This window comes from Emticicia sp. 21SJ11W-3, from assembly GCF_024138715.1.
In the GTDB taxonomy this organism is placed as follows: domain Bacteria; phylum Bacteroidota; class Bacteroidia; order Cytophagales; family Spirosomataceae; genus Emticicia; species Emticicia fluvialis.
The window spans coordinates 3,286,490-3,401,832 of the sequence record NZ_CP092074.1; the positions used below are offsets into that span (position 1 = coordinate 3,286,490).

A 115,343-nucleotide genomic window follows, 5' to 3' on the forward strand; every position below is an offset into this window, starting at 1 on the left:
TTTGGTCTTACTTATGGTTGGCGTGGTAAATTGGCCATCCGTTTACACCTGCAAAGATACCCCGGCTTATGTGCCCGGCAACGGTGCAAAAACGCCAAAATGAGGGGTAAACGAGACAATTATGCTCAAAACCGGCAAACAGTATAAAGTGTGGGGGCTGGCAGTATTATTTACGCACAAATTCATAAACCAGCAGGTCATCTTCCATGGGCGATACGTACTCATCATACTGATACACAAATCGCTTCATTACTCCGTTTGGCTTTTCAAAAACAGCCAGCATGGTCTCTTTTCTTTGTGGTTGAAATGCCTCCAGCCGCGCTTTGGCTGTAGCCATAGATTCTACCGGCAAACCCATCTCAATCCAGGCTTTTTCAAAACCGGCCGTTTTGAATTGCTTGAAAGCAGCAGGCGAAAGCGCAGTATTAAGGCTAACCTCATAGCCCGCTGCTGAGGTGCGCACCGCTCTGTTTATTGTTTTGGGTATCTCCATCCTACCAGCCAGCTCGTTTTCCATTACTGTAACGGTATCGCGGGTCAGGTGAGAGTCTGCTTTTAATAACATTAAAGACTTAAAAAACTGTTTAACCTCAGGTACATAACCAGACAAAAAATCTGACGAATCGCCCTGCGACTTACGTATAAAATCCTGCATATAAAAGCAGTCGTCGCTCCGTTTCTGATGGTTACTCAACCCTTGGGTGGCCAACAGTGCATTCCTGAGGCCGGGCAGGTCTGTCCATCCTTCAAACCCACCATCTTTACTGAAACTAAGCCGCAGGGGCGTATGCAATAAAAATTTCCTTACAAGGTTCAGGCAACTGTCATATTTGTTTTCGTCAGGCAGGGTATTAATAGACAAATACCGCCATTCAGCTTCGTAGCTCCCGGCCTTGCCGGGCTTGCGGCCTGTTATTTTCAGCTCAAAAACAATCAGGCTCTTTTCATCTCGTTCCTGCCATCTGGTAGCCTCACGCTTTTTTAATTCGTAAGTCCATACATCCCCAGCCTGCCAGTCAGTCGGTACGTCATTCGGCTGCCCAAAAACAACTGCCGAACCTAATAAAAAAATAAAGCACACCAAAATTGTTTTCATTTTAGCCACAAAGTTTTGTTTCAGGGCGCAAAATAAAAAAAAACCAAAACATTGACACGCCTAAACGCGCAAATAAAAAAGAGCCTGGCTAATCTGACCAACCGTACATTTACCCTGCCCTATCTCGGCGAATACGTTACGATATCAATGCCAATGCCGTTGGGGTCAACAATGGCAAAGTGGCGGTCGCCCCAGGGTTCATCTCTCAGGTCGACACTGATAGCCACCCCCTTTTTCTTCATCTCTTGGTACACGCGGTCAACGTCGGCCACCTCAAGGGTCAGGTACATGCCCTGCCCGTTAAAAGGCGTCTGAAAAAGCGGCTGCTGACTGGGGTGGTTAGGCAGCAGAAAACTGATTTCGGCCTCCTGCCCCGGTGTGTGCATCAGCAGATAAAATTCGTTTTCAAACGTAACCCCAAAGCCCAGATTCCGCGTATAAAAAGCCTTGGTTTCGGCCAGCTTCCGGGTAATAATGCCTGCATTCAGTTTCATGTGTTTGTTAGTTTGGTTTTGCGCAACGGCAGGGTTCAGCAATGCCTGCAGCCACACAAAAATAAAGATACGTTTCATGTTTAAGCTGATTGATTACCCCACAAAGTTCGGCAGACGGCAAAAGCCATCCTTGTAAAAAACGGACATCATCAGCGGCCGAAAGCCCGGCTGGGTGTAACCCCGTAGAAATTCCTGAATTCTTTTATGAAATGCGCCTGGTCGTAGTACCCCGTATCAAAAAACAACGGGTTTTTATGTAGGCTTTGAGAAGAAGGCCTGGCCCGCAGAATATGCTGAAAACGCACCACCCGGGCGAAGGTCTTGGGGGTGTCGCCCACATAAAATTCAAAAAGCCGCCGCAATTGCCTGACGCTTATACCCGTATCCAGGTCTTTTTCAACATTCAGCACACCGCAATTTTGCAGAATAAGCCCAATGGCGCCATACAGCCGGTTATCAAAATCAGGCACAATTTGCGCCAGATGCCGCAGCAGGTAAGCATCAAGCTGGTGGCGCAGGGTATCCATGCCAGCTATGCCAGGCGGTAAAGCAGCCATCAAACCAGCCATCTGCGGCAGCACATCAGCCAGCGGCAGGTAGCGGTTGCTTAGCCCGGCGGCATCCACCCCAAACAACTGCGGAAATTGCGCAGGCAAAAACCTGATACCCACATAATGAAACACATTACCCAGCGGAAACTCAGTAAACTGCCTGCAAAAACCCATTACGTAGGCATCGGCAGGGTTGTTTATTTCAAAGTAAATATCAATACAGCCATCGGCCACCACCCTATACACAAACGCATCTTGCAGCGGTTGCACCGTTTTCAGCTCCCAGTAGCAATACACAAAGGGCAGCAGCCGCTCATGCGGCGCCCACTCCTGATAAACCACATGATCCGCCGACTGCCGCACAGTAGGCTGCACAGGCATATAGAGGTTACGTATGTCGGGGAGCGAGGGCATGGAACTTATGAATGAATGCCAAACAGGCTTATTTTGTAAATACCAGGCTAAAAATCAGCATTTGTTGCTAAAAATTGCAAACTTATAACCTATTTTTTTTATCTTCATGGGCTATCTGAAGGCTGGTGCAAGCTGCTTTGGCCTTATGTGCCTTAAAATGAACATTAAATTTCATTAGCTCATCAGAAAAACTTAAATTTCCGGATTGAAAATATAAATCTGTAAAATGCCGGAAGAAAAAACTGAAAGAAAGATAGAAAAACAGGTAAAATCAAAAAAGAGAGTAACTGACCACGGCGAGGTATTTACTAACGAAAGGGAAGTAAACGCCATGCTGGATATGGTAAGCAACGAAACCGACAGAATAGAGTCGCGCTTTTTAGAACCTGCCTGCGGTAACGGAAATTTTCTGGCTGAGGTACTACGGCGCAAACTGAATGTGGTTGATGCACGCTATGGCAAAAGCCAGACAGAGTGGGAACGCTACGCCATTATTGCGGTGTCGAGCATCTATGGGGTGGATATTCTGGAAGACAACGCGCAGGAATGCCGCGAACGCCTGTATGGCATTTTCGACCAGCGCTATACAGCCCTATTCGGCGCCAAAGGCAAAGAAGAGTCCCGCCGCAGCATACGGTTCTTGTTACATAGAAACATACTCTGGGGCGACGCCCTCGATTTCACAAATCCGCTTACCAAAGAGCCCATTGTGTTTTCGGAATGGAGCCCTGTAAACGGCTCGTTGTTGAAACGCCGCGACTACGTTTTTCGTTTTCTGGTGCAAAAAACACATCAGTTTTCATTGTTTAATGATGAGGGGCAACCGGCTGCTATTGACGAACCGGTGAAAGACTACCCGCTCATACATTTTTTAAAGCTTGGTGAAGATGACAACCCCGATTAACTACAACCCGGACGTGCTCAGTTGCCTGGCCAACCTGAGTAACGACGAGGTATTTACCCCGCCTGCGCTGGTAAACAACATGCTGGACCTGCTACCTAACGACCTTTGGAAAAACCCCGAAGCGAAGTTTCTGGACCCTGTAAGCAAAAGTGGCGTTTTTTTGCGCGAAATTGCCAAACGCCTGATAGCCGGGCTGGCAGATACCATACCAGACAGGCAGGCGCGTATTAACCATGTTTTTAGTAAACAGCTGTATGGCATAGCCATTACCGAGCTGACGGCATTGCTGAGCCGCCGCAGCGTGTATTGCGCCAAGTTAGCCAATGGCAGATATGCCGTTTGCGACACCTTTACCAACGAGCAGGGCAATATTCTATACAACCGCATGCCACACACCTGGCAAAACGGCAAATGCACTTACTGTGGTGCAAGCCAGGAGGTATATGACCGCGAAGACGCCCTTGAAACCTACGCTTACCCTTTTATACATACCGAACAACCAGAAGAAATATTTAATATGAAATTTGATGTAATTGTAGGAAACCCGCCGTATCAAATGACAGATGGGGGTGCTCAAAAAAGCGCAGGGCCAATCTATCAATTATTTGTTGAACAAGCAAAAAAACTAAAGCCTCGATATTTAACTATGATTATACCAGCCAGATGGTATTCTGGTGGCAAAGGATTAGATGAGTTTAGAAAGGAAATGTTAGAAGATAAAAGAATGAAAGTTTTACATGACTTTCCAGAAACCTCTGATTGTTTTCCAGGTATTAATATAAGAGGTGGAGTTTGTTATTTCATGTGGGATAAAGAACATAATGGTGAGTGCACAATTATTACCCACAAAGGAGGAGAAGTAAGTGAACCTGTAACTAGACCTTTACTGGAAAAAAACGCAGATGTCTTCATTAGGTATAATAAAGCAATTGAAATATTAAAAAAAATCAGATTACACAATGAAAAGTCATTTTCTGAATTCGTTAGTAGCCACAAAGCATTTGGACTAAGAACCTATGTGAAAGGTTCAAAAGAAAAATTTGAAAACTCCATAAAGCTTTATCAGAACGGAGGTATTGGATACATTAATAAGAAAGATGTAGTGAAAAACACACATTGGATTAATGAATGGAAAGTAATAGTTCCCTATTCAAGTCCAGGTGATGACTCTTACCCTCATTTGATTTTAAGTAAACCTTTAATTTCCGAACCTGGTTCTTGTTCAACTGAGACATATTTAGTAGTCGGCCCATTTGCTAATGAGAAAATATGTAAAAATGTTGCAACTTACATGTGTACAAGTTTTGTAAGGTTTCTAATTTTATTGCTAAAACCATCACAACATGTTACTCAAAAAACTTACGCCTTAGTACCTCAGCAAGACTTCAATAAAAAATGGACTGATACAGAACTTTATAAAAGATATAACATTACAACTGAAGAGATAAATTTTATTAACACATTAATTAGACCAATTAATGTTCAATATGACTAAAAAAGACTTTTTCCCTCCCCGGCCTGTGGCCAACCCCACCATTTATGCCTACGAGCTAGAGGGGGTTGAAACCCACAAAAACTGGCTGAAAATTGGCTTTACCGACCGCAACGCCCAGACCCGCATCAGAGAGCAGCTCGGCACGGCCGCCATCAGGTATAAAATTGTTTTGGAGGAATCGGCTATGCGGCGCGACGGCAGCTCTTTTACCGACCGCGACGTGCACCGCCTGTTAAGAAAAAACAACATTGAAAACCCGGAGGGAGAATGGTTTAAATGCAGCATAAACGATTTACGCCGGGTAATACATGAAATAAAAACGGGCGAAAAAACAGAAGAAAACCGCGTGCTTGATTTCGGCATGCGCCCCGAGCAACAGGCCGCCGTTGATAAAGCCATCAACTATTTCAGCCAGTTTAAAGCAGAAAACCCGGATACGACCCCCCATTTTTTGTGGAACGCCAAAATGCGTTTTGGCAAAACCTTTGCCGCTTACCAGCTGGCCAGAAAAATGGGCTGGCAAAAACTACTGGTACTTACCTTTAAACCAGCCGTTGAAGACGCCTGGAAAGAAGACCTTGAAAACCACCTAGACTTTAAAGGCTGGCAGTTTATATCTAAAAACAGCCTCGATACAAACAACGCAGCCATCAACCCCCAGCAGCCAGTTGTTTGCTTCGGCTCGTTTCAGGACTACCTCGGCACCACCACCGACGGCCGCATAAAACCCAGAAACGAATGGGTGCACGCCACCAACTGGGACTGCGTGGTGTTTGACGAATACCACTTTGGCGCCTGGCGCGAAAACGCCCGCGACCTGTTCGGGAAAGACACCGAAGCCACCCGTGAGCTGGAGGATTTCAAAAAACTGGAAAAAGACGGTTTTCAGGAAGAAGATAAAATTGAGCATTTCGAAAAAATATTGCCTATCACCACCCATCATTATCTGTACCTGTCTGGCACGCCTTTCAGGGCCATTAATTCAGGCGAATTTATTGAAGAGCAGATTTTTAACTGGACGTATGCCGACGAACAACGCGCCAAAGAAAACTGGAATGACCCCGGGATGAATCCGTACGCAGCCCTGCCCCGCATGGTGATGCTTACCTACCAGCTGCCCGACTCGCTTCGGCAGATAGCCATGCAGGGAGAGTTTGACGGGTTCGACCTCAACGTTTTCTTTTCTGCCGAAGGCACAGGGCATAAAGCACACTTCAAATATGAAGACGAAGTGCAGAAATGGCTCGATCTGATCAGAGGTTCGTTTGCTGAAACCACTGTAGATAACCTGAAAATGGGCGCACAAAAGCCCCCTTTGCCATTCTCTCATGCACCATTGCTGAAAGTACTTAACCATACGTTTTGGTTCTTGCCGTCGGTAGCTGCCTGCCATGCTATGGACAACCTGCTGAAGCAACGGCAAAATAAATTTTATCAGGACTACAAAATTGTAGTAGCCGCTGGCACACAGGCAGGTATTGGGGTAAAAGCCCTTGAGCCGGTGCAACACGCCATGACAGATAACCCACTGGAATCAAAAACCATTACGCTTTCCTGCGGTAAACTCACCACAGGGGTTTCGGTAAAACCCTGGACAGGCATTTTCATGCTCCGTAACTCATCCAGCCCCGAAACCTATTTTCAGGCGGCGTTCAGGGTACAAACACCCTGGGTGATACACAACCCCGATGCCCTTACGCCCAATAAGCAGCAGATACTGAAAGAAGAATGCTACGTTTTTGACTTTGCCCCCGACAGGGCTTTAAGGCAGATTGCCGAATACAGTTGCAGGCTGAATATCAATGAGACTAATCCGGAAGCAAAAGTGGCCGAATTTATCAATTTTCTGCCTGTGTTGGCTTATGACGGTAGCTCAATGAAACAGATAGATGCAGCAGGCATACTGGATATGGCCATGAGCGGCACCACCGCCACCCTGCTGGCCCGCAGATGGGAAAGCGCCCTGCTGGTAAATGTAGACAACAGCACCCTTAGCCGCCTGATGGCCAATGAAGAGGCCATGAGAGCGCTGATGAACATAGAGGGTTTCAGGAATCTGAATCAGGATATTGAAACCATCATCAATAAGTCGGAAGCCGTAAAAAAAGCAAAGAAAGAATCGGCAGACAGAGAACTGTCACCACAGGAAAAAAAGGAGCTGACCGACGAAGAAAAAGAGTTTAAGAGCAAGCGGAAAAAGATTCAGGAGAAACTCATAAAATTTGCCACGCGGGTGCCGGTTTTTATGTACCTGACCGACTACCGCGAACGAAGCCTGAAAGACGTAATAACCCAACTGGAACCGGCGCTGTTTAAAAAAGTAACCGGCCTTACCGTACGCGACTTTGAGTTACTGGTGAGCCTGGGCGTTTTTAATTCTGCCCTCATGAACGACGCCGTCTATAAATTCAAACGTTATGAAGATGCCTCTCTTGAATACACCGGCATCAACAAACACGCCGGCGAAAATGTTGGCTTGTATGACACCGTTTTAAACGCCGACGATTACGCCAGAGCATTTGTAAACGAGCCGGATTGAAAACCCCCACCCCCACCTACAAAAAAGCCCCTAAACAAAGGGGGTTTTTGCTTTAATTACAATTTATTTTAACTTTTTATACAAATAAAAGCACATAAGGGTGAAGTACAATACATTTTTATAAAAAAAACAGGTTTTTAACCCATAATTAATAAAATAATTTAATAATATCTCAAAATAGCAAAAAACAGGGTTTATTCTCAACTTTCAGCATAGCTAAACCGCTAAACCTCCAATCAGGAATAAACCCTTTTCAAACACCCCACAAAAAACCCAAAGCCAACCAAAAATTGAACAAAACCCCAGCCAGCTAATCCAACGGAACGCCACTCACTAATTCACTCATTCACTAATTCACTCATTCACTAATTCACTCATTCAGCGGAACGCCGCCAGCTCATTCGTTCACTCGCTTTTCAAGCTCTTCACCGGATTCACCAAAGCTGCTTTCACAGCCTGAAAACCAACTGAAACAAGTACTAATATAATAGATGACACCAGCGTAACTATAAACACGCCTACACCTATGCCAATGCGATAACTAAAGCCCTGTAACCATTTTTCCATCGCAAACCAGCCTATGGGCGCGCCAATGGCAAAAGCAACCAGCAGCAAACGAATAAAATCTCTGGTTAGCAGTTGCACAATGCTGCTTACAGGTGCGCCAAGCGCCTTTCGTATGCCTACTTCTTTTGTACGTTGCTGTGCCGTATAAGCGGCCAGACCAAATAAGCCCAGGCAAGCAATTAATATAGTAAGCCCTGTAAACAAGCCCGTAAGTGCGCCGGTGCGTTGTTCATCGGCAAATTTTGCCTGATACGACTGGTCAGCAAAGCTGTATTCAAATGGATACGCCGGGTTATATCTGGCAAATATGCGTTCCAGTATTTCCAGATTCTCTTGCATAGAAAGCCGGTTGTTGAGCCTTATGCTCAGCCAATTTTTAGCCATTGCGCCGCCGGGGCCCTCTATCAATACCGGATTGATGGGGTCATAGGGCGAGGCAAAAATGAAGTCTTTCACCACCCCTACCACATGCCAGTCGGTCCGTTGCATACGGATAGTTGTACCCACCGGATTCCTGAGATTCATTTTTTTAACGGCAGCTTCATTCAACATAATGGCCGTAGAATCGGTGCTGTATTTATTAACATCAATCTCTCGCCCGGCCAGCAGCTGCGTACCGGTGGTTTTCAGAAAATTAGCGTCTGTTCCAAACTTGTCAAATTCAATATCCTTATCGGCCTGAGTGCTACCCGGCCATGCCACCCCCCATTGGCGCGTGTTTATTTCTGTAAGAGGCCCTAATGATTTGCTTATAGAAACAGCCACCCCGCTTTGCATCAGTTCTTGCCTCAAGGCCGTGTAATGCCCGGGCATATCGCCAGACAGATAGGTAAAAAGCAGGTTGTTCTGGTCATAACCCTGATTCCTCGATTGCGCGTGGTCAATCTGCCTGTTTATTATCAGCGTGGCTACAATAAGGACAATGGCAAATGTAAACTGCACTACAACCAGAATTTTTCTTGGTGTAAAAGCTGCTCTCTGAGATTTCAGCGCACCTTTTAACACCTTTGAGGGCTGGTAGCCTGCCAGCACAAATGCCGGATACGCCCCCGCCAGTATACCGGTAAACATTAAAACACCCAATGCACCCAGCCAGAAACTACCCGAGGCAAAGTTTAAGGCAAGTCTTTTGCCTGTCAGGTCATTAAAAAATGGCAACGCCAGCTGTACTACAAGCAATGCGATGATGCCCGCCAAAAAAGTTAGCAGCAACGATTCGCCGATAAACTGTAAAATCAATGCGCCCTTTTGTGCACCGGCAACTTTTCTTACCCCCACTTCTTTGGCTCTTTTCTCGCTACGGGCGGTACTCAGGTTAATGAAGTTAACAGCGGCTATCAGCAGAATAAAAAAAGCTATCAGCCCTAACAAACGCACGGTTACTATTCCTCCATCTACAAGCTGCCCGTTTTCCTGCTTCGAATACAGGTGCCACCTGTCAGCCGGATGCAAAAAAACTTCCCGATTATTCAGGTCTTTAATAATGCCCGTCAGATACCTCGCGGTCAACTTTTTAATCTTTCGGTTTATCGATGCCTCATCGGTGTTTTCTTTCAGCAATACATAAGTATAATCATTGTTCGACTCCCAGGCGTCAGAACCCCAGCCCAGTGCTACAAAGTAATTGTAAGGCAATAGGTAAGATACTTGGCTGAACTTACTGTTATGGGGTATGTCTTCCAACACACCTGTTACCGTAAAAAGGTCTTTATTCTGAATCTGCACCACCTTACCAATGGCCATGCTGGTACCAAACAATTTCTCTGCCAGTGTTTCGGTAATCACCATGCCATTGTTGCCATTAAGCATCGTTTGGGCATTGCCTGATTTCAGCTGGAAATCGAATAGTTTTATAAAAGCAGGGTCAACAAAAGCGCCGGAAGCGTTAAGTCGGGTGTTATATGCGCTTAACAGCAAATCCGTCGGTCTTACCCTTATGGCCTCCTCAACCTCTCCATAATTCTGTTTCAGGGCAGGGGCCAATGGTCTTGGTGTGGCATCCCAAACATTGGGTTCACCATTAAAAACATCTTTATTATAGACCTGATACAAACGGCTGGTTTTTCGATAAATACGATCATACTGCCACTCGCTTTGTATCCATAGAATAATAAGTGTACTGGCAGCTATACCCACAGCCAGACCAGTAATGTTAATAAACACATAACCTTTGGCACGCAACAGGTTACGAAAAGCGATTTTCAGGTAATTTTGTAGCATACCAGAATTGATTAAAAAGTAAAAGTCTTTCATAGATTCAGCCTTAGCAGATAATTTACGTTTCAGAAAATACGGCCTGCAAAACCGCAGCACCTCCCACACATACAGCCATCTGGCTTTAAAAAGACCCTTTTCTTCTACCATCAGCTCAAACTGCTCGTGCATATCGCCCTGAAGTTCTTCGGCCAGTTCATCCGGCAGCAGAACCCTCAGCAGCTTATCTGCCAGCTTGGGTGGTGATATGTTTACGGGTTCTTTCATTTAGATATTGAGTGAATGAGCGGCCGCCGTTGCGGTGAATTAGTGATTGAGCGAATGAGTGATTTAGTGAATGGTGAATGAGCGATTTAGTGAATGGTGAATGAGCGATTTAGTGAATTAGCGGCCGCCGTTGCGGTGAATGGTGTATTGAACTTTGCCGCGATGGCGTATCGATTTTAACTGATTTACCTGATTGTTATGTTTTTTAGTTTTATTCAATGCTCACGACTATTTGATTATTATGTACAATTAATCACTAAATCACTAATTCGCTCAATCACTCATTCGCCATTCCGCGGAACGCCGCCCGCTAATTCACTAAATCACTCATTCACTCATTCACCATTCGCTCATTCGCTCTTCAGGCTCCTCACCGGATTCATCAGGGCAGCTTTAATGGCCTGGTAGCTCACTGTCAGCAAAGCAACCCCAATGGTAAATGCCCCAGCCACTGCAAAAACCCACCACTCAATGTCTATGTGATAGGCAAAATCCTGCAGCCACCGGTGCATCAGATAATAGCCCGCCGGAAACGCCACCAGCATGGCCACCGCCACCAGTACCATAAACTCGCGGGTAAGCAGGGTGTACACACTTCTGATGCTTGCGCCCAGCACCTTTCTGATGCCTATCTCTTTGGTGCGCAATTCTACCGCATACAGCACCAGCCCCAGCAGACCCAGCGACGCAATCAGAATAGCCAGCAAAGCAAAGCTCGTTGCTATTTTACCTGTTTTTCTGTCTACGTCATATTGGCGGTTAAAGTCTTCGTCCATAAAGCTGTAGTTCATGGCCTGCTCTGGTACGCGCGCTTTCCACTTTGATTCTACCTGACTGATTACACCGGGTAGGTCTTGCGACGAAATCTTAAGTGAAAGGCTATTAGCCTGTTTGGAATAAATAAATGACAGTGGGGTTATTTCTTCGCGCAGATTGCTGAAATTAAAATTCTTTACGATTCCTATTACCGTATAAGACCCTACCTTTCCGGAATTAATATTACTAAGATAGAAAATCTGTTTATTAAGTATAGACTCCCCGCCAAACTTTTTGGCCGCTATTTCATTCAGAATGATGGCTGATGAGTCGGTACCAAACTCTTTCGAGAAATTTCGTCCTTTCAATAGCTTAATACCCAAAGTACTGAGGTAGTCTTCATCAACCCACCAGTTCTGCATAGTAACTGATCCACTAACATCAGCCGTCGCTGTTTTAAAGAATGTGTTGTTGGATCGATAATTATTAACCGGAAGGAAGTCGCTGAGAGCCACTTTCTCAACCCCGGCTATGGTCAGTAATTCTTTTTTAAAGCTCTCTGTTTTGTCGCCAAATGACCCCATATTATGTAATATCAACACCTGATTGCGGTTGAAACCGAGGTCTTTATGCTTGATGAAATCGAGCTGACGGTAAATCACAATCGTACCTATCAGCAAAATAATAGTGATACTGAACTGAAACACCACCAGCGAATTACGGAACCAGCCCGACCTGAACCCATTGGCAACTTTGCCTTTCAGTACCTGGCTCGGCACAAAAGAAGAAATATAAAAGGCCGGATAGGCACCCGAAAATAGAGACAAAGCAAACATCAAAGCCAACGACGATAGTAACAAACCGGGTTGAAGTATCTCTGCATAGGCCAAAGATTTACCCGCCAACTCGTTGAAAGACGGCAATAGCACAAACAACAAAGCATAAGAAATAAACAGGGCAATGAACGATAAAGCGAACGATTCTGTAAGGAACTGCATCACAATGCTCAGTTTGCCGCTTCCCATTACCTTGCGCATGCCCACCTCTTTGGCCCGGCTGGCAGCCACGGCTGTAGACAGGTTGGTATAATTGAAACTGGCCAGCAGCAAAATCAGAAAACCAATTACCGAGAAAATGTACACGTTTTCGGGGTTACCGTTGCCGTCCAGCTCAGCTACTTTATGCGATCTCAGATGTATATCTCTTACAGGCATCAGGCTGATATCGGCCAGCCCACCACCTTTCAAGAAATCAGCCAGGGTCTGGTTTATTACTGCCTTTAGCTCCAGCGACAGTCTTTCGTGGTTCATTTTATACAACTTACGTTCTAAGGCCATCACGTTGGCATCTTTCCTAAGCAATAGATACGTGTTGTAATTCTGACTCAGCCAGGTGTTTTTCCTGCTCCACTCATCGTTTTGCATAGGCACAAAGGCATCAAAATTATAATGCGTTTGTTTAGGAATATCATCAATAACAGCAGTTACCTTATAGATTTTATTGTCTGAAACAAAATTCTGCCCTACTATATTGGTGCTGTTATAGAGCTTCAGCGCAATTTTTTTTGTAAGTACAATGGCATTGGGTTCATTCAGAGCCGTGCTCAGATTACCGGCCAGCTGCTTGAAAGTAAAAATTTCAAAGAGTGTTGAATCGGCAAAAGCCACCCGGTTTACGTTCTGAATCTGACCATCTTTTTTAAATATCAGGTCACCCAACCAGCGCAGGCGTACGTAGTTTTCAATTTCGGGGAATGCCCCTTTAAAGACTTGCCCCATAGCCGGAGAACTCACCGCCATATCATAATGGTTGCCATTAAATTTCAATTCGTTATCAATTCTGTAAATTCTGTCGGCCTTTGTATGATACTGGTCAAAGCTCAGTTCGTCGCTCACATATAAAAATATGAGCAGGCAGGTGGTAAGGCCCGTAACCAGACCAAACAGATTGATAGACCCGAAGGTCATGTTCTTGCGTAGATTCCTCCACGCTATTTTAAAGTAATTGCTTATCATAATTGTTGAAAATATAGAAACTTGTTGATACTCATTTGTTTTCCGGATCAGCCGGCGTTTCAGAAAATACGGCCTGCAAAACCGCAGCACCTCCCACACATACAGCCATCTGGCTTTAAAAAGACCCTTTTCTTCTACCATCAGCTCAAATTGTTCGTGCATATCGCCCTGCAGTTCTTCTGCCAGTTCATCAGGCAGCAGAACCCTCAGCAGCTTATCTGCCAGCTTGGGTGGTGATATGTTTTCAGGTTCTTTCATTTAGATATTGAGTGAATGGTGAATGAGTGAATTAGTGAATGAGCGATTTAGTGAATGGTGAATTAGTGATTTAGTGAATGGTGAATGGTGAATTAGTGAATGGTGAATTAGTGATTAATTGCAATTAATAATCAAATAGTCATGAGCATTAAAAAAACTAAAAATCATAACAATCAGGTCAATCAGTTAAAACTATACGCCTTCGAGGCAAAGTTCAAGACACCATTCACCGCAACGCGGCCGCTAATTCACTAAATCAGTAAATCACTAATTCGCTAATTCACTAAATCGCTCATTCACCATTCACTAAATCAGCGGAACGCCGCCCGCTCAATCACTCATTCAATTAAACGACAGCTTCGGTATGGCGCTCCAGAGTTCGTTTCTCATGTCTCGCATTTCGTCGAGCGTACGTTTACCTAAGCCCGTAATGCTGAAATATCTTTTCCGGCGGCCACCTCTTTCGTTGGTAGCACCACCCAACTCCGACTGCACAAAACCCTTTTCTTCCAGCCTATACAAAGCCACATGAACCCCGCTCAGACTGATAACCCGGTCGGTGCGTTTTTTGAGTTCTGCTGCTATGGTTACACCGTAAGCGCTGCCTTCAAGCACCGCCACGGTAAGCAAAACCAGCTCTTCAAATTCTCCTAAATAGGGTCTTCCCATAATCTTACTATTTCATTAGTATTTGCTAAACAAATCAGGCCTACAAACCCACATTCCCTTCAACGCCACCCGACTTTTTATTTCATTATATTTTGTTAAACAAATGCAGTGCCAAACCAAAAGCAACTGCAAGTACTAAAGCGGGGATTCAGAATAATATTTGGTTTCAAAACACCCCTCACCCAAAACCCTCATCACACACAGCTCGCTACAACAATAGAAAGGCGCTTTCTAATTTCCTCCACACAGTTGAGGAAGGTTAAGTGGAGTTAAAACCAAATAATATTTCATATACATTTGTTGGATATTTTAAAATACCCATCCCCCACCTGTCCGAAATCGGACATCCGTCGTCCGTTTTTGGGCATATCAAACGGCGGCTTTACTGCCCTGCAAGTTTCACCCCAAACTAACAAGAATCAAATGCCCCGACATAGACCACCGTACGCACCAGCGCAAAGCCAGGCAAGGGGATGCTGTGGCCAGGGAGGCATCCAAACCCCAAAACAAAAAAAAGCCAGCACCAGGCTGGCTTTCAATATATAAAATGTCTCGACAAAGGCTGTCGTTCGCACCAGCCACTCATTCACAAGTAAGCCAGTCGCTAATTTACCAACCGCTCATTCAGCGGAACGCCGCCCGCTAATTCACTAATTCAGCGGAACGCCGCCCGCTAATTCACTAAATCACTAATTCGCTCATTAGCTCACTCCACCACCTTCACGCTTAAAGCGGTTTTTTGGTTGGGTTTGGCTACTTCGTGGGCTATCAGTAGCTTGCCGTTGGCTAATAATGTGGTGGCGTTCTGGCCGTAGTCAGAGCCTTGCAGTACTTGTTCGTCCTGTGCTTTGCCGCCTGCCACTTTGCTGTATAAAATCCGGCTGGCACCGCCTTCGGTGGTTTGTTCCCACACAAAAAAGGCCTGCTTGTCGTCGGCAGTTACGGTGCCGTTTTTGGCGTTGGCGTTCAGTACCTTCAGTAAATGGCCATCGGTGGTGGCCAGCCGCACGCCAGCCTGCACGGCGGCTCCTGAAAACCACGTTACCAATGCGCCATTTCCCGTTGCCACAGAAGTAGCCCCTGAATGCGGGCAACCTTTAATTTCCCATTTGTCGTCATGCAGAATCTCCGGTTTTGTCCATGTCAACCCATTGTTGGCCGAGGTCATGCGCGCAATATCGCGGATATCATCATTGTTATCTCTATAAAAAACATTCAGCACACCTTTGGTATCAACCAAAAGGCTGATGTTGCAACAGTCGCACACCACAGGGTCAATCACTTTTTCAGGCTGAAACACTCCGTTTTTGGTAATTACCATGCGCAGGTCGCGTTCTTCATGTTTGGTGCTGCCTTTTACATCTTTCAGGTAAGCCACGGCTATTTCATCATTAGCCAGCACAACGGCATCAAAAAAGCCACGCGTCAGACGCGACGTGTCCGAATCAACCGATGCCGGGGCTGTCCAGCTTTGGCCATTGTCTTTAGAAACCGTGAATCTGATCTGCAAATCGCGTTTGGGTTTGGGCGCCGGGGCAGCAGGTTTGTCATGATTGGCATGGCCGCCTTCTGCAACTGCCGGAGCCGCCACCTCGTTTCTGAACGAGAAAACCGCCGCCATGCTGCCATCTTTTTTAAACAGCAATTTTGGGCGCATCAGGCGGCTGCTGCCCATGAGTGGGCTGGCAAAAATCAGTTTTTTGTCGCCAAAGGTTTTGCCGCCGTCATTAGATACCGCAAAGAACAGGCTCAGTACATTGGCTGCATCTTTTTCGGTCCAGTACAAAACGGGTTCACCCTTATTATTTTTAGTAAAAGTAGGCAAAGTGTAGGCGCTGGCCGTGTTGCCGAACGGATTGCTCTGCGCAACGGCTACCCCAAATAGCCCGGCCACGAGCAGGGCCGTCATCAAAAAAACATTCTTTTTCATTGTTTCTATAATGGTTGAGTTTCCTGTAAAGGAATAATTTAGAAGAACCTTAAATACCAAAGCTAATAGAGTAACCATAGCAAAACAAGAAAAATCGGTTTAAAATCATTTTCATAGCGCAGGGGCATCAACTGCTGATATTCAAAAATGTAGTCGATGCAGACCTTGGCCTCTTATGCGCGGCTATATATCTGATCATCAGCCTGATGCCATATAATAAAAACCAAAGTAATCATTTGCACCTGGTCTGTTTTCAATCGTACATTAGTAAAAACCTTTGCTACCATGCCCGACAAAAAAGAACCCGAATTTGATGTGCAACGCCAGGCCATTATCGTAATACATGGCATTGGCGAACAAAGACCGATGGATACCCTCCGCGACTTTGTGCAGTCGATAGCCCCTCCGGTACCCCTTGCCGGCAATGCCGATGCCCATGAGCCACCCAAAAGGAAGTTTTTTAACAAGCCCGATGCCCTCTCTGAAACCTTTGAGCTGAGACGCCTCACGGCCAGCGAACACGCCAGAACTTTCAAGACCGACTACTTTGAGTATTACTGGGCCTATAAAATGAGCGGCACGAAGTTATCTGATATTGGCTGGTGGATGAAAGAGATTCTGTGGCGACCCAGGCGAAACATCCCGCCGCGCATCAGGTGGATATACTCTTTTTTCTGGTCGGGTATAGTGTTGGCATTACTGGCTACACTAACCTACTTTGCCGACAAAACCTTTGAGCTGAACTGGAAAAACAGCCTCTATGCCTGGCTGACTTCGGTTTCGCCACTGTTACCCAAGCTGCTCACCATCAGTAAAGTGCTGCTTCCGCTTTTGTGGGCGGTTATCAGCTTTTTTCTGATTTACTTTTTAGGCGATGCCGTCAGGTATATGACGCCCCGCACGGGCAATATTGAGCAAAGGCAGGACATCAGGCAAACAGGCATTGAACTACTTACCCGGCTGCATGAGGCAAAAATTGAAGTACCTGCACCCAAGAAAACAGGCGACAGCCCCGCCCACGAGAAACCCGCCAAACGCTATGTAAACAAATATGACCGCATCATTCTGGTTGGCCACAGCCTGGGTTCAGTTATTGCCTACGACCTAATCAAGTTTCTCTGGACCAGGCAAAACGAGTTACTTAAACTGACAAAAACCCAACTGGAAGCCATTGAAGACGCCGCAGATAAACTGAATACCGACCCGACAGAAACCAACCGGAACGCCTACCGCGAAAAGCAGTTTGAGCTTTGGGCCAGCCAGTATCAATCGCTTGGCTCATGGCGTATATCAGACTTCATTACGCTGGGCAGCCCGCTGGCACATGCCGAACTGCTGCTGGCCTCCAGCCCCGCCGACCTGCAACAAAAGCAGGAAGAACGCGAGTACCCCACTTGCCCGCCAACACCTGAAACAGGTAAAAAATTTACTTTCTTTAGCTACCAGACGCGTAAAACAGCCTTGCACCATGCCGCGCCTTTTGCACTTACCCGCTGGACAAACATAACCTTTGCCAAAGATTTTGTGGGTGGCAATATTGATACCTTCGGGCATGGGGTAGAAAACCATTATATAGCTGCTGAGGCAAAAGCTCTGAACAAAATACCGTTTTTGTCGCACGTGGCATACTGGAACAGCACCGAACCGAAAACCATAGATTTGATACGCAGCAAATTACAGCTGAGAATAAATAAAAAACCTGCAACAAACGTTGTCACAAACACGCAGATTGATAAAGATTGAATATTTTTAAGGATTAATACTATTCAGCTATGACCATTGACGAGATATTGACCGACCTGAAAGCCCGCGCGAACGAGAAGGTGTGGAAGATGAACAAGAAAAACGGTGCGCACGACAACCAGTTTGGGGTAATGATGGGCGACATCAGAAAGATAGCTAACAAGATAAAAACCAACCACACCCTGGCTTTGGAGCTATGGGCAACGGGGAATATTGAAGCCAGACTGTTGGCAACTTTGATAATGGTGCCAAAGAATTTATCGGCTGACGAGCTGGATAAAATCGCCCGTTCGGAGAAGTTTCCGCAACTGGCCGACTGGCTGTATTCATACATAATTAAACTACACCCCCACAAAGAAGAACTACGTATAATGTGGATGCAGGAAACCGAACCCACTGTGGCACGCCATGGCTGGAGCCTGACGAGTGGCAGAATAACCCGCGAGCCGGAAGGAATAGATATACCCGGGCTGCTCAATAGAATAGAAACCGAAATGCCCACCGCCGACCCATTTGTACAATGGACCATGAACTCGGCATTGGCACAGATAGGCATCAATCACCCTCAATACAGGCAACAGGCATTAGCTTTAGGTGAAAAACTGGGCATATACCGCGATTACCCCGTTTCCAAAGGCTGCACCAGCCCCTTCGCCCCCATCTGGATAAACGAAATGGTGAAACGGCAGGGGTGATAATATGATTGTATAACAAACTAATTACATTTTAATATAACATTCAGTAACGTAATTTTTAATAAAATTAATTTTTCACTACATATACTCAATTATAGTAGCTATAAAACTTATTCCACAAAATAAATTTGCTTTATATTAATTTCTTGATTTCCTTTAGAATTAAATATTTGGTGGAAATAAAATTCATCAAATTCTCTTAAAAAAATTCAAATTTCAAATACATGCAAATACAAAGCTTTAAAGTATTTCAATTACATGGGACAGCTAATTATAATATAGACTTTGTCGATAATTACTTAATTCTTGTAGCGGAAAATGGTTCTGGTAAAACCACTCTTGTGAATATATTTTATTATTTCTTATCAAGACAATGGAAAAAGCTAAATGAATTTAAGTTCGAGAAAATTGAGTTAAAAATTGATGATACTATTTACACCTATGAAATGAAATGGAAAAATATTGCTTTAAGAGAAGCAAAAATTTTCAAGAGATTTCCTGGACAATATCAAATTATTGCAGAAAAAATTCTTCGCGAATATAGTATTAGTGAAATTGCTGAACCACATGAGTTTATTGATTATATAATGTCAGAATATGATATTCCTCGTAGTATTGCTTATGAGATTGCTCGAATGCTGCGAAATGAAGAAATATCTATTGATAGTTCTAGTGACTTAAAAAAAATAGATGAGGCATTAAATGAAATTTTCAAAAACATACAAATTGTTTATTTGCCCACATACAGAAGAATTGAAAAAGATTTAAAAAATATATTTCCAGAGCTTGAAGGAAATATGAAAGAATACGAACTCCGTAGAAGACTTAGATCAAGAGGTGATAAAACACCTTCTTTTATTGAGCTTGTAGAATTTGGGATGGAAGATGTTAAGGAGAGGATTCAAAATAGGTGTCAGGAATTAAGACATCATTTTTACAATAATTTGAGTAGAAAAATAACTGGGTCTTATTTAGAAGATATACTAAATAAAAGGTATAAAAGTTTTGATTCAGAGAAAATTCAAATTTTTAATAGAGAAGCGCTTGATTATTTACTAAATCGACTTGATGATAGTATTATAAGCAAATCCGGAAAAGAAGCTCTTAATGGTTTCGTAGAAATGGTTCAAAAAAAGGGAGCAATTAGCGATGAAGATAAAATTAACGCTTATTTTGTATGGAAACTATTTCAAATTTACGAAGAGCAACAAAAAGCGGAACTAGACATAAATAAATTTGTAGATATATGCAACGATTATATTGGCTCATCAAAACGTTTTTTTTACGATAATGACAATTTTAAAGTTGATATTCAGTTATCGGATTCCTTTTCATCAATTGAATATAAAGATTTGTCATCAGGTGAAAAACAAATAGTATCACTTTTTAGCCATTTAATTTTATCAAAACAAAAATACTTTGTAATTATTGATGAACCAGAGCTTTCTCTTTCTGTACCATGGCAAGAAAGATTCCTTCAAGATATTGTTAATACAGAAGACTGCGCAGGTATTCTAGCTGTAACCCATTCTCCATTCATTTTTAGAAACTTTTTAAAATCATATTCTCATTCTTTAGAAGAGTTTAAGTTCAATTAATATGTCCTTTCTCAAAACCTTACTATTAGCTGCAGAAATACCAGAGGCTTCTTATATTAAATTTCTACAACAGTATAAACTCAAAAAAAACACGTTCCACGTATTTTTTGAAGGAGAAGAAGATAGGTCATTTTATGTAAATTATATTGAGACATTGATTCCAGAAAATTATGCAAAATTTTATTATGTATGTAATGGAAAAGATAACGTTTATCAAAACCACGATTCAATTAATTGGAAAATATATAATAAGAACCGAGCACTATTTTTTACAGATAAAGATTTTGATGACATTTTAAATGTTAAAAGGAAATCGGATGAGAATATATTCGTTACTGCATTCTACTCATTCGAAAACTACTTAGTTAATGGATCAATATTAGAAAGGTTTTTGCGAGAATTATGCCGCTTAGAAGTAGACAATCATGTTAAGGCCCTAAAAGACATTTTTGAAATTGAATTGAAGAAATTTTCAGACAATGTTTTAGTAATGTCAGCTTGGCTTATTTATGTTATAAAAAATGATTATCCAACAAATTTTAACGAAATTGATTTGGATAAAATATTTGTTATTGATAATGATTTAAAAATCAAAAGAAGACAACGAAAGGATTATAAATCTTTATATACTTATTTATGTAAATCAACTGGGACAAATCATAATTTATCATTTAGGGATGTATTACTAATAGCTAGACAACTGAAGCAATTAAGCGTTCCAAAGGTCTATATTAGAGGCAAATATGAGCTTTGGTTTCTTTTTATCTTTTGCAGAAAAGTAGGTAATAGTACTATTGAAGAGATTAAAGAAAACATTAAAGCTTTTAATAAAAATAACAATGTTAAAATTTCTAAACCTAATTTGAGTATAGAACTAAAACTACAAAATATTGTTCATATCATGGCACCTAGGATACCTATCCCTAGTGATGTAAAAAAGTTTTTAGATTTAAATATAGCAAAACTCCAAAATTGATAATTATTAAAATCCTACGTTGTAGTCGCTCCTATCGCTAATTAAATAGGCTAAACTTAACCGTGGCACGCCTATACTCTATTGGTGCTGGAAGGCGGGTGTGCCGCGTACCCAATTCGACAATCTGCAATTGAAAATCGACAATCCCCTAGTTCGCTATTCTATACTCACTAGGCGACTGCCCTACCCATTGCTTAAAGAAGCGCGTAAAATGTGGAGGATATTTAAAGCCCATTTCGTAAGATACCTCGCTGATAGACTTGCTGAAATCAACCACTTTTTCTTTAGCCAAATCAATCACTTTCCATTGAATATACTCCTGCGCCGATTTCCCTGTTTCTTTTTTTTTCCCAGCAGAGTCTCCCGCCTGCATAAGCCCAAAGCCCGGCAAGGGGACTCTGCCGCAGCAGCTTGAGTTACTCATTACATTAGAGTTCTAAGCGCAATCCCCCTGGCTCAAAACCTTGCCATTTGTATAGGTCTCTGCTTTTGTTATCCCGGCAGAGTCTCCCGCCTGCATAAGCTCAAAGCCCGGCAAGGGGACTCTGCCGCAGCAGCTTGAGTTACTCATTACATTAGAGTTCTAAGCGTAATCCCCCTGGCTCAAAACCTTGCCGCTTGTAGAGGTCACTGCTTTTGTTGTCCCGGCAGAGTCTCCCGCCTGCATAAGCCCATTGCCCGGCAAGGGGACTCTGCCGCATCGGCTTGAGTTACTCATTACATTAGGGTTCTAAGCGCAATCCTCCTGGCTCAAAATCTTGCCGTTTGTAGAGGTCTCTACTTTTGTTGTCCCGGCAGAGTCTCCCGTGTGCATAAGCCCATTGCCCAGCAAGGGGACTCTGCCGCAGCGGCTTGAGTCACTCATTACATTAGAGTTCTAAGCGCAATCCCCCTGGCTCAAAACCTTGCCGCTTGTAGAGGTCTCTGCTTTTGTTGTCCCGGCAGAGCCTCCCATGTGCATAAGCCCAAAGCCCGGCAAGGGGACTCTGCCGCATCGGCTTGAGTTACTCATTACATTAGGGTTCTAAGCGCAATCCTCCTGGCTCAAAATCTTGCCGTTTGTAGAGGTCTCTACTTTTGTTGTCCCGGCAGAGTCTCCCGTGTGCATAAGCCCATTGCCCAGCAAGGGGACTCTGCCGCAGCGGCTTGAGTTACTCATTACATTAGGGTTCTAAGCGCAATCCTCCTGGCTTAAAACCTTGCCGTTTGTAGAGGTCTCTGCTTTTGTTGTCCCGGCAGAGTCTCCCGCCTGCATAAGCTCAAAGCCCGGCAAGGGGACTCTGCCGCAGCGGCTTGAGTCACTCATTATATTAGAGCTTTAAGCAGAGTCTCCTGTGTGCATAAGCCCATTGCACGGCAAGGGGACTCTGCCGCAGCGTAAAATCACTTCTTTCTTGCTCTAATGGTAACAGCCTTGCCGTCATTATCAACAAAATAAAACTCCAGTATTTGCCCGGTTACCAGCCCGACTTCAAACTAGGTACACGGGTGCCACGGTCAAATTAGGGTAATAATTGGCGACATCAGAAAGTTAGCTAATAAAATAAAGACGAATCATGCCCTGGGTCTGGAGCTATGGAAAACTGGTAATATTGTAGCAATAAGTATAACTCGTAGTGCATTTATAAAGAATACACTAATAGACCTCAAATTAGCACTAATCAAAGATGGTTGAATTTAATCAGTTAACCTTCCATTCAAACGGAATCTCATAGGGATGGTATATCAGTAGACGTAGATTTGGCTTTTTGCTGCGTATCCCGTCAGGGATAATATATTTATTGTTGAGTATTTAATATATCGTCCCGATGGGACTTTATATGTGTATGAGCAATATTTACTACCGATATACCATCCCTACGGGATACCCAATCTTTCAAAAAGCGCAGAATCAATCTAAAAGCAATCCAAAGCAAGTGCAGATTCATTTCTGCATCAAATGACTTGAAGATGTTGAACTGAATGTTTCAATCAAACCCTTTAGAATAGTTATTGGCAGCTTATATTCTCCGATTCCAGATGCACTACGGGTTAACTACAAGAATTTGCCAGAATAAACTAAAAAAACACGGTAAAAAGAGATTAAGAAACAGAAACACAACAATAGTATTCTATTTTATCAGCTTAAGCTTAGTGCAAATATATGGATCGATTGTAATTGTATTCGACCATACCATACCACTCTGAGCATAAGCCCTATATCTATAGTCTCCTGCTTGCTTTATTACGGTTACAAAACCTGTTGTTCCACACGAAATAGATGAAACCTGGCTACTACGTGTTATTACACCCTCTTTAATATCATCCATATACACCGTGATGGTGCCCGAGTCGGTAATATTAGTCCAGAACATTAAGGTACCTTTAGGTTGGACAGTAACTATTTTTACAGTAGTGGTCTTTGAGTTTTGCCCGGCTTTTCCTCGGGCATGCAATGTCACAGAGAACTCTTTATTCTCATCAAATTGATAAGTGGGATTCCTTAAATTTGAAATATCACCGGTTCCAAAATCCCATTCAAAAGATTCTGCATTTAGTGATTTGTTCTGAAACGTAACTTTACCCAAGTCATTTTGTTTATAACTAAAATCTGATATTACTGGCGGGATTTCATCCTTTTTGCACCCAAAGAAGAACAATTGAAATAATAACAAAATAGCAAAAGAATACTTTTTAGTCATCGGAAAAGTTTATTTATCGATGCCAAAGTTAATAAATTCAGTCAAAAAAAACCAAATCTAAAGTTTGATTTAACACAAATAAGCTTGCGAAGGTAATGGAATAACAAGGCGGTTTCATTTATTGTCCCGGCAGAGTCTCCCGTGTGAATAAGCCCATTGCCCGGCAAGGGGACTCTGCCGCAGCGGCTTGAGTTACTCATTACATTAGGGTTCTAAGCGCAATCCTCCTGGCTCAAAACCTTGCCGTTTGTAGAGGTCTCTGCTTTTGTTGTCCCGGCAGAGTCTCCCGTGTGCATAAGCCCAAAGCCCGGCAAGGGGACTCAACCGCAGCAGCTTGAGTTACTCATTACATTAGAGTTCTAAGCGCAATCCCCCTGGCTCAAAACCTTGCCGCTTGTAGAGGTCTCTGCTTTTGTTGTCCCGGCAGAGTCTCCCGTGTGCATAAGCCCAAAGCCCGGCAAGGGGACTCTGCCGCAGCGGCTTGAGTTACTCATTACATTAGAGTTCTAAGCAGAGTCTCCCGTGCGCCAAGCCTTGCGGTTTGAAGGGGACTCTGCTTTGTATCATAGGTAAAACTACTTCTTTCTTGCTCTAATGGTAACAGCCTTGCCGTCATTATCAACAAAATAAAACTCCAGTATTTGCCCGGTTACCAGCCCGACTTTTTGTTTGTCTTTTTGCAGTTCGGTTGACTCCTCCTTCTTTACAAGACTGACTTCCATCTTGCCTGCTTCAGAAGCATTGGGTATCACTGACGAGGTTCTCAAAGTACATTTACTTTCAGACTGTGGAATTAACTCCAGCAAGAACTCTCCGCCGGCAAATGGGGCCGGATACTCCTTTGCATCAATAATAACATCAAAAGCCTGATAAGTTCCTTTTATTTCAGTCGACAAATCCGGCTCAGAAGATTGCTTGCCGCAAGCAAAAAACATAATCGCGAGCATAAGTAGTAAAAGTTGCTTCATTAGGTAGAATTTAAGATTAGTAAATAATACGTTTGCTTAAAACAAAACACTCATTACTTCCTACAATCATTGATAATTATATTCTTTTTGCTCTAACCATTCTGCTGCTGCCTGTAACTCCGCCGTCATATAGTTGTAATACCTGATTGTAGAAAAGTCCATAATCCCCACCGCTATCTAATAAATTAAATTCAATTGCAGTACCTTTCTTTCTTAAAAGAAATCTACTATAAAACGGTTCTGTATACATTTTGCCTTCTAAATTAGTTAATTTGAAAACAATTTTATTTTCTCCAATACTAATAATTTCAATTATTACTTCGGGTTGCCTAGGGTCAACTGCCTCGGTTTTCGTATCCACTACAGTTTCATAGACCCGATATTTACCCACCACCTGTACCGCCAAATCGGTTTGGGGCTCAGGTTCAGCAGTTGGTTTGCCACAGCCAAAAAATGCAAGCACCGGCAATAGCAGTAAAAAGTTTTTCATGCCACAGGTCTTAAGATTAGTGATATGTAAAAATAGATATATTGGCTACAATTTGCAAGGGTTGAAATTGCTGTGCATCCTTTTTTAGAAATACTTTTAATTAAAATAAGAATTAAATGAGAAAAAGTCATCAAAATTTCTGTACGCGAATCAGTAGGGGTTCAATATTTTGAACCCCTACTGAAATAGGCTATCAATTCAAAATCCAACAGCGTACTGAAAGTTCGCCCCACAATCCCCAACCATAATTTGCCATTCCCCTCAAAAGCCTTATCTTTGCCACGGCTTTAGGGGTATTCTGTATAGAATTGAGAGAGTCCCTTTGAACCTGATACGGTTGATACCGACGTAGGGAAAAGCGAATAATATATAGCTGCACAGCGCATATCTTATCCTCTTTTTTTTCAAAGCATTCTCGCCCGGGCCATTGTATCCTAAAATCCCGAACAATGGAAAAAACCCTCTGGAAACACATCCAGACTGTCCGCACACAGTCGCCACTGGTACACAACATTACCAATTTCGTTGTCATGAACAACACCGCCAACGCGTTGCTGGCTGTGGGGGCGTCGCCCATTATGGCACATGCCCACGCCGAAGTGCAGGATATAACCCGTATCTGCCAGGCATTGGTTATCAACATCGGCACGCTAGACCAATACTGGGTGCAATCAATGCTTCTGGGCGCTCAGCAGGCACAAAAACTCAACAAACCCTGGGCACTTGACCCCGTTGGCGCCGGAGCTACTCCCTACCGCGACAGCTCACTGAGCGAGTTATTGTCATATAAACCAACCGTTATCCGCGGCAATGCCTCTGAAATACTGGCACTGGCACGCGCCAACACCACCCCAACTAAAGGGGTAGACAGCACCGCCGAAAGCAACGAGGCCATTGATGCCGCCCAACAAATAGCCACCGAATATGATACCCTGGTGTGTATATCCGGCAAGACCGATATCATCGTCAGCAAAGACAAGCGCATTTACCTCAACAACGGCCATGCCCTCATGACCCGAGTTACGGGCCTGGGTTGCTCGGCCACTGCCGTTATCGGTGCGTTTATAGCTGTTATTGAAGACAAAACCGAGGCATTGACAGCCGCTATGGCTTTGTTCAGCATTTGTGGTGAACTGGCCGCCAAAAAAGCAAAAGGCCCCGGCACTTTGCAGGTATTGCTGCTTGACAAGCTCTTCAACATAACCGAAAAAGAGTTTTTGCAAACCATCAAACTTTCCTGACATGGCCGGGCATCCGCAGTTTCCGTACGCTTTATATCTGGTTATTTCAGAAGCCGCCTGCGCGGGTCGCAGCTTTCTGACAGTGGCAGAACAGGCCATTGCCGGAGGCGTGGAGATTATTCAGCTGAGAGAAAAAACGCTGCCCACGCCCGCTTTTATAGAAAAAGCCCTGCAACTGAAAGAAATAACCGAGCGCTACGGCATACCGCTCATCATTAACGACAACCTGGCTGTGGCCAACGCGGTTGGGGCTTTTGGGATACACGTAGGGCGGAGTGATACTCCGCCAACAGAAATCAGAAAAAAATGGGGTACGCAATTACAAATCGGCTATTCGATAGAATACCTGAGCCAGCTGGATACCGCAGAAGCCGAAACGGCCGACCATTACGGCATCAGCCCCATTTTTGCCACGCCTACCAAAACTGATACCGTTACAGAATGGGGGCTGGAAGGCCTGCGGCACATCAGAAGCCTGACCAACAAACCCCTCATAGCCATAGGCAGTATTAACCAAACCAATGCTGCCGCCATTTGGCAGGCCGGAGCCGACAGCCTGGCGGTGGTGTCGGCCATTTGCGCTGCGCCGCACCCCCAAAAAGCGGCTTACGAATTACGAAACCTGATTTTGAAATGAAGCAAAAATACACCTATTCATCTGCCCTCACCATTGCCGGGTTCGACGGCAGCGGTGGCGCAGGCATTCAGGCCGATATCAAAACCTTCTCGGCGCTGGGTTGTTACGCCACATCGGTACTTACCGCCCTGCCGGTGCAAAATACACAGGGCGTGCGCAGCATTTACCCTATACCCTATCAGGCAGTGGCCGGGCAGATAGAAGCCATCATGGACGACATCCCCCCGCGTGCCATCAAAATCGGCATGGTGCATACCGCAGAGCTGGTGCATACCATTGTTGCCACCTTGCAGCAATACCCTGCCGTTCCGTTGGTGTTTGACCCCGTAATGGTGGCCACCAGCGGCCACAAACTGATAGAAGACGCCACCATTCAGGCCATTATTGAAAAGCTGTTTCCGCTGGCTTCGGTTATTACACCCAACATGGACGAGGCCGCCATTCTGGCTAATATGCCCATTAAAACGCTGGACGATATGTACCTGGCCGGAGAAAAAATACTGGCTCTGGGCTGCAAATCGGTATTGCTGAAAGGCGGGCATCTTGATTTACCCGTCATTACTTCGCTGTTTTTCGACGGACAGGGCAACATCCTCCCGTTTGAGTTCGAGAAATTCGCTACCAATAATACGCATGGTTCGGGTTGTACGTTGTCGTCTGCCATTGCGGCTTATCTGGCGCAGGGCAATGGCCTGAATGAAGCCGTAAAACTCGGGCAGACTTACGTGCATAAGGCCATCAGGCATGGTGCAAATGTGGCCATCGGTAAAGGCAATGGCCCGCTGAATCACTTCTTCAATCCTCAAAAACTGATTAAAAATGAAATGGTCTGACAACGCCTGGCAAAACATAGCTCCGGTGTATGAATCTATTCTGCAAATGCCCTTTATTCAGGAACTGACCAACGGCACCCTGCCGCTTGAAAAATTTCAGTTTTATCTGATGCAGGATTCACTGTACCTCGAACATTTCGGCAGGGCGCTGGCCATTGTGGGTGCCAGAGCCAATGCCATACCCGATATGCTGGCCTTTTTCCGCTTTGCCGAAACCACCATTATTGTAGAAAACGCCCTGCACGAATCTTACTTTAAAGATTTTGGCGTTGATACCAAAGATGACATACAACCAGCCTGCCATCACTATGCGCATTTTCTGAAAAGCACCTGCGCGCTTGACGCCGTTGAAGTTGGCATGGCAGCCGTGCTACCCTGCTTCTGGATTTACAAAGCCGTTGGCGACTACATTTACGGGCATCCGCAAAAAGTAAATAACCCGTATCAGAAATGGATTGATACTTATGCCGGAGAAGAATTTGGCGTGGCCGTACAGGCAGCCATAGATATATGCGACAGAAATGCGGCGCAAACAACAGACGCCATCAGGGCTAAAATGACAGAAGCCTTCGCAGCATCATCCCGGCTGGAATATGATTTCTGGGAAGCAGCCTACCTTAACCGCCGGTGGAAATAGCCGCGGCACGCCTCAACCGTGCCAAACCAAATATGCTTATGCAAAAGAGTCTGGCACGGTTACAAACAGCTTAAAACCCTAGTAATTAGGTATAACGGTTACCACCTGCCGGGTAGGTTCTACTTTTGAAGCCTCATATCTGGTTTTCCATACCGGGTTTTTACCAATACCCTGCACGGTGGTGTTGTCTCTGATAAAATCGCCGGTGTCAACCACGTAGTAAGCCAGCATATTCAGCATACCCGCAATTTCATGTGCTTCGTACTTACGAAACGAACACTGAAAATCAGCAATGCCATAAGCATGAAGGCCAAGGGTATCCATCAGTATTTCTCCGTTGCTCAGCTCAAACAACCTGAAATTCATCGCGCCCTCCAGAAACTCCGGCTCCTGCGCATCGCAGGCCTCCATAAATTTCGTCGCATCCAGCAGTTTATTACTGTTTCTGTAATATACCACCTGTGCACCGGTAGCCTGCACCACGGCACAAACCAGGGTATTAAAAAACTCTAGCCTTGCCTGATGCGGCAAACCTTTAGACAGCAGCTCGGTAACACTTACCTGATACCTGCACTTTTTCATGGCGTCTTCAGCACCAGACCACTGTATCGAATCAGCAATGGCTTCTTTATACTTATCCAGGTCAATTTCAACGTCTGTATTTAAAATAAGGCCTTGTGCAGGTACGTTTACGCCGTTAAAATCTGTCATAAAATCAGGGAATGCAAATGCCGTTGTGCCGTCAATCTGCAAGGGCTCAACGTTGGCAAAACGTTGTTTCAGTTCAGCCAGAATAGCATCCGTATTTATTTCAGGTTTGTTTTCATAAAAGAGGCTTACAAACTGAATAGCCGGTTGGTTAGGTGCAATACTTTGCGGAGTAGTCTCAGCAGATTTCTTCTTAAAAATGTCGAATAGTCCCATTATTGTTGGTTGTTATGGTTAAGTTTCCGGTAAAACTAATCAGAAACGTTTATCCACACAATTCAGTAACAATAAATAAGAAATTCTTAACGAACCATCACAAATTGCAAGCCTGGCAGGGCGCATTCAATACAACTGCAACCGTAATCATCATCAGGCAGGTATCAGCTTAATTACCAGTCTGTCAGGCCCGTTTGATGCTTGTTCCATCCGGGTTTTCCAGCTTTCGTTTCTGCCCTGCGCTTTTAAGAGGTCGTTATCACTGATAACCCGGCCACTTTCCAGCATTTCATAAGCCAGGTCGGTCAGAGTGCCTGCCATGCCAGCCGGTTCAAGTACGCCGGGCAGGCATTCAAAGTCTGGCAGGCCCAGAGCATACAGCCCGAGGGTATCTGCCAACACCTTTCCATCTGCCGTCTGCATCAGGCGCACGCTCATGGCGCCGTATAAAAAAGCAGGTGGTTCATGGCTCAGGGCGTTCAGAAAATCACCGGCATCCACCAGTTTATGGCTATGCCTGAAATAAACCACCGCAGGCTTACAGGCACTGATAACCACCCCGGCAAACTTCTGAAAAAACTCCAGCCTTATGGCCGCAGGCAGGTTTTCCGGCATCAGTTCTTGCAGGCTTATTTCGTAACGGCAATTTTGTATTTCAGCGGCGGCGTCTGGCCAATGCCAGGCATGGTTTGCGGCGTTTATATATTTTTCTGTGGCTGCTTCGGTTACCTGGGGCATAATGGCTGCTGCGGCCTTCATTGGCCCGCGGTTGGTGCCTGTGGTGTATTCGGGCATAAAATCCACACTGAAGCTACCGTCGGGCGCCAATTCAACGTTTCCGAAAACCGTCTTCAGCTCTGCCAGTAGGTGCGGGGTATTAACATGGGGTTTATGCCTGAATAAAAGTTTAATGATTTGAAAGGATGGCGCATAAGCAGGTAGGTAGCCTGACCACTGGTGCGATAGACTGTCGGCCGATTTCGTATTAAAAAAATCAGAAAAACTCATACAAATAATAGGTGAAAAGCTAAAGGGTAAAGGTTTTTTCTTAAATAGTAGAAACAGCTTTGGGCAGGCTTTGTTTAAACTTAAAGCCGAAATTCAGAAAAAAACCAGCTAATTACCTGCAACCGCCAAAGCTCACAGGCAGCGCCCTGCCTGAACCGGGGCGTTAAATGGTGTTGTCAGGCGCTCTCGTTCATAAACTTCAGGTGTTCGCGGGCCAGTTCACGCATGGAATCAAACCGCCTGTACACCCACGACGATTTCGATTTCAGCCCCTTTTGCCTGGCACGGGCGTAGGTTTTAAGGCTCAGGTCGCTCAGGTCGGTTATTTTCCTGATAATCCCCCATAATTTGGTATCTACAATGGCACCTACCACGCAATCAACGGCTTCTATATTTTTATCAAGCTGGGTGTCGAGAATCTCAAACAGGTCGGCATCTTTATGAGGCTTGTGGTAAAGGTACACCAGAGCTGTAATGATTTCTTCTGCCGAATCAGACTCCAGATACTCATGTACCTGCCTGGGTTTAAGCTGAACCCCCAGATGAACAACCGTCTGGCCGTCTTCTCGCTGACCCGATGGCCTGATGAGGCTGTCCAGCCCGGTCTGGCTGGCCTGCCTTACTGCCTCTTTAGTGCTACCCAGGCCTTTAATTAACACTGGCAGCACCAGCGGCAGGCTTACTACCGGCGCATGGGCAAGCAATTTGCCCAGGCATACAAAGGCAATGGTTTCAAGCTCGGGGTCTTTTATCAGTTTCAGAAACAGGTTCATATTACCCAGGCTGTTTTCGTTGCTGAGCGCCCTGTTAAGCAATGCAAATTCTTTTTCCCTGACCGACCCCGACTTAAGGATAAGTTTTAATCCGGAATCGAAAAGCGGTTCGCCGGAGTCTGCTGTTGATAAATTATTATTCATTCTAAAATTGGTGTGTGTTGGCCTGACGGATATTAATATTTAAAACAGCATCTGTAAATCAGGCGCATATACCAAAAATTACAAGCAGATAATGCCCTGGTATAGTTGCATGAATTCAGATTGTTATAAATTATTGGTTTTCAGACCTTACAAAAGAAGTATCAATCAAATAGCTATTATAGGGTTTCAGCAATTGTAGTAAAAACGTAATTTGAACTGCCGTATTACACTACCTGACAAATCTGGTAACACGACATCAAAACTGAAAAACAAAGACAAGCATACGCAACTACTCACCGGGCCTTGTCTTCAAAAAATCACCCGGATTGGTGCAGAGAACAATTCAATCTCAAATAGTAATTATCAACGGTATTTGTATTCAAAGCCGAGCAGGTATTCACTCCTCTCTTTGGTTTACTTTGTTATTTGTAAAACAGGCCATCAGCCGGTTTAAAATCAAAATCACCAGCCACATTGCCGGTTCCGGGCGCTCATTGGCTATCGGCAGGATTCCCTGACACAACGCCGGATAGCATTATACTTTATATTCTTTCTAAATTAAAGAATTTTAACAATAATAAGCATATTTTTTTACTTCATGTTTGTTTTTTGAAAAAAATTCTTGCAACATTTGCAAACTTTTTTAGTCACAGCAAAAAAATCTTAAAAAATCAGGATTTTGTCCTGATTTTTTTTCTTTTCATCGTTATAAATCACAAAAGCATCGCAATTACCAGTTATTAACCAACAAACCTGCCGTGCATGAATTACGCTCCCGGCTTTCTTTTTTATTTCCTAACCCTGCTTGCTGAAATAATCGGAACCGTAGGCGGCTTTGGTTCTTCGGTATTTTTTGTACCTATCGCCAATCATTTTCTTAGTTTTCATCAGGTGCTGGGCATTTTATCTCTGCTGCATATTTTCAGTAATCTTTCAAAAATTGTGCTTTTCAGAAAAGGCTTCAATAAATCTATTTTTCTCAAAATCGGCATCCCCAGTATCATCTTTGTAATTATTGGCGCCTATTTTTCAAAGTATGTCAATACCAGCATAGCTAATCTGTTGCTGGGCTTGTTTTTGTCGCTTTTTGCAGGGTTGCTGATTTTAAAGCCCGACTTCGCTTTTAAACCCACATTGGTAAATGCCGTTATAGGCGGTGGGTTGTCTGGTGGGATGGCCGGCTGGCTTGGCACGGGCGGAGCCGTAAGAGGCCTGGCGCTGGCCTCATTTAATGTACAGAAAGATACTTTTCTGGCCACTTCGGCCCTTATTGATTTTATGGTAGACCTAAGCCGTTTCGGCGTATATAGTTTTCAGGGATATTTAACCCGAGATATGCTGTGGCAGGCGCCTGCATTGCTGGTTATCAGCTTTACAGGCTCATGGCTGGGTAAAAGGCTGCTGAACCACATTCCGCAGGAGCCATTCCGCAAGTTATCGTTATGGCTTATCCTGCTCATAGGCGTCTACAGCCTTATACAGTATTTTATAGATAGGCAATAAGTGCGTGTGCGCAAAACAGGTATTAAAGAGGTGTTGAGTAGCCTGCCTGCTTAGCTGGTGGCTGGCTCAATAAAAGGTAACGGCAGTTTTTCTGACTGCCAGCGACGACAAAAACCCTCTGAAATTACCCTTGAAAACCTCATATTTTTCAATCAGGTTGTTGATTTCTTCTTTCAGGCGGCAATAGTGGCTTTCGGGCAGGGTTTCTTCATTGGTTATCAGCTCAAGCCCTTCCTGCAGGTGTTTCGACTGATGAAAGAAATACTGAAAATGGTTGAAGAAAATACTGGTGCGGTCGTCATACTTATGGGTCAGAATCTGCTCTGCCTGTAACGATGCCAGCAGGCTAAGCATAAAGTCGTTGTCTTCGGCCATCAGCTCCAGTTCTTTCTGCCAGAGCTTCTGTTGCGGGTGTTGGCTTGCAGTGCTTTTCATAGCGGTATTGTTGTTTGGTGTTTGTGCGTATAGATGCCCACAAAGGTAATGGCCAGGCCTGTTTTAAAACATGAGCAAAGCTGAATGCCACCTATGATAAAACTCATAAAAAAGGCAGAGCAAACCCTGCCCTGCCTTTCAACGCTAACATTAAACCTCTATAACTATACAATTGCTACAGTCTTTTTCTTATCTGTTTTTTCTTCTGCCTGCCGGGGCAGGGTTACTTTCAGCACGCCGTCGGCGTAGCTGGCCGCAATTTTATCGGTGTCTAATCCTTCAGGCAAAATAAACTGCCTGCTGAACGACTCAAAACTATATTCTTTTCTGTAATACTTGCCGGTGTCGTTTTCTGTGCTGCTTTCTGCCAGCCCTGTCACCGTCAGTAAACCATTATCTACCTCTAGTTTAAAACCTTCTTTTTTTATACCCGGCGCAACAATATCCATTTCGTAGGCATTTTCTGTCTGTTTGATATTTATAGCCGGAACGTTGTCTTTGTGTAGCAAACCTGAAAAGAACGAATCATCCTTAAACAAATCTGCAAGCGGATTTTTCACTAACGATTTCATACATTTAAAGATTGAAAAATTAAAAAAATTACAGCTGCTGTTAATACTTATGCCACAAAAGCCACCTTATAACCCAGGGCTGCCAGTGTGGCGGTTATGCTCTCGGTATCGGTAAAGTCTTCATGCTCTACTTCTACCCAGTGTTCGGCGGGGTTTACCTGCACCTGCAATACGCCCACCAAAGCCATCAGCTTGTGCTTCAGGGCGGTTGCGGTTTCGGCATTGTTCAGGTTATTGCTTACCCATATTTTATCTGTTACTGCATTCATGGCTATCGGTTTGTTATCATGGCGGTTTGTTTTCAGGCTATGGCTATCAAGGGCAGCCCGGTTCTGAAAACCAGCTCTTCGGTATTAGATACCGTCAGCCAGCGTTTCAGCCAGTTGTGCTGTTTCGGAAACACCACCAGCAGGTCGGCTTTATTGGCATGTGCATGGCTCAGAAAAGTATCTGTAAAGTTATCACCCTGGCTAATGTCTATTACGTGCGGGTACTCATGCAGCATTTCGCGCAGCCTGGTAGTAACCTCTTTCACCGCCGGAGCCTCAGGGTCTTTAACCACCGTAAAAATGGTTATTACAGCCTTAAAGGCCTTCAGCCGGTCTATCATCTGTTGCAGTGCTACGGCATCTATCTTTTCGTTCACATCTATGCCCACATACACGTTTTCATAAGGCTTAAAACCTGCCTTGGGCGGCACAAACATGGTGGGTACCGTTACTTTGCCTATCATTTCGCTGGCTACATTCCCAATCACCTCAGAGCTCCTCGGCAATTGCCCTACGGTGCTCATCAGCAGCAGGTCTGGTTTAAACCTGGCGGTTGTTTCGGCAATTACATCTGCTGCCAGGCCTACCCTATTAACAGGCTCTATATAAACTGCGCCTTCGGTTAGTCTGGTTAATCTGGCTGCCAGGCGTTTCAGCCTTGCCTGATAATAAAGCTCAACAGATACGTCTTCTACAGGCATTACCTGAAGGTCGGGGTTGAATGTATAGGATGGATGCGAGGCGTGCAGCAAGTAAAGCTCTGCCCCTGTTTGTGCTGCCAGTTGTGCGGCATAGCGGCAAACCTTAGAGGCTGCTCTTGAAAAGTCGGTTGTGCAAATTATCTTTTTCATGTCGGGCTTTAAATTTACACCACAAAATTGCCACACAAATACCATTCATAACCTGACACCAGACAGCCGCATATATGATTCCGGTCAGGTCTGTGCCTGATATCCCGCACTTGTCGGGCATCATCCGGCTTCATGATTTTACTCATAATTTTTATACGCCGGCTTTCGTTGCTTTGCCCCGCGTTTATCATTCAATCTTATCAGCTTTATGAACAACATCATTCAGGATTTATTCGGACTACAAAATAAAACGGCCATTGTAACCGGTGGCGCTATGGGTATAGGTAAAGGTATTGCCACCAGGCTGGCATTAGCCGGGGCGTCGGTATTGATTGCCGACATCGTAAGTGAGCAGGACGCCGCCCCTACCGTAGATGGTATCAGGCAGCAGGGTGGTAAAGTGGCCTATATACAGGCCGACTTAAGCAATACTGCCCTTTTACCGGGTATAGTAAAGGCCGCGGTTGATACTTTTGGCGACATTGATATTCTGGTGAATAACGCTGGGATTTTTAAATACATGCCCATTACTGAACTGAACGAAGACCTATGGGACAAAACCCTGAACATAAACCTGAAAGCAGTGGCGTTTTTGTCGAAGGCGTTTATTAATACGCTCATTGAAAAAAAACATGGCGGCAAAATAATTAATATTTCGTCTATTGACAGCCTGAAACCAACCGGAAACCTGGCTCAATATGATGCCTCTAAAGGTGGTATAAGAATGCTGACCCGCTCTTTTGCCAAAGAAGCCGGCAAATATGGTATTACCGTAAATGACATTGCACCGGGCGGGGTAAATACCCCGGGTGTACAAAAAATAGCAGGCGACAACCTGCCCAAAGAGCAACTGGAGGCCATGCAGGCCCAGACAGCGCAGTTTATACAAACCCTGCCGCTGCAACGCATAGGCGAGCCTGACGATATTGGCAATGCGGCGCTGTTTCTGGCCGGAAAAGCATCTGACTACATAACCGGAAGCACCATTGTGGTAGACGGCGGCCTGCTTTTAATGTAAGCAATTAAAAAAAGCAAAGCCTCCTTCTCTGTTTTGGAAAAGGAGGCTTTTGCTTATGGCATAGTTATGCAAAAAGGCAGGTATTTTACCTGAACCGACTGAATTAGATTATACAGCACCGCCTGATAATTAATCAATAATAACTAGTAAAAAATAACTAGTTGTGTAATTAAGCAATAAAATAAAATACCTAATTTTAAGAAATAATTAGTAACAACGCCGGACAAACCTACCGGCTTCATAACAAGCGTATAAACTGTAAGTCAAAAACCTTATTCTTTTCGTAAGATAAACACCGTATATACCTGTGCAGGTATAGATCTTAGCAACCAATTATAGCCAATATAAATTTCCATATTTTTCATGTTATTTTAACTTTTAAACAATTAAAAAAATGAGCTTAGAACAGACCAAAACCGGTCATGAGTCACCAGCCATGAACCCCAAAAAGAAATGGGTAAAACCGCAAATGGAGGTACTCAAAGTTAACAGTGGAATTGTAATCCTTCCGATTGAAATAATGGGTATTCAGGGACCAAGTTAATTTAGCAGCAAGAAATAAATAAACTTAAACACTCGGCATACTTTATGGCATAAGTGTTTTTTTTTGCTGCCACCGTGCTAAAAAAAACTTTAGCAGGTAACTTAAACAACATTCGTTCAGGTTTAAACAATTATCTACCCCCACTTAATTTGCTTTTGCAGGCATATATTTGTTAACAAAGTAGTCTATGTAGTAATAATTAAGCCTCATTAACATATCCATCAGGTCGGCATCTGGCGCCAGCCGTTTATCGGGCAACATCATTTGCAGAGGGTCTGTAACCTGGTAAGTCTTCAGGTCTTCAATGTTTTTTTTCTTCCAGTATTCGGCAAATGCCAGTGTCATGGCTCCGCTAAACTTCGGTTGCAGCCTTACGGTATCGGGCAGCATATCTTTGCACATATTTCTGAAAAGCGCACGGTTATAAGTAGCAGGGGCAAACATTTCTACAGGCAGACTATACGCCAACCTGACTAAACGTATATCGGCCATCGGATACACCGTTTCCATGCCATGTGTAAGGGCATACGCACCTTCAGACTCTGTCCGGTGGCAGGTATGCGGGCGGGTTATCTGTTCTTTAAACCATTTTTTAAATGTAGGATAAAACAAAAAACTTTCGTCTTTCAGCTGCTGATGCCAGGGGCTGTCGGCCCGTAGCAGGTTTCTGCCCTGCTGTATTTTATCATAGCCCTTTACAAGAGAACCCCGCCATCTGGCCCGCAGGTAATCAAGCATTCTTTTGGGGCCACGTAGCGGATATTTCATAAAGAACCTGCATATAGCCGGAATATCAAAATTCCCGAAATACTCATAATAATAGTTACTTCCGGAGCATGATATCCCTTCGTCGCCCGGGAAACCGCTCATCATCACACCCACGTTATCGGCCGAGGCCGTCTTGAACAGCGAGTCCTGCCACAGGCAGTCAGAGTTGGCAAACCCACCCATTACCAAATCGGTGCGCTCCAGTTGCTCATATACATCTTTAAAATGAAAATCATCTATTTTATGATGATTCTGCGGCAGCAAGCCGGCATAATCAATAATGGCTTGTTGTGTTCCCTGTTCGTCAATACCCCTCTCTGAATACGGCCGTGTTTTGTCAGACAACACAAATGAGTACGTATGCAGGCGTTGTTTAGGGATGTTTCTGGAAAGCAAAACCGCAATGGCCGACGAATCTAACCCACCGCTTAGCTGGCAACCTACGTTTTTGTACGTGCGGGCGCGGCATACCACTGCTTCGGTAAAACGCCTGTTGAGCTCTGTATACAATTCGGCCTCGTTCCTGAACCCCGATATATCCTCGGCCTCCAGCTCCCAGTATCTGGCGGTTTCAAACATTCCCCTTGCCGTATCTGCCAGCGCATAGTGCGCAGGCAAAAACCGGTGTATATTCTCAAACAAGGTGGGCGCGTAATCCTGCACATAATTTTTAAGCTCAATGGCTATGTAGCGCTGGTTCAGCACAGGTGTAATAACTGCCTTGATGGCCTGCATGGTGGTTGAAAAAACCAGCTTTTGGGTATCCTGATAATAAAACAGCGGCCTGATACCCAGTTGGTCTTTAGCCATAAAAAGCGTGCGGGTGTGGGTATCCCATACCACAAAAGAGAAGTCGCCCACGAGATGCTTCACACAGTCTTTACCAAACTTAATATAGGCTTCCAGCAGATACGTATAATCGGTAAGGGTTTCGCTAAGGCCTAGCTTTTGTGCCAGTTCAGGGCGGTTATCCAGCCTGCAAGTAGCCACCAGCACATAACGTTCATTGCGGCAAAGCTGGGTTTGCCCAACCGATTCGGGCGTAATAAATACTATATCATTGGCTAAAACCGCCTCTGCCGATTGATAATCAACGTGGGCGTCGGCCTTGAAGAATTCCATGCTTTTCTGCATCTGATGGTAGATGCCGGTAGCGTCAAAATCAGATGAAAGGCTTATGCAGCCCCAGTAGTGACTCATTGTGTACGGGTTGTGTATGACAATTTGAAAAGTTGGCAAAATAACTAAAACAAAACCATTGTTAAAACTGCCAGCCAGCAAAATGACTAAGAGGTACCAAAATATACACAATTGCCTTTATCAATTGTTTGCCTGGCCTTATGGCAATATATTTCCCACCTCCACTGCACTTTGGTAATGGCGCCGTTCAATAATTTTTTAACCTTTTAGTAACTTATCACCCGGGAATATTTTTGAATTTTTAAAACCATTTCGCATTTTTACGCCCCGGTACGCTCAAGAAAACCGCTGTGAATGTTTAATCCACTCAATCACTCTTTCTTTCTACCGCCCATAATTAATTATTCGTCAATGGCTGATTGACGGATACATAAGTAAGCACAATTAATAATTAACAGAGAATCTACCCAAAAAAATGAAGACCGTTTTCTGTATTCATCCATCTCCATTTTTCAATTACCAGCTAATTCGTTACGTAAACCAACAACATTAACTTATAATCTACCAAAAAAAAATGAAGAAAGAACCAACCAAAAAACACAACAACATAGCTAATGCTAGAGGAAAGAAAACATGGATAGTACCCAAAATGAGGATTTTGGCTGTCAATAATGGAAGTATAAGAGATATTAATGAAAGTGGAATTTATAACAATGATCTTTCATAAACTTTAAAAATTTATTCTGGCATAATAAACCGGGGCTAACTCAAAAGTTTTTGGTCGGCCCCATGCTTGACTATGAATGTACTGGTCTGGTAAAGGTGTGGCTTACTGAACACTGTTTCTGTATTCATCCATCTGTATTTTTCAATTACCAGCTAATTCGTTACGTAAACCAACAACATTAACTTATACTCTACACAAAAAAATGAAAAAAGAACCAACCAAAAAACACAACAACATAGCTAAAGCTAAAGGAAAGAAAACATGGATAGTACCCAAAATGAGGATTTTGGCTGTCAATAATGGAAGTATAAGAGATATTAATGAAAGTGGAATTTATAACAATGATCTTTCATAAACTTTAAAAATTTATTCTGGCATAATAAACCGGGGCTAACTCAAAAGTTTTTGGTCGGCCCCATGCCTGACTATGAAAGTACTGGTCTGGTAAAGGTGTGGCTTGCTGAATCCAATTTCTGTATTCATCCATCTGTATTTTTCAATTACCAGCTAATTCGTTACGTAAACCAACAACATTAACTTATACTCTACCCAAAAAGAAATGAAAACCGTACACACCACTAAAACTCCTGCTAAGAAAAAATGGCAAACACCAGTAATACAGAAAATTACTTTGAGAAGTGGCCCTGGCTATAATTACAGGGAAGAGTCTGAATACCACGTTCAAATATCCTAGGAGAGTTGACAGGTTTGCAACAGACATCTTATATTCTAAAACTTAAGCGAAATTTAAAAAAAGAGACTGCGTCTCAAAACAATCTGCCAATTACATTTCAAAAATCCGGCAGGGCTTCTGCCGGATTTTTCATTTTGTCTTTACAACCATTGCGAAAAGTCTAATTTCTATCTGAAGCATCAAAACAGCATTTTCACTTTTGTTATACAAGCTGTACCGATTTATCCCACGGCCACTCTCTAAAATAAACACGCCCAATGGCCTTGAAAACCCCATGCTTTTCAGCATCTTTGCATAGGCGCTTCCGGCATTAAACAGAAGGTTGCAGGCTTGACTCATTCCTCATCCGGGGCTTTAACCAAAGGCTTTCAGAGAGAGCTAAACTGATAAAAATTAAAGCCATACTTACCTGCCTGTTTGCCTGATGGCTCAACGCCACCAAACCGTTTCTGAACACAAAACATAAACCTATTTATTTCTATGAAAGCAGTAGTAATTGGCGAGCCGTCTGGCGCAACAATGGAGACTATCATGGCGGCATATCCGCGCCATCTGGAAGTAGTACAAAAATACATTGAAACAGGCCAGGTAATTGGCATCGGGCCGTTTAGCGACTTTGGCAATATGGCTATTTTCAAGACCCGTGCCGCCGCCGAGCAATTTGTAACCGAAGACCCGTTTATACTGGAAGGGCTGGTGAAATCATTTACCATCCGCGACTGGAACGACAGCCTACTGCCTGAGTAAAACTTAAACACCAATCAAATGACTGAAAAAGTAAAACCTGCAAAAATGTGCTACCAACACATAGGTGGTAAACTGGGCATGCTGCTGGCTGAAACCTTTATAAACAAAGGCTGGATTGCCAGACAAACGCCAACCGACAAACATTTTTATATTACCGCCGAAGGAGAAAAAGCATTTACAAAACTGGGGGTTGACGTAACGCAGATAAAAGAAGAAACCATTTAGCCTTCTGTTTGGCGCATTGAATTAAAAACCGATAGCAGGTGTTTTCAAAAATCGTGTTCAGCCACTGCTTTTAAAATTAAAATCTGTGGCTGAACAAAATAGGCATGACTAAAAAATGGAATTGGAAGATTACGTAATCAGGCATTTACCTTCAGCGCTTGCTGCCGTTCAAAAACTTGATTTATCTGATGCCCGACTCACTAGCTTTGAAATTGCGCTGATATATCATTATTCGGAGGAAGGCTATGAAGCAACAAACGAATTATTGATTAAAAGTAATGGCAACCTAATGAGTGATTATGCCAGGTTTTTAAGTTTAACCTTACAAAAATTACCTGTTTATAACCAGTTGGTATTCAGGGGTTGCCAGCTAAATAAATTACAAAAACAAAGATACATTGAAGCATTTAATTCTCGAACCACTATCCAGGAGCCACTATTTTTGTCTACCAGCAAATCTTCTTTAATTGGTAATCTGTTTTCTAAAGGTGATACCTTGTTTACAATTTATGGCAAATCTGGCAGGGATATTGAAAATTTCTCTAAATTCGGAGTAAAATCAGGTCAAAACGAAAAAGAGGTTCTATTTTTACCTAATACAAGTTTTGAAGTGCTGGAGGTAACTAAATCAGGAACAAAAACGTTAATTACCTTAGAAGAAATTTTAATATTATGACAACTACTGATACAGATATTAAACAAAGAGAAATCTTTCATATCAAACGCGAAGACTTCAATCTGGTATCTGATGCCATCTACGATTCCATCAGTTCGTCTCCTGCATTGGCTGATGGCTTTGCCGAATGGCTCAAAGATGTTTTAGATAAAAATGTATTTACCCAAAGAGAACAAAGAGCTGCAATCATTGGTTTTTTGACCAAATTGCAGACATTAAAAGAAATTTCAGAAACTTTACAGGACAACTCTTTACTTGAAGAAAAAAAGCGTGCTGCTCGTTCTTTCTCAGTAAAGACCCGTATTAACCCATAATTTAGCCATTTTAATGGCCTTAAAGCTGCAATTCAGATTATTTTCAGTGCTTATTGCCTTTACTCTTCTGCGTTACCCCTTCCCGGCTCCCTGAAAATGCCTGAAAAACCAGACTTTCAGTATATCGGCCGTAATAATATAGGCCAGCACAATTAACAGCATGGTTCCCAGATAAACAGGTGGCAAAGGCACCAGCCCAATGCTTGCCGCAAACGGCAGATAGGGCAATGCGATGGTGAGCACCAACCCTGCTATACTCAACAGAAACAACGAGCCGCCCGGCTTGCTTTTGAAAAAATTCTTATGCGTGCGAATGATAAACAAGATGCACAACTCAGACAAAACAGACTCAATAAACCAGCCTGTCTGAAACGTGGCCTCCTTAGCCTTCAGCACAAACATCAGGGTTAGAAACGTAATGATATCAAACAAAGAGCTGTGGATCCCAAAAACTACCATGTAGTTTCTGATTACCTTAAGCCGCCACTTGCCCGGCTTGTCCAGTTGCTCTTCATCCACGTTGTCAGACGCCACCATCAGGTAAGGCAAATCGGTAAGAAAATTAGTAAGCAGCAATTGTTTGGGCAACATGGGCAAAAACGGCAGTATCAACGAGGCAAAAGCCACACTGCACATATTACCAAAGGTAGACCCCGTGCTTATATAAATGTACTTGAGCGTGTTGGCAAATGTTTTGCGGCCTTCGCGCATGCCATCTGCCAGCACCGATAAATCTTTTTCCATCAGCACAAAATCGGCTGTTTCTTTGGCGGCATCTACGGCATTATCTACCGATATCCCCACATCGGCAGCATTCAGGGCAGCCACATCATTAATGCCGTCGCCCATGTAAGCCACCGTGTACGACTTCCGCAATGCCTGAATAATGCTCTCTTTTTGTTGCGGCTCAACCTCGGCAAAAATATGCACACTTTTTACCTTTTGTGTCAACGCCTCGGTGCTGGTGCTCATCAGTTCTTTGCCTGTCATCACCAGCGGTTGCGCAATGCCTATGTTTTGTGCAATGGTGCGGGCTATGTTCTGGTTGTCGCCGGTAATGATTTTCAAATCTATGTGCAATTGTTTCAGCAGGGCAAGGGTGTCTGTTATGCCTGCCTTAATGGGGTCTTGCAGCAATACAAAGCCTGCAAAAATCATGTCGGTCTCTTCAGCTTTTCCGGGGTTGCCTATGGTTATGTTTTTATAGGCCACAGCAATTACCCTTAGCCCCTGGCTACCATACTGGGCATAACGGTCTTCTGTTTGGGCGCGGTAGGTATCAAAGGCCTCCAAAGTACCGTCAGATAACCGTATCCGGCTGCATATAGCCGTAATCTGCCCAAATGCACCTTTGCTTATCAGTAGCTTTTCGCCTCCGGTTTCAACCGCAATGCTCAGGCGTTTCCTGATAAAATCATAAGGTATTTCTCCGGTTTTGGTGGCTGGCTGTATATCGCCAACCGTCATTTGCCTGAGCGCATCATCAATCGGATTACTGTAGCCAGATTCAAACGTAGCATTCCAGAACGCCAGTTGTTTCACAAACGGGCTATCTTTACCCGTGCCGTCAAGCACCGCATTTACTACTATTACGCCTTCGGTTATGGTGCCGGTTTTGTCGGTGCAAAGCAGGTTTACCTCACCCAGATTCTGTATAGAAGCCAGCTTTTTTACAATTACTTTCTTTTTCAGCATGCGCCTGGCTCCGGCACTCATGGCAATGGTGGTAATGGCCGGCAGCAGTTCTGGAGCCATACCCACGGCCAGCGCCAGCGCAAAGAGTGTCGACTCTATCACACTTTCGTGTTCAAGCAAATTAACAACCAGTATAAAAATAGACAGGATGAGCGTAATGCGCATCAGAAAAAAACCAAAATCCCTGATGCCTTTTTCGAACGACGTTTCTGTGGTAACACCGCTGCTTTTAATAATGCTGCCAAATATGGTGTCGGCTCCGGTATGAACCACCAGCGCTTTGGCTGTGCCACTTACAATATTGGTGCCTTCCCACAGGCAATTGGTTCTTTTGGCAAGCGCAGTTTCTTTCTCTATCAGGCCGGGTTCTTTCCTGACCGGGAACGACTCGCCCGTCAGGCTTGCTTCGTTTACATATAATTCATTGGCCTCCATCAGCAGGCAGTCGCCGGGTAAAATGTCACCGGCTTTCAGCACGAGCAGGTCTCCGGCCACCACCCCTGCCGACGCCACCTTTTGCGGCTGGCCGTCTCTGATAACCATGGCTTTCAGGCTGATAAGCCCCTGCAACTGCTCTACAATGCGCCCTGCGTTGCGTTCTTGCAGAAAACTAAGCACGCTTGTACTTAAGATAATGAACAGAATAATGAAAACGTCTGAGCTGTCGCCCAGAAAAGCCGAGAGAATAACCGCGCCTATCAGCAAAAGCATAAGCGGATTTTTAAACTGCCCCAAAAACAAATCAAGGTCTTTTCTGAAACCAGACCTGTTTTTGCGGCCGGAAAGCGATGCCTTGTAACGCTGCTGTGCAGATGCCCCGGTTAAGCCAGTGTCTGAACTGCCAAGCCATTGAACCCAGTCTGAAACATTATATTGCCAGAAAAACTTAGAGTCGGGTGTTTGCATTATCAAGATTGTTTGAAGCCTGTCAGACCCTGAACATCAAGACATTAGCTTTAGTTTTAAGAAAGTATTAAATACCTGTTAAAAGAATTTTCAACCGGTATTTTACAGGCTGTACGTGTACCCTGAAAAAAGAATAGCTGACGGCTGAATGCCATAATCAGAAAAAAGACAGGCATGGCCTGTCTTCTTCTAACCTAACTGTTCTAATCCTAAGCTTTTATAAAAATCATTATACCAATGTCTATTGTGCGAACCGTTCACGCTTATTTACTACATACTAAAATGAAAAACCTGCAGCCACCGGGCAATTGTAGAAAAAAGGCAGGCAACGCCTGCCTTTTTAACCTCATCTAGAACCTAATTCTACAAACCCTTGACAAATACTTTTAAGCTCTTGTTGTGTAAATTTTTCGCGTTTCTAACTACATGAGCTAATCGAAAAAAAAAAGAATGTTTGCTAAACTACTACAGCACAACATTACCGTATTGTCTTTATTGCGGTTCAAAATTAGAATCAGGCCCCTACATAAATTATGATACCAACTAGGTAGAATTATGATTTTTATCATGAAATATGCCGCCGTGCCTACGGTGCCTGGCAAAGCCCACGCCCAATACCCAGGCCAAAAAAAAACCTGAAAATTATTGTTTTAAATATTTTCTTATTATTTTGCCACCGGTACCAAGGGTACTAAATACTTTTAACCTATTATTTATGACATTCTTTTCTTTTGCAAAGGCATTATTGCCTCTGCCTCTATTGCTTAAAATACCCTTACATAATGCATTTGAAAAATCTGTAAATTAATATTTACGGGCTATAATCGGCATGGCATTTGATTTGCCTGTTTATAAAAAAACGCTTCCCATACCACAACCAAAGGCATAACCGGGCAAGGCAAAGCCCGGCTTGCAGAAAAAAATTAAAAACATTTTAGGGTAAATAATTGATGTGTTTTAAAGATTGAAATCGAGAGGTTAAACTTTAAGTCGGAAAGGCAGGGTATTTTATACCTTGTCTTTTTTTTGGGTGAAAATACCCGCGCAATCTTTCAGATAGGTTATCAGGCCATGGTTTTGCCATCCATCTCAATCAGGCTCAGGTTCTGTTTTATTATAGTACAGCTTCGGTGTTATGATTCAATTTTTTTTACTTTTTTTGTTGATTTTTAAAGGTTTAACCGTGAGTCTTCAAAAATAAAAAACGAAAATCTTTTGTATTTAATCTTATTATCGTAATATTGCAATGTAATCGTAATATTACGATGTAAATAAATGTAGAAATGGGAGTTACAAAAACAGAAATATATAAAGACGAGCAAAATAAACTGGCATCGCTTCTTAAAGTTTTAGGGCATCCAGCCAGAATAGCAATCCTGCAGTATATTATCAACCAAAAAGCATGTATTTGTAATAATCTGGTTGAGGAATTAGGATTAGCGCAGGCAACTATCTCACAACATTTAAAAGAATTAAAAACCATAGGGATTATTCAAGGTTCAATTGAAGGAAAATCAGTTTGTTACTGTATTGACGAAAAGGTATGGAAACAATTTCAAGAAGAATTTAATGGCTTTTTCAATCAGAATGTTAACGTAAAGCAGTGCTGTTAAGGCATTTTTTTACATTTTAACATCGCCATATTGCTATATAACGTTTATCTATTTTATCATTTTAAATTTAGTATTATGAAGTTATCTGAAATCAAAGAAATTTTACCAGCATTAGAAAATGTTGAATTTCAATTAGAAAACGGAACATTTGTTCCTGAACACTTCCACGTTACCGAAATCGGACAAATCAACAAAAATTTTATTGATTGTGGCGGCGTAATCCGCAATGAAAAAGCAGTCAATTTTCAATTGTGGGATGCCAATGATTATGAGCACCGATTGAAACCAGGAAAGCTATTAAGTATAATCAGACTTTCGGAAGAAAAATTAGGAATTGAAGATGCTGAGATAGAAGTGGAATACCAAAGTAATACTATTGGTAAGTACGGTTTGGATTTCAATGGAAATACATTTGTATTGAAAAATAAAACGACGGCTTGCCTGGCTCAGGATGCTTGCGGAATTCCTTCAGGAAAACAAAAGAAAAGCCTTTCCGAATTAACTGCAAATCAATCAAATTCCTGCACTCCAAATTCAGGATGCTGTTAAACCCTTAATTTAGACTATTTATGTATCCAATGTTGTCAGAGACCATTCAACAGTTAGAATGGGAAAAATTTAATAACAATGAGCGCAAAAGAACCTTACAGCCATTGATTGATTTTATTCAGCTGAAAGTCAATAGCAGGCAGCAAATAAATATAAATTTCATTTGTACCCATAATTCGCGCAGGAGCCATTTATCACAGGTTTGGGCACAAGTAGCCGCCTCTCATTTCGATATTGAGAATGTGAATTGCTATTCAGGAGGCACAGAAGAAACAGCATTGTTTCCAAAAGTAGCAGAAACTTTATCCAATCAGGGATTTAATATTTTCAAAATACATGATGGCACTAATCCTGTTTATGCCATAAAATATAGTGATAATTCTCAACCGATAATTGGATTTTCTAAAAAGTATGACAGTCCTTTTAATCCTGTATCTACTTTTGCTGCTATCATGACCTGCTCACAGGCCGACGGCGGATGTCCTTTTATCGCTGGTGCTGAAAAAAGGATTCCCATCACTTTTGAAGATCCTAAAATTTCAGATAATTCCCCTGAACAGACAACAGTATATTCAGAAAGGAGCTTACAGATAGCATTGGAAATGTTTTATGTTTTTTCAAAAATCACAAAGTAGCCAATGCAACCAAAACTAAAATTTCTCGACCGTTACCTTACCTTGTGGATATTCCTTGCAATGGCACTTGGTTTAGGCATAGGATATTTCTTTCCGGGTTTTTCAAAAATTACAAATACGCTATCCTTTGGCACTACTAATATTCTGCTGGCCATAGGTTTGATATTGATGATGTACCCGCCACTGGCAAAGGTGGATTACTCATTGTTGCCTTTAGTATTGAAGGATAAAAAAGCTATCGGCATCTCGCTATTGTTAAACTGGATTATCGGACCAATTTTAATGTTCGGTTTAGCCATTCTTTTTTTAAGAAGTGAGCCGGATTATATGATAGGATTGATACTGATAGGTTTAGCAAGATGTATTGCAATGGTTATAGTATGGAATGACCTGGCAAAAGGTAACCGAGAATATGCAGCCTTATTAGTTGCATTAAACAGCATCTTTCAGGTATTTAGTTACAGTTTCTTAGTTTGGCTGTTTATTAATGTACTGCCAAACAAATTAGGCTTGGCAAGTTTCAATGTAAGCGTATCTATAAAAGACGTGACCGAAAGTGTTTTGATATATTTAGGCATCCCTTTCTTGACTGGTTTTCTAAGCCGTTATTTCCTTGTAAAATCAAAAGGCATAGAATGGTATAACCGTAAATTTGTGCCAAAAATTTCGCCGATTACATTGTATGCGTTACTGTTTACCATAATATTGATGTTCAGCCTGAAAGGTGATAAAATAATAGAGTTGCCTATGGATGTCGTGAAGGTTGCGATACCATTAGTCGTCTATTTTGTACTCATGTTTTTCTTAAGCTTCTTTATCAATAAATCTTTGGGTGTGCCGTACGACAAAAACGCAGCCATTGCATTTACCGCCACAGGAAACAATTTTGAACTAGCTATTGCGGTGGCAATAGCGGTATTCGGAATCCATTCACCTCAGGCATTTGTAGGCGTAATCGGGCCGTTGGTAGAAGTTCCCGTTCTGATTTTATTGGTAAAAATAAGCCAGTGGCTTAAAAAAAAGTACTATAATTAAATGCAAATGGAGTTCAGGTTTTGTAGCCAAACGCTAAATCTCTTACACAGATTACAAGGGAAGCGACTTAAGGCTTCCCTTGTATAATAAACAGAATAAGTTGAATATTTTTAAAATAGGCTGCCACACTTCCAAATGCTTTCCAAACCAAACTTCGCAATGGTTTGTGATGCGCTCCTGTCAGTAATGATCTTTATGTCAAGGGGTTTTCTATAATTACTGGTATTGCTTGAAAAAAGGATACTGACCTGTTTTAGACAACTGTAAATTTATTAGGCTAAGGATTCATGGTAATTATTGTACAAACTAAAAAGCTGCAAAAATCATGTAAATAATGTTTGCGCAATGAAATACTTTTTAACCGACTGCCCCATCAAAAAAAACAAGCCAACAGGCAAATCCGTTTTGCCGGTGGCTGCATCAAGAACAGAAAACGCCCCCTTACTCAGCCCCCGTACCGCCTGTTGGGCGCTTTGGGGTCAAAAGTTATAACATTAAACATATCATAAATGCGGCTGGCGGCGGCTTCGCCATACAGAGCGGCCAGTTTTTCGGGGGTTTCGGCATTAGATATCAAATGCACCCGCACGCCGGGGCGGTCGTAGAGTTCAAGCAAAACCTTTTCCATTACGTTCACGGGTGTGGTTTTGTAAGACTCGCCCCTAACATTTACCGATAGCTGCTCTCGCCCAACTTCCTCAATCAGCAGGTCATATCTGGTAAATCCATAGCAGTTTTCATCACCGCCAAGCGGTTTTTCGGCCAGAATTTCGTCGATGGTCTGCTCAGGGTTATTCACATAGCTTTCTACAATTTCCTGTGCTTTTATACCCCTGAAAGACGCCAGCGGGTTATCCTGAAAAGCCGCCATCAGGGTAGACTTGCCCGTGCCAACCTTGCCCAGCAAACATATCCCCTTGTTTCTGTTCATGGCCGAGGCACCCGCTGCATGAAAATAACCGAGGCATAATTCAAAGGCTTTAACACAATAATTATCAAGCCTGAATTTACGCCCCGGGTTGCGTGCTGCCACCAGTGCATCCAGATTTGCCAGTATCCTGCCCTTAAAGTCGGCGGCAGATATATTCCGCATGGCGGCTATACGGGCTTCTTTTTGTTCCTGCAGTTTTCTGGCGGTTTCGGCGGCTTCCTGTTTCTGTTGTTTTTTCAGGTAGTCAAAGGCTTTAGAGAAATACTCGCTCGTCAGCCTGTCGGCCAGCTCCTGCACAAAAGCCTGCTGCATGGCCGGGCTCAACCTGGCCGAATTGGCATGCCTGCCCAGCACCGGAAAAATAGCCTTGAACAGTTCATCCTGCAAAGGTCTGTACTCCCGTTCCCGAAATTCGGCGTAAGACCCCGTCAGCTCCCTGCTCAACAACTGAGTGGTCGTCGGCAGGTTGTTCAACAATCTGTCGGCCGGTGGTCTTGTGGGTATTACTTTTTCCATATTTATTGAGGTTGTTCTGTTTATAGTAGGGCAGCCAGTACAAAAAATTCTCACGTGCGCTGCTTATATCTTTCCATTGCTTTTGCTTGCCCAGGCCAAATTTCATTTCCACAAAACTGTTTACTGCGGTGGCATATTCTTCAGGCTTAATATCATTTTTACCTGCCGCCATTTTACATATTTCGCTATCCTGTAAATCGGCGCGCAGGTCGTCTTTCGTGAAAGGCTCACTTCTGTGTCCGGCGGCCTGCTTGCGGTGTTGCTCCACAAAGGGCAGCGCGTCTGGGTTTTCGTTTAGGGTTTTGTCTTGCTCCGTCGGTTCCGCCTGCAAATGGGCAGGCATGGCAGACGGCCCAGTGTCGTTCTGTTTCATAAACAAGGGCATTTCGGGTATATATTTACTGCGCGAGACCCCCTTGCTGCCCTCTGCCCCTGCTTCTGCTCTGGCTTTATGCCAGACCTCCGGCGGCAGAATCTGATACCTGGTTTTGTTGCCATGCCCCTTGCCCCCGGCTATAAAGTTTATCAACCCGGCCTGTTTCAGACGGTTACGCGAAGTCTTCAGCGTATTAATGCTCATTCCGACATTGGCAGACACCCGCCCGTCTGAATGCCAGAATTCATTTACCCAACCTAAACCATTAGCAGTTTTTAATAGATAAAAATACAGCTTGGTTTCCCAACCCGTAAATTGAGCACCGTCATCCAATCGCCAGAAATGATTTACCAAATCAATATAATTCATCACACGGTGTTATTTGTGGAGTCAATTCACTAATTCACTCACCCCTCATTGCTCCAACATCTCTACCTGGGCTACGTTGCTAAGATAAACCGTGCCAACGGCCAGCCGGCTTTCGCGCACTATCTTGCCTACCCTGCCCGAGCATATAAAATCTTGTTGAATAGCTATTTTGTGTAAGCCGCCGTTGGTTTCGTCCGGAATCACGTCGAGTATCTTTCCCCTGATAGAAACTTTGTTTCGTTGGGTTATTTTTACTCTCTGGTAAAGCATCTGTTCAAAATCGGCTGGTTGAAAAGTTCTGAATAAAGTCATTGTGGTATTGATTGAAGGTTTAAAAATGGGATTGTTACGTTTTCTCTGGCAGGAATAAAACCATAGCAGATATAATCACAGGCAAAAATTTTAACTAATTATGGGCCAAAAACCCGGTTTATTGGCCGTTTCATGCACAGATAGCATATCGGCAGCGCAGGCATTACCTGCTTTTATGGCCGGTGGTTGTCAGTAACCCGGCCTTGTATATATATTGTTGTTGGTTCAAATAATTAATTGCCGATGTCAGAAAAAACACCTCCTCTAAAGCAGAGGAGGGTTTTCGTTAATCGTTCCTAAAACTAATATAAAACCTAAACTCTTCTCTTGTTTAAAGCAACCAGCACCCTACCCTCGCTTCGCTCCTGACTGATTGTTGAAAAATGCCTCCCCCGAAACGGAGGAGGATTTGTTAGTTATATCTATTCTTACCCTAAAAAAAATGACTAAAAATTCTGGCGGCCGGAAAAAATGCCCCTCCGAGCCGGAGGGGATTTTCAGACCTCTATAAACCTAACTTAACTAAACCTCTAAAGAAATGCCTCCTCCAGCCGGAGGAGGATTTAAAACAAAGCATACGCGTCAAATCACACACTTTTTCTAGTCACAGCATTATCTTTAAGCCCAAAGGCTTTTTTCCGCTTCAATGGCACTCCATCTGTCGGCAGCCAACTCAACCGCCCGCTGAATATACCCGTAAACCTCAGCAGCAGTGGTACTGGCAGAAAAGGGCATTTCAATCGTGTTAAAAACGGTCGCTTCGCCGGGTGGTGTCAGGGCATCACCGCTGTCTCTGTCAAACCCGTCTACATAGCCGCACACCAGCCGGGCATCTTTTACAATAAACCCAAAACCCACAGGCATCGGCGCAAATTCATTGTTAATCAGTAGCGCCATTTCTGCCCAGTGGCTAATCTTCCGGCATAATACGCATCCCCTTGCCTCATGTGGTTTTATATCAGGCCGCAGGTTGTTATCGCTCGCACGCTCCATACCATTCACATCTGCGTCAGGCACTGCCCCCCGCAAGCGGCCAGCCGGGGCAGGCCGCTTTGAGGTGTTACAGCAACCGGTTATACCCGGTTATTGTTCATAAATTTGTTTTGTGTGGATCCAGAGCTAAAAAGGCTGAATCTTTTAAAATTTTTATTGCACATTTACGTATTTTCTGTATTTTTGTCGAATAATACTTACTTGTTCGTTAAATGATGTACAAAAATAGCGAACAAGTTCGCATTATGCAAGTAAATAACAAAAAAAAATTTAATTCTTTAACGGAACACACATCATGAATATGAGCGCAACTGCCATAAGCGGAACGGAAATCAGAAGTTTCCGGAAGAAAAATAAGCTCTCTCAAACCGAGTTCGCCGAACTTGTTGGTGTTTCTATGAGAGCAGTACAACTATGGGAAAGCGGCGACAGGAATGTATCAAGCCTGGCCGAACGTACTATAAAAGAAGTATTTCTGACCTATAAACCTAAAGAAGCTACTGGCAGCAAAAGCCGTAATATACATACCTTTGTAAACAATGAAAACGGCGACCTGATAGTGCAGGCACCTTTACTGGGCGCCGAAGCCTTTGCCCGCTACCTGGACGAACTGGGCGAAGCAGGCGCGCTGCAGTCGGACGAGATGGTGTCTTTTATTGTAGACAAAATAGACAGGGGTAATTTTGTAGCTTTCAGGGTTTCCGGCGATAGCATGAATGGCGGCCTGATAGACGACACCCCCGACAGAGCCATTGTGCTGGGCAAAGAACAACCAATGGATTTATGGATGAATGGCTTCGGGGAATCAAAATTCGGGTGGGTTATCCTCACCAAACGCAATGTACTGTTTAAAGACATTGTGGGCTTTGATAAAGAAACGGCCACCATTACCTGCCACAGCCGTAACGACAGCCCCGAATACGCCGATTTTAAATTATCTTTGAACGACGTACATAAAATATTTAAAGTAATTAAAAGGTCTTTTTGAAAAATTATAGCTAATTGTAAGATGGAAATCTTAATACTAATCTCAATTATTGTTGTAATTGCATTGATTGCATTTGGCATTGTAGCCTCTCTGCAAGACAAAACCAGAAAGAAAAATATTGCCTCACACCCGGCACTTGGTTCATTTACGTTTCATTATGGAACAAGTTTAAACACATCTCTAGGCCTTGATTTAATTAACAAGAAGATTTGCTTTGTTACAACTGATTATGAGCCAAAAATTTACAATTTCTCTCAAATTAAGAGTATTAAGTCGGTTGAAAGATCCATCATAAAGGATTACAGGAAACCCCGCAACATTGACTTTGACAATACAATTGCTAATAGCTATGATAGAAATTATTTTGGCGTAGATTTGGATATTGAAATAAGTGCCCCCGAAAAAATAATTTATTCTATCGCCTTTCTTAAAACCCGCACATCTTATGGTGAACTTTTGTACAAGGCAGCCGATAGAGAACGCCAAAAATGGAGAAGCATGATTGAAGAGCATATCGGTAAACGAGGAGATATTGAAATAACAGGCACTATTACCGGTGATATTCCGGTAACATCGGTAGCTGATGAAATTCAAAAACTTAAAAATCTTTTAGATGCAGGAGTATTAACCACAGATGAGTTTGACAGGCAAAAGGCAAAATTGTTAAATTCCTGAATCCGGCTCTTCACAAGGCTTTAACAAACCACATTTTTTTATTTTTTCATAACTGCCATTCATTAACTTTGCTGTTAGTAAACCAAATTTAACTAACATGCAATCTGATAAAAGTCAGGAGGTAACCCGGCGTTTCTTCGAAATTCTGGACGAACTCGTGCAAATGGGCCACATCCATTTCATGAACGATTTCTACACCGAAAACAACATCAACAGCCGCAATATCTATCAGCTTCGCAAAGACCACAGCCGCGATATTCTGCAACTGGAATGGCTGACCATTCTGATTGAAAAATACAAAGTATCAGGCGACTACCTGCTTACCGGTAAAGGCAAAAAATACAAAAAACCACTGGTGTATATTGAACGCCCCAAACGCCGCAAATATACCAAACATAAGTTACCAATGGCCGCAGGCTTATAGGCGCCTTCACGCCAAAAATTAAAACAACTTTAACCAATTAAACGGAGACGAAATGAGTAATCAACCCACAAAAATTACGGTAGCGGCCACTGTGAACGCACCAGTAGAAAAAGTCTGGAAATATTTTACCACGCCCGAAATGGTAATGCAGTGGAACAACGCATCGCCCGACTGGCACACGCCAAAGGCTGAAAACGATTTACGTATTGGCGGGCAGTTTGTATACACCATGGCTGCCAAAGACGGCAGCTTTAGCTTTGATTTCGGCGGCATTTATGACGACGTACAAGAAAACCAGCTGATTGCCTACACAATGGGCGACGGCCGACAGGTAAGTATTGTTTTTACAGACATAAACGGTACTGAAACACAGGTAGAAGAAACTTTCGACGCCGAAACCCAAAACCCCGTAGAAATGCAGCAAATGGGCTGGCAGGCCATATTAGATAATTTTAAGGCTTATACCGAAGCAAATTAAGTAATTGCTCGTGCCACGCCTATACTCATGAGTAAAAGGGCGTGGCACGGGTAAAGAATAATAGCTATGGTTTCATTGCCACAATGTTATCAATGAACGCAATGTCTCACAACTTGAAATAGTATTTACTACACCAATCAATGATTCACCAAATCATTTCTTCTCCGCCTTACGCGCAATAACCCTATAAGTTTGGTTGATATGAATGGTATCGCCCTCCAAATTTAGCTTATCCCCTACCTCCCAGCGTTTAAATTGATCAGGCCCCATATTCGGAATCGAAAACAGCGCTTCAAAACGCTTGCCGTTTTCGTCTTTCAGAGTAGCCACGTAGCCATCCTTCCCGGTCTCAATGCTTTCTATCACCCCCGAATAGCCATCAGAATCGGCACAGGTAGCAGCCGTAAAAAGCATCATAATCAGCAAAAAAGTAGTTATGGTTCTCATGGTAAAATGTTTTTTTATATCTGGTAAAACTATCTAAACGCCTGAAACATTTATTTTCTTATAACCCCCAAAATAACTATGCCAGAGCCAATAATTTAGCTACACAGTTACTCAACGCCTTCAGATACACACATCATAAATTAAGAAATCTTTAATTTCAACTTAAATTATGCCCAAATACTCCTATTTTTGTAAAGATTGGTTTTTGCAAAAATAGACACCAGGTTAATTATCATGTACGAAAGCGATAAAATAAGTTCTTTGTTGCAAGAATTAGCTGCCCTGCCGCCGATTTCTGAAGAAAATGCCAGAAAACTGGATGATAAATACAGGTTAGAATTTAATTATAACAGCAATCATATTGAAGGCAATACCCTTACCTATGGCGAAACAAAGTTATTGTTGATTTTCGATAAAACCGATGGCCAGCATGAAATGCGCGAATTTGAAGAAATGAAAGCACATGATGTTGCGTATCGCTGGATAAAAGAAATAGCTGAAGACCAATCGTATGTACTCATTGAAAGAGACATAAAGCAACTCAATGAAATTATTCTGGTAAGACCATTCTGGAAAGACGCTATTACAGCAGACGGACAATCGACCAGAAGAAAAATTCAGGTCGGAGAATACAAGCAGCATCCAAACTCTGTTCTTTTACAAAACGGAGAGATGTTTCATTATACCTCCCCAATGGATACCCCAATGGCTATGAACGATTTAATGGCTTGGTTTCATTCAGAAACAGAAAAACAAGAATTAAGCCCGGTTGAGTTAGCCGCTATATTCCATTACAAATTTGTCCGGATTCATCCTTTTGATGATGGTAACGGCAGAATCTCTCGACTGTTGATGAATTATGTTTTGCTGAAAAATGGCTTGCCTCCCATTATTATTAAATCGGCTGACAAAAAGAATTATCTGAACGCACTTAATCAGGTTGATTCTGATATTAAAAAACTTCCGGTCTTTGTAAATTACATTAGCGAACAGTTAATCTGGTCCTTACAAATCAAATTAAAAGCCACCAAAGGTGAAAGCATAGAAGAAGAGGATGATATTGATAAGCAAGTGGCATTGTTTAAGAGGGAGCAGTTAGGTAAAGATATATCGAACCCAACAAAAAGTTCTGAAAAAACATACTTTTTGTTTAAGGAGGTGATAAAACCTATTCTTATCGAATTAGATAAAAAATCAACCGATTTTGAGGAACTATTCAAAGTAAGAAATAAATTTTATGACATTTATTTCGTCGGAAAAGATGGCAAAAGATTTACATTTTTAGATGAATTAACCAGTGAAATTAATACATCTACAGACATAGATACGATTACCTGGGATAAGGAATTGCAGCACTCGATAAATGAACAAATTAACGACTCTCGTCTGCTATTAAGTTTCGTTTTTAGAAGTCGAAGTTTCCATATTAAGTTAGATAGAACACAAATTGACCTTCAGTTTAGCTACGCTCACGTTTTTAAGGAAACAGAAATTAAAAATCTGGTCAGAACTCTATTCAAAGGCATTTTTGAAATAATCCAATCAAACACAAAAAAATAATCTGAGCAAATCTCAAACGCTGCCATGCCAAGTCTATATTCAAAAGAACTGAGGCATGACACAGGTATTCACTCATTCCCCAGAACGCCACCCGCTCATCCACTAATTCACAATTAGCTCCCTACCCTAACACCCTGAAAACCAGATCTTCCAGATACGCCGCCACGTAGGCCGAGGCATCTTCGTCGGTTTTTACGTCTGTCAGCCTTTTCAGATGCGAACTGAAAAACTGTTGGTTATGCGAAGTCTCAATCAGTGTACTACTCAATGAATGCGGATACGGATAGCCGGGGTCCAGCTCCAGAATAATACCAGCAATCGTATTGCACAAATCTTTAAACTGCTTAAAAACCTTTGCCTCGTTTATTTCATTTATCTCTTTTACCAGATAAACTTTACTACTTTCTGTAATTACAATCTGGTTCAGATACGTTATATTGTACTCAATTTTACCGGTATTCTCCGGTAGTTCACGCGTTAGTAGCTGAATCACCGTCTTTAGCTTCAGGTGAGGGTCGCTTATGTTTTTTAACTGAAACATGAGCAGAAACTCAAGGTAGCTCCAGTACCAGTTCAATATATACACCAAAAGCAGGTGTTTATTCTTAAAATACCTGTATATACTGGCCTCGGTTGTACCAATATCAATGGCCAGTTTTTTGAAAGTAAAATGTTCATATCCCACTTCGTATATCAGATCAATGGCCTTACGAACAATCTGCCGGCCCAATTCGCTGCTCTCTGGGTCTCTGATATAGATGTTATGGTTTACGTTAAAATTTAATTGATACTCCATTTTGCGCTAGTTTTGAACAAAACTAAACAAATAATAGTTATTATACAATAAATGATATTACAACAATATTATATAATAGTAACACTATCATAACTTAAGTTTTTTATCTTTGCAAAAAATATTACCCAATGGCCGACAATCACACTATTCATCCTTTTATAAGAATCTTCAACTTACTAAGGCTTGACCAGAAAGACATAACCTCCCTCTACTTTTTTGCTATCCTTTCGGGTATTATACAGCTGGTTATGCCACTGGGCATTCAGTCAATCATCAACTTTGTCATGTACAACACCGCCTCTACTTCGCTGGTTGTACTGATAGGGCTGGTAATAGTAAGCGTTTTTCTGGCTGGCTTGCTGCAGATAAACCAGATGAAGTTAAGCGAGAAAATACAGCAGAAAATATTTGTAAGATATGCCTTTGAATATGCCGACACCCTGCCGAAAATAAGGCCGGAAGCCACCGAAGGCTATTATATGCCAGAGCAGACCAACCGGTTTTTTGATACCATCAATCTGCAAAAAGGCCTTTCTAAATTATTGCTGGGGGTACCCACCGCCATCGTGCAGATATTGTTCGGCATTCTGCTTTTGTCTTTTTATCATGCTATTTTTATTGCTTTTGGCGGTTTGCTTATACTCATTGTCTACCTGATATTCAGACTGAGCTCAGACCGCGGCCTTGAAACCAGCCTGAAAGAAAGCGACTACAAGTATAAAGTAGCTGCCTGGCTGCAGGAAATAAGCCGCAACCAGAATACATTTAAAAACTACGAATATACCCACCTGAATATACAACGGACCGACGAGTTCACGCAGGGGTATCTCCAAAACCGCACCCGTCACTTCGGAATCCTGAAAACCCAATACTGGAGCCTCGTGGCCTTTAAGGTTATTCTCACCGCGGCCATGCTGATAATCGGCTGTGCGCTTTTGCTCAATCAGCTCATTAATATCGGCCAGTTTATAGCCGCCGAAATCGTAATCATAGCCATTACGGCTTCGGTCGAAAAACTCATCACCAGTATTGATATCGTTTACGACGTGCTCACGGCCGTTGAAAAACTCAACAAAGTGCTGCAAAAACCCACCGAATCGAGCGGTAAACTAAAATTAAACAATGCCAACCCGCTAAAGGTTGAATTTAAAAATGTAAGTTTTGCTTACACCAGACACTCAACCATACTTAATGGCTTGTCGTTCGTGATTCAGCCCGGCGAAAAAGCCCTGCTCATGAAAACCCTCTCTGGCAGAGGCACCAGCACGGTTATGAAACTAATCAGCAATAATCTGACGCAGTATCAGGGTCATATTTATATCAATGATGTACCGATAGATAACTACGACATTCTGAGCATCAGAAAGCACCTGACCTACCTGAGCGGCCAGAACGAAATTTTTAACGGTTCGCTCTGGGACAACATCAGTATAGGTAATACCGACATCAAGCCCGAAACCGTAACGGCTTTAATAAAAATACTAGGTTTTGACGGTTTCATTGACGAGTTTGACAATGGCTATGACACTGAGCTTTTCACCAAAGGCGCCAAGTTGTCGTCGCATCTTATTCAGGAAATCCTGTTGCTGCGCACTTTTGTACAGCCCAGCTCGCTGATGGTGCTGGATGAGCCGTTCAAAAACCTGAGCGCCACCAAAGCACAAAAAGTGGCAGAGTACATCTGCAATTTGCCCATTACGGTAGTGGTTGCCTCTGAGCAGCAGGAAATCAAACCCCATTTCAATAAAATACTAGAGTTAAAATAAATTCAGATGAAATACTTAGAAACCATTTTTGAAGACCAGGATCTGAACAAAAAACCGAAGTCGTTTCGCGATATTTATTTTATCAACAAACAAAGCAAAGTAAAATACTGGACCTACGGCCTGCTGGGCCTGATAGTAATGGCGGCTTTTCTGCCCTGGACCCAGAACATCAAAAGCCGGGGCAAGGTAACTACCCTCCGGCAGGAACAACGCCAGCAGGGTGTTTATAGCGCCATAACAGGCAAAGTAGTGCAATGGTATATAAAAGAAGGCGACATGATAAAAAAAGGCGACACTATTGCCCGCCTGCAAGAGGTGAAAGTTGAATACCTGGACCCCAGCCTGATTGAACGTACCCGCCAGCAGATAATAGCCAAAGAACAAGCCAACCAGAGCTATCAGGAAAAAGCCAACACGGCCACAGTACAGACCTCGGCCATTACAGAATCTCTGCGGCTTAAAATTGCACAGCTGCAAAACAAAATTGCTCAGACCAAAGCCAAAATACAAGCCGACAGCATGGATATGCTGGCCGCACGCAACGATTTCGCCATTGCCAGCGAACAGCTGAAACGCCAGAAACAAATGTATGACCAGGGGCTGGTATCGCTAACCCAATATGAGCAGCGTAACCAGGCGTATCAGAACGCCCTTGCCAAGCGCACCAGCAACGAAATCAAGTTTCTGAACTCAAAGCAAGACTTAATCAACCTCTCTATCGACCTCAACGCCGCCAATCAGGACTACCTCGAAAAAGTATCAAAAGTACGTGGCGAACGTTTCCAGTCGCTATCGCAGGTAGCCTCCGGACAGGCAGACATTGAAAAACTCAAAAACCAGTATGACAGCTATAAACTGCGTAACGAGTTGTATTATGTAATTGCCCCGCAAAGCGGACAGGTAACACGGGCCATTAAAGCCGGCTTAGGCGAGATTGTGAAAGAAGGCGAAGAACTGGCGCAGATAGTGCCAGACCACACCGAACTGGCCATTGAAATTTTTGTAAAACCGCTCGACATCACCCTGTTACAAACAGGCAGTAAAGTAAACGTAATTTTTGACGGTATACCTGCCATTGTTTTCAGCGGCTGGCCGCGGCAGTCGTACGGTACCTTCCGGGGTGTGGTAACGGCCATTTCAAACACCGTTGACGCCACCGGCAACTTCAGGGTTTTGGTAAAGCCAGACCCCACCGAACGCCCCTGGCCTAACACCCTGCGCCTGGGTACAGCCACCGACACCTTTATATTGCTGAAAGATGTGCCGCTGGGCTACGAAATCTGGCGTAATATTAACGGTTTCCCACCTGAATATTATGTTGACGACTCGGCCGGTAAAACAGCCAAGAAATAACACAAGCAGACAGAGCTAAACGGGAACCAAGCTCTTTACCACTCCATTACTTACAAGTAAAATGTATAAATTAAGGTTATATATAATGTTTTTTCTGGGTTTTGCGGTTCAATTGCAAGCCCAGGAAAAACTCACGTATGATGAGTTCATTAACATTGTCAGAAAATACCACCCCGTAGCGCAGCAAGCCACCCTGCAGACCGACATGGCTAAAGCTGAGCTGCAAAGCGCCCGCGGAGCCTTTGAGCCGTCTTTTTATATCAATAAAAATCAGAAAGAATTTGGCGGCAAAGATTATTACAACTACCTCACCACTGAACTGAAAGTACCCACCTGGTATGGGCTTGATTTGAAAGCCGGTACAGAAAACAATCAGGGGCAGTTTACAGCCACCGAGCTTACCAAGGGCCGCAGTAGTTTTGTAGGCGCATCTTTGCCCTTAGCCAAAGGCCTGTTGATAGACAAACGAAGGGCCGCAGTAAAACAGGCACGAGAAATGGTGGCTTTTTCTGACGAAGAACGACGGCTGATGCTCAACGACCTACTCTACGAAGCCACCAGTGTATATTATGAATGGCAAAGCGCCTACTACACCAAACGCCTGGCCGACAGCCTGCTGAGAGTGAATCAGGAACGCTACCAGTTTATCAGGAATGGTGTGACTTTGGGCGACAGACCAGCCATTGACACCGTTGAGACCCTCACCCAGTTGCAGAGCTTTGAGTTTATGCTGGCCGAGGCAGAACAGACCCTGAACAACGCCACATTTGAAATGAGCAATTTTTTGTGGAAAGAAAACCAGCAGGCCTACCAGCTACCCTCATTTGTTGAGCCGGCACTGATACTAGCCGAACGCTCATTGCAAGACATAAACCAGTACCAGAGCCTGGTAGCCACCCACCCCAAGCTGCAACAGGCGCAGATAAAAACCAATGTGTTGGGCATTGAAAAACAACTGAAGTTTCAGAGCCTGCTACCTTCTTTTAATGTGCAGTATAACCTGCTCAACAAAGATTATACCTTCTTTGCCGACCCCAACCTGTTTCAGAACAACTATAAGTGGGGGTTTACGGTGGGTATCCCGCTGTTTCTGCGTGAGGCCCGCGCCGAATACCGCAAAGCCAACCTGAAAATAACCCAGCAAACCTGGGAAAACCGCCTGCTTTTTACCGAGCAGCAAAACAAGGTAAACCAATATTATAACGATGCCGTGCAGCTACAACGCCAGACGGCCATCTACCAGCAGACGGTTATCAATTACCGACGTATGTACGATGCCGAACTGACCCGCTTCAACAACGGCGAAAGCAGCCTGTTTCTGGTAAACAGCCGCGAAAACAAGTTGTTTGAAGCCCAGCAAAAACTGATATCGCTACAAGCCAAAGCCGCCAAAGCCATCATCGCCGTTGATTACGCCACCGGTAGATTAGGCTTTTAAACACCGTGCGACGTTTATACTCGGTTAGATAAGGGCGTGGCACGGTTAATACATCTGCAAACTTGGTAGAGCCGCACTGCGTGCGGCTTCGGGGGCATATAAGCTCCATAAATTATGTTTGAGTTTTGATTTTAAATATTTGAATCAAACCTTTCATCCCAGCTCGGCTGAATCTTCATTCAGTCGCCGTGTCAGCCGTTCTTTGAACGGCATTCCGAAAATATGAGCACACCCTATCTTTATTTTCAGGCACATTCGCTATCTTCACAAAAAAACAAACACAAACCATGAAACCCCAACACATCATATACCAACCACCGGAAGACCTTATAACCAAATATCTGATTGCAGTCTTCAGGTTAGTAAAGAAACACATCCTGCAACTCTTCAAAAAGCCATAACGAAAGCCCAATTATGAAACTTTGGGCTTTGTTTTTCAGGCTGCTAAAGACCGCCGGCATGGCATGTCTAAAAAAGCGTTGATACCATTGCTACCGCCAGATAAATTCAACGCAAATAAAGGCAACGCCAGGTTGATTTCCTATCCGCTGCCAACGGGCTTTTGCCTTGGCTTTTTGTTAATCCTCTTCCAACTCCTTTCTGCTCAGCCATTTAAAGCAACGCCCGCATCTGGCTGCGTATATACACTCCGTTATGGTACCGAAAGATAATTTTAATAAAAAAAATACTTATTTACCGTAGCCAAAGCAATAGTGGCAGATTTATTTCTTGTATCAAATGAGTATATTTACTCAACATTGTACTTTAATCTGCCAGACCCAATGAAAAAAATGCTGTTTTTCATAACTGCTGTTATGATTCTGACTTCATGTGACGACGACGCCAAAGTAACCATTGACCTCGACGAATATGACACCAATCTGAAGAAAGCTTTCGAAAGTAAGTTTACGCTTCAAAACGAGAAAATTATTTTTCACTACACCAATAAACCCTACACCGGGAATATTGAGTTTATTTCCAAAATCAACACCAATAGTGTGGTTCGCGTAGAGGATGGCAATATTATCAGCCTGACCGACAAAACGCCAAAAGGTGATGTTTCGGGTCTTATTACGGTTCTGAACGGCCAGGCCAATATGAAAATCGACCTCGACACCCTGCTGCAATTGCATTGTACTTTTTATGCCGTAAAAAACAGCCTCATTATTGAGCAGAAATTCGGTAATTACAGCGAACACGACTGCGATTGCCTGGTGGAGTATCCGAACCAGAAAAAGATGGCCAGAATTAAAACCTCTACCGACAGCCGCAGTGGCATTATGTTCAGTGAGTCTAAAACTACCTCTACCACCACCGGGCAGATTGTGGAAAAAGTAAAGAATTACATTAAAAAACAACCTGACGGCACTACCCTGCGCGTTACCCTAACCGACAATTACGATGGTTCAGGCTCTAATATGCTGGTGTATGCCGAAGACCTGTCGGTACAAAAAGATGATAAAAAAGTTGGTTTTTCGTTCAGATACACGTATGACAAAAACGTGTTTCTGCACGGCGAAATAGAGAACTTTAATGAAAAACACTGCCAGGAAATAGACAGGCTGCGAATGGCCGAATCTTCTTTATTGGGGCAACCGGCACAAGACCGCTCCGGCTGCGTTTCTGAGGTATTGAATTTGGTGAGCCAGGCTTTCAAGCGGCCGTTTACCCGCGAAGAGCTGATGGCGCGCCTGCAGTCGAAAATCAACAACAACCAGTTTCTGGTTAGTGGGTCGTCAGACGTACAAACCTACTTCGAATAAATTCTGCACCCAGTGCACCTGTAACCGGTTACGTTCAGGTGCGCCGGGTTATAAAAAATAATGTTTGCCTACTGTTTCAGTATTTTGTACTCAAAACCTTTGTCGCCATCGCCCAGCACGCGCACCTGAATGGTTCTGCCGTCAACGGGCCGATACTGAATCTTCTTCGGGAAATCATGCGCCGGGTTTTCAAATGAAAAAACACCAGCCGTAGCCTTGTTGAGCTCAAATGCTATGGTCTGGTTATTGTTCTGGTCAGGTACGGTGGCCTCATAAGTGGCTATGCCGTTAATAATCCGTATCCTGAGGCGCTCGGTTACCACTTTGGCGCCATCTTTAATTTTATACCCCTGCCCTTCCAGCGTGCCATCGGGCATTTGCTTCCATGTCTCATAAACTTCCTTGTTTTCAGTTTTCCAGGTTCCTTCCAGAAAATACAGTTCACTCAGGCCGTCGGCTTTTATAAAAGACACAAGCATCAATATTAAACAGGTTTTTGCAAGGGTTTTCATTGGTTTTTGCATTTATGGTTTACAATTAATGTTTCATTACGCCCTCAAAACTATACCACTTTTAATGGCAATAATTGTATAAATGCGACAAACCCTACCCAACGCCGGAAAACAAGGCCGACAGCCTCAGATGCCCTCCGTAAAACTGCTTGGGGCTCATGCCCGTAAACGACCTGAAATCTCTAATAAAATGGGCCTGGTCATAATAATTACCCGCATGTGCCACGGCCGTAAGCGTACCCGGCTGCTGCCCGGCCAGCATCTTCAGCGTTGCCTGAAGCCGCACCATTCTCGACAGTTGTTTTACACTTAAACCAGTATTTTTCATAAACTTGCGCTCCAGTTGCCGCCGGTTCACGTGCAGGCTATCGGTCAGTTCACCAACAGAAACCTGCCCGTTCAGTTGCATAATCAGTTCAATACTTGAGCGTATCAGTGTACTTACTGACTCCTCAGTTATCAGTTTTTCAATCAGAAAATCTTCCACCAGCCTGATACGCGCTTCCGTTTGCCCGGCGTTTAAAACAGCAGTGGCCAGCAGGCTGCCGTCTGCGCCAAACAGCTCGTCAAGCGGCACGGCGCGGTTTTCCATATTACTTACAGGCATGGTGGCAAAAGCAGCAAACCCTTCCGGCTGAAACCTTACTGAAAAAATACCCGTTGCACCGGTAGGCTCAATGGCCAGCGGCCGGGTTACCTGCCCAAACACAAAGCACAAAGGCTGCACCAGACTGCTGCCATCTGGCATATACTGCCTGAAAGCATCGCCATAATGAAAAATCATTTCCATGCAGCCGTCTGGCACAATGTGCTGTTTTTCAGCACTCACCTGCGCAGGCGCCTCCAGTGTCCAGTAGCAATTAACCACCCCGGTTAGTTTCGGGGCAGGCGTGTAAGTCCGGTAATCCATAGGCATCTGTTTATAGATACTCAAATTATTAAATTACTGCATCATTTGGCAATTTGGGTATATTTTGTAAAGTTAAACCACAATTTAGCTTTATTTTAATAAGACTTTAAACAGATTTTAACCAAAGTATGCCATTTTTGCAAAGCAAAGGCAAAAACCTGTATCATGAAAACACTCGTATTAGTAAGCTTGCTGCTGCCACTGGCATTGTGCGCACAGCCGCCCAAAGGGCCAAATGCAAAGCTGAAAGCAAAACTACAGCCTTACTACACCCCAGATTACCTGTGGTTTAAGAACCAGATAATGGGCGAATTTCATAACGCCACACCGGGGCGCTTTGGCGTGGTTATTAAAGATGTTTTTGAAGATGTGGCCGACGCCAACAAGGTAATTGCCTTTACTTTTGATGCCTGTATAGGTAAAAGCAATGATTACAACGCGCCCCTGATAGCTTACCTAAAAAAAGAGCATATACCTGCTACCCTGTTTGTGAGCGGCCTCTGGATTGACGACAACCTGGCTACCTTCAGGCAGTTGGCGGCTGATTCTCTTTTTGAAATCGGTAATCATGGGCTGCTGCACCGGCTTTGCTCGGTTGACGGCGAAACAAAATATGGCATTGCTGCCACCCAAAATGTTGGGGAGGTGATAGACGAAATGGAGCTCAATTCGCGCAAAATAGAAAAACTCACTGGCAAAAGGCCCCGGTTTTTCAGGTCGGCTACGGCCTATACCGACGAAACCTGCGCCCGGATTGCCAATCAGCTGGGTATGCAGGTAGTTGCCTTTGATGTACTCAGCGGCGACGCCGTTCCGTTTGCGGCTCCGGAGCTTATCAGCCAGACCATCATCAGCCAGGCACGGCCGGGGGCCATTGTAATTATGCACTTCAACCACCCGCAATGGCACGAGTTACAGGCATTGCAGATGGCCATACCCGTACTACGCGCCAAAGGATATAAATTTGTAAAACTTACCAACGAAAAGCTGGTATCGCAACGCGGCCAATAGCAACGTTATTCAGTAACGCGGTCTTTCAGCACCAATTTCAGAAAGAAATAACCAATAGCCCCTGCCACCAGCGACGACAGCAGTATCACAAACTTGGCTTCGTTAATAATGGTGATATCATTAAAGGCAAGCAGGGTTATGAAGATAGACATCGTAAAACCTATGCCCCCCAGAAAACCCACGCCACCAATCGACTTCCAGCTGAGGTCGTCGGGCAGGCGGCAGATTTTCAGCTTGACAGATAAAAACACCAGCAGAAAAATCCCCAGCGGTTTACCAATAACAAGCCCTGCGGCTATGCCCAGGCTGTAAGCCTGGGTAAGCATTTCGCCCAGGTTGCCGCCCAGACTAATGGCTGTATTGGCCAGCGCAAACACCGGAAGAATAACAAATGCTACCGGTTTGTGTAGAAAATGTTGCAGCAAATAAGAGGTTGACTTCTCGTCGCCGTTGCCGAAAGGCAGCGCAAATGCTACCAGTACGCCAGTAATAGTGGCATGCACGCCCGAGTGCAGCATAAAATACCACATGGCTACGGCGCCAATCAGGTACGGTATCAGGTTTCTTACTTTCAGGCGGTTCATAATAAATAAAACAGCCAGTATGCCCAGGGCAATAAGCAGGTTACCCCACATCAGGGTTTTGGTATAGAAAATAGCAATAACCAGTATCGCGCCGAGGTCGTCAATAACAGCCAGGGCCGTCAGGAAAATCTTGAGTGATGCCGGTACACGATCATTCAATAAAGATAAAATACCCAGTGCAAAGGCAATGTCGGTAGCCATCGGGATACCCGCCCCGGCCTGCGCACTGCCACCGAAATTAAAAGCCAGGTACAAACCCGCCGGCACCAGCATACCGCCAATGGCGCCAAAAATAGGTAGCATGGCATTTTTTATGTCCGACAATTCGCCCAGATAAATTTCACGCTCAAGTTCAAGGCCTATCAGCAAAAAAAAGATGGTCATCAGCCCGTCGTTAATCCAGTATTCCAGCGGCTGCCCACCTATCTGGCTATGCCAAAGGTGCTGATAGCCCTCTGCCATACCCGAATTAGCCAGTATGAGCGAAACCACCGTACAGGCTATCAGCACAAGGCCGCCTGCTTTTTCGCTTTCAAAAAAATCCTTAAATAAAGCCGTTAATTTCATGCTTTCCCGTTTGTTGTGTGTACAAAGATACGCATTTATTGGGGAATGAGTGAATTAGTGATTGAGCGGCCGGCGTTCCGGTGATTTAGTGAATTTGTGATTGAGAGGATTTATTTACGAAAACCCCTTTTTTTTTATAAATGCGCTTGTAATCCAATAACCCACAAGGAAAATTCGCTAATTCACGATTATTCATTCACCGCAACGCCGCCCGCTCATTCGCTCAATCACCATTCACCGCAACGGCGGCCGCTAATTCACTAAATCACCGCAACGGCGCACGCTCATTCAGCGGAACGCCGCCCGCTCATTCACTAAATCACTAATTCACTAAATCACTAATTCACTAAATCACTCAATCGCTCATTCACTCAATCGCTCTTCCTTCTCCACATCAATACCCCTGCCAGCACCAGCCAGCTTATCAGTCCGAAAACAAATATGCTGAAACCCCAAACACTGGTAAAGTTGAATTTCAGCAATAAACCGGCAAGTCCTGCGGCCAGAATCAATAATCCATAATACCCAATCCATTTAGGCAAGGGGCTGGCTGTCAGAATAACCACCGACCATACCCCTACCGCAAAAGTGGTACCCCCAATAAACAGATAAGCCATAGCGGCATTGATATAAAAGCCATAATGCACTATCATGTCCAGGGTTTCCCGGCTGGCTTTGGTTCCGTAGTAGTGTTCTACAAAATTGGGCATAACAAAACCGTTAAATGCGGCTGCAATGATGCCCCCCATAAGCCCAATGCTGAAAACACAAAACCCCAGCATAGACAATCGGCCCGGCGTTTGCAGGTGCACCGATAGCCCCCATGCGCCAAAACCTATAAAAGGCATACAGGCAATAGCAAGGGCATGTGTAAACACAATAACTTTTTTTACATGTATGATATACTCCATGCTGCCACCGGTGGGGTGGTGAATCATGGTAGCGGCGGCCAGAAAGGCCCCCATAAATAACATGAAAGCAGATGTTTGTCTGAATTGGTTGTTCATAATGATTTTTTTGAAGATGCGCACAAAATTGCAGCGATGTCAGCAAAACATCACTTGATTCAAATCAAGAAAAACAATGGGCTAATAAATACTTCTCACCCTGCTGAGTGTTTCGGGTGTCATTTTCAGGTAAGAGGCTATCATTTTGAGCGGAAACTGCTGCAACAATTGAGGCCTTGTGCTGAGCAGATGATTATATTTTTGCAGCGGTGTAAGGGTGTTATCAAAATAATGATTGCGGGCCAGGGCCTGCTCAAGCACCTTACCGAGTTGGAAGAAAACCGGCGACATACCGATTAATTCATGCGCTGCGTGAATAGACATCTCAAGCACCTCGCAGTCGGTGTGAGCTTTTATACAAGTGGCTGATGGTTTCTGCCCTACAAAGCTGGTGTAGTTCATCACCCAGTCGTTTGCCATATACAGGTCAATGATGTTTTCGTCAATATCATTCAAAGTAAACTGATAAGCCGCCCCCGACACCACCAATGAAATACTTCGGCAAATGATACCCTCCGCCAAAAGCCACTGGTTTTTCTTATACTGACGGGCAACCATTTTTGAGGCAATAAATGCGGCCTCACTTTCAGTAAATCTGCCAATTTTGTTTAAAACCTCAAAAAGCATCAGTTTTGTTATTGGTTTTGAAAGGTTCACCCCTGATATGGTCAAATCAGAAAACTTCTTTTATGGCGTAGCCTATATTTCAGTACGAAACGAATAATTGCGCCTGCAAATAAACCTGAATTTTTATAAAGCCGTAATCTACCAAGCCAAAAACATTAAATCTAATTTACCAAAACAACGGCACACTCATTGACCGCAACGCCAGCCGCTAATTCACCCATTCACTAAATCACCATTCACTAAATCGTTCATTCACCGGAACGCCAGCCACTCAATCACTAATTCGCTCAATCACTCATTCACCATTCACTCATTCACTAATTCACCATTCACTAATTCAGCGGAACGCCGCCCGCTCATTCACTAATTCAGCGGAACGCCGCCCGCTCATTCACTCATTCACTAATCGTTCTCATTCATGCGGTTCTACGTGTATCAGAATCTGGTCAAGCTCCGGCATTTCGGCTTGCAGATAATCTTTCAGTCGGTGTGCCACGGCGTGTCCTTCTCGCACGGTCATGTGGGCATCTACAATAACGTGCAGGTCTACATGATACTTCATACCCGCCTTGCGAACATAACATTTTTCGGTTTCAATAACCCCGTCTACCTCCATCGATTTCAATCTGATAGCCGCAATTACATCATCATACAGGTTTTCGTCCATTATTTCACCCAGCGCAGGTCTTACAATCAGGTAGCAGTTATACAAAATGAATCCAGATGCAAAAAGTGCCGCCCAATCATCTGCCGACTCATAGCCCTTACCCATAATCAGTGCAACAGTAATACCAATAAAAGCCGCAATAGAAGTAATGGCGTCGCTTCGGTGGTGCCAGGCATCAGCCCTTAACGACGAGCTGTTGGTCTCGCGGCTTTTTTTCATCACAATCTGGTAAGATAACTCTTTCCATAAAATAATTACCCCAAGCACTATCAGTGTCCAGGCTTTAGGCAAATGATGAGGCGTTCTGATATTGTTGATACTCTCATGGGCTATCAACGTGGCCGACATAATCAGAAAACCCACCACCAGAAACGTAACCAGCGGTTCTATGCGCCCATGCCCGTACGGGTGATTATCGTCGGCAGGTCTGCTGGCATATTTTATACCCATCAGCACCAGAATAGACGCAAAAATATCGGTTGTCGACTCAATAGCATCTGCAATTAGGGCATAAGAATTGCCGAAAAATCCGGCCAGCCATTTAATAATTGCCAGGGCTATATTGCCAAAAATACTGAAATACGTGGCCCTGATGGCTTTTTCTTTCATGATATACTGCCTTCAAAAAAAATTAATAATAAAGCCCGAAACACACGCTGCAAGCAACTTTTTGCAAATGTAGAGCAAAACCCCGAATGTGGCGGTTATTTTTTACCCATTTGCTGATATTAATACATAAAAGGCAACAAAAACCGTTATAAATACAAATGCAGTGTCGCGGGGCAGGTGCAAGGTGCATCGCCAACACTATTTTACTCATAAACCGAAATTATTTAACAGATTTTTGTGCTTTCATTAAAACATTGTTAAAAAAAGCACATAAATGCTTGCTTTAATAAAATTTGATTCTAATTTGTAGCAGAATACTAAATCAGCAACACAAAGTCAATCTTAGTATAGTCAAACCGGCTGCCTGTTTTGCCTATTGTTATAATACCACAACAGACCTTCAAAAAAGAGATAGTGGCTAAATCACTAAAATTCAGTTTTATCTGAAATTACCCTTGGTTATTGGTTTAGAGTACCTCAGGCCGAGTTTTAAAAATTTCCCGTAAGTACCATTTTCATTACTTAATTAAAAAAAGGATGCACGTTTCATTAAATGTTATTCTGGCCGAAGACGATAAGGATTATCAGGATATTTTCAATAACGCACTGGAAGAAGTGAATATACCCACCACACTCACCGTGGTAAGTGACGGCTACGAATTAATGAAAACGTTGAGGTCGCCCGATGCCCCCAACTATAATATTGTGATTCTGGACATTAACATGCCCAAAAAGAACGGCATTGAGTGCCTGAAAGAAATCAGGAAAGACCAGACCCTCAGCAACACTTATTCGGTGATACTCACCAGCAGCCAGGACCCCATCATTAAAGAAAGCGCCTACCAGGCAGGGGCCAATCTGTTTCTTACCAAGCCCATTAACTTTCATGAATACGTAGAAACCGTAAGAACAATTCTGACCTCCGACTGGCGGATGAACCTGCCGATATTTTTTTGAAACCCATTACACCTCGTAAATCTGAGGCTGTATAGCTATGCCCAAAAACCACCTGATGGTATTACATTTCGCCCAATTCTAATTGCCACAATGTTCACAAAAAAGACACTATGTAACACAATTCTAACCCCTCGTCTTCTATTTGCTCAATAGTTTTCCATTTGACCATCCGAAATTGAAAATCGACAATTCTCTAAATCATCCCCATTCCTGACATTTCTCATATTCCTGCTAAACAATCATCCCTATTTTTGGTGTTATATAGGCAATAGTGCGTTGTTTTCTTCTCTTCAAGACAAGCAGATGCGTTGCGCTTGCCTTCTTAAACAGATTTACTCCCTTGACACATACTTACTTTATACAGGGCATGTCATGCGACGGCTGCCGCACAAAGGTAGAGAAAACCCTCAATAGCCTTGAAGGCGTACAGGCAACGGTGAGTCTTGACCCACCCCAGGCCGTAATCAGTATGCAAAAGCATATTGCTTTGCCAGTGCTTCAGGCGGCATTATCAAAAGCAGGTAAATACACCATCAGCACCGAAAACACCCCTCAAAACACGAAGGTGCATGGGGGGCATTCAGCCAATCATCAGCATGCTGCACATCATAGTCCGGCTAGCTCTACTCCTCTGACGCCTAGCAGCAAAGGCACTTATTACTGCCCTATGCACTGCGAGGGCGACAAAGCCTATAACGCACCCGGCAACTGCCCGGTTTGCGGCATGAATCTGGAAAAACTGCCCGAACTGGCCGTCCCCAGCCAATATACCTGCCCTATGCACCCGGAGGTGTTCAGCAACACCCCCGGTGCCTGCCCGAAGTGCGGCATGGACCTGGTGCCGCTAATGCCCTCAGAAACCAACGATAACGCGGTGTATCATGACCTGCGCAAAAAAATGATAGTGGCTACCGCCTTTACGCTGCCCATTTTTCTGATAGCCATGATTGAGATGATACCCCATAACCCACTGCTGCAACTGATGGACGCCCGGTACTGGAACTGGCTGCAAATGGGGCTGTCGCTTCCGGTTATTTTTTATGCCGGATGGCTGTTTTTTGAAAGAGGCTGGCGGTCTGTTACATCAGGCAACCTGAATATGTTTACGCTCATTGCGCTGGGCACGGCGGTTGCCTTTGTGTTTAGTGTTACCGGGGTAATATCGCCTGGCATCTTCCCACCTGAATTCAGAACTGAACACGGGTCGGTGCCGCTTTATTTTGAGGCTGCCACCGTTATTCTGACGCTTGCGCTGCTGGGGCAGCTGATGGAAGCCAAAGCCCATACTCAAACCAGCTCGGCCGTTAAAGAATTACTGAAACTAAGCCCAACCGATGCCACGCTGGTGCGCAACGGCAAAGACGAAAAAGTATCGATACACGCCATTCAGCCCGGCGACTTGCTAAGAATTAAACCCGGCGACAAAATACCGGTCGACGGAAAAATAACAGAAGGCGAAAGCAGCATTGATGAGTCTATGATTACCGGAGAGCCGATTCCGGCAGATAAAAAAGAGGGCGATGCCGTTACATCCGGCACCATTAACGGCAATAAATCTTTCATTATGGTAGCCGAAAAAGTGGGGTCTGAAACCCTGCTGGCACAAATAATTGCGATGGTAAACACGGCCAGCCGCTCTAAAGCCCCCATTCAGAAACTGGCCGATACCATATCCAGATACTTTGTACCAACGGTTATTCTGGCGGCGGTAATAACCTATTTTATGTGGCTCAAATGGGGCCCAGCGCCCGGGGCGGTTTATGGTTTTATTAATGCTGTGGCCGTGCTTATTATTGCCTGCCCCTGTGCATTAGGCCTGGCCACGCCCATGTCGGTTATGGTTGGTGTGGGCAAAGGCGCGCAGTCTGGTATATTAATTAAAAACGCCGAAGCCCTTGAGGCAATGGCGCGGGTAAATGTGCTGATTATAGATAAAACCGGCACCATAACCGAGGGCAAACCATCAGTAGAACGCGTCTTTACTAAACAATTTGACGAAACCCAGGCATTAGCCTACATTGCCGCTCTAAACCAGAACAGCGAGCATCCCTTGGCACAGGCTGTAGTTAACTTTGCCAGAAATAAAAACGTTTCATGGCCGCAGGCTAAAGACTTTGAGGCCATAACGGGCAAAGGCGTAACCGGAACCGTTGAGGGCAAAAAAATAGCATTAGGCAACAAAGCCTTGATGACGACCATAAGGGCGCAAATTCACCCTGACATAGAGCAGTCTATTATTGAAGAGCAAAAACAAGGCAAAACCGTTTCTTATATTGCTGTAGACGCTGTGGTAATAGGTTTTGTAAGCATTGCAGATGCCATAAAACCTGGTAGCAAAGCGGCTGTTGCCGAATTGATTGACGGTGGCATGGAAGTAATGATGCTTACCGGCGACAACGAAAACACCGCTGCTGCCGTAGCCCGAGAGTTGAACCTGACAAATTTCAGGGCATCGTGCCTGCCGCAAGATAAACTGAATGAAATAAAACGGCTGCAACAATCAGGCAAAATAGTAGCTATGGCCGGCGACGGCATTAACGATGCCCCCGCACTGGTACAAGCCAACATTGGTATTGCTATGGGCACAGGCACCGACGTAGCCATTGAAAGCGCCCGCATCACATTGGTAAAAGGGGATTTACAAGGGATAGTGAAAGCCAAAAAACTGAGCCATGCCGTGATGAAAAACATCCGCCAGAACCTGTTTTTTGCCTTCTTTTACAATGCACTGGGTATCCCCGTGGCCGCCGGTTTGCTGTATCCGTTCTTCGGGGTGCTGTTATCGCCCATGATAGCCGCCGCCGCCATGAGCTTCAGCTCAGTATCAGTGATTACCAATTCGCTACGGTTGAGGAGTAAGAAGATTTAGGGAAATGCAGAATGGCGAATAATTAACAGTTTTTTGGTAGAGCCGAAATGCTTGCGGCTTCCGGGGAATATGCGCACCAAGTAAAACTTCTCTGAATGATTTAATTTATATAACCAGTCTTCTTAGCCATTAGAATTGACAATAATTCAAACCGTAGTGCATTTGGAATCGGAGAATATAAGCTGCCAATAAATATTCTAAAGGTTTTGATTGAAACATTCAGTTCAACATCTTCAAGTCTTTTGATTCAGAAATGAATCTGCACTTGTTTGGGATTGCTTTTAGATTGGTTCTGCGTTTTTTGGAAGATTGGGTATCCCGTAGGGATGGTATATCGGTAGAAAATATTGCTCATACACGTATAAAGTCCCATCGGGACGATATATTATCTACTCAACAATAAATATATTATCCCTGACGGGATACGCAGCTATAAGCCAAATCTACCTCTACTGATATACCATCCCTACGGGATTCCGTTTGAATGGAAGGTTAACTGATTAAATTCAACAATCTTTGATTAGTGCTAATTTGAGGTCTATTTGTGTATGCTTATTAAATGCACTACGAGTAATAATTCAATGAATCAGATTTACCTCTGAAGAGGCACCGCAGTGCACCTCTACGAAATGACTGAGCTAAATTATTTCAGCAAAACTTCACTAATCCGCCATTCACTAATCCGCCATTCACTAATTCGCCATTCACTAATCCGCTATTCACTAATCCGCTATTCACTAATTCGCCATTTACTAATCCGCTATTCACTAATTCGCCATTCACTAATTCGCCATTCACTAATTCGCCATTCACTAATCCGCCATTCACTAATTCGCCATTCACTAATCCGCGATTTTTTCAAGACTTTTAAACCGATACAAATAAGGAGCCTTATTGGCTGCTCCGGTAAATTTCTTTTCCAGACGTTCCAGAATATCCAGGTCGAGAATCATTTTCTGGAAATTATTTCTCCGGAAAGGCCTGTCCAATATCGTTTCGTATAAATCCTGCACCTCTTTCATGGTAAACGTTTCAGGCAGCAGATTAAACCCTATCAGCTTGTAATTCAGCATCAGGCGCAGGCTTTCAAGGGCTTTCATTATAATATCGGCGTGGTCAAATGCCAGCCGGGGCAGGTCTTTCATATCATACCACTGGCAGGTTTCGTCAAGCCCAGAGCAAAGAGGCACTACCCGATGAATATCTACCAGCGCATAGTATCCAATAGATATAAACCGGCGTTGCAGCCATTCCAAGTCTTCAGACAGCACTTCACCTTCTCCCAGACCCCCTTTTATGAGTTCTATTACCTGCCGCATCAGTTCCGGAGACGACCGCTCCAGGCTGCCAAACACACCAAACTGCTCCAGATAAATATCTTTTATTCCGGTTCGCTCTGCCAGAATCCGTAACGCTGCGCTGTCCAGACTTTCATTTTGCCTAACAAAACCACCCGGCACCATCCATATATCCATATTTTTCAGCCGGGGCAACAATACCCTTAGCTGCCTGTCATAAAACCCAAAAATGACACAATCAACAGAAACCTGCTCTATAAATTCTCTCTTGTTAAATAATTCCATGATTGCTGTGGGGGTTTATCTGCCCGTTAAAACTTTGTGCTTAGTTTTAACCACTTTTCTAAAACGCGTACTATTTATTCTGTTTTGGGTACAATATTAGTCAAAATTTCATTATTGTCTAAAAATTAGACAATATTCTTGTTTTCTATTATTTAAGTACACACATTTGTATCCGGAAGAGTGCATTTACGCCGCAACAGGCGCCTTGCGCTTCTGCCTCAAAGCCATTACTTTACACCCGTAAACAATTTATTTTACTTTGATGAAATCTAACAAAACAATCAGCTTATTGTTAACCCTGCTGCTGTCGTATGGTCTGGTACAGGCACAGGTAAAAAAGCCGCAACTGCTGGTATTCAGCAAAACAGCCTCTTTCAGGCACGCGTCTATTGATGCAGGCAAAAAAGCACTGGCCAAAATGGCAGCCGAAAAAGGCTTTGCCGTAACTTTTACTGAAGACGCCGAGGCTTTTAATGAAACCGATATTAAAAAGTATAACGCCGTTTTGTTTCTGAACACCACCGGCGACGTACTGAACGACAAGCAACAAGCCACTTTTGAACGGTACATTCAGGCCGGTGGCGGTTATGTAGGTGTACACGCAGCTACCGACACCGAGTACGAATGGCCCTGGTATGGTAAACTGGCAGGCGCTTACTTTCTGGACCACCCCATGGTGCCCAGCAACGTACAAAAAGGTAAATATACCGTTGTACAAAAAAACCACTGGGCTACCCAGGGCATGCCCGACGAGTTTGAAAGAAGCGACGAGTTTTACAGCTTCAAAAATATTTCGCCCAAAATCAACGTATTGCTGACCATTGACGAAAAAACGTATCAGGGAGGCAAAAACCCCGACTACCACCCGATGAGCTGGTATCAGGAGTTTGACGGTGGCCGGTCGTTCTACACTGCCATGGGGCATACAGACGAAACCTACGCCGAGCCTCTGTTTCTTAATCACCTGTATGCAGGTATCAATTACGCTATGGGAGGGCCAAACCCCAAGCCTTTAAATTACGCCAATGCACGCCCTGAAGAAAACCGCTTTACCAAAGTAGTGCTTGAAGAAAAATTGAACGAACCAATGGAGCTGAGCGTATTGAACGACGGCCGTGTGCTGTTCATTGAGCGCAAGGGAGACGTGAAACTGTATAACACTAAAACCAAACAACTGAAAACCATTGCTTCTATACCTGTAAGCATCAAGTACAAAAGCAAAGAAGGCAAGGAATCAATGGGTGAAGACGGGCTGATGGGCCTTAACAAAGACCCCAACTTTGCGCAAAACCACTGGATTTACCTGTACTACTCAATACCGGAGGAATCGAAGAACATTCTGACCCGCTATGAGCTGAAAGGTGATGAGCTGGTGCTTTCGTCTAAAAAAGTATTGCTTGAAATACCCACCCAACGCGAAGAATGCTGCCACACCGGGGGTTCTATTGCCTGGGACAAAGCCGGAAACCTGTATCTTTCAACCGGCGACAACACCAACCCGCATGGCTCGAACGGCTACAGCCCGAGCGACGAAAGACCGGGCAGGGAATCATGGGATGCGCAGAAATCATCGGCCAACACCAACGACCTGAGAGGTAAAATCATCAGAATAAAACCTACGCCTGAGGGTGGCTACACCATTCCGGAAGGCAACCTTTTCCCGAAAGGCACAGCCGGTACGCGCCCTGAAATATATACCATGGGCCACCGTAACCCTTTCAGAATTTCGGTTGATAACAAAACCGGATTTGTTTACTGGGGCGAAGTAGGCCCCGATGCCGCTAAACCTGCCGACGACCGCGGCCCCGCAGGGCACGACGAAGTTGGCCAGGCACGCAAACCGGGTAACTTTGGCTGGCCACACTTTGTGGGCGACAACAAAGCTTACAATAAGTATGACTTTGAAAACAAAAAATCATTAGAGAAATGGGACGTAAACGCCCCTACCAATACTTCACCCAGCAACACGGGTCTGAAAGTACTGCCTCCGGCGCAAAAGGCTTTCATCTGGTATCCTTATGGGGCTTCGCCAGAGTTTCCGCTGGTGGGTAGCGGTGGTAGAAACGCCATGGCCGGGCCGGTGTTTTATTCAGACAATTTCAAAACCGCTCAACGCGCGTTTCCTAAATATTATGATGGCAAATTGTTTATTTATGAATGGATGCGCGGCTGGATAATGGCCGTAACGATGGACAAAGACGGCAATTATGTATCGATGGAGCGTTTTATGCCCAGCTATAAATTCAACAACCCGATGGACATGGAGTTTGCCGAAAACGGCGACTTATACATGCTTGAATACGGCTCGGGCTGGTTTACCGGTAATGATGACGCCCGCCTGATTCGCATTGAATACAACGGTGGCAACCGCAAACCGCAAATTGCCGTAGCTGCTAATCAGCTGGGTGGCGCGGTGCCTTTCAACCTGAAATTAAGCTCTAAAGGCTCAACCGATGCCGACGGCGACGCCCTGAAATACAGCTGGCAAATTACTTCAAAAAATGGTTTCAATAAGGTTATCAGCACGCCAGATGCCGCATTGACGCTCACCAAGCCGGGCATTTATAAAGCCACCCTTACTGTTAATGATGGCAAAGGCGGCACAAACGCGCAGTCGTTAGAAATCATAGCCGGTAACGAGCCTCCGGTATTGAGCTTCGATATGCAAAAAGGTAACAGGTCTTTCTATGTTGCCAATAAATCTTTCGACTACGACATCAAGGTAAAAGATAAAGAGGATGGCACGCTCGGCAAAGGCATTGATGCCGAAAACGTGGCCGTAAGCATTGACTACCTGCCTGAAGGATTTGATAAAGTTGCCATTGCACAAGGCCACCGTTCGGCTGATGCCAGCGCGGCATTTGTAGCTGGTAAAAGACTGATAGAAGCCAGCGACTGTAAAGCCTGCCACAGTGTAGAGAAAAAATCTATCGGGCCAGCTTATCGCGACGTAGCTGCCAAGTATAAAGGCGACAAAGATGCAGCCGACCGCCTGGCCAAGAAGATTATCAGCGGTGGTGGTGGCGTGTGGGGCGAAACCCCAATGAGTGGCCACCCGCAGCTTTCAGCAGCCGATGCCGGAGAAATGGTGAAGTACATCCTGAACCTGGCCAACGAAAAACCAAAAGCAAAATCGTTGCCGCTGCAAGGCACTTACACAGCCAAACTACCTGCTAACGACAAAGGCAAAGGCGTGTATATTGTAAGAGCAGCCTACGAAGACCAGGGTGCCAACGGCTTGCCATCGTTAAAATCAGAGCAGACTTTTACGCTTAGAAATGCCACTTTGGGTGCGCACGATTTTGATAAATATGAAGACGTAAACAAGATGTCGTTCAGTGGGCGTAACCTGGCTATGCCTGCCAAGTCTGGCGCATACATGGTGCTTAACAAAGTAGACCTGAGCGGCATTACCGAATTGCAGATTCAGGCAATGGCCCCTAAACCACAGGTTAACGCGTTGGGTGGCAAAGTTGAGTTACGTCTCGACAGCCCCAAAGGCAAGCTGGTGGGTGAGTCGGCCTTCCTTGAGCCATCTGATCAAATGAGCATGACCCCTAACATTCTGAAAGTACCGATAAGCAAGGTAGAAGGCCTGCACGACATCTACGTGGTGTACGTAAACCCGAAATCTGAAAACGGCACCCTGATGATTGTAACCGGACTGGAATTTAAACTCAGCGAGCAAAATTAATTAGTGAATGAGTGTATTAGTGAATTAGAGAATGAGCGGGCGGCGTTCCGCTAATTCACTGCAACGGCGCCCCATCAATCAAAAATTCATTCACTAATTCACTAATTCACTAAATCGCTCATTCACTCACTCAATCACTAATTCACTAATTCACTAATTCACTAATTCACTAAATCGCTCATTCACTCACTAATTCACTAATTCCCTATTTACCCTATGAAATCTATTCTAACATTTGTTTTATTAATAGCCGCGGTATCGCTGGCTAATGCGCAGGCACCTGCAACAACCAATTTCTTTACAGGCAACTGGGAAGTACTTGTAAAAGGCACCCCACAGGGCGACGTGAAACTGCCAATGAGTTTTGAGGTAGTAGACGGCAAAATTATTGGCAAAGTTACCAACCCTGAAACCAAAGAAGTAGCCAACATGACCTCAGTTGAAATAAAAGGTGAAGAGTTGTTTGCAGCCTTTTCGGCAGGTGGATATGACCTGACAATGGTTATCACCAAAAAAGACGACGATCACTTTGTAGGCAAACTGATGGATATGATAGAGGTTGAAGGTACAAGATTGAAGTAAACAGCGTTTCTGAACTTTGATTTAGCAATCAGCCGCGGCGGCTTACCGCTAAATCAAAGTTCAGAATTATTACTCCCCTACCGGAAAATACATATCAAACCGGGCGCCTTTACCCAACTCGCCGCTGGCGGTTATAAACCCGGAGTGGTTTTCTACAATTTTTTTAACTATCGCCAGTCCGATTCCCGTTCCGGGGTACTCATCTTTACCGTGCAGGCGTTTAAATACCTGAAAAATGGCCTCGTTATATTCAGGCTCAAAGCCAATGCCGTTGTCGGTTATTGAAAAATGATAATAGCTCTGTTGAGGGTCTATACCCGAAATACTGATTCCGCGGCCCGGTAGTACCTCACAGGTAATACTTATGCGGGGTTGTTCATCAGTTTTAGAAAACTTAAGGGCGTTGGTAAATAAATTGGTAAAAAGCTGCTCAAACTGATACCTCACCACGTTCATATTTGGCATATTTAGCACCTCTACTACCGCATTCTTTTGTTGAATGGTGTCTTTCAGCTGTTCAAGTATGCCATCAGTAAGTGAGGCCAGTTCAACAGGCTCATAATGCCTTGCAGCCGTATTGGCCCTTGAGTAAGCCAGCAGGTCGAGTATCAGTTGCTGCATACGTCTGGAGGCATTCTGCAGGCGCATAAAGTAATCCTTGCCTTTGTCAGACAGCCTGTCTTTTTCGATTTCCTGTATCCGCGCCGAAAACGTCTGTATTTTTCTGAGGGGCTCCTGCAAATCATGGCTGGCTACATAGGCAAACTGCGCCAGTTCGTTATTCAGCTTGCTTAGTTCTTCATTCGATTCCTGCAGCTCTTTTGTTCTTTGTTTTACCTGCTCTTCCAGTTGGTCGGTAAAAACCTTCCAGTCGTGCACGTCGGTACTGGTACCTACCCACATCACTATATTACCATCTTCGTCTTTCTGTGGCAGCGCGCGGCTCAGCTGCCAGCGGTACTGGCCGTCATGCCTTCTGAAACGGTGTTCCATTTTAAACAGCTCTCCTTCTTTTACGGCTTGCAGCCATAGCTGGCGGTTGGTTTCTTTTTCCTCAGCACACAAAAGCCCCAGCCAGCCTTGCAGGCCCAGTTGGTCTTTGGTCATACCCGAGAAGTCGTACATGGCCTGGTTAAAATAATTCATGTTGCCTTCGGGGTCGCTCGTCCAGATATGCTGTGGCATAGAGTCGGCCAGTAAACTAAACTTCTGCTCTCTGGTTTCCAGTTCGCGGCGGTAGTTCATTTCAGTGGTCATGTCTCTGATGGTCCCCAGCATTTTATAAGGTTCGTTCGCCTCATTATACAGCACCGTGCCGCGGGCCTCAAACCAACGGATGCTTTTATCGGTACGTATCAGCCTCGAAACATAATGCAACACACCAGTTTCAGTAGCTGTTTTAAAGGCCTTTTCTCTTACAGGCAAATCATCCGGGTAAAGGTGTTTGATAAAGTCTTCATGCATCAAATCGCCGGCAGACTCATACCCGAAAATCTGCAGGTATCTTTCAGAAGCCCAGATCTCACCCGTGTTCAGGTTCAGTTCCCAGGTGCCCAGTTCACTGGCTTTCAATACTATCTTTAAACGCTCTTCGTTTTCAGACACCAGCCTTTTGGTGCTCTTCTGGTTGGTTATGTCGCGGGCAATTTTAGAGGCCCCGATAATTTCTCCGCGTGTATTTTTTACGGGCGATATCGTAAGCGAAATATCTATTTTCCGGCCGTCTTTTCTGATACGCTCGGTTTCAAAATGTTCTATCCGCTCGCCTTTTTTCAATCGGCTGATAATCTCGTCTTCTTCCTGCAGGCGGTTGGCTGGTATCAGTTTCGACACATGCTGGCCTATCATTTCTTCAGCCTTATAACCCATAATGCGCTCACCGGCGGCATTCCAGCTCGTAACAATGCCATCAAGACCCTTGCTGAGAATCAAATCTTCCGACGACTCCACAATGGCTGCCAGGGTTGCCATTTTTTCTTCTGCCACCCGGCTTTCTGTAATGTCTTTCAGAGTACCCAGCATTCTTACAGGCTGGCCCCCGTCATTATAAAACACCTTGGCCGTTGTCTGTATCCACTTCTGCTCGCCGCTGTTCATTCTCATTCTGAACTGGTAGTCAAACTGGCCTGTTTCAAGCGCTTTGCCAAACATTTCTTTCAGCTTCAGCATATCGGCCTCGTCAATCATTTCGGCGTATCCCTTTGGGGGCATCCCCGGGTTAATACCAAATATTTTATTCATGATGTCAGACGACACCACCTCTTTTGTCAGTATATTATAATCATAAATACCAATATTGCTTATATCAACTGCCAGGCGCATGCGTTCTTCCAGTTCTTCCACTTTCAGGCGCGCCAATATCTGCTCTGTTACCTCATAACCGGAAATGATGATTCCTATCACTTCTTCATTCACGTTCTGAAGCGGCTGAAACGTTAAATTGGCAAAGGCCTCTTTTGGCTCACGGCCGGGCTGGCTGAATAGAAAGCGCATTGCAGCATCAGTATGCGTTACACCGGTTGAATACACTTTATTGAGAACGCTCTCAAAAACTTCTTTCGTTAATTCGGGCATTACCACGCCCAGCTTTTTGCCTATCACTTCGCGCTGACCAAAAAACCGTAAAAAAGAAGGATTTGCCAGTTCAAATACGTAATCTGTGCCTTTAAGCACACAAAAAATACCAGATGCCTGCATGAAAAAGTTGTTAACAGTCTGTTGGAAATCAAGCTGAACAGATAAATTTGAATCATCGGATGCGTTCGGAGATGACTTATTGCCCATAGCTATATTTCAGATTAGATGTCAGATTTGTATGAATAGTACAGAGAGATAATCATCCGGCAACAAATATATACAATATCTGTGCAATTATTCTTTTTCCATAATCTCATAATCGTTCACTACCCATTGGCCACCATCCTTTTTTATCAGGTTGATGGCCAGATCGGCATTTTCTTTTTGTCCATAAACCTTTAATTCAATAGTCAGTTCTGTCTGTCCGTTGCGTTTTCTGAAGTTAAAATCAGGTACTTTGCTTAGTTTAACCACCTCGCCTGTTTTTTGGCGGATGGCCTGATTACCATAAATAAAGGCTTCAGCCACGATGTACTCCTGCCTCTGGCGTATGTAATACCCAACCAGGTTCCGCAACTGCAAAAACACCAGCATTAAAACAATAAATACACCGGCCAGCAACTCTGTAAATTTGTTAAAGCTACTGGTTTCGTCGGCTACCACGTTGGTTTTAAATAGTACGTCGCCCAGGCGTTTACCGTATATCAGAAACGCCAGTGCTTCAATTGGTAAGGCAATCAGGGTAATGTTCCGGCAGACGCGCCTCAGTGCAGATGCGCCATTGCTGATTTCAAGCCCCAGAAAATACTTGCCGGGGCTGCGCCCAAAGGGCAGGTCTTTCAGAAAAAGCAGCAAGGCAGCCAACGCCAGCGAACCATAAAAGGCGGGCAGAAAATCTTGCCGGAGCATAAAAACGCTCAGCACCATCAACAGTGTTGATGGCACCGCAATAACCAGCAAATCAATCAGAAAAGCGTAGATTCTTTTTTGTTTCATTATTTATCAGACCGCAGAATCAGTAGGTTTTAGCCAAATATAAATCAAATCGTTTATTATAGAAAATACCTCAATTAATTATTTGAATCGGTTTCTTAAACATTTATACCCATTTGGTATGAAACCGCAATTCATCAGGCAAAACCATTTCCTGATATTTTACCAACATTTCTGCCAAAAAAATCATACTTTTGCGGTTCCGTAACCAGCGCACTGTCGCATGGCTGAACCATCCAAGTACAATTTATGAATATCGAATCATCATTAAAAACTGCTATTGCGCAGGCATTATCTGCATTGTTTCAGGTTGAAGAAGAAGTAACGCTGCAACCCACCAAGGCCGACTTTGAGGGCAATTACACTTACGTGGTTTTTCCGTTAGTGAAACAACTGCGCAAAAGCCCTGCTGATATTGCCAACGCCCTGGGAGAATACCTGAAAACAAGTACCAATTATATAAAAGCCTATAATGTTGTACAGGGATACCTGAATCTGGTATTGGCCGACGACGTATGGTTTGACACCCTGAACGCCATACTGGCCGACAGCACCTTTGGCGTGTTACCCCAAAACAATCAGTCGGTCATGGTTGAGTACTCGTCGCCCAATACCAACAAACCGCTGCATCTGGGGCATTTAAGAAACAATTTTCTGGGCTACTCGGTCTCTAAAATTCTGGAAGCCAACGGTTATAATGTAGTAAAAACCTGCCTGGTAAACGACCGCGGCGTGCATATATGCAAATCTATGTGGGCGTATCAGCAGTTTGGCAACGGCGAAACGCCGGAGTCGGCAGGATTAAAAGGCGACCACCTGGCGGGCAAGTATTATGTCATTTTCGACAAACACTACAAATCTGAAATTGAGACCCTTGTTCAACAGGGCATGACAGAGGAAGAAGCCAAGAAAAACGCACCGGCAATAAAAGCCGTGCAGGAGATGCTCATTAAATGGGAAGAAGGCGATGAAGAAACCCTGGCCCTGTGGCGAAAAATGAACGACTGGGTTTTTGCGGGCTTCAACGAAACGTATCAGAAAATTGGGGTGTCGTTTGACAAAACCTATTATGAGTCTAACACCTACCTGCTGGGTAAAGATATAGTAGAAGAAGGGCTGGCTAAGGGCATTTTCTTCAAAAAAGAAAACGGTAGCGTATGGATTGACCTGAAAGAAGAAGGGCTCGACGAAAAACTGGTGCTGCGTGCAGATGGTACTTCTGTGTACATTACGCAGGATTTAGGCACCACCGACCTGAAGTTTCAGGACTACAGCAACAATAAGTCGATATGGGTGGTGGGTAACGAGCAAGACTACCACTTTCAGGTGTTGTTTGCCATCATGAAAAAACTGGGCCGCAGCTATGCCGATGGCTGTTATCACCTGAGTTACGGCATGGTTGACCTGCCATCGGGCAAGATGAAGTCTCGTGAAGGAACGGTGGTAGATGCCGATGATCTGGTGGCTGAAATGATTGCCACCGCCGAGGTTACCACGCGCGAACGTGGCAAGATTGATGATTTCAGCAAAGAAGAGGCCGACAGCCTGTTCAGCATGATTGCCCTGGGCGCTTTGAAATACTTTTTGCTGAAAGTAGAGCCCAAGAAAAAAATGCTTTTTAACCCGGCCGAATCTATCGATTTTCAGGGTAACACAGGGCCGTTTATTCAGTACACCCACGCGCGTATCTGCTCTATTTTGCGCAAGGCGGCATCGCAGGGTATAACCGTGGGCAACAGCGTAAAAAATGTGGCCATAGAAAAGGCCGAAGCCGACCTGATTTTTGTACTGAACGAATACCCGGCAGCATTGCAAAAGGCTGGTAATGAGTATTCGCCGTCGGTTATAGCCAGCTATACCTACGACCTGGCCAAGACATTCAACCACTTTTATGCGGGTATATCTATCATGAACGAACCCGACACCGACAAACAGCTTTTCAGGCTGGCATTAATAAAAGCAGTTTCAGAAACAATTCGTAAGGCAACTGCGTTATTAGGCATAGAAGTACCCAACAGAATGTAATACCTGAAACTTTCAATCAAACCAATCAATTAAAATGAAAAAGACCCTCATTTTAGCCGCAGCAGCAGTGGTTACCCTTATAGGTGCCATGAGTTTTGTTGCTGTAAACAATGTTCTATCTGAAACAGAATTAAGCCGCCCTGCATCGGCAGTAGCCAAAGGTTCGTTCTATGATTACACGTTGAAATCGCTTGACGGCAAAAAAACTATTGATTTCAGCCGTTACAAAGGCAAAAAAGTAGTCGTGTTAAATGTGGCCTCTAAATGTGGTTTTACCCCACAGTATGCCGACTGGCAGGCGTTCCACAAAAAATATGGCGATAAAATCGTGGTATTGGGTATCCCGGCCAATAATTTCCGTTCGCAAGAGCCAGGCACAAGCGAAGAAATTGCCGAGTTCTGTCAGAAAAACTACGGCGTTACTTTCCAGATGTTAGAGAAAGTGAGCGTAGTAGGTGAAGACCAACACCCGCTTTACCAGTGGTTGAGCCACAAAGACCTGAACGGCTGGAACGACAGCGCGCCAACCTGGAATTTCTGCAAGTATGTAGTAAATGAAAAAGGCGAATTGACCAACTTCTTCAACTCAAAAGTTACTCCGGATAACGAAGAGTTCAAAAAAGCAGTTGGGATTTGATTCAGAGAATAATCTTCTGTTAATGTAAATCCCGTAGGGATGATATATTAGTAGAATAACATAGATATTTGCGTTGAAAGTCCCGTAGGGACGGTATATTAGTATATCGTCCCTACGGGACTTCTTTAATTTAACCGACAAACCTAATTCTACTGACAGATTATCGCTCTGGGATACCTGATTCTGTCGACTTGATTCACCATTCATGAATTTATACTAAATATTGCATAATTCTGAACTCGGATTATGTAATTTTGCAATTAATCGAACACATTACTCAATTGTTACTGAATATCGCCCGAATATGAAAAACTGGCTTTCGGCTGCCCGCCCCCGTACCTTACCGTTGTCGTTATCTAGTATCCTGATGGGCAGTTTTCTGGCCGTATCAGCCAGGCAATTCAACTGGCTTATTTTTGCCTTTTGCTGCCTTACCACCATTGCCCTGCAGGTGTTGTCTAACTTTGCCAACGACTACGGCGACACCCAGAACGGCGCCGACCTGGCCGGGCGTGTGGGGCCGCAAAGAGCGGTACAGTCGGGCGCCATTACACCACAGCAGATGTTCAGGGGTATTATATTGCTAGCCGTTATCTGCCTTGTTTTTGGCGTTTCATTACTTTATTTTGCTTTCAGAGATGCCGAGGCCAACGAGTTCTGGGGTTTTCTGGGGCTGGGTTTGTTGTGTATGCTGGCTGCTTATACCTACACAGCCGGTAAAAAACCTTATGGCTATGCCGGCCTGGGCGATGTATCGGTGCTGATATTCTTTGGCCTGGTGGGTGTGCTGGGCAGTAATTATTTATACACTAAAACATTCGACTGGCTCAATCTGCTCCCTGCCCTCAGCTGCGGTTTCTTTGCTACGGGGGTGTTGAACATCAACAACATCAGAGACATAGATTCTGACACCCGTGCGGGTAAGAAGACTATCCCCGCTCGCCTGGGGCGCGAAACCGCCATCAGATACCACTGGTTTTTGCTTTTAGCAGGAATGCTGAGCATACTGGCCTACAGCCTGCTGAAAGAACAATACATGATTATCTACGTGCTATGCTTCCCGTTGTTTTTCATCAACGGCATTAAGGTATCCAGACTCCCCAACCCCGACCCCATGCTGAAACAGATGTCGCTCTCAACACTGGCATTTGTGTTGCTGTTTGGTATCGGGCAGTTGTTGTTGTAGAACCGATTCTTGTAGAGATACTATTTTTATTTGCGTAGAGACAATGGCACTGCCTTGTCTCTTTTTTTATTACCTCAATGCACAAAAAAAGAGCAACACACCGCTGCTCTTTCTTTTATTGCCACAATGTACCCAAATGACACAATGTTTCACAAATGATAGTTTCCCAATCACTCATTCACTCATTCATCATTCGCTCATTCACCATTCACTCATTCACCATTCGCTCATTCACTCATTATTTCCCCGCCGCCACTGACGACTTGGCCTCCAGGAATTTCTTCTCATTGGCTCTGATTTTTACCACAACCCGGCGGTTTTTACGGCGGCCTTCCGGTGTGGCATTGCTTTCAACGGGTCTGGTAGCGCCATAACCTGCAATGGCCATTCTTTCGGCCAGCACCCCATTACCTTTCAGATACAAAGCCACGGCTTTGGCCCGGTTTTCAGACAATATCTTGTTTTTCATCTGGTTGCCACTGCTATCGGCATGGCCTTCTATAAATATTTCAGTGTAGGGGTATTCGTTCAGCACACCAGATATGCTTCCTAAAACTCCTTTGGCATTACTGGTAAGATTTTCTGAGCTTGACTCAAAGTAAAAATCAGGTTGAAACGCAATGTTAATGCCGTCGGCGGTACGCACAATGTCTGCACTGCCTTTGGTGGCGTTTATCAGGGCGGTTGCCAGTTTGTCAAGCATAATTCCGATTCTTACAGCAGCCTCGGCAGCTACAGGGTCTTTTTTCCGACCGGATTCCTGAGAAGATTTTTTTGATGATTTGCACGCTGCAACAAGCATTATACCCAATGCCGCCACCGCCAGAAGCCGATGTAGTTTCATGTTTTTTAAGTGTTAAAAGCTACGTAAGTAAGAGGACTTAGTTTTTAAAAAAGTATTTAAACCGGGCAAAGTTCCTAAAAAACATTTAAAGATTGCAAGTTTTTTGACGAATAATTATATAAGCCCCTCACTTATAGAAATTTAATAAAATCTTTTTCTGAAATAACTTGAGTAAATAGCCAATACTTTTATCTTTGCTAAAGTATAATTCCAAAGAAAATCACTTACTTTCTTACTTACACCTACCCAAAATTTTAGCATGAATAACCGTTTTATCCTGGTCTGTTTTCTGATTACAGCATTGGGGGTAATGCAATTATGTGCCCAACAAACTGCGTCTGATTACTTTGATATCGGTGTCTTGAAAAGCAAAGCCGGCGACTTTGTAGGGGCCTCACAAGCCTACAGCACTGCTATATCGATGAATCCGGACAACCCCAGCAGCTATTTCAACCGCGGCCTAGCCAAGCAACAACTGAAAGACCACCGCGGGGCCATTATGGACTTTGACAAAACCATTGACCTGGACCCCAAAAATGCGCTGGCGTATTTGTTCAGAGGTAAAAGCAAAAGCGAGCAGGACGATTACCGATCGGCCCTGCAAGACTACAACCGCACCATTGATTTAAGCGCCGACGACGCCCTGGCGTATTTGTACAGAGGCACAGCCCGCGCCAAGTTGTTTGATTACACCCGTGCCATACAAGACTTTACCAAAGTGCTGGAACTGAACACAGAAGAGGTGAACAAGTTTCAGGCTTATTTTTCGCGCGGTTTGTGTAAATCCCGACTTGAAGATTTTCAGGGTAGTATTGCCGATTTTACAAAAGCCATTGATTTGAACCCGAAACGCTCGCAGACTTTTGCCAGCAGGGGGTTCAGCAGGCTCAGAATAAACGATTTCACGGGCGCTATAAAAGACTTTGACGAGGCCATTAAGCTAAACCCGGAAGATGGCGAATCTTTATATAACAGGGGTTTCAGCAAAACCAAAATTGATGATTACCGGGGCGCCATCAGCGACTTCGACAAAGCCATTGCCTTAGACAACCAGCACATAAAGGCCTATTACGGCCGCGGTTTTTGTTACAGCAGGCTTAATAACCAGAAAAGCGCCTTAAATGACCTTACCAAAGCCATTGAAATCAATAACCCAAATATTGAATCGAAAGTGGTGTATAATGGGCGAATAACCCGGAATATTCTGGACGAACTCCGGAACCAGGTGCAGGAAAAAAGCAAAATCAACGAGTTTTCTGATGACCGCTCAGAAGGCTACTATAGCCGCAGCATTGTAAAATTCAAAAACGGAGATGCCAAAGATGCTATTATTGACCTGAACAAGGCCATTGAGCTAAACCCGATATCGGCAGAGGCCTATTTTTTCCGTGGTTTTGTACGCTCATCTATGAATGCCCAGAAAGAAGCCCTGCAAGACTGCAACAATGCCATTAAGCTGAACCCAAAATATGCCGAAGCCTACTACGTAAGAGGCATTATTAAACACGCCCTGGGCGACGAAAACGGTGGCTGCTACGACCTGAGCCACGCCGGAGAACTGGGCTACTCAGCCGCCTACAACGTAATACGCGAATATTGTAACTAAGCATTGCTACTTAATATATTACCCAAGCCCTGCCTGATGGCGGGGCTTTTGTATTGTTTAGACCATACTTTAAGTTTCTAATTATTCAAATGTCAATTAATTATTTGATATATATCCCAAATAAATCTGTATTAGGTTTATATCTTGGATTTTTATACTTTGTATATGCAAAGAATTAAAAGTACTGATGCAATTTCAGCAGTGAGTCGTGTATAAAGCTATTGACTAGGTTTATTCAATTTCATTGATATATTGTATTTCATATTTCCAAAAAATATATGACTGTGACAAAAAGAAAGGTTTCTCTTTTTATAATAATAGGATTCGCCCTCCTCTCAACTATTGATAGCTTCAGCCAACAGCAGATAACAGGTGTAATTATTGATAGTCTTTCTAAACAACCTATTTCAGGTGCGGGAGTATTAGAAGCCACTTCTAAAAATGGAACGATTACAAATGAAAATGGTGAATTTAAGATAACGGTTGAAAAATTGCCAGCGACACTGAAATTTAGCCATGTAAGCTATCAACAAAAACAAAAAGAGGTTAATAATACAGACTTTCTGGAGATTCAACTACCAGTTGCTATTATTCAATTGGCTGAAGTTAAAACGGGAAATCCGGCCATATCGATTATAAACAATACGATAAGGAAGGCCTTGGGTGATACTTTAAAAAGACACTATTTCAAAGCATTCTACCAAAAAGTTTCTACTTTTAATGGGAAGTACACCAAACTTCAGGAAATGTTCCTAAACGCCTCCTGGGGACAATTCGGAGTAGATAAATGGCAGCCCACTAATGTGAGATATGCTCAAATGGAAATTCAGAAAGTTATTGTTCCTAATATATCAGTGCTAAGTTTTTTACATTCAAGTACTATATTCAAAAAGCCATTTTTCCCTCTAAATGTAGTAGACATTACCGAAACCTATATATTTAAGCTTAAGCACTATATTAATCCTGGTAGTGAACATGAAATTGCAGTAATTCACTGTAAACCAAAAGTTAAAGAATCTGCATACCCTCAATTTGAAGGAGAAATATTCATCCGGACCTCAAAAGATAATTTATGCCGCATATTAGGAGAGTATAATTATCCAAAATCAAGAAATGTATATCGCACCATTGCATTAGATATTAATTACAAAGAAGACTGCAATGGATTTTCGTTGTTTGACAATCTTTATCTCTCGGAAAAGGTCGGAAAAAAGTTTTCAAGCGAACAGAATATTGAAAAAGTTTGGTTCTTTTTTTATGAAGAAATTGAAGGCTTAAGTAAAGAAACTATTTACCCTGCTTTTGTAGAAAATGATATGAAAATAATAAAAGAGTCACCGTACAATGCTACATTTTGGGAGAAAAATATACCTTTAAAACATACAAAGCATGAAGAGGAAATCATTAAATATTTTGAGAAAAAACAACAATTTACCAGTAACTTTTAATTGAACAAAGTTTAAGACTTTTTTAAATAGATTATTAAATAGTATGTTCATAATACAAAAAAACTCCCATTCATACAGAACAGAAGTTTATATAAACATTAAAAATAGTATTTCTTCCTACAACTCAACCAGCGTTTCAGCATCACACTGATAAATAAATTGAACAGTTTCGGCCAGTTCGGCTTCTGAGAGCTTTTTCATCTGGGTATCGAAACTTCCGGCATATTTGGCTGTAATATCTTTGGCCTTGTCAATGATTTCGGCAATGAAAGGATGTTTGGGCTTACCGATTGACTGCCCGAAGTCCATGATATCGGCCTTGAACATCAGGTTCATTGGTATCTTATACATCTGCCCGTTTTTGGCAGCACACACCGGCACGGGTTCATACACCGGCGAAGCCGAAAACTCCCCGATTTTCTTCTGCGCTCTTTTATACAGTTCGTCAGACTCCCCGAAAATCACAGCCACTTTTTTGCGGTGGCTGGCTCTGCGCTCGTCTATCATGCCATCCAGTTTGTCGAGCAACTGGCGCAAACTTACGGTATTCTTACCGCTTCTGATACGCTCACGGATCGACTGGCGGATAAAATAAGTAATTGACTGCGTAACGGTAAGCCCGATTTCAGCCATTTGCTTGAATATCAATGACGACGGCGACATACCCGGTATGGTGTTCGGGTCATGCAGCAGCACGCGCCCGTCTGGCGTTAAAAAGCCATCTATGCGGGTTACTACACAAAAACCCAGTGTGTTGAAGGTCTTCAACAGGCTCTCATGTATTTTATGCAGATTCTCCATGCTGGTTTCCACCGGAATCCGCTTCTTGGTTACATTCGATTTATATTTCGATTTAAAATCAAAAGTCTGTATTTCGCCGTAAATTTCTGTTGGTGGCAGGGCAATGGCTTTGCCGTCATCATTTTGTATTACGCCGCAGCTAAACTCCTGCCCGTGTACAAACTCTTCTATCATCACATAATCTTCGGCATGAACAGACACCACCGTGGCGGTATCGGCCGTAAACAAAACGGCATCCAGCTCTTCCATCAGGTCGGCAGGGTGCGCCAGTATTTTACCGTTTACCATTACCGGGAAACCAATGCCCTCGTCCAGGTTAGAGGTTTTCTCCATAATGTGGCGTTTCTGGCGTTCGGTCAGTTTCTCCCAGTCGCTCTTCTTGAAAATCGCCTCAAAGAAACACTGGTTAACGGCCTTGGTAAACTCTTCCAGACTTCTTTTTCTGACAATGGCCACCCCTATTGATGAGCCCTGATGCGGTGCTTTTACCACAAACGGAAAACCGATTGAGTTAATGAGGTCGGTGAAAAGTTTTGAGCGGTCGGCCGATGCCCATTCTTCGCGGGTAAAGGTAATGGTCTTTTTCTGCTGGCCGGTAACAAGCGATATCAGCTTGTTTTGCATGGGTTTGTCTATACCCACAGCAGAGCCCATGAGCCCCGGGCCCATATAAGGTATGCCATACCACTCAAGCAAACCCTGCAAACTACCGTCTTCAGCCTGTGGGCCGTGCATAATGGTAAAGGCAAAGTCCATTATTTCCGGAAAATCGGCCGGATGAATCTGTTTACCTACTTTATAAATTAGTTTGTATAGCTGTGTTTCGTTGAGTTCTCCTAACGATTCTATATATACCCTGAAACCGCGGTTGAGGTTTTTAGAAGGAAAAAAATCACGGATGGATTCTTCGTAGAGTAGTTCAGGGTTAATCTGAATAAAATGACCTAAGCTGTCAACAAATATCGGTATTGGCTCAAACAAGGCTTTGTCAATATGCTCAAAAGCTGTCTTACCGCCAAGGTACGATATTTCCCTTTCTCTGGCTTGTCCGCCAAAGAAAACCCCTACTCTGATTTTGGTTGCCATTTTATAACCTAAAGCTGATTATTTGATTAGCGCAGTGTCTGCAAATGAAAAGTGTTTGCAAGATAATAAAAAAGCCACTTGCAAACACAAGTGGCTGTATATTTTTAGCTTAACCAAGCCCTGAAACCGTATTAAAACGCCGGTGTCAGGTTTAGCGCTTCTACTTTTCGTATCTCTGGCACAGCTTTCAGAATTGCCTCTTCAAGCCCTGCTTTAAAAGTCATTGACGACATCGGACACGACCCGCAAGCCCCAATCAGTTCCAGTTTTACTGTGTAATCGTCAGTAATTTCAACCACTTTCACGTTTCCGCCATCGGTTTGTAAATAAGGTCTTACTGAGTTTAAGGCAGTTTCTACTCTTTCTATTAAATTTTCCATATACCTTTCAATCGGAGTATTTGTCTATTACAAAAGTAAAAAAATATTGAAAAAGTTCAAAATCGGAGCTAGAAAGATGACACCAACTAACCTTTAAGGCGTTTTCAATCTGGTTTATTCTTTTTACTGATGTTAGCAACTTCAGCAAAATCAATACCGGCCATCTTTAAGATACTTTTATAGGTACCCAATTTTAAATCTTTATTACTGTGTATCGGAACCGGCAGTGTTTGTCTGGTGTCTTCATTAAAAAAAATATGATGGCTCCCGTTTACTCTCACTAACACCCAACCTCTTTGAGTAAGTAATTTAACCAGAGACTTCGGTGATAAATCCATCAGGCTGATACAAGATTTGATAAACGATTTTTAGAAGAAGATTCAGAAATAGTAATGGATGCCTCAATAACATCATTATCGTCCGGTATAGGCAATCCTTTTTCTTCCATAACCATCAACACACCCTCTAAGGCCTCCCTTACGTGTTCAATTGCTTCTTCAATGGTTTCCCCAAACGAAAAACAATGCTGCAGCGAAGGTATATTAGCCATGTAGCCTCCATCCTCCTGCTTTGTAATATGCACTTTATAATTTCTGCTTTTCATTTCATGCATTCTTAAATTTTACCAAATATAATTAAACTCGGTATCAAAAGCAATTGTATAATTAATAATGCAACCAAAACTATTACATTCAAATCCAAACAATTATTCCTCTCTTTACTATCTTTACAACCTCCAATTCAATCAATATCCAAACTGTAAATTTTTATCAACCAACTATGCGAAGCTTTATCTTAGTGCTTATGTTTTTCTGCACTGTGGCGGTGTCTGCCCAAACGCCAGACCCCTCCTACGTACAGAATAATTACCTGAAACGTGAGGTCTATATTACCATGCGCGACGGCGTGCGCCTGTTTACCTCTATCTACCTGCCTAAAGACTCAACAAAAAAATACCCTGTCATGATGCAGCGCACCCCCTATTCGGTGGCTCCGTATGGTGAAGGGAAACTAAAAACTCAGGTAGGCCCAAGCGCCGAACTGATGCAGGACGGCTTCATTTTTGTGTATCAGGATGTACGCGGACGCTGGATGTCGGAGGGTGAATTTATTGAAATGCGCCCCCACCAGGACACCAAAAGCGGCAAAGCCTTTGATGAATCGACAGATACTTATGACACCATTGAATGGCTGATGAAAAACCTGAACTACCACAACGGCAAGGTGGGTATGTGGGGTATCAGCTATCCGGGTTTTTATGCTTCTGCCGGGCTTATGGCCAACCACCCTGCGCTGGTGGCGTCGTCGCCTCAGGCACCCATGGCCGACTTGTGGCGCGGCGACGACAGCTATCATAACGGTGCTTTTATGTTGCCCCATAACTTTGGGTTTTATCCGTCGTTCACCAACCGGACAGACGGCAAACCTACACAAACGCCCGGTAAACGTTTTGACTTCGGCACACCAGACGGCTACCAGTTTTATCTGAATCTGGGCCCGATAAAAAACTCTTTAAAATATGCCGAAACCCTGGGCAAAGACCCTTACTGGCGTGCGAATCTGGAACACCCGAATTATGATGAGTTCTGGAAAAGCCGCAATATTCTGAATCACCACAACGGTATCAGGCACGCCGTAATGGTAGTGGGTGGCTGGTATGACGCCGAAGACCTGTACGGTACTTTTAAAACCTACCAGTCTGTTGAACAAAAAAACCCCGGTATAGTTAATATTTTTGTGATTGGCCCCTGGGTACATGGCGGCTGGGCCAGAGGCGACGGCGACATATTGGGTAATGTGAATTTCGGACAAAAAACGGGTATTTATTACCGCCAGAATATAGAGCGTAAATTTTTTAATTATTACCTGAAAGGCATCGGCGACAATAATTTTAATGAAGCCACCATGTACGAAACCGGCAGCAACCAATGGAGAACTTTTACCGAATGGCCACCCAAAGCAGCTAAAGAACGTAATCTGTACTTTGGTGCCAACGGTAAACTTTCGTTTGATGCCCCGGCTGCAGCCCAAAGCGCAAGCCAGTACACCTCAGACCCCGCCAAACCGGTGCCGTCGTCAGACTATATCACCTCTGGTATGCCGCGCGAATACATGGTTGACGACCAACGCCACGCCAGCCGCCGCCCGGATGTGCTTACGTTCCAGACTGACGTGCTGGACAAAGACATTACCCTTGCCGGCAATATCTGGGCTGACCTGAAGGTATCAACCACAGGTACTGATGCCGACTTTGTTGTAAAAGTGATAGATGTGTATCCCGACGACGCCAAAGACAACCCCAACACAGCCAAACATATCCGAATGGCAGGTTATCAGCAAATGGTAAGAAGTGAGGCCATGCGCGGTAAATTCCGGAAGAGTTTTGATACCCCCGTGCCATTTAAGCCGGGTAAGGTAGAAGAGATAAATTTTGAGTTGCAGGATGTGCTGCACACATTTAAGAAAGGCCACCGCATTATGGTACAGGTGCAAAGCACGTTTTTCCCTATCATAGACCGCAACCCGCAGAAGTTTCTGCCCAATATTCATTATGCCGACGCGTCAGACTTCCAATCGGCCACGCATAAGGTGTATCACGACAAAACCAACGCCAGCCACCTGAAAGTGCGCGTGTTAGAATAAAACACAGGCTTGTATAAAACGGCCATAAAAAAGGCCTGCGGTGCGTTTACAGCTCGCCGTAGGTCTTTTTCTTTTTCAGAAAATAAGCCAGTACAATGCTTTTCGGATAGACATCTTTCAATACTTTGGGCGATTTCCGTTCCAGATTCCGCATCATGCCATAAAAAGCAAAATGCGCTTTAATAATAGCCCATACATCTTTAAAAGACCCACCCAGAAATAACTTTATACCAGACACCCCGTCGAGTATCAATCTTAAAAAAATAGTAGAAAATAACTGACCCGGCGGCAGATTCTTGTACATCATGGCCAGCCCGTTGCGGTAGTTAAGAAAAGTTTTGCGCGGGTTTGATTTATGCAGCGTACCGCCCCCCACATGATAAACCGTTGAGGCTGCTGAATAATAAACCTTATAGCCTGCGTTCTTCATGCGCCAGCAAAGGTCTATCTCTTCCATGTGGGCAAAGAATGAGGTATCAAAGCCACCCAGCTCATGAAAAACCGACGCCCGCACAAACATACAGGCACCCGTAGCCCAGAACACCTCTCGGGTATCGTCATACTGCCCGTTGTCGGCTTCGCAGGTATCAAAAATTCTTCCTCTGCAAAACGGATACCCCAGCCAGTCAATGTACCCTCCGGCTGCCCCGGCATATTCAAATTGTTGCCTATTGTTATAATCTTTTAGTTTGGGCTGGCAGGCGGCTATAGCGGGGTTGGCATCCATCAGTTCAACCAGCGGAGCCACCCAGTTGGGCGTAACCTCTACGTCTGAGTTCAGCAACACATAATATTCGGCCTCTATTTGCGCCAACGCCTCATTGTATCCGCCAGCAAATCCGGTATTGACAGGCAGGCTGATTAACCTGATTTGCGGATAATTATGCCGCATAAACACAAGAGAATTGTCGGTAGAGGCGTTGTCGGCCACTACAATTTCATATCCCTCAGCGTGTTTAATCACAGAAGGCAGAAATTCCCTGAGAAACCCCTGCCCATTATAATTAAGTATAACTATTGCTACTTTTGACATGCAGAATCAATTGGAACTTTGATTGTTTTGAACTTTGCCGCGGCGTACAGTTTTAACTGATTAAATGATTTTTATGATTAAATTTATTGAGCCATTTAATATGAAAATTGTGTAACTTAGTGTAATCATAGAGTACATTGTGGCAATAAAATATTTGTACTAAGTAATTGCCACAATGTGTACAAAGTACTCAAAGTTGCACAATTTCTCACTAATCAGTGAAATCACAAAAGTTAGCCGCTGCTGACCGCTAAATCAAAGTTTAAGACTTGAACATACTTCCCAAATCCATACCGGGTATGTTCGGTATCAGGCCTTCGGTACTTTTCTTCAATTCTTCTTTGGCTTTTTCTTCTACCTTCTCCAGCGCCTTGTTGGTGGCCGCCACAATCAGATCCTGCAATATTTCTTTATCATTGCCTTTCAGCAGTTCATCATCTATCTCAATTTTCAGAATCTGTTTTTTACCGTTTACGGTTGCCTGCACCATGCCGGCCCCTGCTTCACCGGTTTCGGTTATTTTGCCCAGGTTTTCCTGTGCTTCCTGCATACGGGCCTGCATTTCTTTCATTTTACCAGCCAGCCCGAAAATATCTCCCATGTTCATGATTATATCAGAATTTAATGTTTCTTTTTCCAACACAAAACTACAAAAAAAGGCCGTCGGTTCAGACAGCCCACCCAAATATGATTTGCATTACCCTAAACGCCGACTTCAACTTTCATTAAAAACAAAGCGCCATCATAAGAGGTAACGCTGCCCGTTTAAAGAGCCAAAGGTTTTAAGCGGTATAAAACGGGCAAACAATTCTTCCGAATACCAGCCTTCATCGCGGGTTTTTCTTACAACATCCGCATGTGTTCGCTGTTTGTAGGCAAACTGCTTCACGTCGTTCAGGCTCTCCCAGATAGAAAAAGTAGCCTGCCTTACAAACGGCATCTCGCCTACCCCTACCGAAGTAACAAAACCCGCGGCCTCTTTAATGCCTGCCGCAACCGGCGGTACATTGGCCCAGAAACCACGCAACTTGGACGGACGGATGCTGGCACGGGTAAGCACCGCTATTTTGCCCTGATAATCTTTACTGACCGCGCTTTTGCTGAACGGCTCCTTGCCGTCCCATTTACCGTGCGCCTCGCAAGGCTGGCACAATATGGTCCATTGCTCATGGCAAAGGGTTTTCCACCATCGCTGAAGAAACGAATGTTGTCTGAAGTTTTCAAAATCAGCCTCGGTTTCCCAAACGGCCAGCAGCCCCCATTGTTTCAGGTCGGGTTCTATATCAAAAGTACCGTTTTTACCACAACCCAGCAATTTCCAGAAGGTCAACCCTTTAGTAAACAAAAGCGGTAACCTGAACACCGCCATAGAAATAAAGGCCAGCGGAACCGCCCAGCCCGGATAACGCACAATAGTAAGCGACATGAACATAGACAGACGGTTGATTTTATTACGGCTTTTAAACACAGCCGAAGGCATAATTATGCAAAGTAATTTATTTTGATGATTAATAAGAAGCCTGTCTCAGAAACACACTTTTATTCTACAATGAAAACAATTGAGCGCATTCATTGTTTCAGATTCCATTCAAATAAACAATCTGGATATACCCACTTTGGGTTAATAATTGATTAAAACCCTAACCTTTCACGCCCAAAGCATCGCTTTACCACAAATACCCCTTACCTTTGCAAAAAAATGTGGATATGAGAAAACTGCAGATGGAAGAACTGAACCGGCTGACGGTTGAGGAGTTTCAGGAAGTGGAAAAGAAAAATTTTTGTCTGATTCTGGACGACGTCAGAAGCCTGAACAACGTTGGGTCGGCGTTCAGAACGGCTGATGCCTTTCTGGTTGAGAAAATATATCTGTGCGGCATTACCGGCACCCCGCCCCACCGCGAAATTGAAAAAACAGCTTTGGGGTCAACAGAATCGGTAGCCTGGGAACACCGCAGCAGCATTACAGACCTGATTGCCGAGCTGAAAGGCAATGGCTATACCGTGCTGGCCATTGAGCAGGTTGAAAACAGCATGAAACTACCGGATTTCAGACCCGAGGCCAGTCAAAAATATGCTTTTATATTTGGCAACGAGGTTTTCGGGGTTAATGATACGGCTATTGCCGCTGCCGATGGCTGCCTTGAAATACCCCAGTTTGGCACCAAGCACTCGCTCAATATCTCGGTTACTGTGGGTATTATCTGCTGGGACTACGTTTCAAAACTGATAGCCATTCATTGAACAACGCGCCATGCAATTTTTTTGGCGTTTGTTTCGTCTATATTCATAATTACCCCACTAAAAACCAGAAAATGCGTCTATCGGCATTCATTTCTTTTTTTCTACTGGCATTTTGCAACTTGTTTGCGCAGCAATCAATGCCTGCCGTGCCGGTTGTATGCCATTATATTGAAGAAAACAGTTTTACCGAGATTCTGCCTGAAAGATTGTTTTCTGCCAATGCCAGACCTGCCACTACTGCCACCATTGAAGTTACTTATGTAGATTTCCCTGAAACTGCCAAAGCGGCCTACGAAAAAGCCATGAGCATCTGGGCCGGGTATCTGTACTCAAGCCAGCCCATACGCATTAAAGCCACATGGACAGCCCTCAATACCGGTGTGCTGGCTGTAACGGGTTCAACCCGCATCTATAAAAATTTTACCGGCGCACCTTATACCAACCTATGGTATCCGGTGGCAATGGCAGAGGCTATATCAGGGCGAAATCTGAACGACGACGAATTTGAAATAGAAATGAAGCTGAATAATGGTGTAAACTGGTCGTTCAATACCGACGGAAGGGCATCAGCAGGGCGATTTGACTTTACCACCGTGGTGCTGCACGAAATTGCACATGGCCTTGGGTTTTCGTCTTCCATGAAAATTACCAACACCACTCAGGGGCAATACGGGCAGTCGGGCAGTAATTACATTTACGATACTTTTCTGCAGGATTCCGGCCGTATCAAACTGACAGATGCCACGGTTTATGGCAATCCGTCGACCGACTTAAAAACCGCGCTCACCAGCAATGCCTTGTATTTCGGACTAAAAAATACTGCTTTCGCTAACAGCCTGCCCAGAATTTATGCGCCTACTACATTTAGTGAGGGGTCGAGCATTTCTCATTTTGACGAAAACACCTATCCTGCCGGTAGCGATAATTCGCTGATGTCACCCAGTGTAAGAACCGCCGAGGTGAACCATAAACCCGGCGAACTGCTGCTACGGGCCCTACAGGAAATGGGCTGGTATATTATAGACCCGGACGGCTATATTATTAATTCTGTTGAGCCAGGTCAACAACTAAATGTATTGATTTTTCCGAATCCGGTGGCAGATGTAATTACCATAGCGTTTCCGCTCAGCAATTCAGCCCGCGACGTAAGCGCCGAACTGACAGATTCAAAAGGAGTATTGATTAATAAGATAGAAGGGAAATCGATTATTTCAGAGACCTACACACTAGACCTGACCAACCTGCCTGATGGCTTGTATCTATTAAAAATTAAAGACGCCAACCGGCTAATTACCAAAAAACTCATCAAACGCGGCACATAACCCCCAGAACACCCCGATATTTATTAAGCCATCGAAACAATAATGCCCCAAAACAGCAGCCGCTCAATCACTAATTCGCTCAATCCCCGCAACAGCAGCCGCTAAATCACTAATTCACTAATTCGCTCATTCACTCATCCCCCACAACAACAGCCACTTAATCACTAATTCGCCATTCCCCACAGCGGCGGCCACTCAATCACTAATTCGCCATTCCCCACAACGGAGGCCACTCAATCACTCATTCGCTCATTCACTAATTCACTAATTCACTAATTCGCTCAATCCCCGCAACAGCAGCCGCTCATTCACTAATTCGCTCAATCACTCATTCACTATTTCACTCATTCACTAATTCACTCATTCCCCGCAACGGCGGCCGCTCATTCACTAATTCACTCAATCACTAATTCGCTCATTCACTAATTCCCTCAATACCCAAACTTATCTTTCCATTGATTAATTGGTTTTTCGATCAGGAACCATGACACCGTAGCCGCAGCAACCGTAACAGCATACAGAAAAATGAACTTAAGCGGCAGATGATGCGCTATAAAAGGCAGTTTGTCAAGCACCCTGACAGTAGGATGCAAAGGCCCCGAGTGATAGTAGTTATATATAAAATTATGGTAAATATAAATGCCGTAGCTGATACGCCCCAGATACACCGCCACTTTGTTTTCGAGCACAAACCTGGCTATACCCCCAAAATTATAGGCCGCGTTACCCACCAGAAACAAAGCAAGCAGCGACTCGAACAGCCTTAAAAATACAATAGTTATGATGTTTTGCTCTTCAGATATCATTTTGCTGATACCCACTACCCCTGCATAAACCACAATGCTTAGCACCAGCCACAGTTTATTGGTTATAAAAGCCTTTACTTTTTCATTTTTATGATAGAAAAAATAAGCCAGCAGCCCACCCATACCAAAGGCATCAAGGCAGGTAGGCATCAGCACATAAGAGGCCATCCAGGCAACGTTGTTCAGGAAAAGCACAAACCTGAGCGCAACCGAAAGAATAATAAAACCATATAATACCCGCACCAGATAACGCGAAGGAATAAAAAACACCACAAAAGGGAAAAACAGGTAAAACTGCTCTTCAACTGCCAGCGACCACAGGTGGTCTATAACACCCAGCCACGATTGATGAATGGCAATATAAATATTGGTAGAGTACGTAAGGCACCAGATTATTTTCTCTCTCACAGGGGGCACGTTCAGCACATACAGCACCAATATAGAAAGGTAATAAACAGGAAAGATACGAATGGTACGGCGGATGTAAAACTGCTTGAGCGAGAATCCGTGAGAACGGCCAAGGGCCTCGTCTTTGTCTTTGGCATTGAGCAGAATACGCGTGATCAGAAAACCGCTCAGCACAAAAAAGATGCAAACACCCAGAAACCCGAACGGAATTTTAAGCCTGTCGTCAGACCAGTGGTCAATCAATACCAACGATACGGCTATGAAACGAATGCCATCGAGTTGCTTTAAATAAGAAGTGTTTTTTGCCGACATCAGAAATTGGATTCTTACAGAAAATTACCAGTTTTGTTTGATTTCTTGTTTCTTCAGTGCCTTAATGAGAATAAACCGGCTGGTCCATGTCACTTTCGCCGTACCATTCTCAACCCGCACCATACCCAGCTGATAATTACCCGACTGGATGTAAAATCTCAAAAACTCTGTTACAAAACTACTGGTCTTTAACTGATTTCCGAAAAGAAAACCAAAATTAAGATAATCTTTCACGGGCCGGGTGGCTGGCGTAGCTACTCTTGATGCAAACAGATAGACTGCCTTTGCCGACCGTAATACAAAATACTGGCCGGCGTCAGGCGCACTAACATTTAAGATACCCGCCGAGTTATCGGTAATAATATAGGTTGTTTCTGTTTCCAGCACCCCCGGTTTTATACTGGCAGAGTCTCCACCTGCCACCAGTTGCGGCAACAGAGCATCGTAGAATGCAGGTGCCGGGTGCTGAAGTTGGGCATAGATACCGCTTGTGGGCATCAGCTTGTCGCTATGCTGAATTTTAAACTGGTCGGCAATGCGTTCGCGGTGCAGGAAACTGATATTCTGGTATTCGGCCAGATAAGTATAAAAATGAAAAACAATGGTTCCGGCTATCATTAACCTTATAAACTGCGTTCGGGTGGCTTCGTTTACCGAGTTTAACAGAATAAGGTACGCAAGGCACAAAAGAAGTATCGAATTTATCTTGTATTTGCTGGTAAGCAGCACCTCAATACCATAAGACAACCGCCCGGCCACTATACCCGCACAGGTAATACCCAGAAATGCCACACAGGCCAGCAGAAATAAATCATTGTTCCGCTGATTGATATTATATTTCCTGAACAGCACCTGCAACGTAAAAAGCCCAATAATAACCAGCAGCAATACTCCGGTTGTCATGGGTACATCCAGACGTTTGCCGGGTGCAATAAAAGACACATCCAGCCCGCTGCCCAGCACCGCCATCAAACCTTTAAACAAGGTACCGGGCGCCGAAAAATCAATACCGGCGTTGTTACCAGGCGGCTTGGTATAATTAAAGAAATACATAAACAAAAACACAACCGCAGCCCCGGCCCAAATACCCAGCTCACGGTATCTTTTCTGAAACGCCAGCAGGCCAATACCAATAATGGGAATCAATATACCATTGCTGCTGGTAAAAACACCCAGAAAACACAGCACAATGGCCAATGTCAGATACCCCGGGTTTGATTTACCATAAGAAAACACCAGAAAATAAAAAGACAGAAACGCCAGCAGAATAACCCAGAAGTTTTGCACCGAGGCCATACCCCAGAAAACGTTTTCATATAAGCTGCTCAGAAACAACAGGAATGACACAGGCACCAAAGCCCACAAAGAAAGTTTATAGCGCACACTAACCTTATAGAAAACCAGCAGCAAGCCTGCCAATGCCAGATTCCCCAGCACCATCAACCATTTCAGCTGCAGTGTGCCCGTCAGCTGATACACCAGTAGCGCAAAAACACGGGTCAGAAAAATCCGGTGTTCGTTATGTTGTGCAAAAAGCACCTTGAATTTTTCGGCAAGGCTATCGGTGCTCAGGAAACTAACCAGCGAATTTCGCACGGCCAGGTCGTCCCAATGGGGTATATTAAGGGCATATTTCTGAAATATGAACCCAAAAATCAGCATAGGCAACAATACAAGACAAAGAGCAGCCGCCTTCTGTGCAGGTGTTTTTTTTACAGGCATAGATTACAGTTTCAAAATCGAAAATTCTACCCTACGGTTTTTCTTTCTGGTTTCTTCAATGGCATTACTGGCAATGGGTCTCGACGGCCCCCAGCCTTTAGTCTGAATACGCGCCGGGTTTATGCCACCTTTTTCAACCAGATACTTTTTTACTTCATTGGCCCTGTCTTGCGACAGCTTCACGTTCAGCATCAGGTTATCGTCGGCACCGTCGGTGTGGCCTTCAATCAGCACTTCCATAGTGGGGTATTCTTTCATCAGGTCAATAATCCGTGCCAGCTCAGGGAACGACGGCGCAAGAATATCAAACTTACTCTGATTGAAAAACAGGTTGTTCAACACAATTTTTTCGCCTTCCTTAATGGGTATCAGGCTGATGGTTCTTCTGATTTCGCGGTAACGGTTATCTTTGCTTAAATCTATGGTTTCACTTACCGAAAGAAAACCTTTTTTAGAGGCGCTCAGGCCGTAACTTTTCTTTAAAGGTACCACAAATTTGAACTCGCCTGTGGAGGGGTCAAATTCCGACAAAATTTTGTCTTTACTGTCATGCGATGTGGTGTCCATAATAACCTCCATTAATACATCTGCGGCCAGTGGCTTTTTATCATTCGCGTTTATTACCACGCCTGATATTATAGCTACAGGGTCTGGCTTAATAGAAGGAAACAACTTAAGCCGAAAGATATCCTCAGAGCCAAAAGATTTTTCTACTGAACTCAGATAGGCGTATTCGCCGGAAGCCGGAATAGTAAAGAATGCATCCCATTTGGGAGTATTAATTAAAGGGCCAATGTTTTCAGGCTCGCTCCAGTGGGTCCAGGTGCTGTCAAGCCTGCGGCTCATAAAAATATCATTATTGCCAAAGCCCGGTAATCCCTCGGTTGAAAAGTAAATCGTTCTGGAGTCGGCCGCTATAAAAGGGGCAATTTCATCTTCTACGGTGTTTAAATCAGCGCCTATATTCAATGGCTTTGACCAGCTATCATTATCATTCCTGAAAGAAACATATAAATCTTTTCCGCCTCTGGTATCTTTGCGCTTAGAGGCAATTACCAATACTCTATTATTGGGTGCAAGGGTAAACTCCGAAAATTCGCCAAGCGTATAATAATCATCTATTTTTACTTCTTTCGGAAACTCCCACCCAAGTTGTGTCTTTTTTGAGGTCGACAAGCCCTGGAACATTAAACCATCGGGCCTGTAAATATTAAGCAGGTAAAGGAGTTTTCCATCAGAAGACACCGAGGCAACCGCATTATGCTGCTCGTTGTTGATGGGGGCCCTTAAGTTTTCTGCCTCTCCCCAGGTGCCGTCAGGCTGTATTTTAGAAACCCACACATCCTGGCTTTTCATTTTACCTATGTTGGCATCATGGCCTTCACGGGTAAAATAGAGCGACTTCCCGTCAGGTGCAACTATGGGGGCTAGTTCTTTGTATCTGGTATTTACCCCACGCCCCAAATTCTCTTTTACAATTTCTTTTGGTATATTTTTGGCTACATTAATTTTGGGCTCATAAGGCGTACCTACCTCAGATACCCCCACGGCATCAATCTCATTATAGCCACGCACCAATGAGGGTGTCATAACCAGTTTGATAGCATACACCTTAAACGATGTCTGTGGAATAACCACGTTCCACATGCGCCCCGGTACTGTTGGGGCAGCTCCTATGTTTTCATGAATCAAGTGTTCTTTATTGGCAGAATCAGCAGCAAAAATGCGTATAATGGCTCCGGGATTATGGTTTTCGGCCACACAAACCAGCCTTATTTTCATGGGTCGTTCAAAACCTACTTTTATCCACTCGTCGCCGTTGGTATCTGCTCCGGCCGGAGACCAGGCCGCCCTTGAACTACCCGTTTGTGGTAATTTGCTGGGTTTACCCAATATCTGCACGGCCTTATATTGCGGACCGTCTTCGGTTGGGTCGCTGCGTTCAGACGACACCCCCAACACTTTACCTGCCCACTGCACCTGCTGGGCCGAAACCTGAAAAGACATTAAAAAAAACACCCCAAAGCAGCAAAAGCAGTTTAACAGATACAGCATTGCTCTACCTTTTTTCAGGGTAAGTAATACATTCATACAATTCATAAATTTGGGTAAGCCCGGGTAGCCGGCAATGCAACGAAAGTAAAGCAAAAACTGTAAACTATCAAGAAAATGCCTCTTTCTGACAGCTCCTGAATGGTTTTTACATTTCAGTTAACCTATTTAACGTTTCGTTAACAAATTAGTACATTAAAAATTCAACAAATTCTTTCTTCCTAACGTTTTGTTTACGTATTTAGCGGAAAAGTTTTCCGCTCCGACTTAAGTATTATTTAATTATCAGATTAACAATGAAAAAAACATTCCTGACCGTTGCCGTTGTGCTTGGCATAGCTTCTGTTTCAAAGGCTCAAACCAAAATACCACCGGATATTGAGAAATTATTACAAAAAAATACTTGTCTGGCTTGTCATAAAGTAGATACACGTTTAGTAGGCCCGGCCTATAAAGACGTAATGAAAAAGAAAAAATACAAGGCAGAACAAATTGTAGAATTAATCTACAAACCTAACCCTGCAAACTGGGAAGGTTACCCTCCGATGGCTCCGATGACTCAGGTTCCAAAAGATGAGGCATTGAAAATAGCCAAATGGATTACTACTTTAAAGTAATATCCTTTATATATCAGAAACCCCTCTGCCGGATTCACCAGCAGAGGGGTTTTTGTTTGTGGCAATGGTAGCCGGGATTACCTGATTTCTACTATCTTTGCAAACAACCAAACGTTTACAACTGTGCTTAAAATAGGCATTACAGGTGGCATTGGGTCGGGGAAATCCATTGTCTGCCGCATGTTCGAAATCCTGGGGGTGCCGGTATACTATGCCGACGAACGCGCCAAATGGCTCACTAATAATGACCTCCAACTGCGCAAGGAAATAAAAGAATTACTGGGCAGAAATGCCTTTGATGCCAACGGACAATACAACCGCCAATGGGTGGCTGCTCAGGTTTTTGATAACCCGGCGCTGCTGAAAATGCTGAACGGGCTGATTCACCCAAGGGTTTTTGCTGATACCGACCAATGGTTTTTGCAACACCGGCAGGAAGCCTACACCCTGCGAGAAGCCGCGTTGATGAACGCCGCCGGAGATAACAATGATTTTGATGCCGTAATAGTGGTAAGCGCTCCTATAGAATTAAGAATTGCGCGCACCCTGAAAAGAGACCCGCAAAGAACAACTGAAGATATAAAAACGATAATGGCCCGCCAGAAAACCGACGAGCAGTTTGCGGCCATAGCCAACTACACCATTATAAATGATGATAAACACCTGCTGATACCGCAGGTGCTGCAACTACACCAAAGCCTGAGCCGGGGCGTATTACTTACCGAATAGTTTTTTGAGTTTATTAACCGCCGAATTGATTTCCTTGTCGGTATCCATCAGGTCGTTCACAGTCTGAATGGCATGGATAACCGTGCTGTGGTCGCGCCCGCCGAAATGATACCCGATAGATTTTAACGAAAGGTTGGTCATTTCTTTTGCCAGATACATAGCAACCTGCCTTGGCAATACAATATCTCTCAGGCGGCTTTTGCCTTTCAGGTCTGGTATGCGCACTTTGTAGTGTTCAGTAACGGCTTCAATGATGGTATCAATCGTTACTTCTTTTTCAGTATCTTTTACCAGATGGCGTAAAGTGGCTTTTGCTAAATCTACATCAATTTCCCGGCGGGTTAATGATGCCTGCGCCAGTAAAGATATCATTACGCCTTCCAGTTCGCGTACGTTGGTATCAATGCTATGGGCCAGGTATTCAATCACCTCGTAGTCAAGAGAAATACCCTCGGCCTGCGCTTTTTTCTGAATAATGGCAATACGGGTTTCAAAGTCAGGCGTTTGCAGGTCTGCGGTAAGCCCCCATTTAAAACGAGACAACAGGCGGTCTTCTACCCCTTCCAACTCACGCGGTGGGCGGTCAGACGTCATCACTATCTGTTTGCCCGACTGGTGCAGGTGGTTAAATATATGGAAGAAAGTCTCCTGGGTTTTTTCTTTACCAGATAAAAACTGAACGTCGTCAATAATCAGAATATCCACCTGCATGTAGAAATTCATAAAGTCTTGCAGGCTGTTATTTTTAATGGCATTGATAAACTGGCTGGTAAATTTCTCTGACGAAACATACAGCACAAATTTATTCATGGCCTTGCTCTTCATAAAATTGCCAATGGCCTGCACCAGGTGCGTTTTACCCAGCCCTACCCCACCGTATATCATCAATGGGTTGAACGACGTAACGCCGGGCTTAGATGCCACCGCAAAACCTGCAGCACGCGCCAGCCGGTTACAGTCTCCCTCTACAAAGTTATCAAAAGTATAATTGGGGTTCAGGTAAGAGTCAACGTTCGGCAGGTCAAGATCTTTCATCATGAAAGGGCTTCGTACCATGTCGTTACCATGCACGGGGTCTTGCTGCCGATTGCTATGATGCTGATACCCCCCGCTGTTTTGTGGCATATTTACCGCAATGGGCGGTTCGTTCTTTTTCTGGTTGCCACTATCTACTATAATAGAATACTCAAGCATACCGTCTCTGCCAATGGCATAGTCAAGCGCTTTTCTCAGCAACTGCACATAGTTTTCCTCCAGCCATTCGTAAAAGAACTGGCTTGGCACCTGTATGATTAACTTCTTGCCGTCTAACTTACCGGGTACAATAGGCTCAAACCAGGTTTTATAACTCTGTTCAGAGATATTCTCACGGATGATTTTCAGGCAGTTATTCCATACTAAATCTACCTCTCGCTGTATCTTTGGTGTTTCTAAAATAGTCATAATGGCCACACATAGGGATTCTAAAGGGGTGCAAAGATACTAAAATTAGTTTTGCAACCAAGAAGTGAATTTTGAGATTTTAAATGTATTTTCAAAGTAAAACCAAAACATTATTTTGCCAAATTAGATTTGCCTCATAAAAATACAAAATGTACCTTTACATTTACTTTGAAAATCAGGTTTTTTCACCAAAAAATACAATTTGGTTATGACGAAAAAATTCTTTGATGAATTTCAGGCATCAACAAAAAAAGATTGGGAGGCGCAGGCAATAAAAGACCTGAAAGGAAAAAACTTTGAGCAAACCCTGGTCTGGAACACCCCCGAGGGTTTTCAGGTGCAGCCCTATTATGCAGCAGAAGACCTGGCCGCCGTACCCGTAAGCGCCATACAGCAGGCGCAGGCTTCAAAAAAAAACCCGGGCTGGCAAAACCGCTCTTCAATAAGCTTTGTAAACGAAAAACAGGCCAACAAAGCCATTATAGAGGCCTTGCAAAACGGAGTACATGCGGTAGCCATTGACCTGAGCCATGCAGAGGTATCCGGGGTTGATATTCCCCGGCTTCTCGACAAAATAAAACTGAGCGACACACCCGTATATTTTAAAACCAATAACCATACCGCCCTGCTGGCTGCCCTTAAGAAATACGTGGCGTATCAGCCCAAAGGTGGCTTAATCTTCGATTCGTTAGGTGATTTCTTCACAGGCAGAGCACCTGCCGACCCCGCAACTTGGAAAAGTGCAAAAAACCTGATTACTGATACAGCCACCAGCCCTGCGTTTTATGTGCTTGCGGTGCAGTCTGAAACTTTTCATAACGCCGGCGCCAATACAGTGCAGGAACTGGCCTTTACACTGGCCTCCGCCGTTACGTATCTTGACAAACTGACGGACGAAGGACTGACGGCCGCACAGGTGGCTTCAAAGATTGAGTTCTCGATGGCCATCGGTACCAATTATTTTATGGAAATAGCCAAGATACGCAGCCTGCGCTATTTATGGAGCCGTGTACTGAGTGCCTACGGGCTTACAGATACCAGCTGCCGTATTCATTGCCACACCTCTTATTTTTATGATGCCGTGCCAGACGCCCACACCAATATGCTGCGCGCTACCACCGAGGCCATGGCCGCCGTTATCGGTGGCTGCGACTCGCTCGGTATTCATGGGTATGATGACGTATTTACTACCGAACCCAATGAAACCAGCAACAGAATAGCCCGTAACATAGCTAATCTGCTGAGCGACGAAAGCTACATGGGCAAAAGCCGTGACGTTGCCGCCGGGTCTTATTACCTGGAAAGCCTGACGAACGATTTATCAACCGCTGCCTGGAACCTGTTTCTGGCAGTTGAGCAAAAAGGAGGCATTCTGGCTGCTTTTGAAGAAGAATTTGTGCAGACCGAAATTGAAAAGGCGTATCAGGAAAAAGTGGCGCAGCTACAAAACGGAAAAGTGATGGTGGGTGTCAATCGCTTCAAGTCTCCGTTTGATACGCCGCAGGCCCTACCCACACAGCCGGATGTAGACAAACATTTTTTACCTGTCAGAAGACTATCAACCAGTTTTGAATGAAAATACTCCTGGCCCCCGATAAATTCAGAGGTTCGCTTGATGCCCCGCAGGTGTGCGAGGCCATGACAGAAGGCATTCGCATGGTATCGGCCGATATTGAAACCGTAAGCCTGCCTATGGCTGATGGCGGCGAGGGCACGCTTGACCTGTTGCTCTGGTATGCAGGCGGACAAAAGAAAACAGCTCAGGTGCAAGACCCCCTGGGCAGAATCATCAATGCCGAGTATGGTATATCGGCCGACGGCAAAACAGCTTTTATTGAAATGGCCACAGCATCGGGCCTGAGTCTGCTGAAAACCGAAGAAAGAAATCCACTTCAAACCAGCACTTACGGCACAGGCGAACTGATAAAACTGGTAATGGAAGCCGGTGTAAAAGAAGTGATACTGGGCATTGGTGGCAGTGCCACTACTGATGCAGGCATTGGCATGGCCAAAGCATTAGGCTGGCGGTTTCTGGATACCGCCGGGCAGGAAGTAGAAGCCATTGGAGGCAATCTGTCGGCCATAAAAAAAATTATCCAGTCTCCGCTTGCCGCTCAACTGCCAAAGTTTCAGACAGCCTGCGATGTTACTGCGCCTCTCTATGGCCCCAGCGGAGCCGCTCATGTTTACGGCCCGCAAAAAGGAGCCGATGCCCACGCCGTTGAAATACTTGACAAAGGTTTGCAGGATTTTACTGCCATAACAGGCCTTTCTCGCGACACTTTCGATAGCCCCGGCTATGGCGCTGCGGGTGGACTGGGTTTCGGAACGGTCTTTTTTCTGAATGCTACTTTGAAAGAAGGCGTAAAACTGTTGATGGATTTCTGTGATTTCGACAAACATTTGTCTGGTGTTGATTTAATCATCACCGGCGAGGGTAAAATTGATAACCAGACCCTGCAAGGGAAACTAATAAAAGGTATCACCGGCAAAGCAGGCGCAATACCCGTAGCTGCCCTATGCGGTACCTTAGATGCCACCCCGCAACAAATGAAAGAAATGGGCATCAGCTACGCGGCTTCTGTGCTTAACCGCCCACAAACTTTAAACGAAGCCCTGCAATCTGGCTACGCCGGGGTAAGAGACGCCGCGTTTTATCTGGTGAATATGTTATATAAATAATGAAAGGGCAGGAAATAATCTTCCCACCCTTACAAGCATAAATTTTACAACTAAACAACTACTGCTTTGTAAATACGCCATTCTGATAAATCCATTTCATGTTAAAAAACTTGCTATCTACAATAATATCTTTGTCAACATCGCAAATTCGCAGCCAGCTAATCCAGAACCAACCATGCCCAGGTAGTTTAGTGTTTAAATGTCAGGCTCATAAATACATATTTGTTTTAATTTCTGTATCATAAGGGCATCAGCCTGAAAAAAAATTCTGTAACCGAAAACATTCTTGCCCATTGGCAGGTTTTATGCTTTGTCTGCAATTACATTTCATCAATTTTTATTAGTATTTATTAAGCCTGTTAGGCAGCCAGGGTACATCTGCTCAGTGCGCAGCAGTTGCCTTTTTGCATCTTAATTTGCACAACAAGTCTATATTTTATATAAAAAATATGTTCATTGGGGCATAAAGCCTAGTTTTGCAAAAAAATACGTAAACCAATGCAGGAAGACAACAACAGCAACAACAGCCGCACCTGGTTAAAGTTTACCCAGATTGGTCTTCAGATGATACTCACCATTGGCCTTGGCACCTGGTTTGGCTATTGGCTCGACAACCGCTCGGACAGCAAAACTCCTGTCTATACCCTCATTTTATCGCTTACCTCTATCGGCGTCTCGCTTTATAACGTTATCAGGCAGTTGCCTAAACAATAATCAGGTACCTATTGCAGCTTATTTCATTATTATATGGCAAAAACACTTATACTCACCGGCGTATTGATAATTGTATTTTTTTTAGCTGGAGCCATTGGCCTTGGCCATCTGCTGCATCCGCAAAAATGGATAATTCTGGGCTTTTTTGTGGCCTATTCATTTCTTTTTAACAGAGTAATGGAATTGGCTTTCCGCGAAAAAAATAAAAACTTTATCCAGTTTTATCTCGCAACAATTGCTTTACGTCTTATTCTTAGCCTCATTTTTATCGGCATAGAATTATACCTCGGCCTAAAGCAGCAGGAATTGTTCGTGGCCAACTTTTTTGTATTATATTTATTTTACACCATATTTGAAATTTGGAATTTAAATGCTAACTTGCGCCGAAATTCAGAAAAGTGAATTCCTGAAAAGTTGAATGACCGAATAAATTAAACAACATGTTGCGTTTACTTACAAATAGAATCTTATTAATAGCCTCATTATCAATCTTTTCTCTAACTTTTGCAATAGCCCAGGAGGCACATGACAGCCATCATGAAGCCAAAGAAAGCACTGCTCACGAGGACGAAAACTTTGATATTGGTAAAATGATTATGCACCACATTCAGGATTCTCACGAGTGGGAATTCTCTCATGGTGCCGTCATCCCGCTTCCTGTTATTCTTTATTCTGAAGACCGCGGCGTTGAGGTATTCTCATCGGCCCGCTTCAAAGAAGGTAACGGTATTTACAACGATTACAAAAATGAACACGAGCACATTCACAGAGTGAAGGCCGATGGCTCGGTTGATGAAAGCGTTCATGTATGGGATTTATCTATCACCAAAAATGTGGCATCGCTTATTCTGAGTGCCGTTATTCTGATCGTGGTGATGTCTTCAGTTGCCAAAAGTTTCAATACCAACAGAGGCAAAGCGCCAAAGGGTTTGCAGTCTTTTATGGAGCCGATTATCTTCTTCATCAGAGACGAAGTAGTTAAACCCAACATCGGGCCTAAGTACGCCAAATATCTGCCTTATTTGCTTACCCTGTTTTTCTTTGTGCTTATCAACAACCTGCTTGGTTTGTTGCCGGGTGGCGCTAATGTAACAGGCAATATAGCCATTACCATGATTCTGGCCGTTATTACGTTTTTCATTACGCACATCAACGCCAACAAACACTACTGGTTGCACCTGGTTAAGCCAGAGGGCGTACCTGTGGTTATGCTGCCTCTTATGTGGGTGGTTGAGATTGCCGGTGTGTTTATGAAACCGATGTCGCTAATGATACGTTTGTTTGCCAACATTACGGCTGGCCACATCATTATCCTTAGTTTGCTGGGTCTTATCTTTATTTTCAAAAACTTTGCCATTGGCGGTGTGGTAACCTTGTTTACCCTGTTCATGAACACCATTGAGCTGCTGGTAGCATTCTTGCAGGCGTTTATTTTCACGCTGCTTTCATCAATGTATATTGGTAGTGCCATTGAAGAGCATCATGATGCAGACCACGGCCACTGATAATTAATTAAGTATTTATTTTTTCATTAATATATAAATTGTTTAATCATGTCTTTATTACAAACTCTTTTACAAGCAGGTGCTGATTCAACTCGTGGTCTTGCAGTATTTGGCGCCGCTTTAGGTGCTGGTCTAGCCGCTATCGGTGCAGGTCTAGGTCTTGGTAAAATCGGTGGTAGCGCGCTTGAAGGTGTTGCACGTCAACCAGAAGCTGCTAACAAAATCCAGACTATGATGATCATCATCGCTGCCCTTGTAGAAGCCGTAGCTCTTTTTGCAGCTGTAATCTGTCTTTTGATCTCTTTCAAATTAGTTTAAGAATCAAAAGTAAACGATCTGATTCAGGCATCCTGTACTATTCGCATTAGGCGTTAGTGCAGGATTCCTATAAGTCTCGGTCATCGTTCAATGTAAAGTAGTTTATAATAAAATAGTTGTTGTAAACACCAGGTCTTTACCAATCAAATAATTAAATAAAAATTTTAAAACTGATATGGAATTACTAACCCCCAGCCCCGGATTGATTTTCTGGATGCTCTTGGTTTTTGGTATTTTAGTTTTTGTTCTTGCTAAATTTGCATGGAAGCCAATTTTGAGCGCCGTTAAAGAACGTGAAGATTCAATTGAGTCGGCACTCAGAATGGCAGAAGAAACCCGTGCAGAAATGGCCAAGTTAAAGGCCGATAACGACAGAATTATTGCTGAAGCACGTATTGAGCGCGACAAGATTATCCGTGAAGCAAAAATCGCCTCAGATAATATGCTGGCTGAAGCCAAAGACAAAGCAGTTGCTGAAGGTACCAAAATTATTGCTGATGCACGTGAGGCTATTCAGCAGGAAAAAGTTGCCCTGGTTGCCCAAATGAAAAAAGATGTGGCTGCGTTCTCTATCGAAATCGCTGAAAAAGTATTGCGTAAAGAGCTGGCCGACAAAAAAGCACAGGAATCGCTGGTTTCAGATTTGATTTCAGAAGCTAAGTTGAACTGATTCTGATACAAAATCAGGTTGGTACTAAAGTAAAAAACTTATTATTGCAAATTTATTGTTATGCTTTTGCAAAATAAGTCTTACAAAATTTGTTTTTTTGATAGAGTCGGTTGTATTTTTGTCTAAATATATGTTGCAACCGAGAATTTAGTTCTTTATAGAAAAAAATGGCAGATTCAATAGTTGCATACAGATACGCCAAGTCATTATTTGACCTGGCTACCGAAAAAAATGTTGTAGAAGAAGTGAGCAGTGACATGGTCCTGTTTCAGCAGATTTGCGACGAAAACAGACAGTTTTTGGTAGTGATGAATAATCCGATTGTTCGTCACGACAAAAAATTAGGAATATTGAAAAATATTTTCGAAAATCGCGTAAGCGATGTGACTTTTTCGATTTTCAATGTTTTAACCAAGAAACACAGAGAAAATTTGATATACTCAATTGCCGAAGAGTTTGAGAAACTCTACAACGCTAAAAAAGGTATTCAAAAAGCTACTGTAACTACCGTTACTCCTCTAACAGATGCCCAACGTCAGGAAATTACCGCGTTGGTTGCCAAATCTACCGGCAAAGAAGTATTGCTGGAGGAAAAAACAAACGAAGCACTGATTGGTGGTTATGTTTTAAAACTGGACGACAAACAGTTTGATACCTCTATCAGAAAGAAATTAAATGACTTGAAAATAACATTGGCATAATAAAAATGAAAATGTTATAAAAAATATTAGTTTTCATGGCTA

Annotated in this window: 102 protein-coding genes, 1 pseudogene and 1 riboswitch; of the genes and pseudogenes, 55 read left to right on the forward strand and 48 right to left on the reverse strand. The window is 43.9% G+C overall.

What is annotated here, in order from left to right; translation table 11 throughout:
* Positions 1 to 166: 166 nt before the first annotated feature.
* The 3 genes from MB380_RS13970 to MB380_RS13980 all read right to left on the reverse strand — a co-directional run bounded on the left by MB380_RS13970 (position 167) and on the right by MB380_RS13980 (position 2,555).
* The gene (locus MB380_RS13970; protein WP_253524540.1) at positions 167 to 1,096 is read right to left on the reverse strand and encodes a hypothetical protein; all 930 of its coding nucleotides are present in this window, start codon (positions 1,094 to 1,096) and stop codon (positions 167 to 169) included.
* A 119-nt stretch (positions 1,097 to 1,215) separates the two neighbouring features.
* Positions 1,216 to 1,668: a VOC family protein gene (locus MB380_RS13975; protein ID WP_253524543.1), complete on the reverse strand. Its 453-nt coding sequence runs from the start codon at positions 1,666 to 1,668 to the stop codon at positions 1,216 to 1,218.
* A gap of 71 nt (positions 1,669 to 1,739) precedes the next feature.
* Positions 1,740 to 2,555, reverse strand: coding sequence for a helix-turn-helix domain-containing protein (locus tag MB380_RS13980; protein ID WP_253524546.1), 816 nt, complete (start codon positions 2,553 to 2,555; stop codon positions 1,740 to 1,742).
* A gap of 226 nt (positions 2,556 to 2,781) precedes the next feature.
* On the opposite strand from MB380_RS13980, the gene MB380_RS13985 reads away from it, so the two are divergent.
* The 3 genes from MB380_RS13985 to MB380_RS13995 all read left to right on the forward strand — a co-directional run bounded on the left by MB380_RS13985 (position 2,782) and on the right by MB380_RS13995 (position 7,493).
* Complete coding sequence (locus tag MB380_RS13985) at positions 2,782 to 3,459, forward strand: SAM-dependent DNA methyltransferase (RefSeq protein ID WP_253524549.1); 678 nt, start codon at positions 2,782 to 2,784, stop codon at positions 3,457 to 3,459.
* Between the two features lie 79 nt (positions 3,460 to 3,538).
* Positions 3,539 to 4,954 carry an Eco57I restriction-modification methylase domain-containing protein gene (locus MB380_RS13990; protein ID WP_253524552.1) on the forward strand — a complete coding sequence of 472 codons (1,416 nt, stop codon included), beginning with the start codon at positions 3,539 to 3,541 and terminating at the stop codon, positions 4,952 to 4,954.
* Positions 4,947 to 7,493, forward strand: coding sequence for a GIY-YIG nuclease family protein (locus MB380_RS13995; protein ID WP_253524555.1), 2,547 nt, complete (start codon positions 4,947 to 4,949; stop codon positions 7,491 to 7,493). Before MB380_RS13990 ends, MB380_RS13995 begins: the two co-directional genes overlap by 8 nt.
* A 405-nt stretch (positions 7,494 to 7,898) precedes the next feature.
* Here MB380_RS13995 and MB380_RS14000 read toward each other — a convergent pair whose 3' ends face one another.
* The 4 genes from MB380_RS14000 to MB380_RS14015 all read right to left on the reverse strand — a co-directional run bounded on the left by MB380_RS14000 (position 7,899) and on the right by MB380_RS14015 (position 16,169).
* Positions 7,899 to 10,541: an ABC transporter permease gene (locus MB380_RS14000; protein WP_253524558.1), complete on the reverse strand. Its 2,643-nt coding sequence runs from the start codon at positions 10,539 to 10,541 to the stop codon at positions 7,899 to 7,901.
* Between the two features lie 350 nt (positions 10,542 to 10,891).
* A complete protein-coding gene (locus MB380_RS14005) occupies positions 10,892 to 13,570 on the reverse strand; it encodes an FtsX-like permease family protein (protein WP_253524561.1) in 2,679 nt (892 codons plus the stop codon).
* A gap of 342 nt (positions 13,571 to 13,912) precedes the next feature.
* On the reverse strand, positions 13,913 to 14,239 hold the full coding sequence (locus MB380_RS14010; RefSeq protein ID WP_253524564.1) for a PadR family transcriptional regulator: 327 nt from the start codon (positions 14,237 to 14,239) through the stop codon (positions 13,913 to 13,915).
* Positions 14,240 to 14,945: 706 nt separating this feature from the next.
* Positions 14,946 to 16,169, reverse strand: coding sequence for a sialidase family protein (locus MB380_RS14015; protein WP_253524567.1), 1,224 nt, complete (start codon positions 16,167 to 16,169; stop codon positions 14,946 to 14,948).
* Positions 16,170 to 16,454: 285 nt separating this feature from the next.
* Between MB380_RS14015 and MB380_RS14020 the strand changes: the two genes are divergently transcribed.
* The 4 genes from MB380_RS14020 (at position 16,455) to MB380_RS14035 (ending at position 21,181) form a co-directional block, all read left to right on the forward strand.
* Complete coding sequence (locus MB380_RS14020) at positions 16,455 to 17,912, forward strand: hypothetical protein (RefSeq protein WP_253524571.1); 1,458 nt, start codon at positions 16,455 to 16,457, stop codon at positions 17,910 to 17,912.
* Positions 17,913 to 17,941: 29 nt separating this feature from the next.
* A complete protein-coding gene (locus MB380_RS14025) occupies positions 17,942 to 18,607 on the forward strand; it encodes a DNA alkylation repair protein (RefSeq protein WP_253524574.1) in 666 nt (221 codons plus the stop codon).
* A gap of 224 nt (positions 18,608 to 18,831) precedes the next feature.
* On the forward strand, positions 18,832 to 20,205 hold the full coding sequence (locus MB380_RS14030) for an AAA family ATPase (protein WP_253524589.1): 1,374 nt from the start codon (positions 18,832 to 18,834) through the stop codon (positions 20,203 to 20,205).
* 1 nt (position 20,206) lies between these two features.
* A complete protein-coding gene (locus tag MB380_RS14035) occupies positions 20,207 to 21,181 on the forward strand; it encodes a DUF4435 domain-containing protein (protein WP_253524592.1) in 975 nt (324 codons plus the stop codon).
* A gap of 148 nt (positions 21,182 to 21,329) precedes the next feature.
* On the opposite strand, the pseudogene MB380_RS14040 reads toward MB380_RS14035, so the two are convergent.
* The 4 genes and pseudogenes from MB380_RS14040 to MB380_RS14055 form a co-directional block, all read right to left on the reverse strand.
* Positions 21,330 to 21,527, reverse strand: a pseudogene (locus tag MB380_RS14040) (helix-turn-helix domain-containing protein); the annotation flags it as partial.
* 1,765 nt (positions 21,528 to 23,292) lie between these two features.
* Entirely contained in the window at positions 23,293 to 23,862 is a 570-nt protein-coding gene (locus MB380_RS14045) for a PKD domain-containing protein (RefSeq protein ID WP_253524595.1), read from the reverse strand.
* Between the two features lie 575 nt (positions 23,863 to 24,437).
* Entirely contained in the window at positions 24,438 to 24,830 is a 393-nt protein-coding gene (locus MB380_RS14050) for a hypothetical protein (protein WP_253524598.1), read from the reverse strand.
* Between the two features lie 76 nt (positions 24,831 to 24,906).
* Entirely contained in the window at positions 24,907 to 25,320 is a 414-nt protein-coding gene (locus MB380_RS14055) for a hypothetical protein (protein ID WP_253524600.1), read from the reverse strand.
* 279 nt (positions 25,321 to 25,599) lie between these two features.
* Positions 25,600 to 25,692, forward strand: a riboswitch (TPP riboswitch).
* 77 nt (positions 25,693 to 25,769) lie between these two features.
* Here MB380_RS14055 and thiM point away from each other — a divergent pair.
* From thiM to tenA, 4 genes are read left to right on the forward strand one after another with little or no spacing between them, the layout of a single operon-like run.
* The gene (gene thiM, locus MB380_RS14060; protein ID WP_253524603.1) at positions 25,770 to 26,561 is read left to right on the forward strand and encodes a hydroxyethylthiazole kinase; all 792 of its coding nucleotides are present in this window, start codon (positions 25,770 to 25,772) and stop codon (positions 26,559 to 26,561) included.
* Position 26,562: 1 nt separating this feature from the next.
* Positions 26,563 to 27,198, forward strand: a complete 636-nt coding sequence (gene thiE / locus MB380_RS14065) for a thiamine phosphate synthase (RefSeq protein ID WP_253524628.1) — start codon at positions 26,563 to 26,565, stop codon at positions 27,196 to 27,198.
* Positions 27,195 to 28,031 carry a bifunctional hydroxymethylpyrimidine kinase/phosphomethylpyrimidine kinase gene (gene thiD / locus MB380_RS14070; protein WP_253524661.1) on the forward strand — a complete coding sequence of 279 codons (837 nt, stop codon included), beginning with the start codon at positions 27,195 to 27,197 and terminating at the stop codon, positions 28,029 to 28,031. The genes thiE and thiD overlap by 4 nt, the downstream gene beginning before the upstream one ends.
* Complete coding sequence (gene tenA / locus MB380_RS14075) at positions 28,018 to 28,668, forward strand: thiaminase II (RefSeq protein WP_253524664.1); 651 nt, start codon at positions 28,018 to 28,020, stop codon at positions 28,666 to 28,668. The genes thiD and tenA overlap by 14 nt, the downstream gene beginning before the upstream one ends.
* A gap of 78 nt (positions 28,669 to 28,746) precedes the next feature.
* On the opposite strand, the gene MB380_RS14080 is transcribed toward tenA, so the two are convergent.
* From MB380_RS14080 to MB380_RS14090, 3 genes are all read right to left on the reverse strand, one after another.
* Positions 28,747 to 29,592, reverse strand: a complete 846-nt coding sequence (locus tag MB380_RS14080) for a DUF4261 domain-containing protein (RefSeq protein ID WP_253524667.1) — start codon at positions 29,590 to 29,592, stop codon at positions 28,747 to 28,749.
* A 153-nt stretch (positions 29,593 to 29,745) separates the two neighbouring features.
* The gene (locus MB380_RS14085; RefSeq protein WP_253524698.1) at positions 29,746 to 30,600 is read right to left on the reverse strand and encodes a DUF4261 domain-containing protein; all 855 of its coding nucleotides are present in this window, start codon (positions 30,598 to 30,600) and stop codon (positions 29,746 to 29,748) included.
* 176 nt (positions 30,601 to 30,776) lie between these two features.
* Positions 30,777 to 31,517, reverse strand: coding sequence for a hypothetical protein (locus tag MB380_RS14090; RefSeq protein WP_253524701.1), 741 nt, complete (start codon positions 31,515 to 31,517; stop codon positions 30,777 to 30,779).
* Positions 31,518 to 32,279: 762 nt separating this feature from the next.
* Here MB380_RS14090 and MB380_RS14095 point away from each other — a divergent pair.
* Positions 32,280 to 33,020, forward strand: coding sequence for a sulfite exporter TauE/SafE family protein (locus MB380_RS14095; protein ID WP_253524704.1), 741 nt, complete (start codon positions 32,280 to 32,282; stop codon positions 33,018 to 33,020).
* A gap of 66 nt (positions 33,021 to 33,086) precedes the next feature.
* Here MB380_RS14095 and MB380_RS14100 read toward each other — a convergent pair whose 3' ends face one another.
* From MB380_RS14100 to MB380_RS21835, 5 genes are all read right to left on the reverse strand, one after another.
* A complete protein-coding gene (locus MB380_RS14100) occupies positions 33,087 to 33,455 on the reverse strand; it encodes a hypothetical protein (RefSeq protein WP_253524707.1) in 369 nt (122 codons plus the stop codon).
* A 164-nt stretch (positions 33,456 to 33,619) separates the two neighbouring features.
* Positions 33,620 to 34,027, reverse strand: coding sequence for an Hsp20/alpha crystallin family protein (locus MB380_RS14105; RefSeq protein ID WP_253524710.1), 408 nt, complete (start codon positions 34,025 to 34,027; stop codon positions 33,620 to 33,622).
* A 47-nt stretch (positions 34,028 to 34,074) separates the two neighbouring features.
* On the reverse strand, positions 34,075 to 34,296 hold the full coding sequence (locus tag MB380_RS14110) for a heavy metal-associated domain-containing protein (protein WP_253524713.1): 222 nt from the start codon (positions 34,294 to 34,296) through the stop codon (positions 34,075 to 34,077).
* 32 nt (positions 34,297 to 34,328) lie between these two features.
* On the reverse strand, positions 34,329 to 35,147 hold the full coding sequence (locus tag MB380_RS14115) for a universal stress protein (RefSeq protein ID WP_253524716.1): 819 nt from the start codon (positions 35,145 to 35,147) through the stop codon (positions 34,329 to 34,331).
* Between the two features lie 14 nt (positions 35,148 to 35,161).
* Positions 35,162 to 35,293, reverse strand: coding sequence for a hypothetical protein (locus MB380_RS21835; RefSeq protein WP_256503988.1), 132 nt, complete (start codon positions 35,291 to 35,293; stop codon positions 35,162 to 35,164).
* Between the two features lie 62 nt (positions 35,294 to 35,355).
* Here MB380_RS21835 and MB380_RS14120 point away from each other — a divergent pair, with 62 nt between their 5' ends.
* Both MB380_RS14120 and MB380_RS14125 read left to right on the forward strand, forming a co-directional pair.
* On the forward strand, positions 35,356 to 36,165 hold the full coding sequence (locus tag MB380_RS14120) for an SDR family NAD(P)-dependent oxidoreductase (RefSeq protein WP_253524730.1): 810 nt from the start codon (positions 35,356 to 35,358) through the stop codon (positions 36,163 to 36,165).
* Between the two features lie 394 nt (positions 36,166 to 36,559).
* Entirely contained in the window at positions 36,560 to 36,709 is a 150-nt protein-coding gene (locus MB380_RS14125) for a hypothetical protein (protein ID WP_253524733.1), read from the forward strand.
* Positions 36,710 to 36,853: 144 nt separating this feature from the next.
* On the opposite strand, the gene MB380_RS14130 is transcribed toward MB380_RS14125, so the two are convergent.
* The gene (locus MB380_RS14130; RefSeq protein ID WP_253524737.1) at positions 36,854 to 38,677 is read right to left on the reverse strand and encodes an asparagine synthetase B; all 1,824 of its coding nucleotides are present in this window, start codon (positions 38,675 to 38,677) and stop codon (positions 36,854 to 36,856) included.
* 514 nt (positions 38,678 to 39,191) lie between these two features.
* Here MB380_RS14130 and MB380_RS14135 point away from each other — a divergent pair.
* From MB380_RS14135 to MB380_RS14160, 6 genes are all read left to right on the forward strand, one after another.
* On the forward strand, positions 39,192 to 39,344 hold the full coding sequence (locus MB380_RS14135; protein WP_253524740.1) for a hypothetical protein: 153 nt from the start codon (positions 39,192 to 39,194) through the stop codon (positions 39,342 to 39,344).
* 202 nt (positions 39,345 to 39,546) lie between these two features.
* Positions 39,547 to 39,699 carry a hypothetical protein gene (locus tag MB380_RS14140; protein ID WP_253524743.1) on the forward strand — a complete coding sequence of 51 codons (153 nt, stop codon included), beginning with the start codon at positions 39,547 to 39,549 and terminating at the stop codon, positions 39,697 to 39,699.
* 819 nt (positions 39,700 to 40,518) lie between these two features.
* A complete protein-coding gene (locus MB380_RS14145) occupies positions 40,519 to 40,785 on the forward strand; it encodes a YciI family protein (RefSeq protein ID WP_253524758.1) in 267 nt (88 codons plus the stop codon).
* 18 nt (positions 40,786 to 40,803) lie between these two features.
* Positions 40,804 to 41,010, forward strand: a complete 207-nt coding sequence (locus MB380_RS14150; protein ID WP_253524761.1) for a hypothetical protein — start codon at positions 40,804 to 40,806, stop codon at positions 41,008 to 41,010.
* A 115-nt stretch (positions 41,011 to 41,125) separates the two neighbouring features.
* Positions 41,126 to 41,686 carry an ADP-ribosyltransferase domain-containing protein gene (locus MB380_RS14155; protein WP_253524764.1) on the forward strand — a complete coding sequence of 187 codons (561 nt, stop codon included), beginning with the start codon at positions 41,126 to 41,128 and terminating at the stop codon, positions 41,684 to 41,686.
* Positions 41,683 to 42,000: a hypothetical protein gene (locus MB380_RS14160; RefSeq protein ID WP_253524780.1), complete on the forward strand. Its 318-nt coding sequence runs from the start codon at positions 41,683 to 41,685 to the stop codon at positions 41,998 to 42,000. The genes MB380_RS14155 and MB380_RS14160 overlap by 4 nt, the downstream gene beginning before the upstream one ends.
* A 72-nt stretch (positions 42,001 to 42,072) precedes the next feature.
* On the opposite strand, the gene mgtA is transcribed toward MB380_RS14160, so the two are convergent.
* Positions 42,073 to 44,601 carry a magnesium-translocating P-type ATPase gene (gene mgtA, locus MB380_RS14165; RefSeq protein WP_253524799.1) on the reverse strand — a complete coding sequence of 843 codons (2,529 nt, stop codon included), beginning with the start codon at positions 44,599 to 44,601 and terminating at the stop codon, positions 42,073 to 42,075.
* Positions 44,602 to 45,884: 1,283 nt separating this feature from the next.
* On the opposite strand from mgtA, the gene MB380_RS14170 reads away from it, so the two are divergent.
* The 4 genes from MB380_RS14170 to arsB all read left to right on the forward strand — a co-directional run bounded on the left by MB380_RS14170 (position 45,885) and on the right by arsB (position 48,433).
* Positions 45,885 to 46,214 carry a helix-turn-helix transcriptional regulator gene (locus tag MB380_RS14170; RefSeq protein WP_253524816.1) on the forward strand — a complete coding sequence of 110 codons (330 nt, stop codon included), beginning with the start codon at positions 45,885 to 45,887 and terminating at the stop codon, positions 46,212 to 46,214.
* Between the two features lie 75 nt (positions 46,215 to 46,289).
* Complete coding sequence (locus tag MB380_RS14175; RefSeq protein ID WP_253524819.1) at positions 46,290 to 46,763, forward strand: DUF6428 family protein; 474 nt, start codon at positions 46,290 to 46,292, stop codon at positions 46,761 to 46,763.
* A gap of 20 nt (positions 46,764 to 46,783) precedes the next feature.
* Positions 46,784 to 47,398: a low molecular weight phosphatase family protein gene (locus MB380_RS14180; RefSeq protein WP_253524822.1), complete on the forward strand. Its 615-nt coding sequence runs from the start codon at positions 46,784 to 46,786 to the stop codon at positions 47,396 to 47,398.
* 3 nt (positions 47,399 to 47,401) lie between these two features.
* A complete protein-coding gene (gene arsB, locus MB380_RS14185) occupies positions 47,402 to 48,433 on the forward strand; it encodes an ACR3 family arsenite efflux transporter (protein WP_253524825.1) in 1,032 nt (343 codons plus the stop codon).
* A 445-nt stretch (positions 48,434 to 48,878) separates the two neighbouring features.
* Here arsB and MB380_RS14190 read toward each other — a convergent pair whose 3' ends face one another.
* The 3 genes from MB380_RS14190 to MB380_RS14200 form a co-directional block, all read right to left on the reverse strand.
* Complete coding sequence (locus tag MB380_RS14190) at positions 48,879 to 49,880, reverse strand: hypothetical protein (protein ID WP_253524828.1); 1,002 nt, start codon at positions 49,878 to 49,880, stop codon at positions 48,879 to 48,881.
* 790 nt (positions 49,881 to 50,670) lie between these two features.
* Positions 50,671 to 50,937, reverse strand: coding sequence for a hypothetical protein (locus tag MB380_RS14195; RefSeq protein WP_253524831.1), 267 nt, complete (start codon positions 50,935 to 50,937; stop codon positions 50,671 to 50,673).
* Positions 50,938 to 51,555: 618 nt separating this feature from the next.
* Positions 51,556 to 51,930, reverse strand: a complete 375-nt coding sequence (locus MB380_RS14200) for a hypothetical protein (protein ID WP_253524833.1) — start codon at positions 51,928 to 51,930, stop codon at positions 51,556 to 51,558.
* Positions 51,931 to 52,225: 295 nt separating this feature from the next.
* On the opposite strand from MB380_RS14200, the gene MB380_RS14205 reads away from it, so the two are divergent.
* The 4 genes from MB380_RS14205 (at position 52,226) to MB380_RS14220 (ending at position 54,495) form a co-directional block, all read left to right on the forward strand.
* Positions 52,226 to 52,918: a helix-turn-helix domain-containing protein gene (locus MB380_RS14205; RefSeq protein ID WP_253524883.1), complete on the forward strand. Its 693-nt coding sequence runs from the start codon at positions 52,226 to 52,228 to the stop codon at positions 52,916 to 52,918.
* 21 nt (positions 52,919 to 52,939) lie between these two features.
* Positions 52,940 to 53,593: an SHOCT domain-containing protein gene (locus MB380_RS14210; protein WP_253524886.1), complete on the forward strand. Its 654-nt coding sequence runs from the start codon at positions 52,940 to 52,942 to the stop codon at positions 53,591 to 53,593.
* Between the two features lie 97 nt (positions 53,594 to 53,690).
* Entirely contained in the window at positions 53,691 to 54,017 is a 327-nt protein-coding gene (locus MB380_RS14215; protein WP_101726422.1) for a hypothetical protein, read from the forward strand.
* A 52-nt stretch (positions 54,018 to 54,069) separates the two neighbouring features.
* A complete protein-coding gene (locus tag MB380_RS14220; protein ID WP_253524888.1) occupies positions 54,070 to 54,495 on the forward strand; it encodes an SRPBCC family protein in 426 nt (141 codons plus the stop codon).
* A gap of 153 nt (positions 54,496 to 54,648) precedes the next feature.
* Here the strand turns inward: MB380_RS14220 and MB380_RS14225 are convergent, their stop codons facing one another.
* Positions 54,649 to 54,942, reverse strand: a complete 294-nt coding sequence (locus tag MB380_RS14225) for a hypothetical protein (RefSeq protein ID WP_253524891.1) — start codon at positions 54,940 to 54,942, stop codon at positions 54,649 to 54,651.
* A gap of 234 nt (positions 54,943 to 55,176) precedes the next feature.
* On the opposite strand from MB380_RS14225, the gene MB380_RS14230 reads away from it, so the two are divergent.
* Positions 55,177 to 56,502 carry a Fic family protein gene (locus tag MB380_RS14230; RefSeq protein ID WP_253524894.1) on the forward strand — a complete coding sequence of 442 codons (1,326 nt, stop codon included), beginning with the start codon at positions 55,177 to 55,179 and terminating at the stop codon, positions 56,500 to 56,502.
* Positions 56,503 to 56,623: 121 nt separating this feature from the next.
* Here MB380_RS14230 and MB380_RS14235 read toward each other — a convergent pair whose 3' ends face one another.
* On the reverse strand, positions 56,624 to 57,298 hold the full coding sequence (locus MB380_RS14235; protein ID WP_253524897.1) for a TetR/AcrR family transcriptional regulator: 675 nt from the start codon (positions 57,296 to 57,298) through the stop codon (positions 56,624 to 56,626).
* A 128-nt stretch (positions 57,299 to 57,426) separates the two neighbouring features.
* On the opposite strand from MB380_RS14235, the gene MB380_RS14240 reads away from it, so the two are divergent.
* The 4 genes from MB380_RS14240 (at position 57,427) to MB380_RS14255 (ending at position 63,618) form a co-directional block, all read left to right on the forward strand.
* Positions 57,427 to 59,064, forward strand: coding sequence for a peptidase domain-containing ABC transporter (locus tag MB380_RS14240; RefSeq protein WP_253524900.1), 1,638 nt, complete (start codon positions 57,427 to 57,429; stop codon positions 59,062 to 59,064).
* A 6-nt stretch (positions 59,065 to 59,070) separates the two neighbouring features.
* Positions 59,071 to 60,417, forward strand: coding sequence for an HlyD family secretion protein (locus MB380_RS14245; RefSeq protein WP_253524903.1), 1,347 nt, complete (start codon positions 59,071 to 59,073; stop codon positions 60,415 to 60,417).
* 61 nt (positions 60,418 to 60,478) lie between these two features.
* Positions 60,479 to 61,855 carry a TolC family protein gene (locus MB380_RS14250; protein WP_253525131.1) on the forward strand — a complete coding sequence of 459 codons (1,377 nt, stop codon included), beginning with the start codon at positions 60,479 to 60,481 and terminating at the stop codon, positions 61,853 to 61,855.
* A gap of 782 nt (positions 61,856 to 62,637) precedes the next feature.
* Positions 62,638 to 63,618, forward strand: a complete 981-nt coding sequence (locus MB380_RS14255) for a hypothetical protein (protein WP_253525148.1) — start codon at positions 62,638 to 62,640, stop codon at positions 63,616 to 63,618.
* Positions 63,619 to 63,686: 68 nt separating this feature from the next.
* Here the strand turns inward: MB380_RS14255 and MB380_RS14260 are convergent, their stop codons facing one another.
* Both MB380_RS14260 and MB380_RS14265 read right to left on the reverse strand, forming a co-directional pair.
* Positions 63,687 to 64,130, reverse strand: coding sequence for a DUF6265 family protein (locus tag MB380_RS14260; RefSeq protein ID WP_253525176.1), 444 nt, complete (start codon positions 64,128 to 64,130; stop codon positions 63,687 to 63,689).
* Positions 64,131 to 64,224: 94 nt separating this feature from the next.
* A complete protein-coding gene (locus tag MB380_RS14265; RefSeq protein WP_253525179.1) occupies positions 64,225 to 65,040 on the reverse strand; it encodes a helix-turn-helix domain-containing protein in 816 nt (271 codons plus the stop codon).
* Positions 65,041 to 65,205: 165 nt separating this feature from the next.
* Between MB380_RS14265 and MB380_RS14270 the strand changes: the two genes are divergently transcribed.
* Positions 65,206 to 66,051, forward strand: a complete 846-nt coding sequence (locus MB380_RS14270; protein WP_253525182.1) for a polysaccharide deacetylase family protein — start codon at positions 65,206 to 65,208, stop codon at positions 66,049 to 66,051.
* Between the two features lie 5 nt (positions 66,052 to 66,056).
* Here the strand turns inward: MB380_RS14270 and nhaA are convergent, their stop codons facing one another.
* From nhaA to MB380_RS14290, 4 genes are all read right to left on the reverse strand, one after another.
* Positions 66,057 to 67,202 (reverse strand): Na+/H+ antiporter NhaA, encoded by a 1,146-nt coding sequence (gene nhaA / locus MB380_RS14275; protein ID WP_253525198.1) that lies wholly within the window; start codon positions 67,200 to 67,202, stop codon positions 66,057 to 66,059.
* Positions 67,203 to 67,573: 371 nt separating this feature from the next.
* The gene (locus MB380_RS14280) at positions 67,574 to 68,209 is read right to left on the reverse strand and encodes a hypothetical protein (protein ID WP_253525201.1); all 636 of its coding nucleotides are present in this window, start codon (positions 68,207 to 68,209) and stop codon (positions 67,574 to 67,576) included.
* An 81-nt stretch (positions 68,210 to 68,290) separates the two neighbouring features.
* Positions 68,291 to 68,836, reverse strand: a complete 546-nt coding sequence (locus MB380_RS14285; protein ID WP_253525204.1) for a Crp/Fnr family transcriptional regulator — start codon at positions 68,834 to 68,836, stop codon at positions 68,291 to 68,293.
* A 412-nt stretch (positions 68,837 to 69,248) separates the two neighbouring features.
* A complete protein-coding gene (locus MB380_RS14290) occupies positions 69,249 to 70,112 on the reverse strand; it encodes a cation diffusion facilitator family transporter (protein WP_253525207.1) in 864 nt (287 codons plus the stop codon).
* 537 nt (positions 70,113 to 70,649) lie between these two features.
* Between MB380_RS14290 and MB380_RS14295 the strand changes: the two genes are divergently transcribed.
* Together MB380_RS14295 and MB380_RS14300 are read left to right on the forward strand one after the other, a co-directional pair.
* Complete coding sequence (locus tag MB380_RS14295) at positions 70,650 to 71,069, forward strand: response regulator (RefSeq protein ID WP_253525210.1); 420 nt, start codon at positions 70,650 to 70,652, stop codon at positions 71,067 to 71,069.
* A 340-nt stretch (positions 71,070 to 71,409) separates the two neighbouring features.
* Positions 71,410 to 73,938 (forward strand): heavy metal translocating P-type ATPase, encoded by a 2,529-nt coding sequence (locus MB380_RS14300; RefSeq protein ID WP_253525213.1) that lies wholly within the window; start codon positions 71,410 to 71,412, stop codon positions 73,936 to 73,938.
* A gap of 648 nt (positions 73,939 to 74,586) precedes the next feature.
* Here MB380_RS14300 and MB380_RS14305 read toward each other — a convergent pair.
* Positions 74,587 to 74,781: a hypothetical protein gene (locus MB380_RS14305; protein ID WP_253525216.1), complete on the reverse strand. Its 195-nt coding sequence runs from the start codon at positions 74,779 to 74,781 to the stop codon at positions 74,587 to 74,589.
* Positions 74,781 to 75,521 carry an NrtR DNA-binding winged helix domain-containing protein gene (locus MB380_RS14310; protein ID WP_253525219.1) on the reverse strand — a complete coding sequence of 247 codons (741 nt, stop codon included), beginning with the start codon at positions 75,519 to 75,521 and terminating at the stop codon, positions 74,781 to 74,783. Before MB380_RS14310 ends, MB380_RS14305 begins: the two co-directional genes overlap by 1 nt.
* Before the next feature lie 262 nt (positions 75,522 to 75,783).
* On the opposite strand from MB380_RS14310, the gene MB380_RS14315 reads away from it, so the two are divergent.
* Positions 75,784 to 79,215 (forward strand): ThuA domain-containing protein, encoded by a 3,432-nt coding sequence (locus tag MB380_RS14315; RefSeq protein WP_253525222.1) that lies wholly within the window; start codon positions 75,784 to 75,786, stop codon positions 79,213 to 79,215.
* 216 nt (positions 79,216 to 79,431) lie between these two features.
* Complete coding sequence (locus tag MB380_RS14320) at positions 79,432 to 79,797, forward strand: hypothetical protein (protein ID WP_253525238.1); 366 nt, start codon at positions 79,432 to 79,434, stop codon at positions 79,795 to 79,797.
* A 69-nt stretch (positions 79,798 to 79,866) separates the two neighbouring features.
* On the opposite strand, the gene MB380_RS14325 is transcribed toward MB380_RS14320, so the two are convergent.
* A complete protein-coding gene (locus MB380_RS14325; protein WP_253525241.1) occupies positions 79,867 to 82,581 on the reverse strand; it encodes a PAS domain S-box protein in 2,715 nt (904 codons plus the stop codon).
* Between the two features lie 87 nt (positions 82,582 to 82,668).
* Positions 82,669 to 83,370, reverse strand: coding sequence for a hypothetical protein (locus MB380_RS14330; protein ID WP_253525257.1), 702 nt, complete (start codon positions 83,368 to 83,370; stop codon positions 82,669 to 82,671).
* 246 nt (positions 83,371 to 83,616) lie between these two features.
* On the opposite strand from MB380_RS14330, the gene argS reads away from it, so the two are divergent.
* The 3 genes from argS (at position 83,617) to MB380_RS14345 (ending at position 87,215) form a co-directional block, all read left to right on the forward strand.
* Positions 83,617 to 85,392, forward strand: a complete 1,776-nt coding sequence (argS, locus tag MB380_RS14335) for an arginine--tRNA ligase (RefSeq protein ID WP_253525260.1) — start codon at positions 83,617 to 83,619, stop codon at positions 85,390 to 85,392.
* A gap of 34 nt (positions 85,393 to 85,426) precedes the next feature.
* Complete coding sequence (locus MB380_RS14340) at positions 85,427 to 86,029, forward strand: glutathione peroxidase (RefSeq protein WP_253525275.1); 603 nt, start codon at positions 85,427 to 85,429, stop codon at positions 86,027 to 86,029.
* A 304-nt stretch (positions 86,030 to 86,333) separates the two neighbouring features.
* Complete coding sequence (locus tag MB380_RS14345) at positions 86,334 to 87,215, forward strand: 1,4-dihydroxy-2-naphthoate polyprenyltransferase (RefSeq protein WP_253525288.1); 882 nt, start codon at positions 86,334 to 86,336, stop codon at positions 87,213 to 87,215.
* A gap of 238 nt (positions 87,216 to 87,453) precedes the next feature.
* Here MB380_RS14345 and MB380_RS14350 read toward each other — a convergent pair whose 3' ends face one another.
* Positions 87,454 to 88,059, reverse strand: a complete 606-nt coding sequence (locus MB380_RS14350; RefSeq protein WP_253525291.1) for an OmpA family protein — start codon at positions 88,057 to 88,059, stop codon at positions 87,454 to 87,456.
* A gap of 259 nt (positions 88,060 to 88,318) precedes the next feature.
* Here MB380_RS14350 and MB380_RS14355 point away from each other — a divergent pair, with 259 nt between their 5' ends.
* Positions 88,319 to 89,665: a tetratricopeptide repeat protein gene (locus tag MB380_RS14355; protein WP_253525294.1), complete on the forward strand. Its 1,347-nt coding sequence runs from the start codon at positions 88,319 to 88,321 to the stop codon at positions 89,663 to 89,665.
* A gap of 278 nt (positions 89,666 to 89,943) precedes the next feature.
* Positions 89,944 to 91,113: a carboxypeptidase-like regulatory domain-containing protein gene (locus MB380_RS14360; RefSeq protein WP_253525297.1), complete on the forward strand. Its 1,170-nt coding sequence runs from the start codon at positions 89,944 to 89,946 to the stop codon at positions 91,111 to 91,113.
* Between the two features lie 117 nt (positions 91,114 to 91,230).
* On the opposite strand, the gene MB380_RS14365 is transcribed toward MB380_RS14360, so the two are convergent.
* From MB380_RS14365 to MB380_RS14380, 4 genes are all read right to left on the reverse strand, one after another.
* On the reverse strand, positions 91,231 to 93,000 hold the full coding sequence (locus MB380_RS14365; protein WP_253525300.1) for a D-alanine--D-alanine ligase: 1,770 nt from the start codon (positions 92,998 to 93,000) through the stop codon (positions 91,231 to 91,233).
* A 131-nt stretch (positions 93,001 to 93,131) separates the two neighbouring features.
* Positions 93,132 to 93,380, reverse strand: coding sequence for a NifU family protein (locus MB380_RS14370; protein WP_253525313.1), 249 nt, complete (start codon positions 93,378 to 93,380; stop codon positions 93,132 to 93,134).
* A 104-nt stretch (positions 93,381 to 93,484) separates the two neighbouring features.
* A complete protein-coding gene (locus MB380_RS14375; RefSeq protein WP_253525316.1) occupies positions 93,485 to 93,718 on the reverse strand; it encodes a type II toxin-antitoxin system HicA family toxin in 234 nt (77 codons plus the stop codon).
* Positions 93,718 to 93,984 carry a type II toxin-antitoxin system HicB family antitoxin gene (locus MB380_RS14380; RefSeq protein ID WP_253525319.1) on the reverse strand — a complete coding sequence of 89 codons (267 nt, stop codon included), beginning with the start codon at positions 93,982 to 93,984 and terminating at the stop codon, positions 93,718 to 93,720. Before MB380_RS14380 ends, MB380_RS14375 begins: the two co-directional genes overlap by 1 nt.
* A gap of 176 nt (positions 93,985 to 94,160) precedes the next feature.
* Between MB380_RS14380 and MB380_RS14385 the strand changes: the two genes are divergently transcribed.
* Positions 94,161 to 96,023: a CocE/NonD family hydrolase gene (locus MB380_RS14385; protein WP_253525360.1), complete on the forward strand. Its 1,863-nt coding sequence runs from the start codon at positions 94,161 to 94,163 to the stop codon at positions 96,021 to 96,023.
* A gap of 46 nt (positions 96,024 to 96,069) precedes the next feature.
* Here MB380_RS14385 and MB380_RS14390 read toward each other — a convergent pair whose 3' ends face one another.
* The 3 genes from MB380_RS14390 to MB380_RS14400 form a co-directional block, all read right to left on the reverse strand.
* Positions 96,070 to 97,056: a glycosyltransferase family 2 protein gene (locus tag MB380_RS14390; protein ID WP_253525374.1), complete on the reverse strand. Its 987-nt coding sequence runs from the start codon at positions 97,054 to 97,056 to the stop codon at positions 96,070 to 96,072.
* A 262-nt stretch (positions 97,057 to 97,318) separates the two neighbouring features.
* Complete coding sequence (locus MB380_RS14395; RefSeq protein WP_253525412.1) at positions 97,319 to 97,663, reverse strand: YbaB/EbfC family nucleoid-associated protein; 345 nt, start codon at positions 97,661 to 97,663, stop codon at positions 97,319 to 97,321.
* Between the two features lie 135 nt (positions 97,664 to 97,798).
* On the reverse strand, positions 97,799 to 98,482 hold the full coding sequence (locus tag MB380_RS14400) for a DUF3291 domain-containing protein (RefSeq protein ID WP_253525427.1): 684 nt from the start codon (positions 98,480 to 98,482) through the stop codon (positions 97,799 to 97,801).
* 281 nt (positions 98,483 to 98,763) lie between these two features.
* Here MB380_RS14400 and MB380_RS14405 point away from each other — a divergent pair, with 281 nt between their 5' ends.
* Positions 98,764 to 99,300: an RNA methyltransferase gene (locus MB380_RS14405; protein ID WP_253525430.1), complete on the forward strand. Its 537-nt coding sequence runs from the start codon at positions 98,764 to 98,766 to the stop codon at positions 99,298 to 99,300.
* Between the two features lie 71 nt (positions 99,301 to 99,371).
* Complete coding sequence (locus MB380_RS14410; RefSeq protein ID WP_253525433.1) at positions 99,372 to 100,622, forward strand: T9SS type A sorting domain-containing protein; 1,251 nt, start codon at positions 99,372 to 99,374, stop codon at positions 100,620 to 100,622.
* A gap of 431 nt (positions 100,623 to 101,053) precedes the next feature.
* On the opposite strand, the gene MB380_RS14415 is transcribed toward MB380_RS14410, so the two are convergent.
* Genes MB380_RS14415 through MB380_RS14425 form a run of 3 tightly spaced genes read right to left on the reverse strand, consistent with a single transcriptional unit; the run spans position 101,054 to position 105,961 of the window.
* A complete protein-coding gene (locus MB380_RS14415; protein WP_253525436.1) occupies positions 101,054 to 102,148 on the reverse strand; it encodes an acyltransferase in 1,095 nt (364 codons plus the stop codon).
* Positions 102,149 to 102,172: 24 nt separating this feature from the next.
* On the reverse strand, positions 102,173 to 103,870 hold the full coding sequence (locus tag MB380_RS14420; RefSeq protein WP_253525439.1) for a hypothetical protein: 1,698 nt from the start codon (positions 103,868 to 103,870) through the stop codon (positions 102,173 to 102,175).
* A 3-nt stretch (positions 103,871 to 103,873) separates the two neighbouring features.
* Positions 103,874 to 105,961: an OmpA family protein gene (locus MB380_RS14425; RefSeq protein ID WP_253525441.1), complete on the reverse strand. Its 2,088-nt coding sequence runs from the start codon at positions 105,959 to 105,961 to the stop codon at positions 103,874 to 103,876.
* Between the two features lie 257 nt (positions 105,962 to 106,218).
* On the opposite strand from MB380_RS14425, the gene MB380_RS14430 reads away from it, so the two are divergent.
* Together MB380_RS14430 and coaE are read left to right on the forward strand one after the other, a co-directional pair.
* Positions 106,219 to 106,539 (forward strand): c-type cytochrome, encoded by a 321-nt coding sequence (locus MB380_RS14430; RefSeq protein WP_101726385.1) that lies wholly within the window; start codon positions 106,219 to 106,221, stop codon positions 106,537 to 106,539.
* Between the two features lie 123 nt (positions 106,540 to 106,662).
* Complete coding sequence (gene coaE, locus MB380_RS14435; protein WP_253525444.1) at positions 106,663 to 107,268, forward strand: dephospho-CoA kinase; 606 nt, start codon at positions 106,663 to 106,665, stop codon at positions 107,266 to 107,268.
* On the opposite strand, the gene dnaA is transcribed toward coaE, so the two are convergent.
* Positions 107,254 to 108,711, reverse strand: coding sequence for a chromosomal replication initiator protein DnaA (dnaA, locus tag MB380_RS14440; RefSeq protein WP_253525447.1), 1,458 nt, complete (start codon positions 108,709 to 108,711; stop codon positions 107,254 to 107,256). The genes coaE and dnaA overlap by 15 nt on opposite strands.
* 208 nt (positions 108,712 to 108,919) lie before the next feature.
* Here dnaA and MB380_RS14445 point away from each other — a divergent pair, with 208 nt between their 5' ends.
* From MB380_RS14445 to atpH, 7 genes are all read left to right on the forward strand, one after another.
* Complete coding sequence (locus tag MB380_RS14445) at positions 108,920 to 110,287, forward strand: methylmalonyl-CoA mutase family protein (protein ID WP_253525460.1); 1,368 nt, start codon at positions 108,920 to 108,922, stop codon at positions 110,285 to 110,287.
* Positions 110,284 to 111,393 (forward strand): glycerate kinase, encoded by a 1,110-nt coding sequence (locus MB380_RS14450; RefSeq protein ID WP_253525463.1) that lies wholly within the window; start codon positions 110,284 to 110,286, stop codon positions 111,391 to 111,393. The genes MB380_RS14445 and MB380_RS14450 overlap by 4 nt, the downstream gene beginning before the upstream one ends.
* A gap of 498 nt (positions 111,394 to 111,891) precedes the next feature.
* Positions 111,892 to 112,107 (forward strand): AtpZ/AtpI family protein, encoded by a 216-nt coding sequence (locus MB380_RS14455; RefSeq protein ID WP_253525466.1) that lies wholly within the window; start codon positions 111,892 to 111,894, stop codon positions 112,105 to 112,107.
* 440 nt (positions 112,108 to 112,547) lie between these two features.
* Positions 112,548 to 113,612 carry a F0F1 ATP synthase subunit A gene (gene atpB / locus MB380_RS14460; protein WP_101726377.1) on the forward strand — a complete coding sequence of 355 codons (1,065 nt, stop codon included), beginning with the start codon at positions 112,548 to 112,550 and terminating at the stop codon, positions 113,610 to 113,612.
* Between the two features lie 48 nt (positions 113,613 to 113,660).
* Positions 113,661 to 113,930, forward strand: a complete 270-nt coding sequence (gene atpE / locus MB380_RS14465) for a F0F1 ATP synthase subunit C (RefSeq protein ID WP_101726376.1) — start codon at positions 113,661 to 113,663, stop codon at positions 113,928 to 113,930.
* Positions 113,931 to 114,105: 175 nt separating this feature from the next.
* Positions 114,106 to 114,600, forward strand: a complete 495-nt coding sequence (atpF, locus tag MB380_RS14470) for a F0F1 ATP synthase subunit B (RefSeq protein ID WP_253525469.1) — start codon at positions 114,106 to 114,108, stop codon at positions 114,598 to 114,600.
* Between the two features lie 167 nt (positions 114,601 to 114,767).
* On the forward strand, positions 114,768 to 115,301 hold the full coding sequence (gene atpH, locus MB380_RS14475; RefSeq protein WP_253525472.1) for an ATP synthase F1 subunit delta: 534 nt from the start codon (positions 114,768 to 114,770) through the stop codon (positions 115,299 to 115,301).
* Positions 115,302 to 115,343: the final 42 nt, after the last annotated feature.

Excerpts from the sequence above, each read along its gene's own strand:
- MB380_RS14240 (WP_253524900.1), top strand. The coding sequence starts at position 57,427 with ATGGCCGACAATCACACTATTCATCCTTTTATAAGAATCTTCAACTTA.
- MB380_RS14205 (WP_253524883.1), top strand. The coding sequence starts at position 52,226 with ATGAATATGAGCGCAACTGCCATAAGCGGAACGGAAATCAGAAGTTTC.
- MB380_RS14295 (WP_253525210.1), top strand. The coding sequence starts at position 70,650 with ATGCACGTTTCATTAAATGTTATTCTGGCCGAAGACGATAAGGATTAT.
- MB380_RS14000 (WP_253524558.1), bottom strand. The coding sequence starts at position 10,541 with ATGAAAGAACCCGTAAACATATCACCACCCAAGCTGGCAGATAAGCTG.
- MB380_RS14405 (WP_253525430.1), top strand. The coding sequence starts at position 98,764 with ATGAGAAAACTGCAGATGGAAGAACTGAACCGGCTGACGGTTGAGGAG.
- MB380_RS14345 (WP_253525288.1), top strand. The coding sequence starts at position 86,334 with ATGAAAAACTGGCTTTCGGCTGCCCGCCCCCGTACCTTACCGTTGTCG.
- MB380_RS14190 (WP_253524828.1), bottom strand. The coding sequence starts at position 49,880 with ATGGAAAAAGTAATACCCACAAGACCACCGGCCGACAGATTGTTGAAC.
- MB380_RS14340 (WP_253525275.1), top strand. The coding sequence starts at position 85,427 with ATGAAAAAGACCCTCATTTTAGCCGCAGCAGCAGTGGTTACCCTTATA.
- atpH (WP_253525472.1), top strand. The coding sequence starts at position 114,768 with ATGGCAGATTCAATAGTTGCATACAGATACGCCAAGTCATTATTTGAC.
- MB380_RS14425 (WP_253525441.1), bottom strand. The coding sequence starts at position 105,961 with ATGAATGTATTACTTACCCTGAAAAAAGGTAGAGCAATGCTGTATCTG.
- arsB (WP_253524825.1), top strand. The coding sequence starts at position 47,402 with ATGCAACCAAAACTAAAATTTCTCGACCGTTACCTTACCTTGTGGATA.
- MB380_RS14360 (WP_253525297.1), top strand. The coding sequence starts at position 89,944 with ATGACTGTGACAAAAAGAAAGGTTTCTCTTTTTATAATAATAGGATTC.
- MB380_RS14285 (WP_253525204.1), bottom strand. The coding sequence starts at position 68,836 with ATGCTTTTTGAGGTTTTAAACAAAATTGGCAGATTTACTGAAAGTGAG.
- MB380_RS14415 (WP_253525436.1), bottom strand. The coding sequence starts at position 102,148 with ATGTCGGCAAAAAACACTTCTTATTTAAAGCAACTCGATGGCATTCGT.
- MB380_RS14220 (WP_253524888.1), top strand. The coding sequence starts at position 54,070 with ATGAGTAATCAACCCACAAAAATTACGGTAGCGGCCACTGTGAACGCA.
- MB380_RS14125 (WP_253524733.1), top strand. The coding sequence starts at position 36,560 with ATGAGCTTAGAACAGACCAAAACCGGTCATGAGTCACCAGCCATGAAC.
- MB380_RS14055 (WP_253524600.1), bottom strand. The coding sequence starts at position 25,320 with ATGAAAAACTTTTTACTGCTATTGCCGGTGCTTGCATTTTTTGGCTGT.
- MB380_RS14045 (WP_253524595.1), bottom strand. The coding sequence starts at position 23,862 with ATGACTAAAAAGTATTCTTTTGCTATTTTGTTATTATTTCAATTGTTC.
- MB380_RS14255 (WP_253525148.1), top strand. The coding sequence starts at position 62,638 with ATGAAAAAAATGCTGTTTTTCATAACTGCTGTTATGATTCTGACTTCA.
- MB380_RS14315 (WP_253525222.1), top strand. The coding sequence starts at position 75,784 with ATGAAATCTAACAAAACAATCAGCTTATTGTTAACCCTGCTGCTGTCG.
- MB380_RS14260 (WP_253525176.1), bottom strand. The coding sequence starts at position 64,130 with ATGAAAACCCTTGCAAAAACCTGTTTAATATTGATGCTTGTGTCTTTT.
- MB380_RS14370 (WP_253525313.1), bottom strand. The coding sequence starts at position 93,380 with ATGGAAAATTTAATAGAAAGAGTAGAAACTGCCTTAAACTCAGTAAGA.
- MB380_RS14430 (WP_101726385.1), top strand. The coding sequence starts at position 106,219 with ATGAAAAAAACATTCCTGACCGTTGCCGTTGTGCTTGGCATAGCTTCT.
- MB380_RS13985 (WP_253524549.1), top strand. The coding sequence starts at position 2,782 with ATGCCGGAAGAAAAAACTGAAAGAAAGATAGAAAAACAGGTAAAATCA.
- MB380_RS14310 (WP_253525219.1), bottom strand. The coding sequence starts at position 75,521 with ATGGAATTATTTAACAAGAGAGAATTTATAGAGCAGGTTTCTGTTGAT.
- MB380_RS14175 (WP_253524819.1), top strand. The coding sequence starts at position 46,290 with ATGAAGTTATCTGAAATCAAAGAAATTTTACCAGCATTAGAAAATGTT.
- MB380_RS13975 (WP_253524543.1), bottom strand. The coding sequence starts at position 1,668 with ATGAAACGTATCTTTATTTTTGTGTGGCTGCAGGCATTGCTGAACCCT.
- MB380_RS14290 (WP_253525207.1), bottom strand. The coding sequence starts at position 70,112 with ATGAAAGAAAAAGCCATCAGGGCCACGTATTTCAGTATTTTTGGCAAT.
- MB380_RS14005 (WP_253524561.1), bottom strand. The coding sequence starts at position 13,570 with ATGAAAGAACCTGAAAACATATCACCACCCAAGCTGGCAGATAAGCTG.
- MB380_RS14350 (WP_253525291.1), bottom strand. The coding sequence starts at position 88,059 with ATGAAACTACATCGGCTTCTGGCGGTGGCGGCATTGGGTATAATGCTT.
- MB380_RS14235 (WP_253524897.1), bottom strand. The coding sequence starts at position 57,298 with ATGGAGTATCAATTAAATTTTAACGTAAACCATAACATCTATATCAGA.
- tenA (WP_253524664.1), top strand. The coding sequence starts at position 28,018 with ATGAAATGGTCTGACAACGCCTGGCAAAACATAGCTCCGGTGTATGAA.
- MB380_RS14420 (WP_253525439.1), bottom strand. The coding sequence starts at position 103,870 with ATGCCTGTAAAAAAAACACCTGCACAGAAGGCGGCTGCTCTTTGTCTT.
- MB380_RS14195 (WP_253524831.1), bottom strand. The coding sequence starts at position 50,937 with ATGACTTTATTCAGAACTTTTCAACCAGCCGATTTTGAACAGATGCTT.
- MB380_RS14180 (WP_253524822.1), top strand. The coding sequence starts at position 46,784 with ATGTATCCAATGTTGTCAGAGACCATTCAACAGTTAGAATGGGAAAAA.
- MB380_RS14080 (WP_253524667.1), bottom strand. The coding sequence starts at position 29,592 with ATGGGACTATTCGACATTTTTAAGAAGAAATCTGCTGAGACTACTCCG.
- MB380_RS14230 (WP_253524894.1), top strand. The coding sequence starts at position 55,177 with ATGTACGAAAGCGATAAAATAAGTTCTTTGTTGCAAGAATTAGCTGCC.
- MB380_RS13990 (WP_253524552.1), top strand. The coding sequence starts at position 3,539 with ATGCTGGACCTGCTACCTAACGACCTTTGGAAAAACCCCGAAGCGAAG.
- MB380_RS21835 (WP_256503988.1), bottom strand. The coding sequence starts at position 35,293 with ATGAGTAAAATCATGAAGCCGGATGATGCCCGACAAGTGCGGGATATC.
- MB380_RS14030 (WP_253524589.1), top strand. The coding sequence starts at position 18,832 with ATGCAAATACAAAGCTTTAAAGTATTTCAATTACATGGGACAGCTAAT.
- argS (WP_253525260.1), top strand. The coding sequence starts at position 83,617 with ATGAATATCGAATCATCATTAAAAACTGCTATTGCGCAGGCATTATCT.
- MB380_RS14155 (WP_253524764.1), top strand. The coding sequence starts at position 41,126 with ATGGAATTGGAAGATTACGTAATCAGGCATTTACCTTCAGCGCTTGCT.
- MB380_RS14365 (WP_253525300.1), bottom strand. The coding sequence starts at position 93,000 with ATGGCAACCAAAATCAGAGTAGGGGTTTTCTTTGGCGGACAAGCCAGA.
- MB380_RS14120 (WP_253524730.1), top strand. The coding sequence starts at position 35,356 with ATGAACAACATCATTCAGGATTTATTCGGACTACAAAATAAAACGGCC.
- MB380_RS14035 (WP_253524592.1), top strand. The coding sequence starts at position 20,207 with ATGTCCTTTCTCAAAACCTTACTATTAGCTGCAGAAATACCAGAGGCT.
- thiM (WP_253524603.1), top strand. The coding sequence starts at position 25,770 with ATGGAAAAAACCCTCTGGAAACACATCCAGACTGTCCGCACACAGTCG.
- nhaA (WP_253525198.1), bottom strand. The coding sequence starts at position 67,202 with ATGAAATTAACGGCTTTATTTAAGGATTTTTTTGAAAGCGAAAAAGCA.
- MB380_RS13970 (WP_253524540.1), bottom strand. The coding sequence starts at position 1,096 with ATGAAAACAATTTTGGTGTGCTTTATTTTTTTATTAGGTTCGGCAGTT.
- MB380_RS14450 (WP_253525463.1), top strand. The coding sequence starts at position 110,284 with ATGAAAATACTCCTGGCCCCCGATAAATTCAGAGGTTCGCTTGATGCC.
- MB380_RS14095 (WP_253524704.1), top strand. The coding sequence starts at position 32,280 with ATGAATTACGCTCCCGGCTTTCTTTTTTATTTCCTAACCCTGCTTGCT.
- atpE (WP_101726376.1), top strand. The coding sequence starts at position 113,661 with ATGTCTTTATTACAAACTCTTTTACAAGCAGGTGCTGATTCAACTCGT.
- MB380_RS14210 (WP_253524886.1), top strand. The coding sequence starts at position 52,940 with ATGGAAATCTTAATACTAATCTCAATTATTGTTGTAATTGCATTGATT.
- MB380_RS14145 (WP_253524758.1), top strand. The coding sequence starts at position 40,519 with ATGAAAGCAGTAGTAATTGGCGAGCCGTCTGGCGCAACAATGGAGACT.
- dnaA (WP_253525447.1), bottom strand. The coding sequence starts at position 108,711 with ATGACTATTTTAGAAACACCAAAGATACAGCGAGAGGTAGATTTAGTA.
- MB380_RS14010 (WP_253524564.1), bottom strand. The coding sequence starts at position 14,239 with ATGGGAAGACCCTATTTAGGAGAATTTGAAGAGCTGGTTTTGCTTACC.
- MB380_RS14455 (WP_253525466.1), top strand. The coding sequence starts at position 111,892 with ATGCAGGAAGACAACAACAGCAACAACAGCCGCACCTGGTTAAAGTTT.
- mgtA (WP_253524799.1), bottom strand. The coding sequence starts at position 44,601 with ATGCAAACACCCGACTCTAAGTTTTTCTGGCAATATAATGTTTCAGAC.
- MB380_RS14400 (WP_253525427.1), bottom strand. The coding sequence starts at position 98,482 with ATGTCGCTTACTATTGTGCGTTATCCGGGCTGGGCGGTTCCGCTGGCC.
- MB380_RS14325 (WP_253525241.1), bottom strand. The coding sequence starts at position 82,581 with ATGGGCAATAAGTCATCTCCGAACGCATCCGATGATTCAAATTTATCT.
- MB380_RS14390 (WP_253525374.1), bottom strand. The coding sequence starts at position 97,056 with ATGTCAAAAGTAGCAATAGTTATACTTAATTATAATGGGCAGGGGTTT.
- MB380_RS14250 (WP_253525131.1), top strand. The coding sequence starts at position 60,479 with ATGTATAAATTAAGGTTATATATAATGTTTTTTCTGGGTTTTGCGGTT.
- atpF (WP_253525469.1), top strand. The coding sequence starts at position 114,106 with ATGGAATTACTAACCCCCAGCCCCGGATTGATTTTCTGGATGCTCTTG.
- MB380_RS14375 (WP_253525316.1), bottom strand. The coding sequence starts at position 93,718 with ATGGATTTATCACCGAAGTCTCTGGTTAAATTACTTACTCAAAGAGGT.
- MB380_RS14085 (WP_253524698.1), bottom strand. The coding sequence starts at position 30,600 with ATGAGTTTTTCTGATTTTTTTAATACGAAATCGGCCGACAGTCTATCG.
- MB380_RS14110 (WP_253524713.1), bottom strand. The coding sequence starts at position 34,296 with ATGAATGCAGTAACAGATAAAATATGGGTAAGCAATAACCTGAACAAT.
- atpB (WP_101726377.1), top strand. The coding sequence starts at position 112,548 with ATGTTGCGTTTACTTACAAATAGAATCTTATTAATAGCCTCATTATCA.
- MB380_RS14395 (WP_253525412.1), bottom strand. The coding sequence starts at position 97,663 with ATGAACATGGGAGATATTTTCGGGCTGGCTGGTAAAATGAAAGAAATG.
- MB380_RS14280 (WP_253525201.1), bottom strand. The coding sequence starts at position 68,209 with ATGAACAACCAATTCAGACAAACATCTGCTTTCATGTTATTTATGGGG.
- thiE (WP_253524628.1), top strand. The coding sequence starts at position 26,563 with ATGGCCGGGCATCCGCAGTTTCCGTACGCTTTATATCTGGTTATTTCA.
- MB380_RS14380 (WP_253525319.1), bottom strand. The coding sequence starts at position 93,984 with ATGAAAAGCAGAAATTATAAAGTGCATATTACAAAGCAGGAGGATGGA.
- MB380_RS14410 (WP_253525433.1), top strand. The coding sequence starts at position 99,372 with ATGCGTCTATCGGCATTCATTTCTTTTTTTCTACTGGCATTTTGCAAC.
- MB380_RS14025 (WP_253524574.1), top strand. The coding sequence starts at position 17,942 with ATGACCATTGACGAGATATTGACCGACCTGAAAGCCCGCGCGAACGAG.
- MB380_RS13995 (WP_253524555.1), top strand. The coding sequence starts at position 4,947 with ATGACTAAAAAAGACTTTTTCCCTCCCCGGCCTGTGGCCAACCCCACC.
- MB380_RS14355 (WP_253525294.1), top strand. The coding sequence starts at position 88,319 with ATGAATAACCGTTTTATCCTGGTCTGTTTTCTGATTACAGCATTGGGG.
- MB380_RS14130 (WP_253524737.1), bottom strand. The coding sequence starts at position 38,677 with ATGAGTCACTACTGGGGCTGCATAAGCCTTTCATCTGATTTTGACGCT.
- MB380_RS14330 (WP_253525257.1), bottom strand. The coding sequence starts at position 83,370 with ATGAAACAAAAAAGAATCTACGCTTTTCTGATTGATTTGCTGGTTATT.
- thiD (WP_253524661.1), top strand. The coding sequence starts at position 27,195 with ATGAAGCAAAAATACACCTATTCATCTGCCCTCACCATTGCCGGGTTC.
- MB380_RS14150 (WP_253524761.1), top strand. The coding sequence starts at position 40,804 with ATGACTGAAAAAGTAAAACCTGCAAAAATGTGCTACCAACACATAGGT.
- MB380_RS14265 (WP_253525179.1), bottom strand. The coding sequence starts at position 65,040 with ATGGATTACCGGACTTACACGCCTGCCCCGAAACTAACCGGGGTGGTT.
- MB380_RS13980 (WP_253524546.1), bottom strand. The coding sequence starts at position 2,555 with ATGCCCTCGCTCCCCGACATACGTAACCTCTATATGCCTGTGCAGCCT.
- MB380_RS14105 (WP_253524710.1), bottom strand. The coding sequence starts at position 34,027 with ATGAAATCGTTAGTGAAAAATCCGCTTGCAGATTTGTTTAAGGATGAT.
- MB380_RS14385 (WP_253525360.1), top strand. The coding sequence starts at position 94,161 with ATGCGAAGCTTTATCTTAGTGCTTATGTTTTTCTGCACTGTGGCGGTG.
- MB380_RS14050 (WP_253524598.1), bottom strand. The coding sequence starts at position 24,830 with ATGAAGCAACTTTTACTACTTATGCTCGCGATTATGTTTTTTGCTTGC.
- MB380_RS14215 (WP_101726422.1), top strand. The coding sequence starts at position 53,691 with ATGCAATCTGATAAAAGTCAGGAGGTAACCCGGCGTTTCTTCGAAATT.
- MB380_RS14140 (WP_253524743.1), top strand. The coding sequence starts at position 39,547 with ATGAAAAAAGAACCAACCAAAAAACACAACAACATAGCTAAAGCTAAA.
- MB380_RS14270 (WP_253525182.1), top strand. The coding sequence starts at position 65,206 with ATGAAAACACTCGTATTAGTAAGCTTGCTGCTGCCACTGGCATTGTGC.
- MB380_RS14320 (WP_253525238.1), top strand. The coding sequence starts at position 79,432 with ATGAAATCTATTCTAACATTTGTTTTATTAATAGCCGCGGTATCGCTG.
- MB380_RS14170 (WP_253524816.1), top strand. The coding sequence starts at position 45,885 with ATGGGAGTTACAAAAACAGAAATATATAAAGACGAGCAAAATAAACTG.
- MB380_RS14135 (WP_253524740.1), top strand. The coding sequence starts at position 39,192 with ATGAAGAAAGAACCAACCAAAAAACACAACAACATAGCTAATGCTAGA.
- MB380_RS14100 (WP_253524707.1), bottom strand. The coding sequence starts at position 33,455 with ATGAAAAGCACTGCAAGCCAACACCCGCAACAGAAGCTCTGGCAGAAA.
- MB380_RS14090 (WP_253524701.1), bottom strand. The coding sequence starts at position 31,517 with ATGAATAATAATTTATCAACAGCAGACTCCGGCGAACCGCTTTTCGAT.
- MB380_RS14225 (WP_253524891.1), bottom strand. The coding sequence starts at position 54,942 with ATGAGAACCATAACTACTTTTTTGCTGATTATGATGCTTTTTACGGCT.
- MB380_RS14015 (WP_253524567.1), bottom strand. The coding sequence starts at position 16,169 with ATGAAAAAGAATGTTTTTTTGATGACGGCCCTGCTCGTGGCCGGGCTA.
- MB380_RS14200 (WP_253524833.1), bottom strand. The coding sequence starts at position 51,930 with ATGGAGCGTGCGAGCGATAACAACCTGCGGCCTGATATAAAACCACAT.
- MB380_RS14020 (WP_253524571.1), top strand. The coding sequence starts at position 16,455 with ATGCCCGACAAAAAAGAACCCGAATTTGATGTGCAACGCCAGGCCATT.
- MB380_RS14445 (WP_253525460.1), top strand. The coding sequence starts at position 108,920 with ATGACGAAAAAATTCTTTGATGAATTTCAGGCATCAACAAAAAAAGAT.
- MB380_RS14115 (WP_253524716.1), bottom strand. The coding sequence starts at position 35,147 with ATGAAAAAGATAATTTGCACAACCGACTTTTCAAGAGCAGCCTCTAAG.
- MB380_RS14245 (WP_253524903.1), top strand. The coding sequence starts at position 59,071 with ATGAAATACTTAGAAACCATTTTTGAAGACCAGGATCTGAACAAAAAA.
- MB380_RS14160 (WP_253524780.1), top strand. The coding sequence starts at position 41,683 with ATGACAACTACTGATACAGATATTAAACAAAGAGAAATCTTTCATATC.